This is a genomic window from Legionella cherrii, assembly GCF_900635815.1.
Lineage (GTDB): Bacteria > Pseudomonadota > Gammaproteobacteria > Legionellales > Legionellaceae > Legionella > Legionella cherrii.
Map to the genome: position 1 here is coordinate 2,074,017 of NZ_LR134173.1, position 115,343 is coordinate 2,189,359.

The following is a 115,343-nucleotide window of genomic DNA, read 5'->3' on the forward strand; positions in this document are numbered from 1 at the left end:
TCGTGATCGTATTACCATTAAGAAAAATTATGGGGATATTCCTCAAATAGAGTGTTTCCCTGGGAAAATCAATCAGGTGTTTATGAATATTCTTATTAATGCAGCGCATGCAATTCCTGATCAGGGGGAAATTACGATTACTACAAGCAAGGAACATGAGCACGTTTTGATTCGTATTCGTGACACAGGTACTGGTATGAGTAAAGAAACAATGGCCAGGATTTTCGAGCCTTTTTTTACTACGAAACCGGTTGGTCAGGGGACTGGTTTAGGTCTATCCATTTCCTATAGCATTGTTCAAGAACATCATGGAACAATTTCAATTCATAGTGATGCAGGAAAGGGCAGTGAATTTATCATCACTTTGCCAATAAAGCAGCTCCTTTAATTGTTATTGCAGGAGCGTTTACCTCAGTCAGGTAATATCTCTTTAATGTAACCACCAAAATATTTACGATAAAGAGTTAAATAGGTTCCATCGGCTTCTATTTGTAATAAGGCCTCATTTATTTTCGTAATGATCGCGGCATTTTTTTTAAGCGCAATGATCCCATATCCATTTCCTACAGTGATAGGTTTTCCTACCAGTTGAAAACCTTTCAGGATATTGTTGAGTAGGTATTTGGCAACATTTGCATTCATTAATGCGACGTCAATGTCATGGTGATTGAGTGCAGAGATTAATACCGTAATTTTGGGATACACTTTAATATTTTCTTGGGAAGTATATTGAGGTAGAACACTGTATTGAAGCAAGGTCGCTTGCAGTACGCCAATTTTTTTGTTTTTAATATCATCTATTGAATGAATGTCTGAGTTTTTTAGTGATACAAATTGTCCCTTACTGGTGATATAAGGCATACTGAATTGATAATGTTCTGACTCTGTATCGGTTAATGGACTTACTAAAAAGGTAACGTCAATAACGCCTGCCTGCAGATCATTTAATTGGGTATCAAAATCGGTTGCTTTATAGATACATGGTGCATCAATGCGTTTGCATATCTCTCTCATGAGATCAACAGCAAATCCAAAATAATGATTATGGCTGTCTACTGATGAGAAAGGTGGAGCAAATTTTAAAATGCCTATAGTGATTGGATTACTGTGAGCAAAGAGACTAATCATTAGCAGATTCATAAAAACAAGATGCCTAACAAGCTTCATGCTGTATCTCCATCCCTTATGTATTTAAACTCTAGATGGTTGGAAAGGGGTTGTCAATCAAGCAGTTAATGCAATCCCCATTTATTTGCTCCATAATTGACTGATTAAAAATTGTACTATAATTCTCTTAGGTTAATCAGAGTGATGGGTAGTACCATGCAAGAAAAATTGCAAAAACTTAGGCGAATAAATCCCATTAAAAATGGAGTTCCAAAGAATGAGGGAAATTGTCAATGGTGCGCTCTTGAAGGAGCTCGTCTGTTGCTTGAAAATGCGGAACCCAGGGAAATACCAAGTTATCGAGAAGGTGCAGATGATCCCATGGAGGACTATATTGAGGATGATTATCAAACAGTTTATAAGGGAACCCGCCAGGAATTTTTTTCTTCCTTGAAAGATCGGCTGCACTCAGGCGAATTGATGTTAGTTAGTTTGGACAACGAGTTCGATCATGCGTACATTATCTACAGAGAAGAAGATAAATATCACCTTATTGATCCCGATAGGCAGATTTTTGTTGAATTAAAAAGTGGTGATGATTTTATCCAAAAAGTAACAGGTTGGAAAAATGTTGATGCTATTGATTATGCATCTGGGGCGAAAAATCCTGACGGTTCGGTGGACCAAGTCAATATGACCGTAACTATATTAAATCAGGATAAAGTGAATGAAAAACCATTGCCTGTCTATGGCAGTGAGGATAAGGAGAAGCCCAAGAAAAACTCCGAATGCAGAATCCTTTAGTTAATAAGGGGTTCATGGATGACCTCCGTACCTGAGGATTTATTGAGAGCAGAAGCAGTTCCCGAATTCGGGATTGAGCACCTAGGTTGGGCCAAGTCCCAACCTTCAATTGGTCAATAGAGCCTAATAAAACCAACGCTTAGAAAAGTCTTGATTTTTGTCGTCATACTCATCATAGTGCAAATATAAAACTTGGACTGGTGACAATTAGTTATCCCAGCATGTTTGAAATAATTATTACCAGATGACAGCGTCCGCTAGAAAATGAATAAATTCCTACAAGGAGTTACAAATAAATGGGTTATAAATTTCGCCTAAGTTGTTTATTGCTATTGAGTGCACCGTCGATCTTATTCGCTGGTGATACACTAGTTTTTGCTGTTGATATTATTCGGCATGGGGATAGAACACCAATTATTCCGCTCCCTGCAGTAAATTATCAATGGCGAGAAGGTCCAGGTCAGTTAACAGCCGAAGGCATGCGGCAAGAGTATAAGCTGGGGGTCGAGTTTCGTAGAAGATATGTGGAACAAGCTCACTTATTACCCGATCACTATGAGCAAGGGACCCTGTATATTCGGTCTACTGGTTATGAACGTACGCTTATGAGCGCTCAGTCTTTATTAATGGGATTATACCCCCCAGGGACCGGCCCGAATACGGACTCTTCTATTCCTGCTTTACCTTATGGTGTTCAGCCTATACCTATTTTTAGTGCACCTGCTAAATATGACGAGGTAATTCTCCAGCAAGTAAGTCCTGCGGAACGGGCAAAGTTGATGGAGCAGTATGTATACTCAACAAAAGAATGGCAGCAAAAAAATGATGAGCTCAAAGATAAATATCCACTTTGGAGCGCATTTATAGGTGCACAAATTGGTAGCTTGAATGATCTTCAATTACTCGGTGATGCCTTATATATACATCAAATACACAATGCGCCAATGCCTGTTGGGCTGAGTACTGAGGATATTGAAACGATTATTGCTGCCAGTAATTGGGCTTTTATGGCTCAAGAAAGGCCGCCACAAGTAGCAGCTGCCTACAGCGGCAAACTCATGACAAACATTGCTAATTATCTCAAAGGGGGTAGTGAGAAAAATGCCAAACTTAAATATGTTTTATTATCTGCTCATGATACGACAATTGCCAGTGCATTGAGTTTTTTGGGTGCTCCTTTGGAGAATGCACCACCATATGCTTCAAATCTTAATTTCTCACTGTATGAACGTGATGAAAATTATTATCTTGTAAAAATTACATATAATGACCATCCTGTTTCTATTCCTGCTTGTGGTGGGGATGCTTGTGAGTTACAACAGTTTATAAAGCTGGTACAGCGCACCAAAAATCATGAACTCGTTTAATTATTCTTTTTCCGGTTAAAAGCGAGTGTGTTGAAAAATCGTAGGTCATTCCGCCCTTGCGAGAATGACAACGACGTGATTGTAGCGTACGTTGGTTCAAGTTTTGCCTCAACCTATAGGGTCGGATAATAATTCTACTAGAAATCTAAAAATGGCTAGCCGTCATTCCAAGTGTAGCGAGGGAACTCCATGTTGTAGCACGGTATTGCGATAGGAGATCCCTTGATATGCTCGGGTTATATGCTGTGTTGCTGCTTTAAAATCACCTCATTTTAATCACGAAAGTGGAGTTATCTTTTTATAAATAGCGCTCTTTAATGTGGGCAAAATAAAAATCTGGATTTAATTCTTCGCCTGTTGCCTGGCGTAAAAGTTCTTGATAAGGCAATAATCGTCCTTTTTCATGAATATGCGTTCTTAACCAATGTAACAATGATTTAAAATCCCCTTGTTTTAGCTGTTCCTTGAGATCAGGAAGTGATTTTTTTACTGCTGAGAATAATTGAGCAGCAATTAATGCTCCGAAAGTATAGGCTGGAAAGTATCCAAAAATTCCTGAAGGCCAATGAACATCTTGCATCACTCCGTTTTTATCATCACCTTTTGTAGATAATCCTAAATACTTCTGCATGGATGAATCCCAGACCTCAGGCAAGTCTGCAATAGTAATTTCGGAAGCAAAGAGTTGTTGCTCGATTTCATATCGAAGTATCACATGTAAGGGATAAGTTACTTCATCTGCATCAACACGAATTAAACCAGGCTCTACTTTTGTATCATGATAAAGAATATTTTCTTCCGTTATATTGGCTACATCCTTAAAATATTTTTGTGCTATTGGTACTAGGAAATGGATGTATTCCAAACTTCTGCAAATTTGCATTTCAATAAATAAGGATTGACTCTCATGAACAGCCATCCCTAAAGAATGCCCAACTGGTTGTATACTCCATTCTGTAGGTAAGCCTTGTTCGTAGAGTGCATGTCCGGTTTCATGGGTAATTGCCATTAATGATGATAAAAACTCATGTTCTTTGTAGCGGGTTGTAATGCGAACATCACTAGAGATGCCGCCACAAAACGGATGATGGCTCACATCCAGCCTTCCGTGATTAAAATCAAAACCCAGACGCGCCATTATTTCCATTCCAAGCTGCTTTTGCTTTTCTACTGGAAAATCGCCTGTTATTGCTTTTATCTGCCGATCCTTTTGCTTTTCAATAATTTGGGGAATTAACTTGGGTAGCTCATGTTTCAGTAAATTAAAGATAGGTGTAATCGTTTTACAATCTAAATCTGGCGAATACTCATCGATCAAAACATCCAGAGGCGATTTATTAAATGTTTGTGATTTAATTTCTGCAATGGTTTTTATTTTTTGAAATAATTTTTCCAGATAAGGCTTAAATGATTTCCAGTCATTGTTTGCACGTAATTCGCGCCATGCCTGGCCGCAGATTAACGATTCATTAGTAAATTCTTCGACTAAATGTACTGGGATACAGGTTGCTTGCAGATATTCTTTCTCCATCCAATAAAGATTTTTTTGCTGCCAGGTTGTTAAATGATCAATTTCCTTGGCTTGTTTGATTAAGTCGCCTACTTTTTTATGGGTTAGCCAATCATGTTGGACAGCACTTAAGGTGGCTAAAGCTTCTGCTCGTGCCTTACCACCGCCAGCCGGCATCATAGAGGCTTCATCCCAGGAGACAATTGCCGCCAGATTTTCAAAGTCATAATATTTTTTAAAATGTTGTTCTAATTGTTGGTATGCATTCATGAATGATCTCATTATTCTATGTTGCCGAGTTTGGTCATTTTTTTTAGATTGATATTCAGTTACATTGGATTTGCATTCCCGACTTGGCGGGGATGATAAAATCAAAAATAACCCACCTTCGACTCTATTTTGACATGGGTTATTTTAAATATATCTCCATAATCAAAGGATTCAAATAAATTTATGACTCGCTTAATAAATAAAGGGAATTATTTTTTTCTTTACCTTTGACTTGTATTGTTCATATTCAGAATATTTTTTGCTTAATAAAATTTCTTCTTTTTTTGCTTTGAAATCGAAAAAAATGATTAAAATTAATGAAGTAATGAAAGAGAGTAGTGCGCCCCAGAATACAGACCAGCCAATAGCCATTGCAATTACTCCTGCATAGATTGGGTGCCTAACGATACCGTAAATTCCTGAGGTAACGAGCTGAGTGTTTTGTTTCGGGGTGACAACCGGTGTTAAAGCTGCTCCTAATTGTTTTGCCGCAATGATTAGGATCAAAAAACCGATAATAAAAAATACTGAACCAATGATCTGCAAGATCAGACTATGAACAGACATCAATGGTGTGAGCAGAAGAATGACTAAGCCTATAACCATTTGTGTGACTACATATTTATCCAGGTATTGAGAGTTCATCATGGTTACTCAGTTTTAATAACCAGTCCCATTGGAACTGGTATTGATCTTCGATTACCTAAGCTATAGCCTAAATTGCTTGTTGGGTCAAAATAGCTTGCTCATTTATAATACAATTATTTGTTTTAAAATCAATAACATTGACTCCAATTGACCATTCTAAATAATAGTGCGAAAAATAAATATAATTGTTTATTTGGCCTACCAAAATTTGTAAATTAACTGTAAACTTGCTTCCTGAAAAGACAGAGTCGTGACAAAACGAGCTTCTTTTCAAAAGTTTACTTTTATCGGAATTTTAATTATTTTAATTCTTAAGGAGCAAAGATATGCCTCACACACCACCAGGCTCACCTAAAGTTGAAAAAAAGACTGACGAAGAAAAAAGTTTGCACAGCTCACAGGAAAGTACCGAAGAAAACCAAGAGAGTTTAGATAGCTCACAGGAAACTTTAGAACAAGAAAGCTCACAACAAGGACTTGAGTCTGAAGAGGCACAACAACAAACCCCAGAACAAAATGAACAACCAAGAAATACAAATTCCTTTTTTGGTTTTGCTCCTAGAACAGTACCTGGTTTTCTTTGTCCTCAGGGCCATATTCATTTTATTTGCCCAAATGGTCATTTCCATACCATACCAGCACCAGCAGAGTTAAGGTTAACACTTGCATTGGCATCCATGTTAAATGTTCTTGATAGGCTTAATTTAAATGAGGAAGAAGAACTGGAAGAGAACACTAATCCAGCGTCACCTGAACAAAAACAAGAAGTAGAGCCAACAGAGCAGCAAGAAGTGGTGAATGAGGACAAGCAAGAAGAAGATAAAGACGATAAAGAAGAAGAACGTGTCCGTTGCTTTACCATGTAATTTCTAAATCCGCAGCCTCGAGCTGCGGATTTTTACTTTAGACCGTATCCCTCATTTTTTAGTGAACCCAATATTCACTTTTGAAGCACGATTGATCCTTTACCTCAACCTCTTATATCATCGCACTTAAAACATCTCTAAAATTCAAACCAAGCTGAGTGTACATGATATTAATAATCAAGATGATTAAAAAACTTGTTCTTTTCTTCCCTCTTATGGCCATGATGTTACTCTTCAAAGCCATAGTAGTTAATGGAGCTCCTGAATCAAAAAAAATTCAAGTCGAGATCAATAAACTCGCCGAAATAAGTAAAATAGGTAGGAAAGTAGGTTCTGCTCAATTGCCCAGCCCTTACAATGAACTATTAACTCAACCTTTAATGACACCAAGTATCGAGAAGTATTACGGTCGTCGTGCAATTATAAAAACAATTGTTGCAAATCAGGATCCGGAGAATAATACTTATCGCCGCTCGATTGTCATGCTGATTGATAGCAATAAAGAAAGGAATGAGCCCAATTTAGCACAATCAAAAAAAGAGGCCATGGTTGTCGAGCTCGCATTTATTACTATGAACTTTAATGCATTATCAAAGAGCATGATCGCAGAAGTGCTGCATACGAATACTCCTTTTGGCAAACTTTTAACCAAATATCAAATTCAAGCACTGACCCAGAATCGAAATTATTATAAAGTCCGATGCGACGGAACATTAGCGTCGTTAATAAATTGCAATTTAAATGATTCTATTTATGGACGCACCAATACTCTTATTCGCGCAGATAATAAAAAATGGTTGGCGCATGTTGTGGAAATTTTACCCAATCCTAGACAAACTATTCCCCAAGACAAAAAGGTGACTGGTACTCAATAACCATTTGTTTTTAGTGTGTATTAAATGATTATTGTGATATTATCCAGTCCAATCTTATAAAATACGGTTTGTGTCGATTTTGCTAGCTTGAGCTGAAATAGCCAAAATAGTAGAAAGCTAAACAGACCCCAGAGCAAAAGGAACTTGGTGATTTATGTGGAATGAAAAAGCAACAAAGCCCTTTCTAATTATTTATATCGGATTCTTGTTTCTAGCAACTTTTTTCATAGTTCCTACCATTACGAGCTTTTATTATTACGCTTGGGGAAAACACCTGGCTTGGTCCTATTTTGATGGCCCACCAATGATTGCTTATTTTTTCCATATTTCTCAAGCCATGTTTGGAAATACTTTCTTTTCTATAAATATTGTCGGTTTTTTATGTTTGATTGGGGGCGCCTATTATATATACAGAACAGGTTGTCTCCTGCATGATCAGCGAACAGGATTAATTAGTGCATTGATCTGGGTCGCTTTGCCCACGACTACGGAAAGTATTTTTGTTCGCGTTTTATACGATGCCCCATTAAATTTATTTACTGTCTTGTCCTTCTATTATTTTGCTCGTTATATTTCCCGCAAACGAATTCTTGATCTCTATCTGTGTGCCTTGTTTATTGGTGCCATGATTTTATCTAAATATACTGCTGTTGTTAGCGTAATCGGGTTGTTGCTGTATGTTGTTTTTTCACAACAGAGACAACTCTTTAAAAGCATGCATTTTTACCTTGCGAGTTTAATCATTATTCTCATGGTTTCTCCTGTAATTTATTGGAATATCAATCATAATTGGATATCAATTACTTATTTATTAAATTTTCACAGTCAAACCCAAACCAACACGACGATCGTTCATTGTCTCTTTGAACTCATAGGGGCATTGGTGCTTAATTACTCCGTTTTCCTGGTATTGGCTGCATTGGGATGGTTTAAGTATCAAAAGAGTAAAAATACATCCAAGAATGCGATTTTGGAATTGTCTTATGCGGTATTGCTTGCCGGCCTGGGTTTTTGGATTACAGCGACTTTATTAGGAGGGGATGCTCGAGTGGTTTACTTGACGCCGTTGGGAATGAACCTCGCGCTGATCACGGGTTACCTCATTACCCAATATAATTACCAACGTTTTTTCATGATAGTTTATCCATTTTTTCTGTCCCTTAGCATTATTATGATCGTTATTAATTCATGGCCCATCGCTTACTATTTGAAAAAAGGCAGGGCTTATACAGTACTCAACAAAGCGATTCACTCACTTGAAATGATAAAGAAAGAACAACCTATAGTTACTGGTTATTATACTAATGCTGCAGCATTGAATTTCTTTATGCCCAATGAACCTGTGTATGCAATTCCTTGTGGTGATATCAATCAATATCAATATTGGGGAGAGGCTTTTTTAAATTCATTATCCAGAGGAAGAATTAACAAAATAACCTATATTGATTTTAGAGAGACAAAACAATGTGCGGAGCGATTTTTTAATCAGTGCCAATCAATCGCTGCATTATCGCATCATAAAATAATTCCAGTCATTCACAAGCAAACTAAACCCATACATTTATTTGTATATGAATGTTCTTCACCTCGTACTCAAATTTCTAATGGCTAACAAAGAAATCAGCAGAATGAGCAAGTTAGGCTAAGGAATTGTTCTGGAGCCTCTTAGGTAATTTGGGATTTATTTTCTCATTCTGTTTCTTTTCGATTGCACTTGTAATTCTATAACGTAATAATGGTTCCGAATTTAACCAGTCACAAACATGTTGTGTTTGTATTAGGCTACTCATAAGGAAAAACCATGAAACAAAAATTACTCGTAGGATTTACAGTTGCCGCACTGTCTTTTGCACACCTAGCGCATGCTGATTTTACTTTTAATTCGGGCTCAAATTCGTGTGATGATATTCCCGGAAATTGGTCTGGTTCAGGCAAGGCGACTAATTGGTTAATCGGAGAATGTGTTTATAATGGAGCAGGAACAGTCAGTGCTGTCGATAAAGAGGGTAATTTAAACATAGAAGTTACTGCTGACAAACGCTCAGGCAGTCTCGTGTGCCCAGACCATAATACCACGCAACTGAAGGGAATTTGTGTTAATGGAATGGTAACTATCAAAACAGAATACGGTAACCTGAGCGGCATTTTTTCAAAAACCTCAGGCAGCGCAAAAGGCAAGCTCACTGTTTCACCTGGTATGGATGTGGATGTATCCATTCAATTTAAACGGGTAGGGTAAAAATTGATTTAAAGCCTGGATGAAGCGTTTTTGATGAGGGAAGCATTCAGGCTACATTGCGTCAAACCTATAACGATTTTTTTAAAGTCACTATATGCTGATAGGCTTCATTGATTCGTTGTTGACTGATTTCACCGGATTGGACTTTAGCTTCTATGATGTCAATAACTTGGGCTGGATTTTGTTCTGGAACAGATAAATTGTTTCCAAATATCAGCATATCTGCGCCAGCATTGATGGCCAGTACTAAAGCCTGTTCAAGACCATAATTCTCGCTAATGGCTTTCATTTGCATGTCATCTGTAATAATGACGCCTTTAAAATGGAGTTGATTGCGCAGCAGGTCAGTTAATATTTTATGAGATAGAGTGGCTGGTAGTCCAGATCGATCAAGTTGACGATTCACAATATGTGCGGTCATGACGACACCGCATGTTTCATTAGAGTTGATCAGGCGTGTAAAAGGCTCTAACTCATAAGGGTGCCAGGTTTCTGTAACATCCACAAAGCCTAGGTGTGAGTCTTTAGTCGAACTCCCATGACCTGGAAAGTGTTTATAAGCACATTGAATTCTTTGATTTAGGAAATGATGGGTGTAAATACGTGCTAAGCGGGTGACCTGTTTGGGATCGCTGGAGAAGCTTCGATCTTTTTTCCCAATCACTGGATTGTCTGGATTGACGTTTACATCCAGTTCCGGGGCAAAATCTAAATTAAATTCCGTTTTTTTTTAGAGTTTGACTTATAGATTTCGCAGTAGACTCAGCCTCCTTTATCCCTCTTTTGCCGACTTCGGCAGCAGATAAGGTTGGAGGAAATCCATATTGCTCACCTAAGCGATTTACCTGTCCCCCTTCATAATCTACGGAAATCAAAAGAGGTAATTGCATTCGATGATGTTGCAAATTACCTTGCTCCGCATAGTATTGCAGTTCATGATTCAGTCTTTTTTACTTGTTCCGGACTTTCAATATTTTTATCAAACGTGTTTGTATGATAGTTGTAGTCGAATAAAATGACACCTCCAATATTATTTTCTTCAATTGTTTTGACTATTGGCGATTTTGCATTAATTTTTTTTCCGTCAAAACCAATAAGAAGCATTTGGCCAATTTTATCGCGCAAACTTACTTCAGATATAGGCCCAGCAAGGCAACTTGCGGAAAAAAATAAAGCTAAAAGCAGTGAAAAAAAATAGTTCATATATGGCCTATGTATTTGCTAGGTGGTGCAAATTTTATCATTTAGTTCTATTTTGTGCAATCTGCGACGGTTATGTCTCTAATCGTTTAAGTATACCTGATCGATGAGAGTTGCTATTATTTGTTGACCAAAAAAATTAGGGCCATAAGTTATGACTAATGCGAGTGAGTACTTTAATGAGAATTGGCAACGATACCAAAGTGCTCTGAAAAATAATACCTTATATCATCGTGAGATGTTGCAGGCATTGCAAAAATTTCTCTCAACACATATAGGAAACCGAACTTTTTGCTTTGTGGATGTGGGGTGCGGGGATAGTAGTACCGTTCTACCTGTGCTTGCTGCAACTCCCATAAAAAAATATATTGGTATTGATGCAGCCCAAAATGTTTTAAAAATGGCAGAAAACACATTAGCGTCCCTTCATTGTGAAAAAGAGTTTATTGCAGATAATATGACTTCCGCACTCCCGCGTTTAACCGCTTCTGTTGATGTCATTTATACCAGTTATGCGGTTCATCATTTATCTCTGGATGAGAAGGAACGTTTTATTGCTGTCTGCAAACAGAAACTCAATCCTAATGGTTTTTTATTAATGGTGGATGGGGTACGCAAACAGAATCAAACGCGTGATGAATGGCTTGATGCTTTGCAATCGCGAATGTTAGAGAGTAATCCTGAAATCGATGGCGATGAAATTATCGTCCGTATGGAACATCCGCGAGCTGATGATTATCCTGAAGAAATTGAAACCTTCTCCCAAATTGCACGACATCAATCTTGGCGTAATTTTCAAGTTCTGGTAGACCAGGGGATATTTGCTTTTATGGTCTTTACTAAGTAGCTTTATGGTGTCTGCTTAGATCGGCACTAATTCGACGCTACAAACTTAAATAATATGTAGCATGGACCAAAGTCCAAGCTGCATCTTATTGATTCATCTAAGTAAACAGTTGTGCTTTTGTTGCATTAATGTAGATTTTATCGATTATCCCAATAATCAATGATGCAGGACCGGACGCACTAGAAGAAGTTGGGCCAACGCAGTCGGCGTAAAAATGTACCGCATTTTTGGCAGCCCAAAAATGATCTTGGACTACGGAATTAAAAACACTAATAATTGCTGAAAGTAAATTGCCTATCCCCGCTACTTTTTGAACCATAGCTGAATCAAAATTAAATTGATCCATCTGATTGGAGTTGACAACCCAATGTCTTTTCCCGCTGACGACGACAACAAGCTTATGTTTTTTTGATAAGGACTTAGCTTGTTCAATTATTGTTTTGTCTTCGATCAGATGATTATTATCGTGGATGACGAGTTCGCCAGTCAGCAAACTCGCAATTTCATTAGGATAGCCACGGATAATAGAAATTTGATGTTTTTTAATCAGATTGGTTGCAACATCAGTTCGGTATCGGGTTGCTCCCGCTCCCACTGGATCTAAAATGATGGGAATATTCATTTGATTTGCTGTTTTACAGATGTGGTTACTCAGTTTAACAAAAGCGTTATCTAATTTGCCCAGATTGATTACCACTGCTTTCGATATTTTCAGTAATTCCTCAACTTCTTCTTCGGCACTACACATTATTGGGAAGCCGCCAACACTGCGTATTCCGCTTGCTACATAACCCATAGGAAAATAATTGGTAATAGTCAATACAAAAGGTTTTTGTTCTTTTATTTTCCTTAAAATGTCATTTATTTCAGGAGTCATGAACAGTCCATGTTTAAATAATGTTTCATTGAAGTTACTTTAACTTACTTTTTAAATTACAACCACTGAATTTATGGGTTAAGTTGCGCGTTGGATAACGATGATACATATCGCATGAGATTAAATAGGATAATAATTTGCTTTTTCAAGGAAGGCGAACTAAGTTTAAATTCTATGGATGGAATTTTAATCGCAAAGGAGAAAGTAACATGTCAAAACATAATAAATTTAAAAATGAGTCTCAAGATGCACGCCGTCACGATCAACAACATTCAGCTCATCCTGATAAAATGAAACATGCTCAGGAGAAATCCAAGGTCGAATCTCATTCGAATAAAAAGAAATAAATAGTTTTCTGATCATTGGCCTTACCTAAAAAGGTAAGGCCAATCGGAGATTAGATTATCTGCAACGTAATTGACCCCATGCATTTCTCCAGCAATTGTGATGATATGGAGCTGGTCTAGCATATGGTCCTGGACGATTTAATACGCATTGATTATACATATTCCTATGATATCCATGTCCGCAGCCTTGAGCTGCACTGGCAATGGATGTATAACCTACGGCGAAAAATATTGAACCGACAATAATACCTGTACTTAACACTTTTGAAATGCATGAACTTTTACTCATTACATCCTCCTTGGTTTTACTTTTTTTTTTCACTCAGCTTAAGTATAGAGTTTATTTTTTATTTTGCATAAGTTTTCACCAAAAAATGCATATTTTAATACTAAGTGATTGAAAAAAATTCAAAAAGGACTCGTGATTGATTATTCCGCTAACATGTTTTGAATACTTACCATTCATCTTCCCATAAATTTAATTGTTTGTTGGTTAAATCCTCTTTTTTACAAAACTTACTCCGTGTTAAATAGGGATCAGGTTCAACATTTAAGCGAAATTTTTTACAAGCAAGCTGAAATCGAGTATTTAAAAGATTGGCATATTCTCCTTCACCACGCATGCGGCTGCCAAACCGTGCATCATATTCTTTTCCTCCCCGCATTTGCCGAATAAGGCTCATCACATGTTCGGCGCGTTGAGGAAAGTGTTGCGCAAGCCATTCTTTAAATAATTCGTTTACTTCATGAGGCAAGCGAATCAACACATAATCGGCATGCCTGGCTCCAGAGTTCGCCGCAGCGTGCAAGATTTTTTCCATTTCCATGTCATTGATCATCGGAATAACAGGAGCAACCAAAACACGAGTAGGTATCCCGTTTTCAGTTAAGCGTTTTATGATTCTTAATCTTCCTGAGGGTGCGGGTAGTTCTTGGCTCCATAATTCGCTTTAAATCGGTGGAAAGCGAGGTGATACTTATTGCAACTTTGGCCAGATTTTGTTTCCCCATATCAAACAAGATATCTAAATCACGTTCTATAAGTGCATTTTTGGTAATAATAATTACGGGGTGATGGTACTTCGCTAATACTTTTAAAAGACTGCGAGTAATTTCCAGTTTCGCCTCTGCGGGTTGATAGGGATCTGTATTTGCTCCTAAGACGATGGGCTTGCACGTGTAATTTGATTTATTAATTTCTTTTTCTAAAAGCTTTGTAGCATCAACTTTATAGAAGATTTTGGTTTCAAAATCGATTCCCCGGGGACAAATTTACATAAGAATGGCTGGGTCTGGCGTAACAATAAATACAACCATGTTCACACCCTCGATAGGGATTAATTGACTGTTCAAAGCCTAGATCAGGAGAATTATTACGACTGATTATTGATTTGGAATGTTCGGGCAATAAAAATGTTTCCAGAGGAGGAAGAATCTCTTCTTCAATATCCCAATCATCCGCGAAAGACTCGCGAGTTTCAGGCTCGAACCGGCCATCTGGATTACTAAGAGCACCACGATTTTTAAGCGTCTGATTGGGTTTCATAAACAGTTATGAATAAATAAACAGCAGTTTAGTGTATCACACTCCTGAAAAAAATATTTGGCCTCTTATAGGTAATGCTTATTCTCTGGGGTGATTGATTACGGACGCAGTCATTCTCGAAATGCATGTTAGTTTTTGTTCTTCATTAAAAATCTTAACTTCCCAAACATGAGTGGAGCGTCCTATATGGATAGGGGAGGTGATGGCAGTAACAATGCCTTGTTTCACGGAGTGAATATGATTGGCATTAATTTCTAAACCAACACAAAAAAATTGACTTATATCTATCACTGCATTTGCTGCCGTGCTGGCTACTGTTTCCGATAAGGCGACATTGGCACCACCGTGAAGAATGCCTATGGGCTGTTTGGTGCGCTCATTGACTGGCATGGTTGCTTTTAAAAATTATCACCTATTTCAATAAATTGAATGCCAAGAAACTCCGACATGGTATTTTTTACCAAACTGATTTAGAGACTCGAGAGAAATTTCTTTAAACCATATAGCCATTTTTATCTCCTTTTTCTTAGTGCCTGCTTACAAAGCTGCTATTTTGGATCAATTTGGCGAACTGTAAGCAGAGCTTAAAATAAGATAAACTTTATTGATTCAAAAACCAATCAGAAAATGAATATGTTGAATCAAGCATGTATGAAATGTTTTATCTCTGGAAAAGTTCAGGGAGTGTGGTATCGCGCCTCGGCCCAAAAAGAAGCAATAAAACTGGGTATTACCGGTTGGGCACGAAATCTTGATGATGGGCGTGTAGAGGTTTTTGCTTGTGGTTCTGTTGAAAACCTTGAACTATTTTACGAATGGCTAAAGGAAGGGCCGCAACTTGCTGTTGTAGAAGAATGTACTTATGAGCAGCTTACTTGGGAAGAGTATAAGGGATTTGATACTTTTTAAGTGAGCTTATAGTAGTCCAGAATAGCGCAGCGTAATCAAAAAATTTTTACCCGTTATCCCAAGCGTAGCGAGGGATCCCCCAATTAGAAGATCGCGCTGCATTGAGGAAAGCCGTCGCGATGCTCGGAATGAGGGTGTGGCTAATAAAGAGACTGAGACTTGATAAAATGTTCTATAGATTGAATTAATTGAAAAACCTGATCAGGGACAAATATTTCAAGTTGTGCAAAGACATGAATCATTCCCTTAAATTCTTCAAGGATTACAGAAACCCCCAAGTTTTCTATTTTTTTTGCAAACGCAAGTGCTTCATCAAACAAAGGATCATATTCTGCTGCTGCGATATAACAAGGTGGCAATAATTCTAAATGTTGGAAATACATGGGTGATGCTTGAATGCGATCACCTCCATTTCTAAAATAATTATCAAAATACCATTTAATTTTTTCTCGTGTGAGCAAAAAACCTTCTCCATTCCGTTGATATGAATCATAGTTCATAGAGAAATCAGTAGAAGGATAAATTAACACTAATCCTTTAATCGAAGCATCGCCCAGTTTTTTCATTTGATGGCAGACTGATAGTGCTAAATTTCCTCCAGCACTATCACCTGCTAAGAAAACCTGTTCGGTATTTACTTGAAACGCTTTAAGTAATTCAGCCTTTCGTTCAAACACTGCAATACAATCCTCCAACCCAGCTGGGTATGGAAATTCTGGGGCTAAACGATAGCCCACAGAGAGAACTACAGTTTGGCTGCTAACCGCGATGCGCCGGCAAAGCGCATCATGGGTATCTATACTTCCTGAGAGATGTCCGCCTCCATGAAAATAAATCATTAAAGGTAATTTTTTTTGTGGGGCCGGATGATAAATTCGTGTTGGTATCACCCGATCAGCCAGTTGCAGCACCAGGCTACTGATCAAGGGTACAAATAATTTAGGCAGCGCAAAAGCTTCCGCTGTTTTTTCTGCAAGATCACGAACCTCTTCAGGCACAAAAACAGCGGGTTTTGTATTGCTCAAATTTAAAAAATTTTGCAGTGTTTGAGGTATATGGTTTCGTGACATGGATTGCCTCCTATTCCACGCTATGAGGCGTAGATACTTACTCTGAATCCCCAGATAACATCAACGAATTATTTATCATCAAAATCTTCATCATTAATAGTCCGACAACAAGTAGCCAAACAATACTTAAAATAATAATAAAACTTAATAAAGGATTTATCATTAAATAGCCCATTAAAATGACACTGAGTGTTGCAAAGCACATGTTAACAAAACTCATCATGGCCGCAGCACTGGCTTTGTCCTTTAGTGCGTTAGAAGCTACAAATGAACCTCCTGAAAAGAGGAAACTACTAAATAAATATAAACTGGATGTAATCAGGAAAAACCATAACGTCGATTGACTCTCGAAATGCCACATCATCAATAAATTAAGTATCCCTACGGCAACGCCAAGAAAACCAATCGAAATGAGCTGATTTGCTGAGAAACGAGACAGTAATTGTTTGGAAAATAATCCGCCAAAGAGCATACCCATAATGTTGAGTATATTCCAATAGCCATATTCTGCTGCTGAAAGCTTCAATAACTCTTCTGCGATTTGAGGTCCTGCAGCAGAAAAGCAATAAGATATTGCAGAACAACAGCCCACCACTAATGAATAAATCACCAGTTTTGCAGAAGATAGGGCGGCATAATAATCACGGATAATCGTTAAAACATGTATCGATTTAGGATGCATTAATGTTTCGCTAAATACACAGGTGCCCCAAAGCATTATTACACCATGCATGAGTAAAATCCAAAAACATCCTTGCCAGTGAAGATATTCAGTAATTAATCCACCAACTACTACAGCGATCCCAATCCCCAGTGCAAAAGACAACACAGAGTAGGCCATAGCCGTTTTGCGTTGTGACTCAGGTAACCATTCATTAATTAACATGAAGGTACATGCAAGCCCACTGGCAGAACCTAAAGCGGTAATTAACCTTCCACTCACAAGCAACCAATAGCTGCCTTGTAACAAAGCAAGCAAACAAATAACAATCCCGAATAGATTAATTACTAGCCCTGTGCGTAGCGCTTTTAAACGCCCAAATCGGTTAGCGAGGGGTCCATAGATTAATTGACCTACCACATAGCCAATCAAAAATGCGGAGACGATCCATTCAACGGCTCCTGGGCCTAAAAGATACTCCGCCTGGATTTTGGGCAAAGCAGGGGTGATAATCGCTGCCGAAACGGATGCAATTGAAATGTAGTTGAGCAACCAAAATAGGTTAAATGAGGATGTTTTTCTACGAGCACTCATGGCTGTCCTTAGAGTAAAAGCATTGATTGTATGAGCTTCTTGATCTTAGTCAATAATTCTTTTGTTATTATTTAATTCGTGTAGTGGATCATTGTTCAATTAAACTAGGGACGGGTAGCATTATTCTATAGGTGCTTTGCGAAATGTTCTAATGGTTTTATGGGTCTTATTATCAATAATTTCACCGCGAATGTCACCAAAATATCCATTGACCTGAATGAGCATCCAAGCATAAAGCTGGTCGATATCAGTTCCAGTTTGGGTCGCGATTCTTTCTTCTTTGCAGTATACATTTGCGGTAAATTGGGTGTTCATTTAAGAATCCTTTGAGCCAAACCTTATATCTATAAGTTTAGCGTTTTTTACTTATTTCACCACGTGATTGAGGGGTATTTTGAACTATAATTTATATAGGAGAATTGTTTTCAGGAGATTGTTATGAATACCAATTTTCTAGCTGCTGTATTAGGTTGGTATTTGGTAATTGTGAGCCTGCTTTTACTTATAAGACGTGAAATTGTAGTTACCGCAATGAGAGAATTAATGGGGCAACGTGCTGTAATGTTAGTTGTTGGCATAATAACCTTAATTATTGGTTTATTAATGGTTATTAGTCATAACGTATGGGTAATGGGTTGGCCTGTTATTGTTACGATTTTTGCTTGGTTAATACTAATTGGTGGCTTATTTAGGCTCTATTGTCCAGATACTGTGTATCAAATTTGGAATAAATTAATTGATAAATACGGACTATTGATCACTACGGGAGTAATTTCATTAATCATCGGCCTATTTTTGTTGTATAAAGTTTATTTTCATTGATCGCAAAGCCCAATTTGATCCATCTTGAGTGAAAATGCCACTCAACCCGCGCTCAAAGTTGACTTTTGTCCCAATTTTTTAAGCAGCCCATACCAGGTGCGTAGTCCCAGTGTCTCTTCGGGCTACAGAGGCTAATTCCGAGGGCATTGAGCAATTTATTTTGATTCTCTAATCAGCTCTTTGAATGTTACGGAGAGATTGGTATAAAAAAGGGTGGTCGTACTTTCAAATCCAGAGTCAGTACCAAGAATTAGCCATGCCTCACCTTTATTGTTGGTAATCACTGTATAGTGAGCAAGTTTGCTTTGCATTTCTTCATCAGGTAAATAAGGTAAGGTTTTTAGTCGGTACATGGAGTTTTCTGTGTCTGTACCAACAGTACCAATCGTAATCATGTCTTTTCCATCAAATGCTTGATTTCCTTTGTCCAAATCCATTCTGTAATAATCTGAGCTATCTACATACCGTTTGGGTTCATCAGATACAGCACCAATTTTTACAAAGACTGAATCACCAGGTGAGCCGCCCGTTCCGATAGAACCCTCAGTGGCATTAGAGGCAAACTCCAAATTAAAACGGACATGGTATGTTGTATTAGGTTTTAATCCCTTTACTTTTTTATAGGCATACATGAATAGATCATCGCTGTGATTGTTACCTGATATTTTTAATCCATGCAGGGGAGTATTAATTTCATGAGGGAGCATGGCGCCATTTTTGAATTCAAGCTCAAAGAATTTTTCTTGGCCTTTAGGATAATCGGCAAAAGAAACTTTAAAGTGTTCTTTTTTCGAAAAAGTAAACTTATAAGATTTTAGGTCAGGCTTGCCTATAGCTGGTGCCGAAACTGAAAACATAGTGCATACTAAAAAAAAGCAGAACAAAACAGCGTGTTTCAAGATATCATCCATTTGTTCGATAATGGCGCATTTTAAAATTAAACCGTCTGTAGAGCAATACAGCACTACCAAAAGCAGCCAATGACATGCCCCACCAAAGACCGACGGCTCCCCATCGAAGAGGAATTGCAAATAAGTAACCGACAGGTAGAGCGATTCCCCAAAAACTGATCATGGAGATGACCAGAGTATAACGTGTGTCTTTTAGGGCACGTAAAGCACCAAATAGCGAGATACGGGCTGATTCGAATATTTGAAAAATTGCACAAATTGCGAGAAGTTGGATGGCAAAATGCACAACGCCCTGATTGTGGGGAGCGTGTGTATCAAAATCAATTCCAATAAGTAATTCAGGGAAAAACCAATAAATAAGCGCTGCAACAAGCATAAAAATAATGGAAGCAAAAGTACCGGTATAACCTGCGTTCTTTGCAGAGCGTATATCACCTTCTCCAAGTAAATGCCCTATGCGAACAGTGATTGCTTGTGCTATAGAAAAAATGATCGATATCAATATGCATAGGTATTGTAAGGTGATTTGATTTGCGGCCAACAATTGATTTCCAAGAGAACCTACAATTAAAATCAAGACAAAGAAAAAGCCAATTTCCACACAATACATTATCCCTAGAGGAGCACCAATTTTTAGTAGCTCCATGCAGTAAAATGGTTTCAGGTAAGTAAAGAGATGACGAGTATAAGGTTTATAATCTTTATTTATAAAAATAAACCCAGTAAAAAATAATGCAGTTATCCAGAAACCTATAGTTGATCCCCAACCAGCACCCGCAACGCCAAGATTGGGCAAACCTAATTTTCCAAAAATCAGTACAAAACTAAATAGGATATTTAAGGAAACATTTAGGGTGCTAAAGAGTAATGCAAGTCGTGTCTTGCCAAGTCCTATAACAAACTCCATCAATACCACAGTGATAAAATTAGGGAATAATCCCCAGGTCAAGGCATGTAAATAAGATTCTGTCAGATTAACTAATGCTTGATTTTGTCCAAGATACAGGAGCAGTGGGGCAATATGCCAAAAAAAATAACTTGCGGGAAGGGTCAAAATACACGCCAGCCAGAACCCATCTCGAAACACCAAAGAAATTCCATGTTTATTTTGCGCTCCATATTGATGAGCTACCAAGACATTAATTGAATTTAAGATACCCAAAATAATGACGTTAAATGTGCCAAAAAGCCAAGCAACAAGTGAACCTGCCGCTAATGCGTCTTGGCTGACATGAGCTAAAAAAATAGTGACAAAAAAATAAATTGAAGATTGTAATAATCCAGTGAGAATTAGTGGAATAGCTAATCTGAGTAAGGGTTTAAAATTATTTCTAAATGATGTCACAACAAACTCTCTACGGATACAGTTTCGCCTTCTCACTATAAAAAGGTATAAAGATGTATTAAATATGAAGCAGCTTTAATTATAGCTCTAGTGAACTAACAGTACATCAAACTTTATTTTAATTATATTCAAGCCCTATTATTTTTTGGGAGATATTCGCTAAAAGTATGAGCCGAACCTCACATCGGCTCATATTCGCAAGGGTTAATTCATGTGAATTACCGTTGATTTTGAACAGTGATCATCATAGAAATTCTCCAAGTCTTGAAGGAGTTCTTTTAATTCTTCTGTATCATAAATTCCTTCTTGGGCTTGTTCAGCTAACTGATCGTATGAATCAATATAAATTTCAAAGAGACTCTCTGCATATGCATCGTCTTGCTTTTGGTTTTTTTGAATTTCTACAATCAGATCGTCTACCTCAGTTTTTATGGTCTCATAATCCTCTTTGCTTCCTAGAACTTTCACTTTGGCTTCTGACTTGTTTAGAGAGTGATAGAGTAAATAAAGGGCAATTAAACCAATGGGAATCAAAACAATGCATGCCATATAGATTCCTGCATTATTATTCTCATGACTCGGTACAGGACAAACACCAATGTCTTGATTTTCTGCACAAGGAGCGAGTGCTTGAGTTTGTGCTGGTGGCAGTTGTTGGGATTTATGTGTTTCATAAAACACGTTAGGTTGTTGATAATCATCAACAGCAGATATTTTTTTATTCCTATCAAAAAATGATGGGCATGACTTCGTTTGCGAAGAGGATTTTTTCTGGTATTTCTGTTGAGGTAATAATTCCAACCTTTCCGGTTTTTGAGGCGGTTCTAGACCTTTGAGTTCATACTGAAATGTGATCCAGCGATGCATCGAATCCATCAATGTATTTAATTCTTGAGCTTGTCCAGCAAGCGTTGCAAAATCAGAACCTTTTATTTTAGGCCCGTTTAAATGACCAATCACATGATTGACTTGTTGTTTGAGCGCTTGATTTGTTTTTGCAAGTTCCGCTGTTGTAGAGGGAAAATGAGCTAAAGTATCTTGATTCCCTATGAATGTATTTAATTTTTCTTTTTCTGATGTGAATAATTTTTTTACTAGAGATAAATTTTGTTCTTCTTGAATTGCTTTATGATAGGCATGTGTATTGGCACGAATTATTTCTTCAATGTGAACAGATGATTCATCAATAAAGTATTCAATTTGGCTCAGAAGGGAGGATAACTGTTCCTTAAACTGAAAAACTGTATACACTTCACCAGCTTGTCCCAATAAATCCATGGTTTGGGTAATAACTTTTTGAAACTGCTCCAGTTCATTGAGATCCGTCATCGCTTTGGCATAATGATCGAGTACTTCTTCTTGCATATTGATTAAGTGGAAATCTGGGCAATCTTTAAGTTGATTACCAGTTAATTGCAATACAGGCGTAGGATTTTCTACGATGGCAGTACCGCTTTTACTACACTCTTTTGCGGCTTGTGTTGGATAGGCTTTGAGATCGCTGGGTTGATCTATTGCGAACCTGTAAGGGTGAGGATTAACCTGATTGGTATTGAGAGCAAAATGTAATATTCTGTTGCGCTCAGTGGACAATTGTTCAATGGTTTTTGATAATTCACCAAGACGATCCCTTAATAGTTGCGACTCAATTCGATGGGTTAATTGGGGGTGAATTTCATCATCAATAGTGCTGCGGAAATTGGCTAAAAATAACCTATCAGAACCTGAAAAAGGCGAAATGCTTTTTTCAATAGTACGAACGTAACGAGTGACATGCTCCAATTGTTCCCTGGTTTGTTGGGCATTTGGGTTTTGACTGACTCCTTTCAAGATATGATTCAAATCCAGTAAGAAGAAATTAATGGGCTGATTTAAATGATCTTGGGGAAGTACCTGATTTCTTAATAATAAATAATCCCCAGTTTTTTGCATTAACTCATACAACGCCGGCCATTGTAGACGCTGACTATCAATTGGCTGGACGTGAAAATCCTCTCGTGTTAAGGCGTGACGCGTCCTATATGCATTAGAGTAAAACCAGGAACGTTCATACACATTAATTAAGGCTTGCGAATCATCAGCAAACCATGAACTTGGATTGGCCAAGTAATCAGAATGGATCCCTGAATTGGCGCGCGTTTTAAGTATCCATTCTCTTTGGGCTAATTCTTCTTCGGTATAACAGGATTCTGAATGAATCCAAAAACGAGAACGATGATGCTGGGGTTGATATGAGGTATACTGCTCCTTCTTTTCCTTTGTCATACTTCTCACTCCTTGAGATAGAACAACTAGAGGTTATTGTGCGATTGGTAACTAAATAGAATATTTTTGATCCATTTTTATTTGATAACATGCTTTACATGAATATGCAACAGGATGAGATCAATCAAGGGAACGGTGGTTTAACCTTTTCTTTTTTGTTAAATTATATTTTTTAACTGGAATGAGTTGCTTATGCCTTCTTTTGATATTGTCTCTGAAACTAATATGGTTGAATTACGTAATGCGGTTGATAATGCAGTGCGCGAAATGGGTACTCGCTTTGATTTTCGAGGGGTAGAGTCAAGTATAGAACTTAAAGAACTTACGGTGACATTGCGCGCCGAATCAGACTTTCAAGTCAGGCAATTGGAAGATTTGTTCCGCAATCATTGCAGTAAACGTAATCTTGATGCCTCTGGTGTAGATATGGAAGAGGAGCCGGTGCATAGTGGAAAATTTTACTCCTTAAATATGACCTTTAAACAAGGAATAGATCAGCCAACAGCTAAGGATATCGTCAAACATATTAAAGATTCCAAGATTAAGGTTCAAGCTTCTATTCAAGGGGATAAAATTCGTGTTACAGGTAAAAAACGTGATGATTTACAAGAAGTAATTGCGCTTTTAAAAAAATCAGATATCAAATTGCCATTGCAGTATGAGAATTTTCGAGATTAGTTCTCTTTGCAAAAGTTTTACCTAATACCCTCATCCGCCCTTCAGCCACCTTCTTCCCAAGGGGAGAAGGGAATTGTTGCCATTAAAGCTTAAGTAATTCCCTCCCCCACTTGTAGGAGAGGGTTATTTTTAATTCACAATTTCATCAATTTTGGCGGAAATCCTTGCTGTTAAATAAGGATCTTTTTTGGCAAGACCACGAGCAACTTTAAGTTGAGCGACCGCCGCTCTTTTTTGTCCTTCAAGAAGTAAACATTGAGCTTGTGTAAAATAAGCATAACTTTTTTGATGCGCTTGCGCTTGTGCTCGGGCTAATTCACGGCATAAAGGAAGATCTTGTTTGTACTTTCTACTTCCTTTAAGTAGGATAGTTGTTGCTTTTTCATTTTGATTCGCAGCCAATAAACCCTGAGCATAAGCCATCAAGGCTGCATAATTATCTGGGTAATTTTTTTGTATTTCTTCCAGTCGAGAGAGGGCCGCTTTATGCTGGGATAATCCTGTTTCAGTCTGTGCCATAGCAATTTGAAAATAAAGATTATTATTTTGCGCTAGCAAAGGACTTAAAATCGCAGCGGCCTTTGCATAATTATTTGTATTAATTAAGCTAAGCGCATGACCATATTGGCAGGCATAGGCAGGGGTTTTTTTGTTGCATTGATGCTCATAATAATCAAGTAATGTTTTAGGCTCACGGGTTACTGAAGTTCGAATTAACTCTTTGACTAACGGATAATCAGAAGAGTCTGCAAATTGTTTGTGTGAAAATTGTGCAGTACGGTTTTCCGCTTCGGCTATCCTGTCTCCGTCTAGAGGATGGGTACGCAGAATAGCAGGGACATTCGCAGTATAATAATAGCGTGAATTTTCCTGCATTTTTTTAAAAAAAGCAGCCATACTATGAGGATTATATCCTGCTTTAATCAGCATATCGATGCCAATTCTATCTGCTTCTTTTTCTTTAGAGCGCGTAAAGTTGATGTTATCTTGGGAAAATCCTGATAAAGATCCCATCATTCCGGCCATGCCAACTGTAGGATTGATAATCCCTAAAGCTGCCGATGCCAGTAAAGAAGCGAGCATGGGAATACGCATTTGTTTTTGATGTTCGATAGCTCTGTAAAGGTGATGCAAACGCACGTGTGCGATCTCATGGGCCATTACCCCCGCAAGTTCACTTTCACTATCAGTAGTTAAAATGAGTTGAGAATTGATCCCTATATGCCCACCAGGACCTGCGAAGGCATTGATTTCATTTGATTTTACTATGAAGAAATCAGGTGATTTAATATGTCCAGCACGCGCAAGATTTTTTCCTATACGATTAACGTATTGGCTGGCTAATGGATTTCGTTCCACACTTTCTGATTGATTGATCTGCTGCACGAACTCTTTTTCTAATTGTTCCAGTTCACTTGTTGAGTATGGGGAGAGTCCCTCAGCGAAAGCAGGCTGGGCAAGAAGACTTGCAAACAGAATCCAACAGATGTTTTTCTTAATTTTCAATTTAATCATTAGGCTACTCAAAAATTGAATAATTTGTTATCATTCACGCATCGTAACTACTCATCTCCTCTCGTTATCCCGTGGTTTGTCCTTGGGAAAACGGCTATTAGATGCATGAGCGGTTACCATGCATCTTTAGAAAGGTACTAAAACAATGCACAAAAAGTTTTTGCTCGCAACGCTTGAACAGGCCCGTCTTGGTCAAGGCCACTGCGCCCCTAATCCTTGTGTTGGCGCTGTTGCTGTGCAAAATGGAACTATTATAGCACAAGCATGTCATAGAGGTGCAGGGACACCTCATGCAGAACAATTATTGTTATCACAGATTCCTCCTAAAATGCCAGGGGTCAGTCTATATATTTCTCTCGAGCCTTGTAATCATTGGGGAAGAACGCCGCCTTGTGTCGATGCGATTATTCAGTATGGAGTAGAAGAGGTTGTTTTTGCCTATTTGGATCCTAATCCAGTTGTAGCTAAAAATAATTCCACAGAAAAATTACGTGCTCATGGAATAAAAGTGACGCACTATCCTGTAGATGAGATTACTGAATTTTATAAAAGTTATACCTATTGGACTTTGACGCAAAAGCCAAGAGTAACAGTGAAAATAGCACAAACATTAAATGGTAAAATCGGTCGCACAATAGGGGAACGGGTTATTTTGTCTAATGCTTTGTGCGGGGAGTTCACGCATCGAATGCGCGCGGCGGCTGATGTGATTCTTACAACCGCTCGAACAGTGCAACTGGATAATCCCAAGATGAATGTGCGTATAGGCCAGGAAGAGCAGGCAAAACCAGTTGCAATTATCGACAGACAGTTAAGTCTTGATAAAAACTCGCAAATTTTTTCAACAGCTGCTCATTGTTATGTATATCATAGCAATGAACGAGAAGTTTCTTATCCCAATAGTACTTTGCATTTTATTCCTTCTAAGGATGGATCTATGAATTTAAGTGCTATAATCAGCCACCTAGGAGAGTTGGGATTTCATGATGTTTGGGTAGAAGCAGGAGGGGCTCTTTTTACTGCACTCCATCAAGAAGGATTGGTTCATCGAACTTATTTATATATAGTTCCAAGTATTTTGGAGCACAATGCAGTTTCAGCATACCAGCAGAGTGGGATTTTTAACCGAGCGCATACAATTTCTTGGCATGCTATGGGTGACAATATGATAGCATGTCTGGATTGGCGGGAAGATAAAATGAACACTGGATCAAATGAGGTCGCGTTATGAAGTATTCATTAGCTACAATAGAACATGCAGTGGAAACACTCAAAGCCGGTAAAATGGTTATTTTAATGGATGATGAGGATAGGGAAAATGAAGGAGATCTGGTCGTTGCGGCAGAATATGCAACTCCAGAAGCAATTAATTTCATGTCTCGTCATGGTTGTGGATTGATCTGCTTGTCTATGGCTGATGAACTGATTGATAAATTACAATTACCCATGATGGCGCAAAATAATAAATCGCCTTATGGTACCGCATTTACTGTATCCATAGAGGCAGCAGAAGGCGTATCAACGGGTATTTCTGCTAAAGATAGGGCTCAGACTATTAAAGTAGCCATTAGTCCGGAAAGCGGGCCAATGGATGTTATTTCTCCTGGGCATGTTTTTCCTTTACGAGCTAAGAAAAAAGGCGTGTTGGAACGAGCTGGACAAACAGAGGGCAGTGTTGATCTAGCAAAGCTTGCTGGCCTAACTCCTGCCGCAGTGATTTGTGAAATTATCAACGAAGATGGTACCATGAGTCGACGCGATGAATTGGTTTTGTTTTCTCAAAAACATAATATCCCTCTGGTTACAATCAAAGATTTAATAGAATACCGAATTCGTCATGAAGCGTTAATCGAAGCGGCTGCTTCAACTCGTATTCCTTTGCAAAACAAAGGTGATTTTAATATGACTGTGTTTGCAAATGAACTTGATTGTGCGGAGCATTTTGCTTTAGTGAAGCCACCTGTATTTGCCAATCGTGTGCCTTTAGTGCGTATTCACTCTGAATGCATTACTGGCGATATTTTTGGTTCGTGTAAGTGTGATTGTGGAAAACAATTAGAACAGTCTCTATCTCAGATTGCAGCTGAGGGAGGCGTTTTAATCTATTTACGCCAAGAAGGGCGAGGAATTGGTTTAGCAAATAAACTAAAAGCTTATGCCTTGCAGGAGCAAGGTTGGGATACCGTTGATGCCAATCATCAACTGGGTCTTCCTGTTGACAGTAGGGATTATGCTATTGCCTATCAAATGCTGAAATATTTTGGTATTGACGCAATAAGGTTATTAACGAATAACCCATCAAAAATTGCCGCTGTCGAACGTTATGGAATAAAGGTTATGGAAAGAGTGCCTTTAGAAATAGAACCTACTAAGGAAAGTCACAGATATTTAAAAACTAAAAAAGAGAAAATGGGACATTTATTGGCAATAAGTTAAGTCCTGATTGATTTGTAGCCTGGCTTAGGCGAAGCCCTAATCCGCCCTACATACACCAATTTTTCTCAATTGAATAGTACTTAATTAGCAGGATACAAGGTCAATTATGACAAATTTTATTTTTATTACAGGTGGTGTGGTCTCTTCGTTAGGCAAAGGTATTGCAGCTGCGTCTCTCGCTGCTGTTCTAGAGGCACGTGGTCTTAAAGTAACATTGATTAAACTTGATCCTTATATTAATGTGGATCCAGGAACCATGAGCCCATTCCAGCACGGTGAAGTTTTTGTAACCAATGATGGTGCAGAAACCGATCTGGATTTAGGTCATTACGAACGTTTTGTAAATACAACGATGACAAAACGTAATAATTTTACCTCTGGAAAAATTTATGAAACCGTCATTAAAAAAGAAAGGAAGGGCGATTATTTAGGCGGGACTGTTCAGGTTATTCCTCATATAACGAATGAGATCAAGCGATGCATCAAATTAGGCGCTGACGGTTTTGATGTGGCAATGGTTGAAATTGGTGGAACCGTTGGGGATATTGAATCATTACCTTTTCTCGAGGCCATTCGTCAAATGCGTATTGAATTAGGGTCGCAAAGAACCTTATTTATCCATCTGACATTAGTACCCTATATTGCTACTTCAGGCGAAACGAAAACAAAACCAACGCAGCATTCAGTGAAGGAATTGCGTTCTATAGGTATCCAACCTGATATTTTGATTTGTCGTTCAGAAAAAGCGTTACCTATGTCTGATCGCGCTAAAATTGCACTGTTTACTAATGTGGAGAAAGAGGGAGTTATTCCTCTTGAGGATGCGCCAAGTATTTATCAAATTCCAAGAATATTACATGAGCACGGACTTGATGACATCGTTGTCAAGAAATTAGGGCTGGATGCCAAACCCGCTGATTTAAGCGAATGGGACCGCGTTGTGGCGATGCAAGCCACTCAAACCATGACTGTAAAAATTGCCATGGTTGGTAAGTATATTGAATTGAATGATGCATATAAATCAATTAATGAAGCGTTGTTGCATGCTGGTCTTCATACTCAGACTAAAGTGGATATCGTCTATTTAGATGCTGAATTGATCGAAAAGCATGGTTCTTCAATTTTGGAAGGTATCGACGCTATTCTTGTTCCTGGGGGATTTGGGGAACGTGGTGTGGAAGGTAAAATAAAAGCAATCCAATATGCTCGAGAGCATCAAGTTCCTTTCTTGGGAATTTGTTTGGGAATGCAAACCGCAGTAATTGAATTTGCCAGAAATGTTGTTGGCTTAAAAGAAGCAAATTCCACCGAATTTAATAAAAATACTGCATATCCTGTGCTTGGATTAATCAGTGAGTGGATGGATGTAGATGGTTCAAAACAACTTCGTGATGAAGATGGCGACTTAGGTGGTACGATGCGTTTGGGAGCCCAATTATGTCAATTGGAAGAAGGCACCTTAGCGCGCAAGGTCTATGGAAAACCACAAATAATCGAGCGTCATCGTCATCGTTATGAGGTAAATAATAAATATGTGGAAAGCCTAGTCAATCATGGATTAATTATCTCTGGACGCTCAGCAGATAATTCTTTAGTGGAAATGGTGGAGTTATCAGACCATCCTTGGTTCTTAGCCTGTCAATTTCATCCAGAATTTACATCAACTCCGAGAGCAAGCCATCCGCTTTTTAAACAGTTTGTACTTGCTGCTCGCGAGAAACATCAAGGAAAAAATTAAAAATGAAATTATGTGGATTTGAAGTAGGTTTAGATAAGCCTTTATTTTTAATTGCTGGACCTTGTGTCATTGAGAGTGAAGAGTTAGCGCTGGAAACAGCTGGATATTTAAAAGAAATATGCAGCCAGTTACAGATTCCTTTTATCTATAAGTCTTCATTTGATAAGGCAAACCGTTCTTCTATATCCAGTTATAGAGGGCCTGGTTTTGAAAAGGGATTGTCGATTTTGGAAAAGGTAAAAACGCAGGTAGGTGTTCCTGTGTTAACTGATGTTCATGAAGATACGCCATTATTGGAAGTGTCTAGTGTTGTTGACGTATTACAAACCCCAGCGTTTTTATGCAGACAAACCAATTTTATTCAAAAAGTAGCGTCAATGAATAAGCCCGTGAATATCAAAAAAGGGCAGTTTTTAGCTCCTTGGGAAATGAAGCATGTGATTGCTAAAGCGCAAGCATGTGGTAATGAACAGATTATGGCGTGTGAGCGTGGTGTGAGTTTTGGATATAATAATTTGGTTTCTGATATGCGTTCATTAGCGATTATGCGCGAAACAGGATGTCCTGTTGTTTATGATGCAACGCATTCTGTGCAGCTACCTGGAGGAAATAATGGCGTTTCTGGCGGACAACGTGAGTTTGTTCCTGTGCTTGCGCGTGCTGCAGTAGCTGCAGGTATTTCAGGGTTGTTTATGGAAACTCATCCTGATCCAGATAAGGCCTTGAGCGATGGTCCTAACAGTTGGCCTTTAGCTAAAATGAAGTCTTTGCTTGAGTCATTAAAAGCATTGGATGCAGTATATAAAAATATGGGGGAAATTGAGTAATCAATTTCACCCTTAACTTTAAGTACGCTTGGACTATAATTACCTTAGGTAATTTTTTTTGAGAGTATCATGGGTAAGTCTAAGTGGCATAGAATCAAATCAGAAGCGGCAAAAGAATCAGAAGCAGAGAACGAACTCAAAAATCAATCCGATTCAGTCGATAAGCCAGTGGAATTAGAGACTCTTCTGAACACTCGCGTTGGTGCAGCCGATCTGCCTGAAGAACTAGATGCCCAAAAAAATAATTTAGGTCCAAAGGATACTGCATTGGAGGTTGAAGATTTAGAGCCTTCCTCCCCGAAAGCAGGTCAAAAATAATTAGAGACTGTTTTTTAGTCGTTTTAATTTTTTTATAAAGTCTTTGCTTGAGTATATAGGTTGAGCTGAACGACTTGCTTCTATGTATCGCTGGAAAACTCGATACAACGTTTTAACACGATTTCAGCATACTTCTAAAATATTTATTGGCAACTAAAGGATTAGGGACTGGATTAGACTTAGTCGTAATCCAGAATGAGTCTCGATACACACTCGTTTTACTTTATGCTAATACGAACCTACGTGCGTACTATTCTCGCTTTCAGATGCGAATCACCGCGTCATTTTATTTATTATTGTGTTTGAGATATCTAAATGGTTTGCGTATTCCGCTTCTTCTGCGGCCGTCAGTCCATTTATATCTTTAATTTCTAGTTTTACAGTTGGCTTTTTAATCAAGGTGTCCACCATATTGCCATATCCTTTAGCGGCAGCCATTATTAGAGGAGTAAATCCGGTGCCTTCGGTCGTAACATTTGGATTAACACCTGGGATCTCCAATAAATATTTTACCAAACTATGGTGACCACCAGCAGCAGCTGCTGTTAGTGCGGTATCGCCAAAACGATCACGTTGATTTAATAGCGCGCCACGTTCATCTTCTTTAATGTTTTTAAGAATCGCCTTTACGCCCCACTTATGTCCTTTCCTGCAGCATTCGACTATTGCTGAAATCATTTCTTCAGGAGTACCTAGACTCGTTTTATTTATCGCAGGCTTCATTGTTATATCTCCTTGAGTTAGTCTATTGGACTATGGAAAGATAACTTAATTTTACCAGAGAGTTCAATATACTAACACTGATTAATGGTTACATTATAGTCCCAGCTTATCCATTGCTTTTCCTCTTAAGTCCTTTGGTCCTTCCGGTATATTTGCTTTAAATTCCTCAATCAAATCATAAAACTCCATGATCTTAAAATCAGTTACACTAGGTTTATTTCTATAATGGACTTCTTGGTCTTCTGAGTACACATCCAACTGATGTGGCGGATATTCTTTTTGCGCATGTTCCGATAAGGCGAGTAATTGAAACAGTACATCATGAAGCTTATTAATCAATTCAGGGTCTGTGCCGTCAGGTAAGCCATGAAGTGAATCGACAATTTGCCTCATCAATTCAATATCTCTTTTAGTTTCTTTAAGAAGTTTTTTGATGTTTTCTTTGTGTTTCTCTTGTGAGTGTAATTTTGGATGTTTTCTATCAAGGGCATCTATTTCATGCTTCAGCTTATTAGGTAGATCGACGATACATTTTAGGCCACCATTCATCACATCAAGAATATATTTCTGACGACCAGGTGTTATAGGCCGGTGCAACTCGCGCCCCTTGCCCTTCCACATTCCTACATTTCTTAAGTGTGATATCCGTTCTGTTTTGGATAATTCTTGAACTCTCTGCGCCGATTCGCTTTGCACTGCTAAACCCACCGATTGGGTTTTTAATAATAGGAGCTGCTGTTTCGGATTATCAAGCAGATTGCGGAGTTCATCATCTGTACGTTGCGATAATGCAGCACTTCCTCGCTCAGAGTTATGGAGTTTGCTGTGAATAATACGACGTCGTTCAGCGACATCTCCTAGTATGCATATTTTTGCACTTTCTTTCTCTGCTTTAACGCCACATACTGCTGATCCAACACCGCATGCCAATGCTAATACGCCCAAAGTTATTCCTACTGAAAGTCCTGCTGCAGTTGTTCCTGTTTGTCCTAATTCAATTGTTTGAGGTGATTCGGGATTAAGTACATATGGGCTAAATGTGGTGGTGCTTACTGCGTAAATTCCTAACGCAGGTCCAGCAGTAACATTCATGAAATAATCTGCCCCCTCAAGCGCTTTTTCTAACTTCGGCCTCTCCATGATTTTGGGTGGTTTCAGATGATGAAATGAAGATGATGTGTTTTGTAGGGCTTCACTTCTCAGATATTTAAGCGTAGCAGCTCCCGCACTATATACCTTTTTTTCTTGCTTACTTTGGTTCCCTGACGCTGTAATTTCTTCACTTTCTACTGTTATTTTTAATCCTTTGTTTTTTATATCTGCTGATATACCCGTTTTTAGTGCTTCGACTAAGTCCTTTTGTAAGGGTAAATTGTGTTTTGACACCAACTCATCATAGGTTTCTATTGTGTAAGCTAACGCAGCATGAACATCGGCCAGCATCTCAACCCGTATCTCTTGTTCTATATTTGTGCAAATGGTAATCTGATGCGCCAGTGAAATTAAGCATTCAGCATTAGAAGCTAAGCCAGCGGCTGCTTTATGCATTAGATCTTTGTTGTTACCCACAGGTATATGCCCTGAGGGCATTCCCTCGATTGGCGCCAGATTTGCCATGGCGCGAGCCGTTCCTATCTGAGCAGTGCACATAATAGTGAATTGCGATGATATGAGTAATGCGGTATAGGGATCGAATGGGGGGGCTGGAGTAAGGCCAGCAGCGACTTGCAAGGCCGCATCCGCCGCATTCTCACGAATCATATCCTCCAACATGAGGAAATAAGCACCTCTACTCTCTGCAAATTTGCTTTGTAGCATTAAATCAATTGTATCTTTATCGTTTTTATCGATTTTTTTGCCAGTTTTTAGGTATTTCCTATGCATTCTTTTATAGTCAGCTTCTCGAGGTCCTCCAAACAGCCAAGCAAAATTATCTTGCGATTTCAGCTGTGCTATCCCTTTATTCATAGGCGTAGAGTCATCTAGACTAGGGTACTCTGTGATTGCTCCCAAAACCCTATCCACTCTAGCTTGAAGTTTTGCTTTAGCAATCTCATAACCTCTATAAGCTCTTATTCCCCCATAGATTCCTCCTGCTATGCCTCCTATGATTCCTGCTGTGATGGTTCCCCACACAGGAACTACGCTGCCTCCCGAACCAGCAATAATCATTCCTAAACCTGCTCCAGCCAAAGAAAGTCCAACTCCAGCAAGTGCTTCTTTAGCTAGACCAAGTTTTTTTGCCTTTTCTGCTGCTGTTGTGGCTTGCATTGCTTGAATTACATGTGCTTGAACGATTTTAAGTTGCTTTTCTACCTCTGTTTCCATGATTGGATCGTACAACGAATTACCATTTTTATCTTTTTTGTGCTTCCACTCTTCTCGTTCTTGCTCCAAGACCTCAAGTTTTTTATTGTATGCTTCAATGAATTCATCAGCTTTTTTCTTGTGATCAGGATCCTTAAAATAGGCGCTGAATTTTTGTTTGATTGTTTGATCTATTTTATGCTCTTTTAGTTTTGCTACAATTTGGTCATATTCTTGCATGTGTTTCACCCAACTGGATGATTTGGTGTCTAATACATGACCTGATTTTAGATTTTTACCCGCTAGTATAAGTTTTTGCTCCGCGGCCTTAAACGCATCTGGCTCGAGTATAAGCTTCCATTCGAGATTTCTTTTTAATTCACCTAATTCGAATAATGCTTCATTGTATCTTTTAACGAGAGACTGTAGGTTATTTCCTTGCTGTGTATCATGACCTACTTCACCAAGCATTCTATCTAAATATTCTTTGCTGATTGGTTGCGGTGCCATAGAATGTTCCTCATACTTAATCTTGTTCAACACTGAAAAATAAGGGGTATGTGTTTTGGTTTGCATAAGTTTATTATATCATCTAAATGAGTATTAATTGATCTATCAGATTTATAATTGATATAGTTGTTGGTAATTTAAATATTTGGATTACGATTAATTGATAACGAATTATGCAGGATAAAATTTGTAATGAGCTTTAGGGTAGGGGCGTGCGGGATATATGGAGAGAGTATTTTGGCGATTTAGTTTAGTTAATTACCAAAAAAATGGATCGCTCATGGCGATTGAACTCATGACTAAAGTCCAAATAAATAGTAGCAATCTAGCATTCACGATGCATGATGAGTTTTTTTGATTATTTGAGTAAAGAACAGCTTATAAATTTGGGTTAAAAAAGCAAGTAATAATAGAGCATGTTATTTCAATGGGAGTGAGCTTCTGGATGTTGCCTATAAATTAACTTATTATTGGTGTTCAAGTGAAATCAAGTTCTTTCGATAAACGAAAACCTCTCCCAATTGCAGGAGAGGTCAAAAAAGATTAACTGATATCACTCATAGTTGATACTGCATGATAGCCTGCATCAACATGAACTACTTCGCCTGTAATCCCAGAGGCCAAGTTAGAGCATAAAAACGCAGCCGTATTTCCAACTTCCTCAATAGTAACGTTTCTATGGAGAGGGGTAATGTTTGCATAAGCACTTTGTATTTTACGGAAATCTTTAATGCCTGCTGCAGCAAGTGTTTTGATAGGGCCTGCAGATATGGCATTGATACGGATGCCTTTTTGTCCCAAACTCGCAGCTAAATAACGTACAGAAGCTTCAAGACTTGCTTTCGCGACACCCATAACATTATAGTTAGGGACTGCCTTTTCTGCGCCATAGTATGATAGTGTTAAAAGAGAACCTTCAGTTCCTTCCATCATGGGTAAGGCCGCTTGTGCCAGACCAATTAGACTGTATGCACTGATATCATGAGCAATTCTAAAACCTTCGCGAGTGCACGATTCTACAAAGTCGCCACTAATTTGATCTGCTGGGGCATAAGCAACTGAATGAATTAAGATATCCAGGTGATCCCATTGTTTGCGGAGATTGGAAAAAAGAGCTTGGATTTCGTCGTCGTGAGCTACATCGCAAGGAAAGGTTAGTGTGGAATTGAATTCAGCTGCCATTGACTCGACGCGTTCTTTTAAACGTTCATTTTGATAAGTAAACGCTAATTCAGCTCCTTGTTCATGAAATGCTTTGGCAATGCCGTAAGCAATAGATCTATTGCTTGCAAGACCAATAATGAGTGCTTTTTTACCCGCTAAAAATCCCACTATTCTCTCCTCAATTAATTAGTGTGTGATGCTAACAATTCACGCATTTTAGCTTGAATCATTTCAATAGCAATCCTGTTCTCTCCTCCACGAGGAACAATGATGTCAGCGTAGCGACTGGATGGTTCAATAAACTGCAAGTACATGGGACGTACGGTGGTTTCATATTGATGTACTACCGATTCAAACGTTCGATGCCGTTCAACCACATCTCTTTTTAAACGGCGGGTTAAACACACGTCTAGAGGAGTAGACATAAAAATTCGAATATCCATTATTTCGCGTAACTCTCTATCACTGAAGAGTAAAATGCCTTCAAGAATAATAATGGCATGTTGACCAATAGTTCTGGTTTCAGGCAAGCGCATGTGCTTTGAGTGGGAATAAATTGGTATTTCAACTGGTCTACCTTCCCTTAATTGCCTCAAATGCTCACAAAGCAAAGCATGATCAAAAGAATCAGGGTGGTCATAGTTTATTCTTTCTCTTTCAGTGAAAGGCAAATGACCATTATCTTTGTAGTAGGCGTCTTCAGAAATAACTACTACCTGTTCTGAGCCAAGCTCATTAACAATAGTATTTGCTAAGAGACTTTTACCTGATGCAGAAGGGCCTGAAATCCCAATAATTATGGCTTGTTTATTCATAATAATATCGCTAGAAATTTCGCAAATACTAAAGGTTTTTTGTGTTAAATTCAATCTTTTCTTAGGCTTTGCTTATTAAACAGCCTAGTTTTTGAGGACATAAAACAATTCACTCTATACTAAAGTTTAGCTGATTTTCTATGAGTTCTCAGGTAAAAAGTAACCGAGGTGCCGCGAAGCGCTACTATCGCCTCGCGTCACCCACGATGCTTTTAATTAAAAGCAGATACTATTTCTTGCAAAGGCTGACCAACCGCTGCAGATGGATTTTTTATCATGAGCACAGCGGATAAAGTGGGGGCAATGTCAGTTGTATAAGTCGGTCGGAAAATGCGTTGGGTTTTAAAATAGGGGTGGACAAAGAGTAAAGGAACATAGCTATCATATTGCCAAGGGCTACCATGACTAACTCGATCCTTACTTTTTGCTCCATTGGATTGATTTGGAGGTTGAACGAGGTAAATATCTCCAGAACGGTCTGGATAATACATTTTGTTCACTTTAGCGCTAAGCCAATCTTTTTCAATACCAGTAATTGGTAAAGCAAATGCTTTGAATATCCCAGGCCTTAATGTTAAAGCCTGTGCAAGTGAAAGTTTGACCTCGTTCAGTTTCAACTGATGTTGATTGATTATTTTATGATCAAGGTAGATATAAGGAGGTACGATAGCCATTAGTGTCTGTTCTGGAAGCTTATATTGTTTCTTTAGCAGAGCACGAATATATTGCTCCATTCTAGGGATATTAATTGGATCAATTTCTTTGAAATGATGTGCTTTGAGATAGGTTGGTCCATCATTTACACCATGATCTGCGGTAAGCACAATAAGGGTGTTATTTAGTCCCACTTGTTTGTCAATGGTAGCAAAAAGATGAGCTAGGGTTTTATCTAATTCCAATAAATTGTCTTCTGATTCGAGACTATTAGGACCAAATTGATGACCAATTGCATCAACACCAGAAAAACTAATAGCTAAATAATCAGTTTTTCCATTAGATTGACCCAATCGTTCCTCAATTAAAAGATGCTCAGCGAAATTTGCAGTAAGTTGATCTGCCTTTGGAGTCCGAGATAGTGCTTTAAAATATTCAGGCTTAGGAGAGTGCCTTACATGGTGAGGAAAGGTTTGACCAAAAAGCGCATCTTCGTGATGGAAGACAGGTGAGTTGGCATTTTGATATTCAGTCTTGGAGCGACCAAGAGTCCAATCGTAGTCTTTGGGATGGTATTTTTTGTTCCAATCTTTAACCCATTGAGGATATTGAGAATAGTAATAAGTACTGCTAATAAAACCTCCATTGGTCGTATCAAACCAAAATGCTTTCCCAGCATGCCCTGCAAGGGTGATTGCTGAACGATCTTTTAAGGAGACTCCGAAGACACGCCCTTTTTGCGAGAGTATTATTTCATCGCTTAAAGTTGAGGCAAATAGATTTTTAGGAGAACGTCCTGGAGTGGCGGTATGTGTATGGGGTGTTCTTAATATTTTGGTTTGCAAGTCTTCCATGCAATAAACCATTTGTTGTGATTTTCGGTCATACCATTCATTATTAACGACACCATGCAAGGCTGGAAAGCTTCCTGTTGCGACTGTTGCGTGTCCAGCACAGGTTGTTGTGTTGGCATGAGGATGATGCGTATTGTGATAATCAATGGCATGATTTAATAAATAACTAAATCCACCGTTACCAAATTGTTGTTGGTGCTGATAAATTAAATCGCCGCGTAATTGATCGATTACCAGTTGAACGACTAATTTCGGTTGACTCATTTGCGCATAGCTATTAAGACAATTTAGAACAAGAAAAACGAAGCCGATGTATTTTTTCATAACTCATCCTAACGAGGGCAAAAAGAGTTAAATTAATCAACGGTGCTTAAAAAAGCAATCCAAAAAGAGGCTCTAGTTCTTCTTCAACTCATTAAATCGTTTTTAGTAAGCTGAGTTCAAGATTGTTTTTATCAAACAAAGTAAAAGATTTTTATGATATCTTATTGACTTTTAAAGATAAAAATTAATTAAGTAGTAAAAACAAAATGCATGACTGGCATTATTAATTAGTTTAAACTGCTCACGTTGAAGTAAATTTTACTAATCCCGATTCATGGAGTTTAAGGAGAGCAGAAATGGGTTTTAAGTATGTTGAATACGATTTATTATCAAAATATATCAGGGAGAGTATTGCAACTGAATTAAAAAGACATAAATTGGATGAAAAAAATTTACATCAGGCGTTAATATCTCTTTCTTTTAGCCATCCTGAGCGAGCAATTCAATGTAAATACTTACTTAAAGTTTTAGCATGTCTTGATAAATCCACTAGTCATGATAAAACACTTGTTCTATATGCTGCAGCGTTCTATATTCGTGATCAAATTTTTGAAAGTTATCAAGGCACTGTAACTTCGTTTTTTTTGTCTCCTGAGAACAGTACTTTATATAATCAACTAACAACTTCCCTTAATCTTGATCGAGAAAACTTCCCAGACTCCAAAAATTTACTAGAAATGTATGAGGCTTTAAGCGGCTTTATGCATGCACATGTATATGTCGGTGGGGATTCGAGCAACGGTTATTTGGACAAAAGTAAACAGGTATTCTCAACCCAAAAAATTAAGAATTATAAGGTAGAAACAGTACTAAAAGATTTGGTTAAAAAAATAGCATGCCTTAAATTGGAGCAGATTGAGAAAGCCAAAGAACAAGACCTAAAAGCCTCTGAATTGGGCCAGATTGAGAAGCCTAAAGAATCACAATTAAAAGAATCTGATAAAAAAATCAGGCAAAACCAGGGATTTTTTACACCGAGTGAGGTTAGTCATCCTATCTCTGATACTGCTACGAGTAAAGAGTATATGGAAGAGGTTAGGGAACTGGTATCAGTGCAATGTAACTAGTTTATCTTCCTGAACCTGGTTTATAACCAAATTTTGCCTACGGTCTAGTGTTTTAGCCCAGCTCTCCTGGATACCGCGGATTTCCCCCCCGAACAAATCGGGGGGCGGTCGAGAATTTAGGGGCAAAAGCCATTACAGAATTATAATTGCGGTTCCGAGATTTTTTTCTGTTGCTCAATAGGATAACCTGAGACTGCCCAGTCAATAATACCCCCATCAACAGAATAAACTTCTTGGTATCCCAAATCCATTAAAACTTGAGCGGCAAATAAAGATCTTACTCCACCTTTGCAGTGCAAATAGATAGGATGATTTTTATTTGGAATTTTCGCAGCAATACATGATGCAATGGTATCTTTAGGGATGTGCCATGCTCCAGCTATATGAAACTCTTGCCACTCGTCTAATTCTCGAACATCAATTAAACAAAGATTGGGATTGGTTTCCATCAATTTTTTTAGTTGATGTACATCAATCGTTTTGATCTTAGGGTTGGTCATAACGAACCTCTCTTATTGTTGGTCGTGTAAATGTGGAATGATGCAGCAACCAATAAATTGTTGCTGTGAAAACCCCACCTATCAAGGTGGCAAATGCCCAGGTCGCTGCAGAAACTAAAACAGTTTTTTGTCCTGTTCGATTCATATTTCCTGCATCATGGGCTACTGCACCAGCAAAAATCAAATGCAAAATGCCATTGATAAGCATCATGATAAATAAAAAAGTTTGTATTTGTGTGGAAAATTGTTGTACTAGCTCATTGATCATGAATCAGTTCCTTTAGTTTTGTTAATCAATAGCACCCTTGCATAACCTGCATCACAATCTACACATGATGCAAGAGTTTTAATATTTGTTGATTTTTGAGTCTAACAAACCCATTTTTTGGCAGTGTTTCCCGCTATAAAGGATTGAGTCAGACATAAAGATCTAACGTACAATATAATAACAGAAAATAAATAAGATCTTTTATTTCTGTGTTAACCCCGGTAACATCGTCAAAAATATAAAACGAGAAGAAAAAGCATGAATGTTCATGAAATCCCTGTTCCTCATTTGACCACAGCACATTCTGGACCATTGTTTCATGTGGAAAAAATTGTATTAAATCAAATAGCCGCAATTGAATCTTGGTTTAGGCATCAATGGAAAGACACACCGCCGCCCTTAACCTCATCTGTTGATTTGCGACATGCAGGATTTAAACTGGCACCAGTAGATACTAATCTGTTTCCGGCAGGATTTAATAATCTAAATCCAGAATTTCTGCCCTTGTGTGTTCAGGCTGCGCAGTCTGTGCTCATCGATTATGTTCCCGATTGCACCAGAATCTTGCTTATTCCAGAAAGTCACACTCGAAATAAGTTTTATTTAAAAAGTCTCAACATATTGCGAACTATTTTGGTAAAAGCTGGTTTTGTGGTGCGTATCGGCAGTTTGGATCCTGAGATTAAAGAGCCTACTGAAGTTTTTCTTGAAAGTGGTGAAAGTCTCTTATTAGAGCCTATAGAACGTCAAGGAGACCGTGTGGGATTAACTAATTTTAACCCATGCTTTCTCATGCTCAATAATGATCTGTCGCAAGGAATTCCTGAAATTTTGCAAGGAATAAAACAAAAAATAAGGCCCACAGCACAATTAGGTTGGTTTTCACGATTAAAATCGAGTCATTTTAATTTTTACGAGGAGGTTGCTAGAGACTTTGCCGAATTTGTAGGGATGGATTCCTGGTTAATTAATCCTTATTTCAGTGCGCTTGAAGGTTTGGATTTTATGGCACAGGAGGGGATAGATAGTTTAGCAATCGAAGTGGATAAAATTCTCACCTTGATGAGTGATAAATACGCAACATATGGGATAAAAGAGAAACCTTTTGTTGTGATTAAAGCAGATAATGGTACCTATGGCATGAGCGTCATGATGGTGCATGAAGCAGAAGAGGTGCGCCAATTAAATAGAAAACAACGTACTCGAATGTCGACCAGCAAAGGCGGTCGTAAAGTAGACAGAGTTATTATCCAAGAAGGGGTATATACCTTTGAAACCATGCCCAATGGTTCTGTTGCTGAACCTGTTGTCTACATGATTGGCCAGTTTGTGGTTGGTGGATTTTACAGAGTACACAAAGAGCGTGGGATTGATGAAAACTTAAACGCACCAGGAATGCATTTTGAACCCTTGGCTTTTGCTCAAGCGTGTAATATGCCTTGTGATGACTTAACTGAGGTGGATGAGTCCAATCGTTTTTATGTTTATGGAGTGATTGCACGATTGGCTGCACTTGCTGCAGCAAGGGAAATAGCCGCTATTGGGGGTGAATAATGAAACTTGGCGTGCTGCTGGATCCTCTAAATCAGCTAAAACCTTATAAAGATACATCGCTTGCTATGATCAAGAAAGCGAAAGAGATGGGTTGGTCCTGTGTTGTATTTACACAAGAAGATTTATTTTGTAAGGAAGGGCGCGCTTTTGCACAAGTGCATGATTTAAGTATTGGAGATGTATTCAGCAAGGATTGGGCTACGATCAAAGAGTTAGATGAAATGCCTTTGAGCGAGCTTGATATCATTCTGATGCGCAAAGATCCCCCCTTTAATATAGAATACATCTACACCACATATATCTTGGAACTCGCAGAACGTGAAGGGGTTCTTGTTGCGAACAAACCACAAAGTTTACGTGATGCGAACGAGAAGTTTTTCACCTTAAATTTTCCTCAGTGCTGTCCAACGACACTGGTATCGCGAAATATGAAACGATTGAAAGCTTTTTGGGAGGAGCACAAACAAGTTATTTTCAAACCCCTGGAAGGGATGGGAGGAAACTCTGTATTTCATGTCGAAGAACAGGGGAAAAATTTGGCGGTTATTTTAGAAGTCTTAACTAAAAATCAAACTCAAACCATTATCGCCCAACGTTACATTCATGAAATAAAAAACTTAGGTGATAAACGCATTTTATTAATCAATGGCGAACCTGTTCCTTATGCATTGGCACGAATTCCTGCGGAAGGTGATTTGCGAGGTAATTTGGCTGCAGGTGCTCGTGGTGAAGTAGTACCTATTACTCCAAGGGATAGATGGATTTGCGAACAAATAGGACCTACTCTCAGGGCCAAAGGTTTATATTTTGTTGGCATTGATGTGATTGGTGATTATTTAACTGAAATTAATGTGACTAGCCCAACTTGCTTGCGTGAAATAGAAGCTGAAACAAAACTCGATATTGCTGGTGATTTCTTAAAGTGCCTTCAGAAAATATGCCGTGCTTAGATTGGACACACAACTTACCGATAAGCCTATAGCACAGCACCCGTCATCCCGAGCATCGCGAGGGATCTCCGCGCAGTAGCACGGTGCTGTGATTGGCATCCTTTGCTATGCTCGCGATCAAGGAAAATTTGGAAACTTTGCTTATGCAGCCAGGGTTAAGCTGCCGCTTCACCCTGGCTGCATATTATTCATCGACGTAATCATTGCCAACTTCAGCAGCAGCTTCTTGATCTGCCTTTTTATCATCAACGTACAGAGTGCCAGTATCTAGGTGAGCACCTGCAATGAGATGATTACGGTATTGGAGGTATGCATCCCTCATGAAGGCATATTTATCTAATGCTTCATCCATTATACGATCTGTATCTAACAGTTGTGAGCGTAAATCGATATAGCGCAGAGCTAATAAACTATAGACTACCGTATCATCATGAATGTAAACATAGGGGCTGTACAATGCAAACTGGAATAACCATCCCGCACCATCTCTAAGAGTACTTGGACCCAGTAAAGGAATAACTAGGTAGGGCGAATTCTTATCTCCCCATTTAGCTAAGGTAAGACCTAAATCATTTGAATGGGGGGGTAAACCAAAAGTTTTAGCCACATCAAATAAACCACCCACACCTAAAGAAGAGTTGATAATAAAGCGCCATGAGTCTCTGATTGCCCATTTTCCTTCAGCTTGGAGAAGATCATTACCTACAGTAGGAATGAGATCCAGGTTGTTGTAAAAATTATTGACACTTTTACGTACCGGTGCAGGTAGCACAGCTCGATATACTTTGGCTGGAGGTTTTAAAAATACATTGTCAAATACGGTATTAAACTTATATACCTTTCGGTTAAAAGGTTCAAAAGGATCGGCGGGGTTAGTCCCCTTACAGACACAACCGGTTAAAACGAGGCTACTGGTCAAACTGATAACTAGTGAAATTAAGCGCATGATTTTTTTTATTATTCAACTTATTGGAAGATGTTACACGAGTTTGATGTTCTTGCAAACAATCTATAGTGACTCCGACTATCGTTGATATTTTATTTATAATTAGAGCGGATCGCGTCATCCCGAGTAAGGGATCTCCATGGATAGCACGAGATCCTCGCTAAGCACGGGATTGCGCGATTCTGCCTGGCGAGTTATATGTAAATCTTGGTTATCAGAACTTTAACAAAAAAGTAACCGGGCCATCATTGCATAAATGAACCTGCATGTCGGCACCAAAACATCCACTTTGTGTATGAGGGTATAATTGAGATGCTCGAGTCAATAGGTTATCAAACAGTTGTCGGCCAAGCTCAGGAGGTGCTGCATTAGAAAAACTTGGACGCAATCCTTTTTGAGTTTCCGCCATTAAAGTGAATTGTGGCACTAATAATAAACCACCTTGAACTTCTTTAAGACTTAAATTCATCTTACCCTGGCTGTCACTAAAAATACGGTAGTTGATGCATTTATCTAACATTTTATTAATAGTATGCTCTGAATCTTCAGGCTCAAAACCACATAGAATCAAAAGACCCTGGTCGATTTTGCCGACAGTTTCGCCTTCTATATCTACTCGGGCGTGTGTCACCCTTTGAATTACAATCAACATGCATCAAGCCCTTGTTTGGAAATTTCTTTACTTGCATAAATTAAGGCATCAATTATACCTGATTCTCTATCGGAATGTCCTGCGTCACGAACTATTCTTAAATTGGATGCTGGTATGGCCTGATGAAGCTCGAAGGCACCAGCCAATGGAGAAATTAAATCAAAACGGCCGTGTACGATATATGTTGGAATATGTCTTATTTTATGGACATTCGCTATGACCTGATTTTCTTCAATGAAAAAATGATTGTTGATGTAATGGGACTCCAATGTTGCAAGAGCCAGGGCGAAATGCGGATCGCTGAATTGATCAATAACATATAGATGAGGTTGCAAACTGCTGCAACGTGCTTCCCATAAGGCCCATGCTTTTGCAGCACTCATACGTGCCAGTTCGTTGGGGCCTTGCAAACAGTTGGCATAATACTTGGGAATTTGCCCCAGCATGTTTTCAGGAACGCTACTAATAAATTCTTCCCAAAAATCAGGATATACCAGGTTCGCTCCGTGTTTATAAAACCAATCAAAATCTTGTTGCCTTCCTAAAAAAATTTGATGAAGTTGCAGCGCTTTAATTTGTTGAGGAAATTTTTGCGCGTAAAGCAAAGCCAACAAAGAACCCCAACCTCCACCAGACAATACAAATTCGGATAAGCCTAAGAAATCGCGGATGGCATCGATGTCATCCAGTAATAAACTGGTTGTATTTTCACGAACTTCCAAATGTGGTGTAGAGCGTCCACAGCCGCGTTGATCAAAAATTATGATTCGATAATGCTGGGGATCAAAAAAACGTCTAAGATAACCATCACCAGAAGAAGCACCAGGGCCTGGATGCAATACCACAACAGGCAATCCCTCGGGATTTCCTGTTTCTTCAATGTAAAGTGTGTGTAGTGCACTAACTTTTAATTCATGTTGCGCATAAGGTTTAATTGATGGATAGAGTGAGTGCATTATAGTCCTTTAGGAAGTTTGTTTTACCTTATTGCATTATTTTGCGCTGTGGCGCGCTTGAAAGCAATAAGTATTCACTTTAACCTGGAAAAACAGATTACAATAGCCTCTACTATCAATAAGTTCAGCGATAATCGTTTTTAACTACGCCCCGCGGTTACGCTGCAGGGTGTAGGCAGAAACTTAATGGCAGAGACCACAACCACAACTGCTTTTTCTAGGTTTACCTGTAAAACAAGTTTATACTTAAAGTTAGTATAGCTTCTATTTTCTTTCGCTTGCGAGATAGTAGGATCTCTTAATAGAATACACCATCTTTTTTTCCTGGGATTTATTTATGACTCTTGCTGCAATTCTTAAAGGACTGAATGAGCGACAACGTGAAGCAGTTACCTCTCCACTTGGTAATACGCTAGTCCTGGCTGGAGCAGGAAGTGGAAAAACGAAAGTTTTGGTCAGTCGCATAGCCTGGCTTATTGAAGAAGAGCATATCTCGCCTCATGGAATTTTGGCCGTAACTTTTACCAATAAAGCTGCGGGCGAAATGAAAGCACGGTTAAATAGTATCTTGAGTACTCCGGTACTGGGACTATGGGTAGGAACTTTTCATGGATTGTGCCATCGTTTACTTCGTCGACACTATAAAGAGGCGAATTTACCTGAATTATTTCATATTCTGGACTCTGAAGATCAGGCGCGGGTAATCAAGCGCGTTATTGCCTCATTGAACCTTGATCCCGAACAATGGCCAGTGAAACAGGCCCAGTCCTTTATTAATGGGCGTAAAGATGAGGGAATACGACCTCAACACGTACATACTTTGCCTTACGGACCTGGTAAAACCTTGCTCAATATTTATAGTGCCTATGAACAAGCATGTCAGACTGCAGGGGTGATTGATTTTGCAGAGTTGTTATTGCGGACTCATGAGCTACTACGTGATAACCCCGAAATTCTTGAGCATTACCGTCAACGTTTTCAAGCCATATTAGTCGATGAGTTTCAAGATACGAATACGATTCAGTATGCATGGATACGTCTTCTCGCAGGCGAGCATACGGCTGTTATGGCAGTGGGTGATGATGATCAATCCATTTATGGTTGGCGTGGCGCTAAGGTTGAAAATATTCAGCAATTTTCTCAGGACTTTAAAAATACCCAAATTATCCGTTTGGAGCAGAACTATCGTTCCACAGCAACCATACTTAACGCGGCAAATGCACTCATTACCCATAATAATTCGAGGATGGGGAAAGACTTGTGGACGGATGGGGCAACTGGGGAAAAAATTCTAGTTTACGGCGCGTTTAATGAGCTGGAAGAAGCGCGCTTTGTCTGCGAACGAATTATGATGGAAATCAATCAGGGGGGAAGTGCTGATGAAATTGCTATTTTATATCGTTCCAATGCCCAATCCAGGGTTTTAGAGGAGGCATTGCTGCGCGCAGGGATTGCCTATCGTATTTATGGTGGGGTGCGTTTCTTTGATCGAGCAGAAGTCAAAGATGTTTTAGCTTATTTGCGTTTATTAGTTAATCCTCACGATGATAGCGCTTTTGATCGCGTAGTCAATTTCCCAACACGAGGTATTGGTGAAAAGACGCTTGACGATTTGCGTCATTATGCGAAAGCAGAACAATGCTCATTGTGGCATGCGGCTAAGACCTTATTACAATCGGGTGAGATGGCTCAGAGGGCAGGTTCTGCATTATCGAAGTTCATCGAATTAATAGAACAATTGCACCAAAATACTCAATCAATGGAGTTGGATGAGCAGTTATCTGTAGTGATTCAGCTGAGTGGATTGTATGCTCATTTCAGCAAAATCAAAGGGGATAAGTCGGAGTCTCGCCTTGATAATATCCAAGAACTAATCAATGCTGCAAAACAATTTCGTTATGAACAAGAGGAAGATGAGGAAATCCCTTTAATTAACGCATTCTTGGCACATGCTTCTTTGGAGGCTGGAGAAATGCAGGCGGGAGAACATGAGCGTTATGTTCATTTAATGACCTTACATGCTGCTAAGGGGCTTGAATTCCCTATAGTATTTTTAGTTGGAATGGAAGAAGGGGTGTTCCCTGGAAAACAGTCTTTGGAAGAACCTGGACGTTTAGAAGAAGAACGCCGTTTATGCTATGTGGGTATGACGCGCGCTATGCGAAAATTGGTTTTGTCTTATGCTGAAATAAGACGTCAATATGGGCGAGAGGAGTATCATCGGTCTTCACGTTTTTTAAGGGAGCTGCCTCAAGAATTACTTAATGAAGTTCGTGTCAAGGCGAAATTTCAATCTCCTGTTATTTCTCGAAATAAACCCACAGTGATGCCAGAAGCAGAAACTTCGGGATTGTCTTTGGGACAAAGTGTAACCCATGCCAAGTTTGGTCAGGGTGTGGTGTTGGCTGTTGAGGGGAGTGGGGCACATACCCGTGTTCAGGTAAAATTTAGAGAACATGGTGTTAAGTGGCTGGTTTTAGCCTATGCTAATTTAGCTGTAGAGGCACAGTGACCTAATTCAAAAGAACGTAAGAGCACTGAAACTATGTCATTTTCGCCAAGATAGTAGAATTGTAAACGGACCCTATTGAATTTTCTTGAAGCGGATGCTAGGGTGCCGGTTGGAAAGTTGTTGGTATTATGTTAACTATTAAATAAGGGGAACTGTGTGAAATTTACAAATTTATTGACAGTAGGAGCGCTGACAGCATCTTTAGTATCACCTGCAATTATGGCAGCAGATACCAATAATACAACTCCTATGTCTGATGCACAAAAAAAAGAAATTGAAAAAGTGGTGCATGACTATTTAGTAGCTAATCCAGAAGTGCTTTTGGAGGCTTCGCAAGCGCTGCAACAAAAACAACAACAAAATATGCAGCAGCAAGCACAATCTGCAATTAAAGAAAATACCGATCAATTGTTTTTAGGTAAAACGACCATTGTTGGGAATCCAAAAGGTAATGTGACTATTGTTGAATTCTTTGATTACCAATGCATCCATTGCAAAAAAATGTCACCTATTATTGACAGCTTAATTAAAAAAGACAGTGATCTACGCGTTGTTTATAAAGAGTTCCCAATTTTTGGTAAGAGCTCCGAGTTGGCTTCCAGAGCTGCTTTGGCTGCTGGTATGCAAGGTAAATATCAAGAAATGCATAACGCATTGATTGGCATTGACAAGCGCTTAAATGATCAAATCGTTATGGCTACTGCAAAGTCTTTAGGTTTGGATATGAAGAAATTAAAGGCTGACATGCAAAGCAAAGAAGTGACTGCTATTTTAGATGCAAACCGTGAATTAGCAGAAAAATTACACTTGATGGGAACACCTGCATTTATAATTGCTTCAACTCCAAATGGACAATTTAAAACAGGTTCTGAACCTTCATTTATACCTGGTGCTGCTAGTGAAGAGTCACTGCAAGAGTTAATTAAGAAAGCAGCAGGTAATTCATAATTAATCGTAGGTAGCTACTGAAGTAGGGGCTGTTTACATTTTACTAGATTGAGCTAAAATGGTTAATTTTAGAGCATCGAAATGCCCCCTTCATCTGGAGTATAGTGAGGGATCTCCTGTTGTAACATTGTGTTACACTCTGGAGTTCTGTCACTACGCTCCGATGAAGGGCGTTGTGTGAGTATCGGATGACATAAATCAAGCCATTGTGGCACAAGATAGAATTTTAAATAGACCCTAGCCTGGGTTTTCATACCAATTTCCCAGGTTCCAATTCGCTCCACCCAGTTTACATTGAGATTTTCATGACAAAACCATCTACATTTCAGGACATTATTCTCACTTTGCAGCAATATTGGGCTGCGCAAGGATGTGTCATTTTACAACCCTTTGATATGGAAGTTGGCGCGGGTACTTTTCATCCGGCTACTTTCTTACGAGCAATAGGCCCTGAGCCTTGGTCTGCGGCTTATGTACAGCCCTCTCGGAGACCCACTGATGGCCGTTATGGAGACAATCCAAACCGGGTACAACATTATTATCAATTTCAGGTGGTCCTTAAGCCATCGCCTTTAGACATACAGGATAAATATCTGGACTCATTACGTGCTCTGGGTGTGGATCCTTTGACTGATGACATTCGTTTTGTTGAGGACAACTGGGAATCACCAACTTTAGGTGCTTGGGGCCTGGGTTGGGAGGTCTGGCAAAACGGAATGGAAGTATCCCAATTTACTTATTTTCAACAAGCAGGCGGTCTGGCATGTAAGCCTGTAACCGGTGAGTTGACTTACGGTTTAGAACGTTTGGCAATGTATATCCTGGGTGTAGATAACCTATTCGATCTTCCTTGGAGTAATACAGCAAATGGCATAATCACTTACGGTAATGTATTTCATCAAAATGAAGTAGAGATGTCCGCCTATAACTTTGAGCATGCGAATGTGGACGAATTATTTAAACAATTTGATTACTATGAGGCTGAAGCACAAAAGTTAATTGCGTTACAATTACCACTTCCAGCTTATGAAATGGTAATTAAAGCATCACATTCATTTAATTTACTGGATGCACGCAAAGCGATATCCGTTACTGAACGGCAACGCTATATTTTACGCGTAAGACATTTATCAAGAGCTGTTGCGCAAGCATATTATCAAGCGCGCGAGGCTTTGGGCTTTCCTATGCTTAACCAAAAGGTGTGTGATGGTCAATGATTTTATTTTTGAATTAGGTTGTGAAGAGTTACCTTCTGGTTCGGTTTGGCCTTTAGCTGATGAGTTTGCGAATCAGTTATTAGCTGCATTAGATAAAGCACAATTAGAGTATGGTGAGGTAAAACGTTTTGCCACACCGAGACGGATCGCAATCGCAATTTTTGATTTGCAAGAAGAACAAAAAAGCCAAAGTGTTACTCGCCGAGGTCCGGCATTCGCTGCGGCTTATGACAAGGATGGAAAACCTACAGCAGCCTTACTTGGATTTGCGAAGTCATGTGGTGTGGACGTAGACAAACTTTCTCGAATCGAAACGGATAAAGGGGATTGGATTGTCTATGAAACATTAAGCCAGGGTAATAAAACCAAAGATTTATTACCTGTTTTAATAGGTCAATCTTTAGCTGCTTTGCCGATTGCTAAACCCATGCGCTGGGGCGCTGGGGATGAAGAATTCGCCCGACCTGTTCATTGGGCGGTGATGCTTTATGGCGATACAGTAATTGAGCATTCTATTTTGGGCATTAAGAGCGATCGCAACAGTAGAGGGCACCGCTTTCACCATCCGCAATCCATTGTAATTAATTCAGCAGAAAGCTATGAATCACAGATGAAAGAAGCCTTTGTTATTGCTGATTTTACAATCAGAAAACAAATGATTAGAAAACAGGTGGAGGAATTGGCTGCGTCCGTTCAAGCGACAGCGGTCATGCCAGAAGATTTACTTGACGAAGTGGCTTCAATTGTTGAATGGCCCCAAGCTTTGATGGCTAATTTTGAAAAAGAGTTCCTCGAAGTTCCTGCTGAATCATTAATTGCTTCGATGCAATCGCATCAAAAGTGTTTTGCACTTAAGGATAAAGAGGGGAAGTTACTGCCTCATTTTATTACAGTGTCTAATATTGCCAGTTCCAATCCAAAACAAGTTATTTTAGGAAACGAAAAAGTGATGCGTGCTCGCTTAAGTGATGCGGCGTTCTTTTTTAGACAAGATAAAAAACTGCCTTTAAGCCAGCATATTGCTGGTACAGAACAGGTTGTTTTCCAGGCAAAATTGGGGAGCTTACTTGACAAAGCGTTACGAATTGAAGCTCTGATGACCTATTTAAGTCCGGCCTTACACTTAAATATCAAACAAGCGCAACGTGCCGCACAACTGAGTAAATGTGATTTGTTGACTGGAATGGTTGGTGAGTTTCCCGAGTTACAGGGGTTAATGGGATATTATTACGCACTAAATGATGGTGAAGATCAGTTTGTTGCACACGCTTTAAATGAACAATACATGCCTCGTTTCGCTGCAGATGACTTACCTGAATCTGATTTGGGCCTCGCTTTATCTTTAGCCGATCGAATCGATACTTTGGTTGGTATTTTTGCCATAGGCCAAAGACCTTCAGGGGTAAAAGATCCATTCAAATTGCGTCGTCATGCTTTGGCTGTTGTCCGTTTATTGATTGCAACGCCAGCACAGCTCAATTTAAGTACATTAATTGAGCAAGCAATGGTTCATTATGGAAAACGTATATCCGTTGAACCCAATTTACTGGATGAATTGAAATTTTTTATCCTGGAGCGATTGCAATCCTATTACCAAAGTCAAGGTTTAAGTGTTGATTTGGTCCATGCAGTACGCGCTCGTCAGGATGATTGGTTGTATGATTTGGATAAGCGTCTTGCTGCTTTACAGTTATTTGTAAAATTGCCCGAAGCCGCTTCTCTTTCCGCTGCATGCAAACGGGTGAACAATTTACTTTCTCAAGCAGGAAGACAAACCTTGTCACCCGTAAACGAGCAACTTCTTGAGGAGGGGCCCGAAAAGTTTTTATATATTCACATCGATCAAGTAGCACGTGCGGTAGAGCCTTTGTACCGTGCTGCTGACTATGGTCCATTGCTGAAATTGCTTGCTAGTCTTAAAGAACCGGTCGATCTGTTTTTTGATAAAGTAATGGTCATGGTTGAGGATCAAACAATAAAAGCAAACCGTTTAGCACTTTTGGCATGTTTACAGGATTTATTGCAAGGAGTTGCTGATATTTCATTACTGCAGATTGGATGATATAAGTAGCCTGGTTTATTTAGTGGTGGATTGTAGCGGATTACGCTGCGCTAATCCGGCTACAATCCACCAGGGCTGAAGTTCTGTAAATCTTACAGGTTATCTATATGATCAATATCTCAGCGGTAGGTTATGAGCACGAAGGCCTGCTCGATAAAGCAAAAGCTCTTGCAGAACAATTGAATTTTTATTTAGAGAAAGATGCCAATCCTTGTCTCTATGTCACTGAAACAGGGCTTTCATTGAAAATGTCCGGTTTCTCTCCAATTTTTGCTGAATTCAGTGCTGCTTTTTGGAGTAAAAGAAAATCTGAAGGAAAAAAGCAAGGACTAGTACGCGCCTGTAAACCAACTGCAGGCCTTAAAATTATTGATGCAACTGCGGGTTGGGGGCGTGACTCTGCTATTTTAGCCAGTTTTGGTGCAGAAGTATTGATGCTCGAACGTCATCCGGTTATGGCTTCCCTGGTATTGGATGCATTGTTGCGCAGGAGTGATGCAGATCAACAACAATTGCATTTGAAATTTCTTGCCGAAGATGCCTATTCGTACTTAAGCTCATTAGATGAACCAAACTATCCTGATGTTATTTACATTGATCCCATGCATCCTGAGCGCAACAAATCAGCATTGGTAAAAAAAGAAATGCAAGCATTACAACAATTAATTGGTCCAGATGAAGATGCACAGAGAGTTATTCAATTGGCGCTACAACGTACGAAACAAAAGGTCGTTGTAAAATGGCCCCAAAAAATAAAACCTTTATTACCTGCTCATGCTGCTGTGGAGGGAAAAACAGTGCGGTTTGATATTTATTTTGCTAATTTAGGATGATCATGAGGCAGTTGCTTGCAAAACAGGAATGTGATCCATTCCTCCTGACTGCTAGCAGTCAGACTACGATGGTCGGTGCCATCAAGTAAAAATTTCCTTTATCTCCTTGCCTCATCATCCTAAGCATAGCGAGGGATCTCCCCTGTAGCATTGTGTTAACCGAGATCCTTCGCTATGCTCGGGATGACGGGATATGAGAAGAAGCCCATTAGGGCGGATGAGGGTACTGATAGCTTAAAGAAACCTCACTCCTACCATTCTCCTCAAAGTGGGGGAGGGGAATTACGGTAGGCAGAGGTATCTGTTACACTACTAACCGAAGTCAGACAGTTCTTCGCGCAGGCGTTTTTCTTCAAACAAATCTTCTATGCGTCGTCTTCGTTCCAATTTTGTTGATGGGCTTGTTTCTGGGGTCAAGACGGTATCGACGCCAAACTCTTCCATTTCGTTTACATCTTCATCAAATTCACGAGTATTCATAGCTATCTCCTTAGCCTAACCCGTAGTTAATCTAATAAAATAACAGAAATTAGGTTTGAGGAGTAGTGGAATTTTTTGAACATTAATTAGGAGGATGACGAAAACTAAACCTGGTTTTTAAAAACAAGTAAAACCAGGTTAATTTTTATCTAAGAGCTGAGAGTCGTTTTTACATCTTGTTCCAGTTGTTGTTCTTCAACGTTATCAATTGCTGTTTTTCCAGCTTTAGCTCGAGCTTCATTTCTACCTTTATCAATTTCGGTACGATATTGTTTAGCAACTTCTGTTGAAGGTTCTTTTGGAGGCTCTTCTGCGATAGATTTAAGCCTTTCACGGCGTTGGGCAGCCTCTTTATGAAGCATCTCCAGCTCGGTAGGGGTGAACAGTGTTCTCGGATCAATCTCTTTGCCTGCTCCATCCTTTAATACAATACCTTTTAATCCTTTTTCTCCTTTTGATTCTTCTCCAGGGAGTAAGCCTGGATCAAAACCACTTTCAAGAGCTGCTTCATAGGCTTGTCTAGCCCTTTGCGTTCGAGTTTTAGGATCATCAAAATTAATGGTCATTGTGATTGAGTCAAAACCAGAGGCTCTCACGGCCTGAGCCATGGTCAACATATCAACCTTGGGATTTTGCTTATTACTTAAATAATAAAAGGGGGAGAGTATTCGTGCAGACATGTGCACTTGCCAGGTGCCTGGATCGCCTTCTTTTGCTGCTTTTTTTTGTACGATCTGTGTTCCAGTTAAGGAAATAATAAAATCCAAGTCTGCTGGATTTACGGCAGATATCGTATTTTCACCAACATTGATGTCAGCGCCTGTAAGGGCGTCTGTGTCAGATAAGCCTCGTTTTTTACGATTTTCTGCTCGAACCCGTTCCATTTCATCGAGCATTTTATTCTTTTGGCTCGCACTGAGTTGATACGCCCAACTTTCCAATTGGCCAGAGAAGATGATTCGTTTTCGTTCAAGAGCGGACGCTTTATCGAGGGTGGTCAGGTTTTCTTGAGCAGTCTTGTTGAATTCATCAAGTTGTGTTTTGTGGGAGCTTTCTAATTCCTTAATTAGATTTTCTTTTATTTTTTTAATTTGCTCAGGATCATTCGTATTTGCAACAGCTCCTATTTTCTGTGCTAAACCCTCAGCTTTGTCTTGGAATTCTTTCAGTTCTTTTTTTTGTTGCGCTTTTAAGGCATCTCGAGCTCTCGTAGTAATTTGTTCATGATAGCCCCGCAGTTGCTCAACGGAAAGTTCAGGAACTTGTTTCATTCGTTGTTGAAAAAACTCCATGGATTCTTTATAGACTTCTTGAGCCTTAGTATAAAATGGTTGTGGGGTTAGTATACTTTTGAGTTCATCTTTGATTTCTTTTTTAGTATTGGGAGCATCATCTTTGAGTAATTTCTCTAGAGTATCTTCTTTATTGGACCCGATTTGTGTTTTAAAACCGGTGTGATCTTTAATTCGCTTTTCGGCATGGTGAGCGAAGGCTTCAGATCCAAAAGTAAGGTCTTGGGTTAACCCTACAGAGTCACGATATTTTTGATAAATCTTTTCTTGTTCATCAGGAGTAAACTGTTTTACCAGTTTTTGAGAATTAAATAAGTTAAAAAACGCTTTTCTAAATGAAGGCATAGAGAAGTACCTCAAGAGCTATCTTTTTTAAAAGTATAACACTTTTTCATTAAGAGAGAATTAAAAGCCTTTAATCTTAAGGTGCGCTGTCAGATTTTTAGACAAATATTAATGATGAATCGTAACTCTATGCCCTGGTTTGGAGCTTACGCCATCACCTGGGGCATAGAAAAATCGGCTACACCAGCTTAGATAGGTTTTTACCAAGCAGGAATCGCCGAATCTCCAAATAAAGTTTTGGCCTTTTCTTTAACTTCTTCGGAGTTTAATGCCTTAACAAAGAGCTCCAATTGTGCTTTTTTAGGAGAATTGCTACGAATAACAATGATATTGGCATACGGTGAGGTTTTATCTTCAGTAAATAAAGCATCATGTGAAGGATTTAAACCTGCAGGCAGGGCAAATGTTGTATTGATTACGGCTGCATCGACATCAGGCAAGACTCTCGGCAGTTGTGCTGCATCCATTTCTTTGAATTGCAGATCATGTGGATTGGTCGCAATATCTTTTAAGCCAGTATTATCATGGGTCGTTTTCAATGTAATCAACTGCGCTTTTTCCAACAGTTGCAAGGCACGCATTTCATTGCTGGGATCATTAGGTACGGCAATGACTGCTTTTTCAGGTAATTGTTTTAATGAAGTGTGTTTTTTGGAATAAATTCCCATAGGGTATACGAAAGTTCTGCCTATCGCCTCCAGTGTATAGCCATGCGCTTTAACAGCGGCATTGAGGTAAGGTAAATGTTGGTAGACATTAGCATCCAAACTTCCATCCTGTAACGCCTCATTAGGAAGGTTGTAGTCATTGAATGTTACAATTTTTATATTTAAGTCGTATTTATTCTTAGCTACTTCTTTTGCTGTTTCAACCAATTCAGTTTCTGGCCCAGCAATAGTTCCTATGACTAAAGTATTTGGTGAGGGCTTGTTGCACGCAACAAGACTTAATAATAAAACACAATAAGCTAAAATTCGCATGAAACACTCCAAAAATGATTTAAATCAATTATGTAAAAAACGCTTTGCTAAGTAATCTCCGATCATTTGGGTTAGTTGAACCATCACAATCAAAATGATTACAGTTGAAATCATGACCCCAGCATCAAAACGCTGATAACCATAGTTAATTGCCAGAGTGCCCAACCCTCCAGCACCAACGGTTCCTGCCATTGCAGAATAATTAACTAAAGTAATGGCTGTAACCGTAATTGCATGGATTAAAGCAGGTTTTGCTTCAGGCAATAAAATATGCAAAATAATTTGTCGTGTGCTAGCGCCCATCGCATATCCGGTTTCAATAAGCCCAGAAGGTAAACTCCGATAAACGTTATCAACCAGTCTGGCAAAAAAGGGAGTTGCACCGAGAGTAAGCGGCACTATCGCTGCATTCATTCCTATTGAGGTTCCAACAATAAGTCGAGTAAATGGAATAATTGCCACCAATAAAATAATGAAAGGAATGGACCTGGCCATATTAATGAAGGTGGATAATGTCTTATGAACCCTAGGCATGGGTTTGATTTGGCTCGACGAATAAAGCCAAGTTCCTAAAGGTAAACCCAGTATCACCGCAAATACGGTGCTGGTGACGACCATATACAATGTTTCGCCTGTTGCAATGAATAAATCATATGCCATCGGGAAGGACATAACCTAAAACCTCCACAGTTAATTTGGCTTGTTCACAGCGTTCAATGAATGCTTCGAGTAAAAATGGATGTGCCGTTAATTCGACTACTAATACACCACAGGTTACTGTGTCATAACGATCGATATTGGCGAGTAAGATGTTGATATCCAGATTTAATTCGCGGCTTGTTTGACTAATAAAGGGTACTGTTGCTTCTTCACCCTGGAAAAACAGACGTAGTAATGGTTTATCCGTCACGTAGTCTGCGAGCTTGTTCGTGAGGCATTCTGGCAACTCAGGACTGAGTTGAGCATAGAGCATGCTTCGAGCCAGGCTGTCCTTTTTATTAAATACATTGGCTAAAGCGGTGGTTTCGGCCAACTCACCATCAACCATCACTGCCAATCGGTTACAAATACGCTTCACTACATCCATTTCATGAGTAATGAGAACTATAGTGATGCCATAAAGTGAATTGATTTTTTTGAGTAATGCCAAAATAGAATCGGTTGTTTCTGGATCCAAAGCAGAAGTTGCTTCGTCGCAAAGCAGAATTTTAGGGGAGCAACTCAAAGCGCGCGCTATGGCGACTCTTTGTTTTTGTCCGCCACTAAGTTGTGCCGGATAGGCCAGTTTCTTATCCGTCAATTCGACTATAGGTAGTAATTCCTCAATTTTATTGCGAATAGACTCTTCATCTATACCTTGAATGCGCATAGGAAGTGCAATATTGTCGTACACATTTTTTGAATTGAGTAAATTGAATTGTTGGAAAATCATAGCCATTTTATGGCGAGCTAGAGCTAAGTTTTTTCTCGAAAGAGTTGTCAGACCCTGCCCATCAATCAAAACATCGCCTTTATCAGGCCGTTCTAGAAGATTAATGCATCTTAATAAGGTAGATTTGCCTGCACCACTTCTGCCAATAATTCCAAAAATTTCACCTTCTTGAATAAATAAATTAATGTCACGCAGGACAGATTTTCCCGAAAAGGATTTAGATAATCCAACTAATTCAATCATTATTTATAACCTGAGATTATGCGTGCGGGCAGAAGACTTAGAGGAAATGCGATTCATATCCGCTTTAGCCGTATTTTCAAAAAAGAGTGCTTTTTTGAGCGTCCGCAAGCTGAATTTCAAATCGACGCCATTGCAACATTATACACAAACTGTCGGTCTAAAAAAAGTATCACCTTACTCATTTTAATCATATTTTGCGGGTGGTAGTGATTTCTCAATTTATAGTGGTCTAATGATTTAGGTTATTCTTGAAAGAGCGCTGGAAAATGTTGTTTATGATTTTATTGCATTGTAATATGTTGATCTTTAACAAACATTAACTTGCTGCAACATCATAACACGCTGAAACATCCACTATGTTTGAGTTTGAGGGGATGCAAATCGATATGAGGCAGTTATAGAGAAATACAAGGATGTCTGATGCTTTTTAATAAATCCACCTACAGAGGATTAGCACTCATATTTTTGGCCTCTGTGAGCTCAACTACTTCTTTTGCAGCCGACCAACCCGCAAATAATTTCTTTTTTGATTACACAAAAGGTCATTTGCTTCTTGAACTCGGGGGTTTTTATGCAACTCAAGGAAAAGCCCAAGATATTCATATAAAAACCCTGGTTGGAAACCGATATACCGTTAAAAGTCATGCTCAAGGGAATGGTCTTGTGGGCGTGGGTTACTTTTTGGACGGACCAGAACGTGATCGATTTAAATTTTCTTATGGAGCGAATGTTTTTTTCTTAGGCACAACGGCAACTAAGGGTTACATTATTGAAGAACAGTTAGATACGAATCTTTCTTATACCTATAAGACACAAAATATTCCATTATTTTTTATGGCAAAAAGTTTAGTGCAAACTCATAGCGATAAAATCAATCTCGCTATTGATGTAGGCATTGGCCCCAATTTCATTGAAACCAGCCATTATAAAGAAGTAGCTCTTACCACATTTACCGTTCCCGATAATGGCTTTTCTGATAATAATACTACTGCATTCGCAGCTACAGTAGGAGCAGGCCTTCGATTTAACCAGGTTGCAGATAAAATTCCTCTGGAATGCGGTTATCGCTTTTTTTATTTGGGGCAAGGGAAATTGGCCAAAAATAATGATCTCATTATTAATACCCTTAAAACGGGTAATAACTATGCGAATGCTCTTATTTGTTCTGTCACAATTTAATAAAGGAATTTCGGTATGATAAAAAGGATACTACTTGTTGGTATGACATTATTTTTCTTCTCAGAGCAAGTAGCTTTAGCCAAAAGCAATGCTTTTATTCCTGGATCAGGACAACATTTTATCGCTGTAATTCCTCCTGCTTCATCAACGCTATCCATTACTACCACAACTCCGAGAAAGACCTATCCTACGGCCGGAATCAAAATTCTTACCCCAGGATATCGTATTGTGGGTAAAGCACCGTCTCCTAATGGGTTTGTCTTATTTTCAGTCAGTGATACCACGCCTGCAAAAATTACTTTAGATGGACCAATAGGTTCTATAAATATCAGGTTATGTTTAAATGGCACGGGTAAAACGTATTCCTGTGAAGAATATGCTGTTTCCGTATTTTCATCGCATGTTATTTTTCTAACCAGCCGTTTTCAGCAGACTACTGGTGCTTTAGGTGGGATTGCAGGGGCTGATGCTTTTTGCCAAAATGCTGCATTAACTTCAGGAAATCCAGCACTTAAAGGCTTGTCATTTAAAGCGTTGTTAGTTACTTCGACACGATCTCCTTGTTCTATTGTTAATGGGAGAACTGGTTGCGGAGGTGTTTATGCAAACGATTGGCCGCTTGTACCTGGTTCACAGTATGTTTATGCAGATGGAAAAACGCTCTTTAATACAGTAAATCAAAATGGTGTTTTTGATGGCAGTAACTCAAATCTAAGGGATGACAATAATGAAGTGGCATTTGGTTTGTTTTGGACCGGTATCCAAAGTATTCTGTCAAACACTACGGCCACTGATATCGTTGCTTGGGCCTTTGCAGATATGAACAATACTGAAGATGGCAATCAATACACTGCGAATTTGGCTACATGTAACGAGTTTACTGATGGAACAGCGGCTACTAACGGTTCCTTAGGTTTGGCTGGTGAGACCTCATTGGTTTTTGGAGTTGTTCCAGGGGCAACATGGGGAAATTATCTCAATTTTAATGATGCCCAGACAGGGAACTTGGTTAATTTGTTTTCATCGGGGATTTCTTTACCCTGTAACGAAATGTTTAGTATTGTCTGTGTTTCATAAATAGTAGCCTGAGTACCACTTGCAGCTTTGTAGCCCGGATTAGCACAGCGTAATCCGGGATCTTTTTGTCATCATCCCGATTGAAACGAAGAATCCCCATCGTGATACTGCGTGGAGCTCCTTTGTTGGGCAAAGCACTCAGGCTATTTTATTTCTGTAACTCTTCACGATTTTTAAAATAATCCAAAGCCTGGGGGTTGGCCAGAGACTGTAGATTATTTACCGGTAAGCCATGAACCACTTGTCGAACAGCTAATTCAACGATTTTGCCACTAATCGTGCGAGGAATATCTGCAACTTGCACTATTTTTGCTGGGACATGCCTTGGTGAGGCATTTTGACGAATCGTTAAACGGATTTTGTTGATTAATTCCTCAGTAAGCTCCATGTCATCACGCAATTTAACAAACAAAATAATACGTACATCGTCTTGCCAGTCCTGGCCAATTACAACACTATCAAGTACTTCATCAATTTTTTCTACCTGCCTGTATATTTCAGCAGTACCAATACGTACCCCTCCAGGATTTAAAACAGCATCTGAACGCCCATAAATAATTAATCCATTGTGTGCAGTAATCTCTGCAAAATCACCATGTGCCCATACTCCGGGGAACCGTTCAAAATAAGCACGTTGATAAGCAATTTTTTCGGGATCATTCCAAAAACCAACCGGCATGGAGGGGAAGGGCGCAGTACAGACTAACTCTCCACGCTCTTCATGAACAGGATGCCCTTGTTCATCAAAAACATCAACGGCCATACCAAGGCCGAGACACTGTAACTCACCTCTATAAATAGGCAGTATGGGGTTACCTAAGGCAAAACAAGAAATAATATCTGTTCCACCTGAGATAGAGCAGAGTTGCACATCGTCTTTGATGTGTTGATAAACGTAATCATAATTTCTAGGTAAAAGAGGGGAGCCTGTAGAAAGTATGCATCGCAAATGAGTTAAATCAAACTCATCTTGAGGTTTAACTCCTGCTTTTTCTACTGAAGAAATGAATTTAGCACTGGTGCCAAAAACAGTAACTTGCTCTTCTTCAATAAGTTTGAATAAACGATTGCTTTCGGGATAAGTAGGAGAGCCCTCATATAAAGTGAGCGTAGCTCCCAAGGCCAGTGCGGAAACAGTCCAATTCCACATCATCCAACCGCACGTAGTATAAAAAAATAAGTTGTCCTTATCCCTAAGATCAGTATGTAATCCTAATTCTTTAAGATGCTGCAGAAGCGTTCCACCGGCTCCGTGAACAATACATTTGGGTTTACCAGTAGTTCCTGAGGAGAACATAATGTAAATCGGGTGTTCAAACGGCAAAGAAACAAATTCACAATGAGTTGCGGGACGAAGAAAGTCATTCCAATATTGTGCTTTAGGTAGGGTAGAGACATCTACGGGTTCATTTATATTAGGACAAATTACAATTTGTTTGAGCGAGCTAATGGCATCGTTAAGTTGTTTGATCTTTTCGGCCCCATTGTGTTTCTTTCCTTGATACTGGTGCCCGTCGCAAATAAAGAGTACTTTGGGATCGATTTGGCCCAGTCGATCGATTGCCGCTTGAGCGCCAAAATCGGGTGAGCAAGAGGACCAGATCGCACCTAAAGAGGTGGCAGCAAGCATGGCAATAATGGTATGTGAGGTATTTGGCATCAGCGCAGCGACACGATCACCTGCGGTAACTCCTACCGCTTTTAAACCTGCAGCACATTGCGCTACCAAATTATATAATTGCTCATAGCTAATTACTTGTTTGGTATTGTCTTCATTAAGACTAATTAGGGCCGGATGTTTATCTTTGCGTGATAAAAGTTTTTCAGCAAAATTAAATTGAGCTCCAGCAAACCAACGTGCGTTTATCATTTCACTTTTATGACTTAGAATCTGATAGGGTTCAGTATCAAACTGTAGATGAAAGAAATCGCAAAGCGTTGGCCAAAAAGAGTCAGGATGTTTGATGGACCAGGTATGCAAGTCTCGATAATTTGCAAAAATTTGGCTGTTCTTTTTTGCAGCAAATTCCATAAACTGCCACATCTTGCTTTCTTTCGGATGTTTGGGCTTCCATACGGTTTCATTCATGTTTCATTCTCTCTTCTTTATTGAAACGATTGCTCTACGGGGTGTACCTCGGGTTACAAGCCATCTGAATCTGATACATAGCCACCACTCAAATTTGTCTTTTCACCTAGATTTTTTAAGAGTTCAACTACAAGGATTGGCTAACATAGCATTTGCAACTTTTGATTGATTTTTACGTCCTAAAATCTTACAGATGGTATCGCCTGCAGTTACAATTTTAAAGATATCCACACCGGTATTTATTCCTAAACCATGCATTAAATAGAGAACATCTTCGGTGGCTACATTACCGCTAGCCCCACGTGCATAGGGACAACCCCCGAGTCCGGCAACGGAGCTGTCAAAACGATGTACTCCGTGCTGTAATGAAGTATAAATATTAGCTATGGCCTGCCCATAAGTATCATGAAAATGCATTGCTAATTGATTTAGTGGTAAGAATTTAAGTACTTGCTCCAGTAATAAGTGAGTCTGATGAGGGGTTCCTACACCTATAGTATCCCCTAATGAGATTTCATCTACACCCAAATCGATTAGTTCTTGAGTGACTTCCGCTACTTTTGCCGGTGCTACATTGCCTTCATAAGGACAACCTAGGACACAGGAAATATAGCCTCTTACCCTGATGTTGTTTTCTTTTGCTAAAGCAAGAACTGGTTTAAAACGTGAAATACTTTCAGCAATCGAACAATTAATATTTCGCTGATTAAATTGTTCGCTTGCTGCAGTAAATACTGCAATTTCTTTCACACCGGCTTCCAATGCCTTGAGCATGCCCTGCTCATTAGGCACCAGGGCGGAGTAGTGTATGGATGGGGTTTTATCTATGGCGCAAAATACTTCATTATGGTCCGCTAATTGTGGAATTGCTTTTGCAGAGACAAAACTCGTCACTTCAATATATTGCAAGCCAGATTCACTTAACAAATTGATTAATTCAATCTTGTGCTTACTGGATACAAAAGATGACTCATTTTGCAGGCCATCACGTGGCCCAACTTCTATAATGGTTACGTTTTGCGGATAGTCCATAATTTTCTCTAGTTAAGAATCCTCTTCACTTAATGACAGTAACTCCTCTCCTTCATTCACTTGGGCACCTACATCATAGAATATATCCAATAAAATGCCATCAGCAGGGGCATGAATGGTATGTTCCATTTTCATTGCTTCGAGGACGATCAAACGTTCACCGGCTTTCACACGTTCACCAATATTTTTTAAAACGGCGACTACAGTAGCTGGCATTGGTGCTGTCAGCTGTCCTTTGTGAGCAGTAACTTCTGCACCTAAAGTTCCCCAATTAAACCGATCAATAGTAATTTGCCACTGACTCGTATACAAGGTCAAAGATTGATTTTTATTTTCAACGATTGCCTGATAATTTTGTCCGTCAGTTTCAATACGGAGCTGATTGCCAGTTAAATGACCGTGAATCAGATACTCTTGTGCTTTTAAACGTACTTTAAATTGATTTTTATTGATTGGAGTAATTAATGTTTCAAGCAAGTCATCCTTGTCTCTATAGTGCCATATCCAGTGACTTGAGATTTGTGATTGCCAAGCGAAGGTTTCTTGTAATAAAGGATCTTGGATTGCGTTTATCGTGTTTAAATAATCAAAACTTACGGCCATGAGTAAAGCCATTTCTTTATCTGCTGTTGGCAGTTTAATTTCTTCTTTACTTAAAAAGTCAGTACTCAGTTCAACCTTTCTGAATTTAGGGTGGTGACAAATTGTTTGTAAAAAGGGGATGTTTGTTTTTACACCACCAATAAAATAATGGGATAAAGCTTGCTCTAATCGATGTAATGCTTCATCACGGTTGGCTCCCCATGCAATCAATTTGGCGATCATCGGATCATAGTACATGGTAATTTGCGATGACATTTGTACCCCTGTATCAATACGAATGCCATCTCCGGAAGGTTCTTGCAAAAAGTGGATTTGTCCTATTGATGGTATAAAATCATGGTGCGGGTCTTCAGCATAAATGCGACATTCTATTGCATGACCATGTGCCTCAATCTTATCTTGCGGCAAGGGGAGTGGTTCATTAGCGGCAATTTTCAATTGCCAAGCGACTAAATCCAGTCCGGTAATTAGTTCAGTTACTGGATGTTCTACCTGTAATCGCGTATTCATTTCCATAAAATAGAAATGTCCTGAACTATCAACTAAAAATTCAACAGTACCTGCGCCACTGTATTTTATTGATCGTGCCACTTCGCAAGCTGCTTCAGCAAGTTTTTGTCGTAGCGATGCGGGTAAATTAGGTGCTGGTGCTTCTTCAATAATCTTCTGATGTCTGCGTTGAATGGAGCAATCACGCTCAAACAAATGAACCACATTGCCATGATTGTCTGCCATGATTTGTAATTCAACATGACGTGGATTAAGAACCAGCTTTTCAATGATCATGGTATCATCGGCAAAACTTGCCATAGATTCACGTTTTGCACCAGCTAAGGCTGCGCTAAACTCTGATTCGTGATGGACCGCGCGCATCCCTTTACCGCCACCACCATTCGCTGCCTTGATTAAGACAGGAAACCCTATTTTTTTAGCCTCAGCAAGCAATGTATCTTCTGCTTGTGCACTGCCATGATAACCAGGTGTTAGAGGAACCTTAGTGTTTTCCAGTAATTGTTTGGCCAATTGCTTGGAAGCCATTGCTTCCATAGCTTCTACTGACGGACCAATAAAAACGATATCTGCCTCTTTACATGCTTGAGCAAATTCAGGGTTTTCGGATAAAAAACCGTAACCTGGATGAATGGCCTGAGCTCCACATTCCTTAGCAATATGGATAATATTCGGTATATTCAGATAACTTTCTTTAGCAGGTGCATCGCCTACACAATATGCACTGTCAGCATGACGTACATGCAGACTGTCTTTATCAACCGAGGAATAAATAGCTACCGTGTGGATCCCCATAGAACGGGCCGTTTTGATGATTCTGCATGCAATTTCACCGCGGTTGGCAATAAGAATTTTATTAAACATTAGTGCCTCATTAATTTTTTACTTTTAGTCCAAGTGTTTTGTAACTTGGGTGCTTTGTGCCTTCTAACCTGGATTATCACAGCGTACTCCAGGATCTTCTGCCGTCATCCCGAGTGTAACTAGGGATCTTCCATCGTTACACGGTGCTACACCGTGAATACCCTTCATTACACTCGGGATGACGGTGTTTTACTACAAGGGGTATGGCATCTAGCCCCAGTTTGGTGTTTCTTTTTTTAAAAATGCATTGAGTCCTTGTTGTCCTTCAGCAGATACTCTTTTCTGAGCTATCAATGAAGCAGTGTAATGAACAAGTTCTTCATTTATTTTTTGATTTGCTACGTAACGTGCTAGCTGTTTTGAAGCCCTTACCGCCTCTGGTGCATTGTTACTGATTTGATTTGCATAGCTGAGTGTGAACTCCAACAATTTTTCTTCGGGAACACAGTGTTGTACTAGATTTAATGACAATGCTTTAGACGCATCAAAGACTTCCGCACTTATAAACAGTGCTTTTGCACTACGTTCGCCTATGGCTTGAACAACATAGGGGCTTATGACTGCGGGTATCAGGCCTAATTTAACTTCGGAAAAGCAAAAACGTGCAGATTGAGATGCTATCGTTATGTCACATGCTGCGGCAAGACCCGCTCCTCCCCCAAAAGCGGAGCCATGTACCATGGCTAAAGTAGGTTTAGGGCACGTATTTAAAGTGTACATTAGATTCCCGAGGACCATGGCATCCTTTTGATTTTCTTCTTCGCTGTAAAGAGCCATGTTTTGCATCCACGCTAAATCAGCACCTGCAGAAAAATGTTTGCCATTGGCTTTGAGTACTATAACGCGCACATTAGAATCAGCAATTGCAGCATTAAGCTGATGTTGCATTTCACTTAAGAGCAGATTATCAAACGCATTATGTTTACTCACTCGATTTAGCGTAATTAAACCCAAGTGTTCCTGTATTTCATACAACAAATCACTCACGTGGTGCCCTCCTTACATACGAAATACGCCAAAGCGTGTTGGTTCAATAGGGGCATTTAAGGCTGCTGATAGGCCCAGTCCTAATATTTTACGTGTATCTTGCGGAGCGATAACCCCGTCATCCCATAATCGAGCACTCGCATAATAAGGATTTCCCTGAGTTTCATATTGAGAACGCAACTGCTCTTTAAAACGCTCTTCGTCTTCCACAGGCCAGTTATTTCCTTGTTTTGCCAATTTATCCCGATTTACTTGTGCTAAAACATTAGCAGCCTGTTCGCCACCCATTACCGAAATGCGTGAGTTAGGCCACGACCATAGAAAATTAGGGTTATAAGCGCGCCCGCACATCGCATAGTTTCCTGCGCCAAAGCTTCCGCCAACAATGACGGTAAATTTAGGAACATGAGCATTAGCAACGGCAGTTACCATCTTGGCGCCATGCTTGGCAATACCAGATGCTTCATATTTTGAACCCACCATAAAGCCAGTGATGTTTTGTAGGAATATCAATGGGATTTTGCGTTGGCAACACAGCTCAATAAAGTGAGTCCCTTTGAGCGCGCTTTCACTAAATAGAATGCCGTTATTGGCAATAATTCCTACGGGATAGCCATACAAGTGGGCGAAGCCACAAACTAATGTCGTACCAAAAAGTGCTTTAAATTCATCAAATTCAGAGCCATCAACAATGCGTGCAATGATTTCACGAATATCAAAAGGTTTTCTGGGATCAGCAGGAACTATGCCGTTAAGTTCTTTACTGTCATAGAGGGGTTCTATCGTTTCTATCCGTTTTAACTGTTGCGGTTTTTTACGGTTTAAATTGGCTATGGCAATCCGTGCTAAATGGAGTGCATGCGCATCATGTTCCGCATAGTGATCGGCGACCCCCGAATGCCTGCAATGGACTTCTGCACCACCTAGTTCTTCGGCACTAATGACTTCACCCGTTGCTGCTTTGACAAGAGGTGGGCCACCAAGAAAAATTGTGGCTTGATTTTTGACCATAATGGACTCATCAGCCATGGCAGGTACATAAGCTCCTCCAGCAGTACAAGAGCCCATAACTACTGCTATTTGCGGGATGTTTTGTGCCGACATTTGTGCTTGATTAAAAAATATCCGACCAAAATGATCCCGGTCAGGAAAGACTTCATCCTGATGAGGTAAGTAAGCGCCTCCTGAATCAACCAAATAAACGCAGGGTAAATGATTGATTTGTGCAATTTCTTGTGCCCTGAGGTGTTTTTTGACGGTTAATGGATAGTAAGTACCGCCTTTTACCGTAGCGTCATTCACAACAATAATGCATTCAGTGCCTGCGATCCATCCAATTCCAGTGATAATTCCTGCGGCAGGAACGACATCATCATACACTTGGTAGGCTGCAAGTTGGGAGAGTTCAAGAAAAGGACTCCCAGGATCTAGTAATTGTTGTAGTCGTTCTCTTGGGAGTAATTTACCGTGTTTTAAATGTCGGGCACGCGCTTTCTCATCACCACCTAAAGCAATTTGCTGAATTCGATTGTGTAGCTCATCCACCAAAGCTTGCATGGCTGTTTGGTTTGCTTTGAACTCTTGACTGCCTGTATTAATTTGACTGATTAATTTTGCCATGCTGAATTCCTTATCGTACCAAAATATCACTTAAAACGATGATTGTCCAAATAACCCATGTAATCGCAATAAAGTGTGGCATGTCGCCACCTTTTATCAGTCTATAAATGAGTGCTGGAATGGCGGTAATAATTAATGGTAACAAGACAAGAACTAAAATTTTGCGAATCACAAGACCCCAACCCGTTTGGCTGAATATGGGCGTTAATTTCAAATTAACGTATGTGAAAAACATATCAACATAGACAATAACGAGATGAGCGTATTTGGCAAATAATACTACCAAAATACTGAGTAACAGGTAGATAAGACTGTGTCGTAGCATGTACATCCTTTTTATATCAAATCCCCAGCTACCTATGTGGAACTGGGGAGAATTTGTTTTTTTAACCTTCAATACGTTCACCAAATCACATTTGACTCAACCTGCGTTCAAATCTGACTTTTCTTCGCCTAAGGCATTTAAAATGTGGTGAACAGTACCTTGTTCTTAAATTAATTCAATCGCCATTGCCGTTGCTTCGCCACCACCAATACACAATGATGCGACACCACGTTTTTTTCCTTGATGTTTCAAAGCATGTATTAATGTAACTAAGATACGAGCGCCAGATGCACCAATAGGGTGGCCTAAGGCACAAGCTCCGCCGTGAATATTCACTTGCTCTGGATTTAATTCAAGTTGAGTCATGGCTGCCATGGTAACTACTGCAAAGGCTTCATTAATCTCATAAAGATCGACATCATTTTGTTTCCAAGATGCTTTATTCATCACTTTGCGAATGGCATCTACGGGTGCTGTGGTAAACCACTCAGGTGCTTGGGAATGACTGGCATGAGCAACAATACGGGCAATAGGTCTAATGCCGCGTTTTTCTGCTTGTCCTGCACTCATTAAAATGAGACTTGCTGCGCCATCAGAAATGGAACTTGAATTGGCTGCAGTAACAGTTCCATCTGCTTTAAAAGCGGGTTTTAACTGAGCAATTTTTGCCAGTTTTGCAGCATCAGGACCTTCATCAACAGTTACCGTAATATCACCTTTGCGAGAGCTGATTGTTACTGGGGCAATTTCCTCTTTAAAAGCACCTTTTTCTATTGCCTGCAGGGCTCTGCTCATCGAACGAATAGCGAATTCATCTTGTTGCTCTCTGCTAAAATGAAAATGACTTGCAGTAGCTTCTGCAAAAACACCCATTAATTTTCCTTTATCGTAGGCATCCTCTAATCCATCAAGGAACATATGATCTTTTAATTCACCGTGTCCAAGTCGATATCCAGAGCGTGCTTTGCTCAATAGATAAGGTGCATTGCTCATGCTTTCCATACCACTAGCAAGGATAATATTTGCAGTTCCAGCTCGAATTAAGTCATGAGCGAGCATTACTGCTTTCATTCCTGAACCGCACATTTTATTTACAGTCGTAGCACCAGAAGAATTGGGCAATCCTGCCTTAATCGCCGCTTGTCGCGCTGGAGCTTGACCAATTCCGGCTGATAAAACACAACCAGAAATTACTTCATCGATTTCTGCTGGACTAATACCTGCTTGGGATAAAGCTGCTTCGTGTGCAATTGCCCCTAACTCTGGAGCTGAAAGTGAAGATAAATTTCCTAACATGGCTCCCATAGGCGTTCTTTTCGCTGCAACGATTACTATTTCATTCTGTTCCATTTTCATTCTTCCTTATGCTGTTTCTTTAAAAAGTTCTCGTCCAATAAGCATTCTTCTGATTTCAGAAGTACCGGCCCCTATTTCATAGAGTTTTGCATCACGTAGTAAACGTCCTGTAGGATACTCATTGATATATCCATTACCACCAAGGATTTGAATTGCTTGTAATGCCATTTGTGTTGCTCTTTCAGCCGTATATAAAATAACACTTGCCGCATCTTTACGACTGACTATACCTTGATCACAAGCACGGGCAATCGCATACAAGTACGCTCTTGAAGCGCCTAGATCAGTATACATATCTGCTAATTTGCCTTGGATGAATTGAAATTCACCTATAGGTTGTTCAAATTGTTTGCGTTCATGTACATAAGGTAAAACAACATCCATACAGGCTTGCATGATTCCTACGGGACCTGCAGCCAGAATGGTCCGTTCATAATCAAGGCCACTCATTAATACTTTAACACCTCGATTCACTTCACCCAAAATCTGTTCAGCAGGAACTTCGCACTGTTCAAATACCAATTCACAGGTATTTGAGCCACGCATTCCTAGTTTGTCGAGTTTTTGAGCGGTTTTGAAGCCAGGCATTCCTTTTTCAATCAGAAATGCGGTGATCCCTTTACTTGCAGCCTGTTTATCCGTCTTGGCATAAACTACTAACACATCGGCATCAGGTCCATTGGTGATCCACATTTTTGTGCCGTTGAGAATATATTTATTGCCTTCTGGACGAGCATGTAATTGCATGCTGACTACATCAGAGCCTGAATTCGACTCACTCATAGCCAGAGCACCAACATATTCTCCACTAATAAGTTTAGGCAGATATTTTTGTTTTTGCGAATGATTACCATTTAAATAGATTTGGTTGACGCATAAATTGGAGTGTGCACCGTAACTCAGACCTATTGAAGCTGATGCGCGAGAGATTTCTTCCATGGCAATGGCATGCGCAAGATAGCCCATATTAGCGCCACCATATTCTTCGCTGACGGTAATTCCTAATAATCCCATATCACCTAATTTTCTCCATAAATGATTAGGAAAGGTATTGTTTTCGTCAATTTCAGCAGCGAGTGGCGCAATTTCGGCACGAGCAAATTGATGAACACTGTCGCGCAACATATCGTAAGTTTCACCGAGTTGATAGTTCGGTCCTGTGTACATAGATGACTTCCTGTTGTTGTAGCTACTTATTGATAAGGGTTTTGCAAACGCTTTATTTCACATCTCTTAATCATTGAGTAGTCTGTTGAATTTTACAAATGTGTTAAACTATACCCAATCAAGTTGAAGATGAAAATAGAATTTCTCAGATCTTTTTTCTTATTGGAAAAGTTGAAGAAATGATTTGAGGTATCCACTTAAATTGTTTTTTATACAATAGGCTCTCAAAAGATTGAGCGGCATAATTTAAGTAAATGTAGAGAAAATAGTGAAAGGTTGTTTCTTTTATTATCGGGTTTATTGTGCAAGTAGTGATTTTAAATGTTCCTTTACCTGATTTAAAAAATCGCCTAATCTTAAGCCAAAGGAAAACTACCGAATATTAAGGAGGTAGTTACAGCCAAAGTGTCAGCGTTCAGATTTATTATTTAGGAGAGTCATTCATGCGTAAATTAGTACTCTGGGGACATAGTGTTGAGGAGTATCGTGAGATGTTTGATTTGTCTCAAGAGGACATGAATTCCAGGATTTTAGAATATGGATGTGGTCCGAGTGCAGTAAACGCCCAACAATTTCAAGAAGCACATCAAGCCGTAAGCTGCGACCCTTTATTCGTTTTGGATAAAGATACTTTATCCTCTAAAGCGATTATGATTTTTGCACAAATGGCTGATGAAGTGCGCAGAGAGCAAGATCAGTTCGATTTCAGTCGCAGCGGAAGCTTAGAGCAATTGCTTGAGCATCGAAAAAATGGAATGAAAACGTTTTTTGCAGATTACGAACAAGGCAAGGCTGAAGGACGATATTATGGCGCAGCAGACTATCATTTACCTTATCCTGATTTTTCTTTTGATTTTGCATTAAGCGCGAATTATTTATTTGCTGATTTGGAAGATCAAACTGTTGCATTTCATTTAAATGTAATTCGTGAATTAGCCAGAGTAGCTAAAGAAGTACGAATTTTTCCTTTAAATGATATGGATGGAAAAACTTCTGAATTCTTAGGTCCAGTATTGTTGGAATTGCAAAAACAGGGTTATGGTGTGGAAATTAGACAAGTAGATTATCATTTGCATAAATCTGAAAACGCAATGCTACGGGTCTGGGCACAGAAATGTGATATTTAATTGATGTAGTCTGGGTGAAAAGTATCCACTGTTATTAAAAAACGTTTTTTGCCTCCGTTCAACGGCGTGTCCGTGGGATTCAGTGATAGCGAGTAATTCTTAGATCCCGTGGGCAAGCCGCTGGACGTAGAGGATAAGTATAATCCAGGAATTCAAGGTTTTTGTATGTATTCAATGTTACGCCCTTTGCTTTTTAGTATGTCTCCTGAACGTGCTCATGCTTTTAGTTTATCTGCTTTACATTATCTGCCTCGTTTTTGTTTTAAAAAGGCAGAATCAAAACCCATAGAAGCTTTGGGATTGCAATTTCCACATGTTGTTGGTTTGGCAGCAGGTTTGGATAAAAATGGCGAGCATTTGGATGCATTGGCCAAATTGGGTTTTTCTTTTATTGAATTAGGAACAGTGACACCAAGACCACAAGTTGGTAATCCCAAGCCGCGATTATTTCGTTTGCCAGAAGCTCATGCGATTATTAACCGCATGGGTTTTAATAATCTAGGTGTAGATGCTTTGGTGGGCCATGTAAAGAAAGCACGTTATAAGGGAATTTTAGGGATTAATATAGGTAAAAATAAAGATACGCCATTAGAACATGCTGCAGAGGATTACATCCATTGTTTGGAGAAAGTATATGAGTATGCTTCCTATGTAACCATCAATATTTCCTCGCCCAATACTCCTGATTTACGCCAATTACAGCAGAAAGAATATTTTGCCAATTTGTTATCGCAAATACAGACGGAACAAATTAAATTATCCAACAAATTTCAGCGCCATGTGCCTTTAGTCGTTAAAATATCACCTGATGAAGATTTAGAAACATTAAAACAAATGACTGAAGTGATTTTGAGTTATGGTATCGAAGGGATTATTGCGACGAATACGACCTGCTCTCGCAAGGGGGTAGACCATTTACCTTATGCTGAGGAAACTGGGGGATTAAGTGGTGAACCTTTATGGGACTTATCAACCCAATGTTTGCGTTTGCTGAAACAGTATGTAGGTGACGCCATAACCTTGATTGGGGTAGGTGGGATTGACAGTTGTCACAAGGCTCAGGCTAAGTTGGATGCAGGGGCCTCTCTAATCCAGGTGTACACTGGTCTGATTTATCGAGGTCCAGGTTTGGTATATGAACTATCCAAAGGATTGCTATAAGAATCAGACAACTTTTAATAGTTTCGTTAAGGGTTTTGCCCTCACTCAGATACTGATTTTGATAGGAATAATATGAGATGAAATGTATTACTAAAAATCTGGCAGCACAGATGGAGTCTTGCATCAAGCAAACCCATATGGAGGTAACCAAAGAGTATCCACAAGGACGAGTTTTGGAGGTCAATGGAGGCGCTGCCTGTTTTTCAGGGTTTGATTCGTATTTATCGCAGGTAGTCGGATGGGGTTTTGCTACAAAATTGGACCATTTTCAGAATGAAATTGAACGCATCGAACGTTTTTACAGAACCTTGAATCATAAGCGTGTAGATATCGAGTTGTGTCCTTTTGTGGGAAATGATCTCACCCTATTTTTAAGTCAACGTGGCTACCGTATCAGTGAATTAAATAACGTATCGTTATTGGATTTAAAGTCATTTCAGCCTGTTGATTATGCTGCAGAGAATTTGACTATCAGAGAAATAAAGCCAGATGAAAAGGAGCAATGGGCCAAAAAAATAGCTTTAGGCTTTGATGCGCCTGAAGCTGAAGATCAATTTTTTCGTTATGCTCAATCTAAAGGAGTCAGTACCTTCGCTGTTTACGATAATGAGGTGATTGTTGCAGGAGCTACAATTGCCATGCATGGGGACTTTTGTGATTTAGGTGTTACCAGCACTTTGCCTGCCTATCGAGGAAGAGGATTACAAAAAAAATTATTAATGGCCCGCTTAAATAGGGCAAAACAACGTGGGTTATCTTGGGCGACAGTCACTACTGAACCGGGAAGTGTTTCAGATTGTAATGTGCAAAAAATAGGTTTTCATTGTGCGTATACTCGAATTAAGATGACTTTAGAGTGACGGTTAACGGACCATAATGTAGCCAGGGTGCGGCGGAAACTGCCCTTAAAAATCCACTCTTCCACTCGAGAGAGAGGGGGAGAGGGGCCACAAGCTATTATCAATACCCTGATCAGCCCTAACGGGCACCTTTTCCCATGTGGAGAAGGGAATACCAGTAAGATTATGGGTTCGCAATCCTTGCATGAAGGAACATTAGCACTTCCAACTAATAACAGTTACAATAACTCACTTTTCGATTGAACCATTGAGTGATGAAAAAGAGACTCTCAGTTAAGACCAGCATTTTATACAAACGTTTGTTAGCTTATGTGAAACCGTTCTGGCCCATATTGGCATTAGGTATTTTCGCCAACATCGTGTATTCCCTGATTGATGCTGGATTCACGTACATGATGCGGCCTTTTTTTGATAAAAGTTTTATTAGTGTTGATATGGATTTTATCAAGAAAATTCCTTATATCGTTTTAATAGGGATTACTTTGAGGGGGCTTGTCAGTTCACTGGGAAGTTATTGCATGACTTGGGTTGCCCGCTCTGTAGTTAAAGTATTAAGAGAAAAAGTTTTTAATCATATTTTGCATTTACCTGCTGATTTTTATGATGAGGCAACCTCTGGGCAAATGCTTTCTAAAATTCTTTATGATGTTGAGCAGGTAGCACAGGTTAGCGCCGATGCTTTAACCGATATTGTTCAAAATACCTGTTTAATTATTGGTTTTCTTACCGTCATGATGGTGATCTGCTGGCAATTGTCACTGATGTTTCTGTTAACCATCCCTTTTGTTGGCTTTATTGTGAACTACACTAATAAACGTGTTAGACGAATCAGTCATAAAGTGCAAAAAACTATGGGCGAAGTGACGGAAATCGCGAGTGAAGCCATTGAAGGTTATAAAGTAGTTCGTATTTTTGGAGGTATTACTTATGAATCTGGAAAATTTAGTAATGCGATAGAACGCTCCCGTCAAAATGATATGAAAGTGGCTGCGAGCAAGGCACTGAATGTCTCTGGCGTACAAATTGTCATTGCTATAGGCATTGCAGCAATCATTGCAGCCGCAATTCAATTGTCTACAGTAGTCATTATTTCTGCTGGATCTTTTTTAGCAATTATTGCTGCAATGATACAGCTAATCAAACCCATGAAAACCTTAACTACGTTGAATGCTGTAATACAAAAAGGTTTAGCCGGCGCAGAAAGTGTGTTCCATTTGCTGGATCTGCCCATAGAGCAAGAGCAAGGTAACGTTTTGTCACAAAGAGCACGTGGTGATCTTGAGTTTAAACAGGTATCTTATGCATACAGGCAAGGAGAAAATGTATTACATAACGTGAGCTTTACTGTTGAAGCCGGTAAAACGGTTGCATTGGTGGGGCATTCAGGAAGTGGTAAAACAACTATAGCCAGTTTATTACCTCGTTTTTATGAAGTGACTCAAGGTGTTATCACGCTAGATGATACACCGATTAATGAAATAAGTTTAAGCAGTTTACGTCAACAAATGGCTTTGGTGAGTCAAAATGTAACACTTTTTAATGATACTTTAGCTAATAATATTGCATATGGCCGTTCGGATGTTAGTCGTGAACAAATCATACAAGCCGCCAAAATGGCTTTTGCCGATGAATTTATCAGTCGTTTACCACAAGGTTATGACACGCGTGTTGGAGAGAATGGGGTATTACTTTCTGGTGGCCAGCGACAAAGGATAGCGATTGCACGGGCTATATTGAAAGATGCGCCTATTTTAATTCTTGATGAAGCAACCTCTGCTTTGGATAGCGAGTCAGAACGATACATACAGATTGCTTTGGAAGAAGTCATGAAAAATCGTACGACTTTAGTTATTGCGCATCGTTTATCAACTATTAAACATGCAGATAAAATTATAGTGATGCAAAATGGATGCATCGTGGAGCAGGGTACTCACCAGGAGTTACTTGATTTACAAGGGTACTATGCACAACTTCAGGGAATACAACACTCAGATACAGTTCAAGAGGTTGCAATAGTTTGATGCCTTTCTTCCTTGAGAAATTATGGTATGGTGATCACCCGATGCAATGGGTATTACGGCCATTCTCTTGGGTGTATTCGTTTTTCGCTTCAGTCAGACGCTCTTTTTTGCAACGTTTTAGTCAGTTTGATTGCCCAGTTCCACTAATTGTAGTCGGAAATATAACGGTTGGGGGAGTGGGTAAGACCCCATTGGTTATCGAATTGGCCAAGCGATTACAACAAAAAGGATTAAGAGTAGGTATCGTAAGCCGTGGTTATGGCGCGAAACACAAACATTTTCCTTATGAAGTACAGGTTAATGATTCTGCACTGAAGGTTGGAGATGAGCCCTTACTGTTAGCACAAAAAACCAAATGCCCTGTAGTGATTGCCCCTAAACGTACTGATGCGGTTCGTTATCTTTTGGAAAAACATCAAAGTCAAATTATTATTAGTGATGATGGACTACAGCATTACCGTATGGGACGAGCTATAGAAATAGCGGTTATTGATGGAACTCGGGGGTTAGGTAATGGTTTTTGTTTGCCAGCAGGGCCGTTAAGAGAACCTGCTACGCGCTTAGATCAGGTTGATTTTATTATAGTGAATGAAGGTAAGTGGAATAATGCGTATTCCATGGTATTAAGACCCGGAAAAATAAAGAAATTAAGTACGGATGAGGAAATTGATCCCCATGCATTAAATGGTAAATGGGAAGCGATTGCTGCGATAGGTAATCCTCAACGTTTTTATTCCACTTTGCTGCAATTAGGGATAGAATTCGATACCTGTTCTTATCCTGATCATTATCAGTTTAAGCCAGATGATTTGAATTATTGCAAATCACTTATTATTATGACGGAAAAAGATGCAGTGAAATGTCGATCTTTTAGTTCGGACACAATGCATTATTTGCCCGTAGACGCTGTATTGGATGATGCTTTTTGGGATGCATTGTGGTTACATCAACAGTTAAAAGGTTATTGCTGATTATGTTTGCTTGGATTCGCTGTTTTTTATTTTTAATCATATTCCCCATAAGTACTGGAGTGCTTGCGGCTGAAATAAAATCAGAAGCGCAGCAACAGGTACAACTCATAGATCCTAATGTAGGAAGTTGGACTTTTTCCGGCATGGTAAAGAATGAAAGTGGTGATAAATACGGATATTTTTTTGAAATGCAGCGTCAAGGTACAGAATTTCATACTCAAGCTGCTTTAATCGATGAAGAAACCAATAAGCTGGTATTTTTTTACGAAAATAAAGAAAAAATAGAGCAATCAACACCACTTGATTGGCATGTTGGTTATTCTTTTATCCGCTATAATCCCATCAATGACAGCTGGATCTTTGGCGTTAAAGCAGCAGATAAAAAAGGTTTTAATTTTAAAGTGGACATGTTAAAGCAAGCAAACAACAATGAAACCTTAGTCCTTCGACCAGGAGTAAAATTTCAAGTGTTACAGACTAGTCAGCTCAATGGACATATCCGTATTGATGATAAAGAGCAATTTGTTACCGGAAATAAAGCATGGTTTGGTAAATTGGTATTAAATGATGATCAAAAAGACACTCATGAAATCAGTACTACGTTTTGTCGTTTAAATGATGATAACGGATTTTACTCGGCAAATCTTAAGGAAAAAGATGCGACCAGTGCCGCAGTTGCCGGTTGGCTAGATCCTTTAGGCAATAAAGTAAAAATGTCTCAATTTATTTCACTAAAACCTTTAGATAATGATCAGTGCATGTTAAAGATTGGCTTGCCTAAGCTGAGCTTAAAATTGATTAATACCTTAAAGGGTAATGATCCATCATCACATACTGTGGCAGGTTTTTCTAAAGACAGTCGGGCTGGCTTTTGTTTTATGACTCAGCAATCATTTTTAAAAAATTCTGAGCTCACCAACAAGAATGTTAAGTTAACTGCTTGATTGAGTATATTTTGTAGCCTGGGTACTGCGCGGCGGAGCCCAGGATTAAGAAGTTTATTCAAATAATTAGAAACCAGGGTTCTCCTGCGCTGCCAATCCAGGCTACACAAATACCCAATTTATCACAGAGTAAGAGTGGTAATATCCTCTGTCGTTAAAGATCTTTGTTTTAAAGTTGAGGTTGTTGTTGCTTGTAACAAAGTTGGTTCTGGTTCTTTGGTATTAGCCTTTTTATCCATCAAGTTTTGTAATTTTTTCTCCACCTCGGGATCAAAATCCAGTTCAGGATGAGCTCTATTTTTCAGAGGTTCTTGATCTACGAGTGTTCCACCTAATGCTCCGCGCATCATTTTGTACGAATTAGGTTCTGTTAGGTGAGGATCTAATTTCGCTTCCAATCTTCGAGCATAATCAGGATCCCAAAGCCACATAGCATCTGCCAGGGCAGGAATACACATGTTTGGTTTGCCATTTGCCCACCAACCTAAATCAGCCATTGCTTCACGTAAACAGTCACCATCATCGTTCTGTTCAACAAGTGCATAACGTAATATGGAGATAAGCGCTGTTTTGGGCTCTTCATAATTAATAGAAAATTCATTACACCAACTGAAAGGTCCAAATGTAAGCTCTGCTAATTTTTCATGATATTTTTGATTAAAGATGTTACATAATAGTTTGGCGGTTTGCTCTGGTGGCGCTGATATTTTATATTGGCCAAGACCTTCCTTACTTTTATAATATTCCGACATCAACAAGGCATGCATGGTTGCAGTTGGATGCACATCATCCCAAAACATGTGTTGGTAACCCGGAGCAACTCCTCCAGGAATTATTGGAATATTATTCTTTTTTGCATAATCTAAATAAGGTTCTTTTAAACAACTTTTATTAAAGTATTGACTATATCCTAAACCACCATCATCACGGACATCGTTGTAAATTTTAGTAAAAACACTTTTGATGTCAAAAAGATCAATCGAGCAATTGGGATAACGTTCCTTTAACTTTTCTAGCTTCTTTTCTAATTCCGTATTAAATGCAATTGATACAGTTTGAGCGTTATTACGCTCATCAACTGATTTATTTTGATAGCGTGGTGTTAAGGACAAATCGGGTAAATTACACAAAACAAAATTTGTATAGCCTTTGTTGATTAACCTCTCGATATTATCTATGTTGCTTTGAGCAGCCAATTTTGCTGCCTCTTCGGTTGGCTCTGAATTAACCGTAATTAAATCGTTAGCACCAGAAAATACTGTAATAAGGGTCTTCTTTTTTTGCTCTTCAGATACTGCTTCCTCATTCTCACTGTCTTGCAAGAATTGATCTACCTGATTCGATAGGTTGGATACAATTAAGCGGGTAAAGAAAAGCTTTATTGAAGTTATAGGAGACAGAAGTGAAAGAAACAAGTCATTCCAGCTGTAATCATATGATGTTGAGCCGCCTTGGCTGTAGTTTCTGTAGAAGTTCTGGCCATTATATTGAGCCACACGGCCATCATCCAGTGAATAATATTCTTGGACGTAATCGTGATAACGAGAGTCTGTTATTAATTGGTCAGCAACATCATCAGAAGACTCTTGTAGCTTGGTTTTTGGTCGTCCTTTTTTAATAGGATTAGCACCCAGAGCAGTTTTTTTGTCCTGACTTGAGACGGGATTGGATTTCGGAGAATTTTCTGGCTTAGCACCGAACAGATGGCCCTCTTCTCTGGCTTCCACACGCTTTTTGCGTCGCACCTCGTTTATTTCTGCTCTAACTTCCTTCTTAGTGTATTGTCTTTTGTGTGGCCAGGAAAAACCATCTTGATGGTCTTGATCTTCGCCTAACCGAGAAAGAATATCATCACTGATGTCGGCATTATTTAAGTTAAACTTCCCAAAAGGATCTTTTTTTATTCGATCTTCGTTGAGAAATTTACTGATGACCATTGATTTAATCGCATCAGCCCAAGTATAGCCATTAGTGAATCGCTCTTTAGGTGACTCAGATAGTCCTGTTATCTTTAGCCATAACTTTTTTGCCAATGGTCCGAGAAAAGTAGCCTTTTCCCCCATGTTTTTACCGTCAGAAAGACTATCGCCAAAGATGACAAAGTAATTTATTTCCTTTTGAGGTTTGGAAATAGTAATGCTTTTAGGTTCCTTTTTAGACTCTGCCATATAAAATAACCACATGCTGACCAAATATTGTTATTTTATCTATAAATAATTAAGGCTTTATTAAATTTAAATATATCGAATGTTTAATATTTAAACATGTGGTGGGCATAAATAGATAAACTTGGCTACATCTCTTTCTCTGGAAGAAATTGGGATAAAGCACTGGCAATAACTAATGCAGCCGGAATGATTAAAAGAGTTAATTGATAATCCGCTAAAACATGAAGGTTCGTAGTACCCTTGGAATAATCCAGCAAATAACCTACTAATGGCTGGAGCAGAGGAGCCGAGGCCATTGCCAAGGTATTGGTGAAGCCTGTACACGCAGAGAGCGATTCTTCTGGCGCCAGTTCATTCGCAATAGTAAATGCGAGCATATAAGCGCCACAACACAGTCCAATTGCAAACAACAAGATGCCTGTTAAGAATATATTATGTATGGGTAAGTAAAGAGTAAGAATGAATAAAATGGCAGTGGATAAGCATGAAATATGGATTAATGGTTTGCGTTTAGTCAGATGGATGGAGAGCCATCCGTATAGAGGACAGCTTAAACCAGCCCCTAATAAGATCATTGATGTGAGAATACTGGCTGTCTCTATAGAACAATCTAATTTTAACTGGAGGAAAGGAACCGCCCACATAGCAGCAAATACAGTGATTACCGAAAATTCCAAACCTACAAACAATCCATTAATCCATACCAATTTGTTTTTCAGCATGAGTAGCAAATGTTTTTTATATTGATGATGATTGGTGATAACCGGCTTGTTACTGGGAATGAAATTTGCGCATAAAAAAGCAATTAAAAGGCCGATGACACCTGCGCCAGCAAGAAAATAATGCCAGCTAATGTGGGTTATTTGTGAGCCCATGCCAATCATGCTAATCACCGTCACAGTAAAACCTAGAGTTTCTGTGAGGCCTATCATAAATGCGTATTGTTTTAGTGGATAATGTTGGCGCAATACTCGAGTCATGCCAACAAAAGCAAAGGAAGAGCCACCACCAATAATTAAGCGGCCAAGAAATAATATAAATAAGTTGTATCCCGTAGAAAATAAAAAGCAGCCCAAGGCACATAATAGAGCGTTTAAAGACAATAAAGTTCGGGTGTTGTAGCGATCAAAAAGAAGGCCAACGGGAATTTGCATAGTAGTATAGACATAATAAAAGGCACTGCTTAATAGACCCACAGTGAATGCGCTTAATTGTTGCTCATGCATTATAGCGCCAATAATAATTCCCGAAGAGAGTTGCAAGAAAAATTGGAATAATAGAAAGAATACGCTGACTAACCATATGATGGTTCTTTTGGAGCTATATGAATGTGTTGAGGCTAATAAATTCATTGATTCAATTTCGAGAAAAGGCGGAATATATAGCATCGTGGGGAAAGTGTAAATTCATTTTAAAAAATGCGTTCATTAATGCTGAATGTAACCTGGGCCAGCGCAGTGTCACTGCCATTAGGTTAAGAACGATGACCTTCCTCTAGTGGGAGAGGGGCAGGGGTGAGGGCATCTCTCATCCGCCCTGACGCTGTGCTTCACCGCGGCTACATGTTACAAATACAGCCAAGCATTGATGGTCTCTAAGGGAAATGTGTGATAGGCACACCAACGTTGAATCATATCTTTATCTAATGTTGAGGGTATTCCATGTACTCCGCAAGTCAGTTTTTCTTTCAAAAAGTTTAAAGCAACCAGATTATGGATATAAAATTCGGGATCAATATACTTTATAGGCGTAGGGTCACTAAGTACAAAATTAACAGGCATTTTATGGTTTAAGACTTCATCATCACTAAATTGAGGGCCAAATTCATCATAAACCCCTAAATTGGCAAGTATCTTGCCACTAAACCAGTAGTGAGGATAATTATTCATAATCGCTTTTTTTCCGGTCGCAGTAATCACAACATTCGCGTCGATTAATGCACGTTCCAGCTCGCTGAAGTCTAGTGGATCGAGCGCTTTGATACCTAAGTTTTGAGCCAGATTTCTTTGTTTTTCGTCAGGATCTACAACTACAACAGGAACATTATTATGAGTACAGAAATAGGCAAGCCCACGACCAATCTTGCCAAAGCCAAAAATAACCCATGATGTTTCTGCTGGATTAATTCCTGTTAATTGACTCAGAGCCATATGGCTGCTTTCCGCGCATCCAAAAACTGTTTCCAATTGTTTTGTCAGTGAGCGATCAATACTAATCACTGGAAAATCAAGCACTTGTTGGCTATAGAGTTGATCTCCTGAGCCGGTTAATTCGATTGCTCCAATTTGGGGTTTTCCAAGAAATTGATACAGTTGGGCACCACAATCAAAATAAAGATCAAAAATTTCCCCAGCAAGGGTATGCGGATCCTCAACATAACGAATTTTTGCTTCATTTAAACAAGAGATTGCTTGCGGTTGTGCATAACAAAAATCTGAAGGATTGGTTACTGTTATATCCGCACCTGCTTCAACTAAACAGGCTATTTTTAATAAGGTATTCATCACCAAGGGAACATGGTGGACTACTCTTAATCCAGCTAAAGGACGTGTATTACTCCATTCAGTGAGTTGTTGGTGCATAAAGGGAGCTTCTGTTTGAGGATATTTTTGAAAGAGTATTTTAAAAGCGTCCTGCATCATGTTTTGAAAATTAGTAGAGAATAGCCAATCCTAACATAATTTATTAATGTAGAAATATTTTTAAAGATAAAAATAGACTTGCCATATAGCCTCTATGCCTTGTAGCCCGGATTACGCTGAGATAATCTGGGCTAAAGGACTAAAAAAATGCTACAAGGACAATTTATTTTTCTCAGTAGAGGAGTGGTCATCACCGAGCCAGCTTTCAATCCATTGCAAAAATCGAGATATTAAATCGGCTTTTGGGGGTTGGAAAAAAGACAGAGGCTGCAATGTCCTTTGGTGATTACGTATTTGTCCTAAATAGCTCAACTCGTCTTTAAACAAGCTCCTTGTATCCGTTTGCTCATCTGTATTAATTTTTTGATTGAGTGAATCAATCCAGTTATCTAATTGAGATAAGTCGTTCTGTGAGAAGGAATAGGATTTTTTAATTCGTGCTTTGAGTTGTTCTTGAGCAGTATATTCATCTTTAAATTTGAGTTGGTCTACCAAATCTTTTTTTAATTGTGTTCCATTCTCATTTGTTAAAATAGCATATTCTAAAAGATATAACTCTTGTTCGGTTTGCGCCGATGCAATTAAATTCTTGTAATGTAGGGCACGAGTTTGTCCACGATAATAATCGAAAAAATAAGAAAAAAAGCTTAAATTTTTATCGCGATTTTTCAGGTAATAATCTAAGGCTTTGGCGCATTGCGTTCTCAAAGCATGGAAATTAGGAGCTTCTCCTTTCTTGTGTTGTTGATTTTGGTTTGTTTCAGAAGGATTTAACTGTTGCTGCATTCCACCACCTTGAGGTTCACCCCCTAGTTTTTGGGAAGTATTTTTTTTCTCTATGGGTTGTGGCGAGCCAGGTATGATTTTTGAAGGAGCTCGATGAGCCTGAGTTTCATGGGCTAAGTTCGATTCTTCAATCACTGCAGTGGGTAGCACTTCTTCCTTTGTTGGTCGTGGCAAATACTGCTGAATTTCTGGGAGAACAAAATGTGCAGGCAAGTTCGTTACTTCCAAAGCATGCTGGAGTGACTGGGCTGTAGTTTTGAATTCTCTTTGAGTCGCCTCACTTTGTTCTAAAAGTGGTCTTTTAAATTGTCTGAGTAAACAATAAAGCTTGAATTCCAATAGGCAAACCTCTTTAAATCGAGGATTTTCTATTAATTTTTCCAACAGATTAGCATGGCTTTCTTCGAGATAATCGGGAGCAATATCTTGTCCTGCCATGATGATTTTTATTTGTGCCAGATGATTCACTATTTCAGTGGATTCAATGGCTTTATCAAGATCAACGTTTTTCTCTTGAATGACCTTTTGACATTCTTCGAATATCTTGCCAAGTTCCTCAAGTGCTCGCTTGAGTGGCAAATGATTAAATGTATAACGGTAAATTTGATTATTTAAATCAAGCTGTTTTTGCAGCATATGAAGCTCAATTTCTTCAAGTGCTTTTTGAATTACCTCTCGATGCGGGATTGCCAATTGAGCAAGTACTTGAGGATTTGTGCTTTCCAGGAGTTGAAACAACTGAGGGCGAACGTCTGTTTTATCATAATGAGCTTTGAGATTTTCAATATATGCTTTAATGATATCCATCCCGTGTTCTTGTATCGGTTGTTGCAGCTCGGCATCCAGATCACTTAATTTTTGCTTCTCAATAAGATTTGCTAGGGCTGCCCATTCCTCTTGTTTTAGAGCTTCAGTTACTAATTTTTTGTAGCCATATTTTTTTTCAAATAAAGGGGCGATGCCTTTAAAGAGTACTGGATCTTTTAAGAGGTCTAGAATACTTTTATCGGGATCAGTTGGGAGGTCACTTTGAATAAATAGGCTTTTAAATACAGCTTCATTTTTCTCTTTAACAGCTCGTTTTAAAGGACTTAAATAGTCCGGACTTGTAAACAATTTTGTATTCTGGAATGAAGGATCTTGTTCCGGATTTTTAATAGAGCTCAATAAGGAGGCTTTAGGGTTTGGTATGTTGGCTTTTAAAAATAATTGATATAGTCTACCGAACCCTTGGGCATAAACTTTTTCAAACAAAGCAGAAGCGGATTGATCACCAGCTAATTGCTGGACAGCATGTTGTTGTTCACTTGTACTTAGGATAATTTCCCGGGCAAGCAGCTGGTTGGCTATTTTTCCTTGTTTTTGTTCGCAACTAAAAAGGAATAATTCCTTAAAATCCAGTCCGAAATTAAGGTCGGATTCAATAAATGGTTCTAAAACAGCATCATTGCCTTTTTCTATCGCCTGTTTCAGTAACTCCAAAAGAGGCTGCTTTAATTGGGTTTTGGGAGTTATCCTGCCTTGATTCAAAAATCGAGTGACTAAATTTTTATTATTAGTGACTAACGCAGAAGTAAAAATTTGCTCCGTTAGTTCTGGGGCAAGCACAACGGTTTCTTTATCCAATAAGGAATCTAATGCGATTAATATATTATTTTGTGCCAGCAGAGGTATAAGTTTTGGATTTTCCTTTAACTTGGGAAAGAGTTGCAGCAGCAATTTAATTCCGATTTCATTTTTATCCAGAATTAACTCATTAATGAATTCTTCAAGTTCTGACTCTTCCCATGTTGCTTTGTTACCTAATGACTTAGCTAGATTAAAAAGCTTATTTTTGAAAAAGCTTTTAACTAATTTTCTTTGCTCTTGGGGGGCTAATTTTTCTAATGTAAGCGTATCAGCTGGGATTTTGGGTACTACTCTATTAATTTTAACCAGTTTTCCAGGGCTTGTAGTTGAATTATGGAGGTAGTCATTAAAAAGTTGAGGTTGTTGTTGGGCGCATGTCGTGATTACTGGTGCGATACTCCAATTTAAACTGCTCTCCAAAATGAGTTGTTTTATCTTAGGGCTTGCTTTTGCTAGACATTTTTCAATAATTGAGTAGTCATCATAGTCATAACATAACGTGAATAGTTCTCTTATGTCTTGGGTCTGATGCAGCACGTTGTAATTTAACTGAACCAATGTCGATAAAATGGATAAGTCTTCTTCTTGTAATCCTTTGGCATAGAGAAACTCCAGGGTTTCTGGCTCGAGATGGCTTTTCTTCGCTTCCAGTTTTTCTTGAAGAAAAACACTCATTTCCTTATTACCGTTCAATAGAGCAAGGGTAAGTGCGCTTTTAATCGTTTCGACAGGAATATTATCTTGCCATGCATTTTTTACATGCTCATTTTTCCTCAGGAAAATCAGGGTATGAAGTAGCGTTATGGAGCCAAGAGCAGTGTTTAAATCCATCAAATGGTATTCATGAGCATCAATGTTGTTCCAAAGTGTGGGCTGATTTGCCTGTTCGGCCCACGCACGTGCGTACGTTTCAAAAATGGTTAAATCATTACGCTCCATGCACAAGGTAAACAAATCTGGATGGTGAATATCTACAGTAAAACCATGATCGAGAAGTTTTTTCAAAGTGACCGCATCAATATTTTGGACGAGCTCTTTATTCAATATGGAAGGAAATGATTTGGGATCAATGCTTGCTGTTGTTAACTGAGGAATCAACAAATTCAAAACATGATGTTGGTTGACGATAGCAGCGTATTGGATTTGTTTGACGATTTGTTCTGCTGATAACTTATTTAGAAATTGATTTATTTGAACCGATTCTGCTTCTTGCGTCACAAAAGTTAGGAGTTGCAGATGATTACAAACGGTTTGATTTTTAGGCTCTTGAGACAGATTTAATTGATCAAATACGTTCAATAAATAACGGTGATCCGTTTCCTTTTTCATTAACAAAACGTGCTCTTTCACTTGGGCGTCGAGAAATAGCTGCAGTTGGTCTTTTAAAGCACGTTGATCTTCGGTTGTCGTGTATGTCTTTAGATAATGTTCAAGGAGCTTTTTCGCTTCTTTATGATTTCCAAAATATAAATTGCAAAGAATTCCTTTCAAAATAGCTTGTCTTAGTAACGGCGACTTAGGCTGTTGCATTAAAAGATCATTGAACTCGGGACGGAAATATTCTTTGGATAATTTGTCGTAGTCGATTTTATTTTGATTAAATAAATGCTTGAGTGTAACGACATCTCCTGCCATAGCGGCAAAGAAAATTGAACCGCTATCGGTCTGACTTGAGAAGGCAATTTGATGTAATTCATCATGTGAGGGGTAGTGCTCAGGTAGTGCGTTGGGATGGGCAAATGTACGTATTATGAGACCAAAAGAGTCTTCTTTATATTCAAAGCAGTCTTTGATTTCTTTGATTAATTCATTAATTGACTCAAACTCTTTTATTTTTCTATTGTAGTTTGGATCGTAGACAACGAATTTTCCGTTTTCAAAAGATAAGGCAATTGCATGATTATGACTGTAAATTAAATAAGTTCGATTCTCACGACCAATTTTTTTGAATAGTTCTTCCCATTGCGCTGTAGTTGTTGTAAGGCCTAAATTAAATTCATTTCTTAAGGGCTTATTGCCAATATTCAAGATTTTTTCGATATCACATTGCAGGATTTCATAACTACTGTATTCCTCGATACGGAATGTTTTTTCAATTTTGATAATGAAACTATCAATTGCAGGGTCATCACCAATGCGATAAGTACTCGGGAGGGTCGCTAATTTGTCGAGCAAAGCAAAAAATACGGTTTGTTTATTTTGTAAAGTATATTGGACGTATAAAGCAGCAAGTGCGGCACAAATTCCTTTTTTGTTCAGTATGATAGAAATATTTTTCTTTTGCTTTAGGCAAACGTTAACTGCGCTAATAATTTTGCCTTGGTTTGGCATCGGTGTACCCTCTCTATTTTAAATTTTTGACATTATAAGTGACATGTTAATTTGATACAATGCACAATGTATAAATATTATGCATTAAGGGGTAGTTAAGAATTTAAGTAAAGGAAATATAAAACATATTATGTTTCTAAAATGATTTCTTTTGCAGGTGGTCTTAAATTGTAATTGGAACTCATGCAGTGCCCATAGGCTCCGGCATTGGCAATTAAAATGATGTCTCCTTCTTGAGTGGTAGGTAATATGCGGTCATATCCCAGTGTATCACCTGATTCACAGATCGGACCTACAATGTGTGCCACTCCGGATTGATCTGAATATAACCGACTTAAGTTAACGATTTCATGATATGCCCCATATAATGAAGGCCTAATTAATGAATTCATTCCCGTTTCAATTCCTATAAATTGTACTTCTCCTTTTTCTTTACATTGAGTGACCTTAGCCAAAATGATGCCACTTTCTGCCACAAAAAAACGCCCAGGTTCCATCCAGAATCGCAAATGAGGGTAGTTTGATTTGATTGCGAGTAATCTTGAATCAAGTTTTTTGAGGTCTAAAGGTTTTTGTCCCGATTTTTCAACGATTCCCAAACCACCGCCTAAATTAATGAACTGAACCTCAGGGAATTGCTTAAGAAATGAGGTGAGTACTAAAGCAGTTTGTTCCCAAAGTTCTGGAGTAAGAATCCCACTGCCTGAATGGGAGTGCAGACCAATGACATGAATGTTATTTTCCTGGGTTACAATTTTTAGTTGTTCTATATCATTTTGAGCAATACCAAACTTTGATTCATTGCCTCCGGTCACGACATGTTTGTGATGGCCCGCGCCAACACCTGGGTCAATGCGGACTATGATCTTGCCATTTTTAAATAACTCAGGCCAATTCCTTAGAGGGTACAAATTGTCTATCGTTACATAACATCCTAAGTTCATCGCAATTTTATATTCCCTCTTTGGGGCAAAATTTGGAGTAAATAAAATTCGCTTTTTATCGATGTGAGGAAATAGATGATGTATGTGATTTAATTCCTGGATGGAAACGCATTCAAAGCCAATACCTTCTTTTTCTAATGTCTTTAAAATTGATGGATGAGGATTGGCCTTGATTGCATAAAATAGTGTGTCGATTGCTTGTAGAGCCAATAATTTTCGTGCCTGGGATTTTTGTGTGGGGCAGTGATAAACATAACAGGGCGAATGAGCCTCTGCAAGGGCGAGTAAATGTGCGCGTTCTTGTTCCCACCAAGGTATAGCTCGAGTAACTGGTTTTTCCTTTTTTTGGGGGTGGAACACTTTTTCCAATTGAATGATAAAATTATCCAAAATTGGATTATCCCCAATCAGATAATCCTTAGGTATAGCGCTTAATTGAGCCAATGCCTCAAAAAATTGTTCCGTTTTATTTTCTAGAGCATAGTATTCATAGAGGTTGGCAAGCCCTGCATAAACAGCTGAATTATCTAATTTAAAATCCTTATTGGATTTTTGTTTGAGACATAAAGTGAGCGCATCAATAATTGGGTTGTGTTTGGACATTATGAGCTCATGATTCCATTTTTGTCATATGAAATTATAATGTACAGTTCGATTTAATTCAATTCACCATGAATTTGGTTTCGTATTACTCACTATGATGTATTAAATTTATGCTTGCAATTTTATTGGCACTCAAATAGGCTGTATTGAAAAATCATTATCATAAGGAGTTGATATGTCACAATCTAAAATCAATATGGATGATGCTGGAAAGACAGGCGCATTACTGGCAATTGGGAATACCATTTTAGCGCCGCTGTATTGGCTTGATGCAAAGTTCGGTCTGACTGCAGCCATTGTGGCAACCGGCGCTTTTTTATATGGTGCGCACGAGATAGGCAAAAAAAGAAGAACAGTTGAAAATGGAGTAAATAATATGAATTCTTTTTTTGGTGGTAAAACTGGTGATAAAAGTACAGAGGTGCAAAATGCTCTGGCAAATATTGCCGTTGGAGGGGCTGCGATATTTGATGAAATTATGCCTAGTGATAAAAGTCATCGCCCTTAATGGGTACGTTTTCAAATTATGTATCAAGGAAGTGTAGTATGCCTAGAGATCAAGTAAATCCTGAAAAAACGCTCAAGACTGGTGCATTAATCAGTTTTGGAAATTTATTTATGTCCCCTTTTTATGCCAGATTAGGTCCATTTGCCTCATTGACGCTAACCGCCGCAGCATTATTTGGATTGCATGAGATTGGCAGAAGCAAACAAGCAGGGAATGGTTTTCTAGGCTTTTTTTCTAACAAGCCTCATCCTAATGTCTCTGATGTAAATACCGCGATGAAACATGTAGTGGAAGGTGGTGCAACGGTATTTGATCAAATTTTTTCTCCTGGGAGTGGGAGCAAATAAAGGCTGTAGTCTGATGCAGATCAGCGAAACCTGTGATCTCATTGCCCTTCACTTATAAAAGCTCCTCCCTAGGTTATTCCGAGCATAGCGGGGGAGCTCCTCGTTGCGACATTCCTGCAGCTCGATCCTTCGGTGTGCTCGGGATGATGGGAATACGGGGGCAGGGAAGTTTCTTTATGACTCCAATTGATGAATCTTAACTAACATACCTATTTGAGCATTATCTAAATAATACACAACATTCTCTTTAAGGCGTTGTTTTTGTGAAATAGTAAAGGACGATTGTGGATTATTGGGCGGTGATACTTGGAACTTTGCATCAAAAAAATAATAACTCGCTTGCTTCACATTTAAAGTCCCTTGCATTTGCCAGCCGTTATGTTCAACCAGCGGAAAAGCGACACTACTTTGATTATTTGCAGGTTGCCTCCATGAATAATGGGCTAGGACTTGATAGTGAGATTTACGAGTTAGTAAATAGTATTCATCACGCAAGCTTGAAGAAGATGGGGGTAACAATCGGTAAGGTTTTCCTGATTTGTCTGTATCGGTCTTCAAGGATATGGCGTTTGCACCCATTGGAATGAGTGGCGCGTCGATAGCTAGGCCAGTGTTTTGATTTGGGTGTGCAAAGAGGATCAAATCAATTTGATAGGGAGATTTGGCTAAGGCCAGACAGGAATACAGAATACTTATTGTTATTATTATTAATCGTTCCATGGCTAATTTATTTTTATTGTTATTGATGTAACATCGTAGTTTAGGTGCAGAATAATTTCCCTTTTCCCTATTCGCGAAGAAGGCGCCCGCCAGGGCGGATGAGGACAGGATTGTGGTTCATGAGCCCTCATAACCCCTCTCCCAATTAGGAGAGGGGATTCTCAATTAAATTGCTTTGCTGCATCTAGACTACTATGAATCCTATTTTAGTTGAGCAAGTATACCCTCTCTGGAAGAATTCACTCAACAACAATTTTAGGAAACTTGTCTGCGTAATTAATTGGTTTTTTGGCCAATTCAATTGCGCTCTTCATTGCTGTTTTAATCAATGTATCCGTTAACTCATCGCGGACTTTAGTTGCAGTGGGAGTGCCTTCGTCACAGTTTTGTCTTATGCGTCCATCTAAAGGAAGTTGTCCTAGAAGTGTCGTGTGGTGTGCAGTACAAAGTGTTTCTGCACCGCCTGCGCCAAAAATTGATTCTTGATGTCCGCATTGGCTGCAGATATGAGTGGACATATTTTCTATGATACCAAGAACATCAATCCCTGTTTTAGAAAACATATGTATTGCTTTTTGTGCATCGAGTGTTGCTACGTTTTGCGGGGTAGTCACTACTATCGCTGCAGTCAATGGGATTTTTTGTACCAAAGTCAGTTGGATATCACCAGTACCAGGTGGTAAATCAATCAATAAATAATCTAAATTATCCCAAAGGGTAATATCCAGCATTTGGATTAGGGATTTGGCAAGCATAGGACCTCGCCAGATTATTGCTTGTTCACTGTCTGTTAGATAGCCAATAGACATGCTCTCTATTCCATGGGCTTTTGCAGGAAGATAATGTTCGCCACTCACTTGCACCGGTTCTGTTTCGCCGAGCATTAAAGGCATACTAGGGCCATAGATGTCTGCATCCAAAATGCCTACCCGCGCACCTAACCGAGCTAATGCAGTTGCTAAGTTAACGGTTATAGTAGATTTCCCGACTCCTCCTTTTCCGGACGCTATAGCAATAGTATTTTTTACTCCACGTAAGCCTTTGCCTACGAGTTGCGTTTTGTGAGGTTTAATCCATTGATTGATATGAATTACTATCTCTTGATTAGGAAATGCTGATTGTAAGGCTGCAAGAAATAGGGGCTTGTAATTTTCTTCAAGCAAATTACAAGGAAAGCCTGCGGTAAGATTGACGAGCAACTGATTGTCAGCCATTTCAAGGCTAAATTGTAAGTTCATTTCCTTACCTGTGAGGCCGAGAAACGGATCTTTTAGAGTATTTAGTAAGTGAATTACAGTATTTTCAGTGGTCATGGCTTAACCTTGAATGGAAAAGAGGAATGATAACGCAGAGGTGGGGCTGTTTACAATTCTACTCTCTTGGCCAAAATGGCGTGATTTTTTGCGCTCCGATACTACATACTTCGTGTATGCCGCGTTTCGGTGTTCTAAAATCACACCATTTGGACTCAATCCAGCGAATTGTAACAGACCCCAGGAGAAAAGATTCTATGTAATAAGCATTTCAGAGGGCTCAAATTGCCAATTAATCCAATGATTGCTCGGGAGATAATAAATTCCGCAATAGATAGGTAAAGGTGTTTGTTTTGAAATATAAGAACCGTACTCATTCAATTGTTCTCGGTGTTTTATCAAGGATGTTTCATCCTCTTTTCCGGTTTTGAAGTCGATAATCCAGCGTTTTCCTTGATCCTCAAAAGTACGATCAATAATCCGGGTAATCGGTCTATTTTGCTGTTCTACCAATAATTCGTATTCGTTTTGTTCTTGATGATGTTTACTAATAATCCATAACCCTATTTGATCCTCAAACATCCGGGCTATTTGTTCTTGCATACTGAGAAGGGCTTCATGTTGCATTGATTCATCGAAGCCTAGCTTCCGTAATTCATAACGGGCAAAACTCCAAGGGACTTCGGTTAGGGTTTTAGGGTGATTATCACAGATCCATTGCAATAATTGGTGCGTTACTATACCGATAAGTCGAGGAATAGTCGTTGATAAAGAGGAAGATTTTGTCTTGGCATGGGTAAGCATTTCAAGGGTTTCAGATGCTTTATTTTGATAATAAGCGAGGGGTAAGCGTCCGATTTTGGGTAAATACTGGTTTGATTCTTCAATATTGGATAAGGGCTCTTCTGCAATAAACTCTATATTTTTTAGAAGATTTCGAAATGAAGTTTTAGAAGTTTTTTCTGAGTGATCCGTTAAATACAAACGCGACTTTGCACGTGTTACAGCAACATACAGTAATCGTTGCGCTTCATAACGACTTTTTACTTCATCTAACTGACTTAAGTAATCATATAACGCACAATGGTCTTGATGTGCCGCGTGAATAGGGGACATCAGCAACAAATTACCATGTTTTTGAGTAGGTAAATTGAGCCAACGTAGCATCGGATTATCACCACGATTGGGTTGTGTCCCTAAACCAGGAAGAAACACAGTATCAAACTCCAATCCTTTAGATTTATGAATCGTCATCACGTGTAAACGTGAAGGATTTGCTTGTTGTGAATAGAGCTTATTGAGTTCTGCGAGAAATTCATTCATATCCGATAGGCGACCGTCTTGTTGATAACGATCAAGCAAGGTCCAGAATTGTTCGAGGTCATTGAGTTGATTGGCATTTAAGATGTGTTCAATATGCAATTCTTTTAGGGTCCTGATCACCCAGGCTGAGAGTTGGGTTTCATATCTTTGGCTGAGTGATTTGTGCATGACACGAATCAAATAACTCGCGCGAATCCTGCCTTCTTCACTGAGGCCGGAGATCTTGTCTAAATGTAATAAAGCGAAGTAAATCGATTTTTTCTTATTGAACTGGGCTATGGCATGAATATCACTTAAAGACAAACCACAATAGGGACTATGTAGGACAGCGAGCCAGGAGAGACGATTGGCGGGTGTCAATAAAGCGTGAGTTAATGACCAAACATCACGTAAGTGGCCTAGATTGGCTAATAAAGTAATATCAGTGCCTTGATAGGGGATTTGATGTTGGCGTAAGAGACGAATAATTTCGCTAAGTTGGGTTCTTGAACGTACAAGAATCGCCATAGTTTGCTCAGGATCGGTTTGCAGCTCCTGTTGAATGATTTCTATGAGTTTTTTTGCTTCCTGTTTTCGACTTTTAAATTGCAGGGCTTGTACCATGCTGCATTCTTTATTTTGAATGACATTGACACTAGGATGAAATGAAACAGCCCCAGATTCTATATCGACTTGCTTAGGGAAAATATGGGTGAACTGATTATTTACCCAATTAACAATGGTGTGTGTCGATCGAAAATTACAGCTTAACTCTAGAGACTGAAGTCTAACAGGGCCTATACCTTGTTCTTTAGCACGAAAGAATAAGCCTACTTCTGCTTGCCGAAAACGGTAGATGGATTGCATGGGATCGCCCACAATAAAAAGGGTTCTTCCATCGCCTTCTTCCCATCCCCAAACGAGTTTAGTTAAAAGTTCAAATTGGGTAATCGAAGTATCCTGAAATTCATCAACCAGAATATGTTGAAGAGTATGATCTAAATATAAAGCTAAATCAGTTGGATTTTCTTCATTACCTAAGGCATTTAATGCTTGCTGAGCGATGGCAGTGAAGTCAATTTCATTGTGTTCGCTAAATAAAACGTGCAAATGACCTACAAGAATAGGGAGCAACAAAAACAGTGCTTGCAGAACCTCCCATTGCTCAGGATCATATTCTGGTGCAGGTAAATTACTGACTTGGATTAATGCTTCAAGGAAATCAGGGTACTCATTTAACTCAGTGAGTAATTCTTTGCTTGCATTTTTGAGTCTCTTGTATTCATCAGCCGGGCAGGAGGTACTCAGCAAGCCAACATGATGATCGAAACTTTTACGTAAATTCCCATCACCTGTAAGCAATAATTTACTTAAGGCGGTTGCAGTTTCTTGATTTGTCTGTTGAAAATCATACCAGTCTTTGAGAGGGTAACGTGGCGAACTGGGGTTGTTTTCTATAATCGCTAATTCACGCGCATATCGAGTCAACTCCTCACTCAGTTGTGGGGGGAGACTTTGTTTAAATCGCTTTAACTCGTGTTGCTCTATAAGTTGGAGTGCTCGTTCAAAAGTCGATTTTTCTTGAGAACGTGCTTGAAATAAAGGGGCTAACCATTGATCCCTTTGAGACAGGAGTGTGGTAAAGAGCTCTAGCAGCCGATCTTGGCGATTATCCACATGCAGCAAGAGTGCTTTGATTGCTTTTTGGTATTCAGGTGTAGCCAGGGCAAATTGAATACAGCGTCGTCCTGCATTTAAATAATGACTCTCTACTTTTTCCGTAATTTGTGAATAAGCAATTTGTTTTTCCAAAAGAGGAATTGCTTGATTGATGCTTTGGCATAAAGAGTCAATCGTAATAACTCTCAATCGATTCGGCTGTTGTAATAAATTCCATTGAAATTGTGCATCACGTTGAAGCGCTTCTCCAGCGAACGCAAGTGTTTTTTGTTGATGGGGGGTATCGGCCTTTTTTTTATTTGCTGCTTGCTGTAAGGCATGCACAATACGTTCGCGCATTTCGCTTGCGGCTTTACGCGTGAATGTTAGTGCGATAATTTGTTCTGGGGCAGTTACTGTGCTTAACAATCTCAAATAGCGTTGGGTGAGAATTTCAGTTTTTCCTGAGCCTGCAGGAGCTTGAACGATAAATGATAAGGAAGGATCCGTAGCTTGGCTTCGTTGATCACTGTCGACTAACATTGTTTTTATCCCTGTATGTTTCTTGTTAGAGAATGTAAGATGTCTTTACTCGCCTTGACAGGCAGCTTCTCCCATGTAGGTTGGGCCTTGGCGCAACATCACTGAACCATAATGGTCGTTGTCGTTGGGCCAAGGCCCAACCTATATGGGGAGAGGGAAGACTTATTCAATAACGATTTCTTGTGCTGGTGGGCGCAAATTGTAATGTGAACTCATGCACCGGCCATAAGCTCCCGCGTTGGCGATTAATAATACATCACCTTCTTCTGTCACGGGTAATAATCGGTCATAGCCAAGCGTGTCACCTGATTCACAAATTGGACCAACTATATGGGAAAATCCGGCTTTTTCTTCATATAATCTACTTAAGTTCACTATCTCATGGTAAGCACCATATAAAGAGGGACGAATTAGGGAGTTCATCCCTGTTTCGATGCCAACAAATTTTACCTTACCTTTTTCTTTGCATTGAGTGACTTTGGCAAGAATAACACCACTTTCTGCCACAAAAAATCGTCCGGGCTCAAGCCAAATTTTAATTTGTGGATAACGTGTTTTTACCGCCATTAACAAGGCATCCAAACTTGTAAAATCCAATGGTTGTTGCCCTGGTTTTTCCACTACGCCCAATCCTCCACCTAGATTAATCGATTGAACGTGTGGGAATTGTTCCGTTAAAGACGCGAGCATTAAAGCCGTTTGTTGCCACAATTCCGGGGTTAGAATGCCACTTCCTGAATGAGCATGCAATCCCACTACATGGATATTATGTTTTTTGGTTAATGCGACAACTTGCTCAATATCATTTTGTGTAATACCAAATTTTGACTCATTGCCTCCTGTTGAAACGTGTTTGTGATGGCCAGCCCCAGTACCTGGATCGATACGAATAATGACTTCACGGTTTTTAAACAGTTCAGGCCAGTGCTCCAAAGGATATAAGCTATCTATGGTAACATAACAACCGATATTTAATGCATGCTCATACTCGGTTTTTGGTGCAAAATTTGGAGTAAATAGAATTCGCTTTCGGTCTATGCCAGGAAAGAGCTCCAATATTCTATCCAGTTCCTGAATAGAAACACATTCAAAACCGATTCCTTCTTTTTCCATAGTTTTTAAAATCGAGGGATGAGGATTGGCTTTTATCGCGTAAAACAGTGTATTAATCGATTTTAAAGCCAGTAGCTGCTTGGCTCGCGCAGCTTGGGTTTCGCTATGATAAACATAGCAAGGTGAATTGAGCGAGGCTATGGTTAATAAACGATCTCGCTCTTTTTCCCACCACGGAATACTACGCACAGTGGGTTTACCAAATTCTTCATGCCAGCTTTTTGAGTAATAAAAAATTTGAGGGTTATTTTCGATGAGTAAGTGATGCAGCTTTTGGCATAATTGATTTGCTTGTGATTCATCAACAACGAATGTGAGGTTCAAATCATTGGATGCAAGGGACATTAAATAGACTTGTTTGGCTTCAAAAACTTCTAAAGCTGGGCCAAGTTGTGGCAATACTGTTCTGATGTGATGACCAACGAGACTTACTGCACTACAGGGTTCAATGAGTTTCGCTCGACCGAATTGATTTAATTCTGCTAATAGAGCATTAATCGCTGGTCTATCGTGTATTTTGCTATTGATATCGAGAGATAAAGTCACGTTAAACTCCGAAGACGAGAGTAAGTCCACTGAGAAACCATGATGTTTAAAAGCGGTAAATACATCAGATAAAAAACCAACTTGTTGCCACATGTGTAAGGTATCTATAGAGATCAATAGGATACTGTTTTTTATCTGAATGGATTTAATGAGAGGGGCCGTTTCATCAATATCTTTAGTGATGAGCGTTCCTGAATGTTCGGGCATTTGTGTAAATTTGACGGACATTGGAATATTGGCTCGACGAACAGGAGGAATGCAATTGGGGTGTAATACTTTGGCACCCATAGTTGCAATTTCCTGCGCCTCATCGTAATTTAATTTCTTCAATAAACGGGCTTGTGGCAGTTGATGCGGATTAGCTGTATATATTCCAGGAACATCCGTCCAAATTTCACACGATGCAGCTTGAAGTTTCCCTGCGAGCAGAGCAGCTGAAGTATCCGAGCCTCCTCTGCCTAGCAAAACGGTTTCACCTTGTGGATTTGCAGCAAAAAAACCTTGAGTGATAATGGCTTGAGCGCCACAGGAGATAAATTTTTCAACTAATTCGGGATCATACTCACTCTCACAACGAGCGGATAGATAATTCGCAGACCCTCCATCTGGGAATGGGATACTGGTTAAGAGTTCACGAGCATCATACCATGTACAATGAATTCCTTGCTTTTCGAGAAAAGCATGGCCTAGGCGAGTCATCATGAGTTCGCCCATACTTAAAATTTCCGCGTGGGTTTTGGCGGGGGCTTGCTTTAATAAGGCAATACCAGTGAGCCACTGTTCTAATTGAAGCAGATCTTTAGCAATTAACTCAGGATCCACCTCAAGTTGTTCCGCAAGATTGAGATGTCCATTACGAATATCAGTCAAAATACTCTGATGTTCATTGATCAAAGCAGCCTCTATGGCTTTTTCAAGTTTATTGGAAACTTGCGTTAGGGCGGAGCAAACAATTACAGGTTGTACCCCAGAATTTATATGTTTCTTAGTAATGGAGGCGATATTATTCCATGTATTACGAGTTGAAACGCTGGTACCACCAAATTTGGTTACTATTTGTTGCATGATTCATTTCCGCACAAAATTAATACACATTACCATGGAGGGGAGGAGCAGCACAAGCCTCCAGAACACGAATTAAAAATTCAGGGGCAATATTACACATTAATTAGTCATGATGGATTTAATTGCTTCACTATGGATTAATATTCATTAGCTATTGAATCTAAATAAGAAAAAAGTATTTTGAAGGTGTTTTTAATGATTTGAAAACAGGGTACACTCGCTTTTTAGCGGACGTATTTTATTCAAATTTTGAAGTATGTAATTAAGGAGTAATAAGGAGTGAAAAATATGCACAAACCTTTAAGGACACTAGTTAACGCTGCTGTTATTAGTGTTCTAGCTGCTGCTGGTGGAGCTCATGCAGCTGGATTCTCTTTATACGGAGAAAGCGCTGGATATGCAGTTGGTAACTATGCCGCAGGTTCTGCAGCTGAGGCAGCCGACGCATCAACAGGTTGGTATAACCCTGCCGGTTTAGCTTTACTTCGTGAGCAGCAAGTGGTTTTCGGTGGTATTGGCATATTTCCGACCCTGAAAATGGATGGCTCAAGTACATTTACTACTTCAACGGGTCTTCCTCCACCTTTCCCTCCAGTGGTTCAATACGTACAAAATTTCGAAGGGGTTGATGGCAGTTATGATGCTTTTGTTCCTTCATTCCATTACGCTTTGCCGTTAGGTGAGCGTACTACTTTTGGTTTAAGTGTTACTGCTCCATTTGGATTAGCTACTGATTGGGCTCCTGATTCCCCAGTACGCTATTCAGCGACTTATACCGAAATTTTAACGACTAATATTTCGCCAGAATTAGGAACTCGGCTTACCGAGCATTTTGCATTGGGAGCTGGTCTGGATCTGCAATGGGCGCGTGCAAAGTTTAATCAAATGATTGGTGCGCCGACTCTTTTCTTGCTTCTGCAAGAAGATCCCGCTAAGGTTGATTCGTTAAGTTATAACAAAGCTTCATCTTGGGGAGTTGGATTCCATGTTGGTGCGATGGGAATGTTTAATGACAATCACACTCGCATAGGTCTTAATTATCAATCCAAAGTGCGCCATGTTTTCTATGGACATAGCCGCTTATCCGGAATATTGGCTAATAATAATTTTGAATTGGTTTTTCCAATATTGCCTCCTTCAGCATCCCGTACAAATGATGACTTATTTAGTAACCCACAAGAATTCCCAGATGTGGTTACATTAAGTGCTTATCAAGACATCAATGACAAATTGGCTTTATTAGGTTCGGTTGTATATACCGGCTGGGGTGTGTTTAAAAACATCCAATTAAATAATGTTGCGGTACCCAACATTGGAGCACCACCATTTTTTAATGTGACTCAAGCAAATATTGAGAGTAATGTAATACAAGATTACCATGATTCTTGGCGTGTTGCTCTTGGAGCGAATTATTGGGTGAACCCCAAATTAATGCTTCGTTTGGGTGGTGGTTATGATCAGACCCCTACAAATGATACGTTTAGAAATATTCGCTTACCTGACGTGGATCGTTGGGCTATTGCTGTTGGTGCTCATTATCAATGGCGACCCAATGTTGGTGTCGACGTAGGCTATACTCATTTGTTTGCTGGGTCTAGACCAGATGTTGATTCCTTCCAGGCTCTTTCAACAACTTCTGTATACAATGTAGATATTGACGGCGGTCATTTTGCTGCTGATCTAGTGGGTGCTCAATTGACATGGGTTATTGATAAAGTGCCTGAAGCACCAACAAAATAAATAGTTCAGAGATTCTGAATCGTAAAAAGCCACTTTATGTGGCTTTTTTATTTTATGAATTAATGTGCCCAGTTATCAGTCTATTACGCATAAAAATCATTCTATGGGTAGAGAGGGGGGCAATGTGCTACCAGCGTGATGGATGTTAAATCAAGAGATTCTTTGTCGTAAAATCCTCAGGATGACGAGGCGGTGAACAATTTCTAATGTATCTTGGGGGCGAGAGGGCCGCTTCGCTCTATATTTCTTGATTTCATGTTTTATTGACAGGTGGGTACCCAGATGGAGGCGAGATCCGCCTCCTAGCGTATATGGAAAAATTATCCTTTGTTTATGGTCGCTTCACCAGGTCCATTTACGGTCAGAGTATATCCATTCTTTGATAAATATTTTGGAGTAATATCACCAGAATCAAGATCCATGTGAACCTCACCTACTTCGACTGGATTAGAAGTATTAGTAGCCATTTTAATTACTGCGGTACATTGTTTGCCAGTTGTATGTCCATAGCAGGCTAATTTTACGAGATTCCAATACACTTTTTGTGTTGAATTGCCAGCAGTTGGGTACGCAGAAGGAACGCCTGCTATATAAGCATTTGATTCTTCAGGGGTATTATTGTGAGTGACTAGATAAGCTGGACTTGCAAAAGCTGTGACAGCACTTAAACTTAAAGCAATGGCTGAAAAACCTTTAAATAATAAATTCATTATATCTTTTTCTCCGTTTAATTATAAATGATTGGTTCGTGTTATCCTGTTCAATGTCTAAAGAAAACGTACTGATCTAAACCAATCGGCTTTTCTACATCTTAAAACGCACCAAGAGTATATCGTAAAATAGCTCAGTGTCTATCACCATTAGTTCTTAGGCCATTTACTGGATTACTAAGACTTAAGTTTTTTATGAAAATTTATTCTGAGATATTAAACGTGCGATATCTTTAGCAAAGTAGGAAATAATAAAATCTGCCCCAGCACGTTTTATCGCAGTTAAGCTCTCTATGATGGCGTGTTCTTCATTGATGAGTTGGTTTTGGGCGGCTATTTTAATCATTGAATATTCACCACTTACCTGATAAGCACAAAGGGGCACTTCAGGGAAATGTTGCTTTAGTCTTGCGATAACATCCAAGTAAAATCCGGCCGGTTTAACCATCACCATATCGGCACCTTCCTCAAGGTCTAACGCTGTTTCTCTTAAAGCTTCAGCGCCATTGGCGGGATCCATTTGATAGCTCTTGCGATTGCCAAATTTTGGTGCTCCCTGTGCTGCCTCTCTAAAAGGTCCATACAGGCAGGAGCAATATTTCGCACTGTAACTTAATATAGGGATATGCTGATATCCTTGGGCATCTAGAGCATTACGAATCGCATGGACCATCCCATCCGTCATTCCGCTAGGCGCGACCCAATCAGCACCAGCTTTTGCATGACTTACAGCTTGTTTTGCAAGAAAAGTTAATGTCTTATCGGTATCAATACATTTGCCATTGAGCACACCACAATGTCCATGATCTGTGTACTCACAAAAACAAAGATCAGTAATAATTAAGATGTCTTTATTCACAGCGCGAATTTTTTTTATCGCTTTTTGAATGATGCCTTCATCATTGAATGATTCACTGCCATAAGCATCTTTATGTTTAGGAATACCAAACAGAAGGACTGCAGGAATACCTAAAGAACTAAGTAATTCAATTTCCTGAGGAAGGCAATCGAGGCTTAATTGAAATTGACCAGGCATAGCACTTATTTCTTGGGGCTCATTAATGAGTTCGCTAATAAATAAAGGAGCGATAAATTGCTGAGGATGCAACCGTGTTTCTTGAACTAAAGCACGAGACATCGCATTGCTTCTTAAACGAGTCAATCTTAAGGGAATGGTGTAATCGGTCATGGAATTGATCCTGTTATTGGTTCATTTTGTACAGCTCGTAGCCAAGAGCCAAAATAAAAGTGGAGGTATTTTAACATAACTCTTGTAGCTTGAGTGAAAATGCAGCGGAAATCGGGGTTGTGAAAGTTCCCCATCCCGAGCGAGGGATCTCCGTGCGAAGAACGGGTGTTATGATTGGAGATCCTTGGCTACGCTCAGATGACGTGATTACTTCAGGAGATGAAGATGAGGCGGATGATGACCAATTCAGTATTTCCCTTTTTTAATTTTCTTATTTGAGGTATACAAAAAATCAATGGCACTGCTGGTATCACTGTTGCTTATTTGGATACTAAAAAATCTGTTGAGTAAATATCTGAGGGTCAACATATTGGTATCTGTTTGTGAGAGACCAATGTTATAGCTTAAATAAAGGCGTTTTGAGAGCGATTTTCCAACCACCAAAGAAGTTGTGTCACTTGAGGTGTTGGTGATTTGATTGTAATTCGTATTGGTTTGCACATTAAAATCAATACCTGCAGTTTGTTTGAGTTGCTCTAAAAGTTTGAGGCTGTTTGTATTACTCCCTAAGTTCATCGACGATATCGCTGCGAGAAGCAATTGTCCTCCAGCCTTATTGGCCTGATTTGCTGGACGCCTCAGAACAAGCATGGAAAGAATATCTGCTTGTGAAAGAACAGCAGGCTCTGAAAATAATTGAATTTTGGGGCGAGTTAACCGACCTGTTACTTCTACACCTAAAGTCATGGTTTCCCCATAATTAATATTTTGCAGATTGGTACTATTAAAATCTAAAAGCTGGCTTGAGCTGGAAAAGGTCGTGGGGGTAGTATTAATCTTTTTTGCTGCACGAACATTAATACTTGGATTAGAAATAGGTCCGCCAGAAAAAATTAGTTGTCCTTGTTGTATGGCTAAATCTTGTCCGTATGCCTTATAAGTACCGTCTCTAACTGATAATTCCCCATATGCATTGATTGAACTTTGTTGCGATTGTTTTATATGCAGTGTTCCATCCAAATGTCCTTTTAATCCTTTTACATTGATTGCTACTTTTTTTCCCATTTCAAGATCAATATCCATGTTGTTAATCAGTGTGAATGCAGGGGATGGTTTTTCCTTGCGTTTATAAACCACATCATCGGGTATAGAAATACTGTTGTGGAACGAGCGAGGTTTGATTTCAGCATAAGGAACCAAAACCGTACCTGAGAGAGTTTGGGTCATTGGTGTCACATGAAGATTAAGTTTGGGGGAAATATGAATTTTGTATTCACTGGTTTGAACCAATGGAAAATTATTTCCTTCCAGGCTGAAATCCCCTGTAAATTGGGAGCTTAGGTTTCCTTTTCCAGTAAGTGATAAATGATGACCTGAAGATACTGCTGAACCGCTTGCTTCCCAGGAGCGTTCTTTACCGTGAACATTAATCTCGATGGCATCGAGATTAAGTCCTATTTTAGGTAAGGAAAGGCTCGTTTTAGTGAGCATGAGTTGGCTGTCGATTATTTTTTTATGCAAAGTGCCACTTAATTTTAATGATGCAACGAGTTGTCCTTGAAGCTTATTAATTTCTGGACTGATTTTCTGTAAAAAGTCCAATGAGTTTACCTTCAATGATAATTCACTACTTATGGGTTGGTCATCTTTTAAGCCAGCATCAAGAAAGAATTTAGGTAGTTTAAATTCCAGTTTTAAATTTTTATTTTCATCGATGACCAAAATGCCAGTACCTTTAAGTTGTTCGGGAGAAAGGATAACTTTTAGAGACCCGCCTTTAAATTGGAGGCGAGGTATGGCCTCATTATTAGGAGGCTGGTAAAAACCGGGATGTATAGTGAGTTGTAAATTTCCCCGATTTTTAGCGTTGATTTCACCCATAGCAGATAAACTGGTGTATAAGCAAGCATGCTGACTGGATGCTTCCTTAGGTTGCGTCAGGTTCGCAGCAAATGTCCACTGCCATGGCAATGTTCCTCGAATTTTTGCATCAATCAACCAATGATCTTTTGGTTCAGTGGTTAATTGAGTGTGTAATTTGATTTGCATGTTGGGTAAGACGCCAGTCGCAGTGATGGTTCCCTTTTCACTAGCCATGACTTTATCTTGTGCTTTGTTCCATTGCATGCCATGCCATTGAGCAGTAATTAATTGGCTTTCTCGCAGAGAATGTGGCTGCCATTGAACGTCTAGTTGTTCTATTTTTAATTGAGAGGATTTATTTTGATACTCAACTCCGCTCAATACAAAGTGATTTAATAAACTGCCCTCAATTTGTTGCACTTTAAGAGTGCCTGGTAGATATAAATGGCTGAATTGAATAAGGGATCTTATGCCTGACTTTGTTTCTAATAAAAATAAAGCCATCCCTGCAAATAGAATAATAAATAAACAGCTAATATAAAGTATCTTAACCAAAATTCGGAGCGCTTTTAGCAGGAATCGTTTCATAAGTCGGGTCCCATGCTGATCACCAAACGTGGGCCATTGCTATCACGCTGCCATCGGCCGTTAATTGCCTGTGCTAATCCTACTTTAATTGGACCTATAGGTGAAACCCACATTAAACCACCACCTGCATCATAATAACTTTTAAGAGGATTTGGATTGTAAATCGCTCCTGCATCATAAAATGCAATCAAGTACCAATTTTTTTTGGTTTCTTTTTGAATTTCAAAACCAGCATAACTTATTATTCTGCTTGGACCTATTGAATTAAAACTAAATGCTTTTAAATTATCCGTTCCTCCTAAAAGTAATGCAAGTGATAAAGGCTGCTGGTTAATATTATTAATTGCAGTAAATCCTTGAATTGCATGTCCGTAAAGGCGTAAACGGAGTGGTTCGATTCGCATTGCAGCTTTCATGTCTAATGAGGCTTGAGCAAAATTAATGGTCGATAAAAGGATTTGATTGGCAGCAAGACCATTAATGGTGACGTTATATCCGGAGGGTGAGAAGAGGAGGTCTTGAGTTTTGCTCCATGTAATACTTGCCTTGGGATAGAGTAAAAATTGTTTTGTATTTTGTTGAAATGCGTAATGAAATCCTTCGTAAAGCGAGTTTATTGATAAAGTACGTTGATAATTGGTTATTCGATGTTGCTGGGCAAGTGAGATAAGAAACGAATTACTGTATCCCGCGCTGTAGTTTAAATTTGAAAAATTGCCTGTCAGTGTGTATTGATCCTGAATGGGGTTTTTTCCAGGAATAATATACTGAGCTTGTAATGCGTTTTGCACAAAAGAACCTTGAGCCATGAGATTGAATTTATGTCCCTGGCGATTGACGGGTATTACATGTAAAGCAGCACGACCCCGAACACCCGTATCTGTACCATAACCCGCACCAAGAGTATAAGAGTATTTAGATACCGGCTCGGTATAGATTTGTACAGGTACTGTTGGGTTTTCTGTAATTTGCGGCTTTACAAGTACCGAACTAAAATATCCGCTATTTGATAAATCATTATTTAACTGGAGCACTTTATCACCAGAATAGACTTGTCCAGGTTGAAAAGGAACAAAACGGTGCAATAAGGCTGGGTTAATGTATGTAGGATTAAATTGCACTTGCCCAAAATAAAAAAGAGGGCCCGTGTCAAGAATTAGGGTGATTTCTGCTGTATAGTTCTCTTCATCAATTAAAATTTCACTTTTTTTAAAGCCTGCACGCATATAACCTTGGTTTTCTGCCGTATCAAGCAGTTTTAATTTGGTTTGCTCGTATTGTTCAGTAAAAAGAGGGGATCCTGGTGCGATCGGTATATTTTTTATTGCATCCCGCAACATGGGGTTATGCGAACCTTCGCCGAGCAGTTCAATTTTGAGTCGCGAAATCATGACTTGTGGACCAGGATGAATAATAACAGTCAACTGATGAGTGGTAGGTCTTTGTAGTTTCACTTCCGCTTTAAAATAACCAAAAGGTTGAACTGCCTGAATGACATGTTCTTGTAACTCATCTAAGCTGAATTCGGCAAGGGGTTTTAATTTTTGTAATTCATTCAAACGTTTTTCAACATTCGCTTCGACTTTTCCAGAAACTCCATAAATTGTGATTGATACTGAATCATTGCTTTGAGCAAATAATGCAAAACAGGTAATGAGAAGTATCAGATAAATGAGTTTTTTCACGATAGTCTCAATACTCGTTTCACTTAAAATGTCCTCTTGATTTTCATAGGAATCATTTTTAAGAATATACACTTATTCGACATATAAAGGCTAGGCATAAAAGGGAGTAATAGCCTGGTTACAGCATTATCTTTATCTACGCATCAACTGTTTCCATACTCTTGAATCGATATATCAAATCAAGAGCCTCTCTTGCAGTTAATCGATCCGGATCAATTTGAGCCAGTTCACGTAAAATGGGAGATTGGGGTTTCACTTGAACTGATGTGTGGTTGATTGCAGGGGCTGAAGGATTCTGATTTTGAATATGATTTAAGTGCGCATGAGCGAGTGTTAAAACCTCAGCAGGTATCCCCGCAAGTTCTGCTACTTCAAGCCCATAGCTTCGATTCGCATGACCTGGTTCGACTCGATATAAAAAGATAATCCGACCAGTATCCAAGGATGCCTGCAAATGAACATTCCGAATGCAAGGCCATTGTTGGGGAAGATTGGTTAACTCAAAGTAATGCGTGGAAAATAAAGTATATGCTTTAATGGTCGTCGCCAGATAAGCGCAGCTGGCATAAGCCAAAGCCATACCATCATAGGTACTGGTACCGCGACCAATTTCATCAATTAAAACAAGGCTCTCATGAGTTGCCTGTCTTAAAATTTGCGCAGTTTCCGTCATTTCTACCATAAAAGTTGAACGACCGGAGGCTAAATCGTCACTGGCGCCTATACGGGTAAAAATTCTATCAATAGGGCCTAAAGTTACTGACTTAGCAGGTACGAAACTGCCAATATGAGCTAAAAGTACAATTAAAGCGGTTTGCCGCATGTAAGTTGACTTACCGCCCATGTTGGGGCCGGTAATGAGCAATATATTTTGCGATGGTTTGAGTTGCAGGTCATTCGCGATGAAGCGTTCTTGCAGTAACTGTTCAATTACTGGATGGCGACCTCCTTCAATAGAAATTTGTGACTCAGGTACCAGGGTAGGGCAACACCAATTGAAACTTTGAGCCCGTTCTGCAAGAGTTGCTAATACATCCAATTTGGCCAGTGCTTGTGCTAAAAGCGTTAATTCGTGTATATGGTTCTGGATTTCGATCAATAGATTTTCATAGAGCCATTTTTCCCGTGCCAAAGCCTTAACTTGTGCTGACAATACTTTCTCTTCAAATTGCTTTAACTCTGGGGTGATATATCGCTCCACATTTTTTAAGGTTTGCTTTCTGTGGTAATGAGGAGGTGCTTTTTCTGATTGGCTTTTTGAGAGCTCGATGTAATATCCCTGTACGTTATTGAAGCCAAATTTCAGACTCGACAGACCAGTTTTTTGTTTTTCTTCTTGTTCTAAATGCATGAGTTTATCATTGGCACGCGTACTGAGGATTCTGAGCTCATCCAATTCTTCATCAAAACCTGGAGCGATCACCCCGCCATCACGAATCAATACGGGAGGATTTTCTATAATCGCTGACGCAAGTATTTGTTGGAGTACTGGTAAGGGTTTAATATGTCTTTTTAATTGAAATATGAGTTCGCTTTGGTGATGAGTAAGTACGGAATTCAATTCTGGAAGTAATGCTAAAGTATGACTCAACGCAACCAAATCACGTGGACGAGCTGATTTTAAAGCAATACGCGAGACAATCCGTTCCACATCAGAAGTTTGTCGCAACAACTCATAGAGTGACAAGCCCTGTTGCAATTGCATGATTTCCAGTACCGCATTCTGGCGAGCTTTAATTAGGTTATGTTGTTTCAGCGGCCTTCCTAACCAACGTTTGAGTAAACGACTACCCATGGGGCATGCGGTTTTATCCAACAACGATAACAAACTGTTTTCATGGCTGCCACTCATGTTTTCAAATAATTCTAGATGTTTTTGGGTTGAGGCATCCAGTTGCAAGTAATCATGCGTATGTTCAAGCGTCATTGTTGTTAAATGGGGAAGAGCTTGTTTTTGCGTCGTATGTAAATAAGATAACAAAGCACCCGCGGCAATAAGGGCAGTAGGATGATCTTGCTCACCGAACGCTCTAAGATCATGTACTGCAAATTGCTCACATAAAAGTTTTTTAGCATGATCAATGTGAAATTCCCAACCTGGTCTCAGTTTAATTGGGAAATTCAGGCAGTATTCTTCCAAGGGAGATGTTTCTTGTAAAAGTAATTCAGCAGGCTGCAATCGTGTTAGCTCGGCGCTAAGCTGATTCGTTTCTGTTAATTCCAGTAAATGAAAACGGCCACTACTGAGCTCAACCCAGGCAAGACCAATTTTATGTTTTTGGTGATGGATTGCCAGTAATAAATTGTCTTTTTTAGCATCTAAAAGTGCTTCATCAGTCACTGTTCCTGGAGTAATAATACGAGTAACTTGGCGTTCAACAGGACCTTTGCTGGTTGCAGGATCCCCTATTTGTTCGCAGATTGCTACTGATTCACCTTTTTTAATCAGTCTTGCTAGATAATTCTCCACTGCATGATAAGGAACGCCGGCCATAGGAATTGGTTTGTCAGCAGATTGACCTCGATGGGTCAAAGTGAGATCCAACAATTGTGACGCACGTTTGGCATCATCAAAAAATAATTCGTAAAAATCACCCATACGATAGAACAAGAGCATATCAGGGTATTCTGATTTTATGCGTAAATACTGTTGCATCATTGGTGTATGGGAAGTGGTCATGAAGGTTTTTTATTTGAGTGGAAAGTGGGGCGATTTTAGCAAAATCATTTAAGGTAGAGTAGAGGCTATCGAACGAAGAGGGTGTGGATATCAAAATCCGCATAATGAAGAAAAAGATAAAGTGACTGAAACGCGGCAATTAACTAGTTTGCCATAATGTAATTTTGATTTAGGTAATGAGTCTATAAAGCCAAAAGAAGCTGAGCTAGAGACAAAAAGGAAGCAAGTTTTTTTTGCATAATTGTCTCTGTACACTTCAATAAATAACCCTAGCTTCAAGAATAGAATCTGGGATATTATCAATTACTTATCATGGAATGGCAAAGGAAAATGCTATGTTAACTACAAAGGATGTTAAGTCTGTTGAGGCCGCAAAACAAATTATTGAAGAGCGTAACCTCACTCATGTCAAGGTTGGTTTATTTGATGTGGATGGGGTGATGCTTGGAAAATATATGAGCCGTAATAAATTCTTCTCGGCTTTGGACAATGGTTTTTCTTTTTGTGACGTGATCTTAGGTTGGGATTCCAAAGATAAACTCTATGATAATGGAAAATATACCGGGTGGCACACCGGTTATCCCGACACTTCAGTACGCATTTTGCCAGAAACTTGCCGAGAGCTTGTTTTTGAAGAGAATCAACTGTTATTTATGGCTGAATTTTCTGGAGAAGCAGAGAACTTATGTCCGCGAGCATTGCTGCGTCGAATTATTAATAAAGCAGATTCAATGGGATTTGACGCTTATGCGGCATTGGAATATGAATTCTTCATGTTTGATGAAACGCCTGACAGCATACGCTCTAAAGGTTTTCGTGATTTAAAACCAATGACCCCTGATTTTTTTGGTTACTCAATGATTCGTAATACCGTTCATGCGGAGTTATATCATCAAATCCTCAATATGAGTGAGATTATGGATTTTCCTATTGAAGGTTTGCATGCTGAAACAGGCCCAGGGGTAATAGAAGCAGCCATTGCTGTAGATAAGGCTGCAGAAGCGGGCGATAAGGCTGCATTATTCAAGACTTTCATGAAAGTCCTAGCACAACGAAACAATATGATGGCTACCTTTATGGCTAAATGGTCACCACACTATCCCGGACAAAGTGGACACATCCACCTGTCCTTACGGCATAAAAATAATAGGGGTAGTGCTTTTTTCGACCCTACAATGCAATATAACATGAGCAAAATTCAGAGACATTTCGTGGCAGGACAACAAAAACTCATGCCTGAATTTTTAGCGATGGTTTCTCCTACTGTGAATAGCTTTTCTCGACTCATTCCAGGATTTTGGGCACCAACTGACGCGACATGGGGGGTAGAGAATCGTACCACGGCATTACGCGTTATCCCGGGAAGTGATAAGTCACAGCGCGTTGAGTATCGGTTAGGTTCTGCTGATTCGAATCCTTATTTGGCTTTGGCAGCGGCTTTGGGCTCAGGTTTGTATGGAATTGAGCATGAACTGGAACCCTATCCAGAAATTAAAGGTAATTCTTATTCGCAACAGCATCAATCGGAGCTCGCTTTGCCACGGACCCTGTGGGAAGCTGCTACTCGTCTAAGGGAATCACAAGCTGCACGTACGTTATTTGGCGAACCATTTGTTGAGCATTTTGCTGCCTCACGCGAATGGGAAGAACGAGAGTTTCGTCGTCATATTACCGATTGGGAATTGGATCGCTATTTTGAAATTATTTAACTCGGATTTTCCAGATCATGAATGATACATTGAAAACCTATTCACCTATAGATAATTCACTCTATGTAGAGCGAACTTTTGCGGATGACGATGCAATCCAATTGGCATTAGACCGAGCATCAAGTGCCAAAAAACAATGGGCTAATACCTCGTTGGCTGAGCGTGAGCATTATTGTCAGGCTGCAGTAGATGCTCTAGTTGCCAATAAGGAAGAGATTGCCTGGGAAATCTGTTGGCAAATGGGAAGACCAATTCGTTATGCTCCAGGAGAGATTAATGGTTTTGAGGAGCGTGCTCGATATATGATTGCTGCCGCAAGTGCTGCATTGTCACCCATCAGATTGCCTGAAAAAACTGGCTTTATTCGCTATATCAAACGAGAACCTCTAGGGCTCACATTGGTCATTGCCCCATGGAATTATCCTTATCTTACGGCCGTGAATGCGATTATCCCAGCCATTATGGCGGGAAATGTTGTCTTACTTAAGCACTCAGCGCAAACACCGCTTGTTGCTGAACGATTTGCCCAGGCATTTAGCGAAGCAAAGCTTCCAGAAGGGGTTTTCCAATACTTGCATCTAACTCATGCAGACACGGAAAAGGTATTACGTCACCCAGCGATCAATCATGTTGCTTTTACAGGTTCTGTTGCAGGTGGTGAAATGGTGGAGCGAGTCACTGCCGGACGTTTTTTAAGTATTGGCTTGGAACTCGGAGGAAAAGATCCGGGGTATGTTCGTTTTGATGCAGATATCGATAAAGCGGTAGAAACGCTGATGGATGGAGCGTTCTTTAATTCAGGCCAATCGTGTTGCGGAATTGAACGTATTTATGTCCACAAAGCGGTTTATGAGCAATTTGTAAATAAGGCGGTAGCATGGGTGAGGCAATATAAACTCGGACGTCCTGACGATCCGGATACTACCTTAGGACCACTCGTAAGGCCTTCTGCTGCGGAATTTGTCCGTGCCCAGATTCGCGAGGCCTTGGCACAAGGTGCTGTGGCCCATATAGATAGCCAAAACTTTGTTATGGATCGGCCTGGATCGGCCTATATGGCGCCCCAAATTTTAACGGAAGTAACCCATAAAATGCGGATCATGACGGAAGAAACATTCGGACCGGTAGTGGGCATCATGTCCGTTGACAGCGATGACGAAGCGATTGCGTTAATGAATGACAGTGCTTACGGTTTAACGGCAGCTGTTTTCACTCAAGATATAGATCAGGGAATCGCCATTGGAGAACAACTGCACACCGGAACATTTTTCATTAATCGTTGTGATTATTTGGATCCTGCTTTGGCCTGGACTGGAGTCAAAAACTCAGGGCGTGGATGTACACTTTCCTCTATAGGATATGAGTCATTGACCAGGCCTAAATCTTTTCATTTAAAAACAAACGATTAGGGTTTTTATGCAATTCGCAGCATTTTGACCAAGAACTCGAATTGCAAACAAACCCCAGAAAGGGATCTACAAATGAATACATTATCAATGAAAGCTAATTGGAATTATCCCACTTCGATAAGGGTAGGGGCGGGGCGTGCACGTGAACTTACTGAAGCGTGCCATACCCTGGGTATCAAATCCCCTCTGTTAGTCACAGACAGCAACCTTGCAAAATTACCCATGATTGAAGCAGCATTAGCAGCTTGTCGAGATGCGGGTTTACATGGTGCTTTGTTTACCGATGTAAAAGCGAACCCCACCGGTGAAAATGTTGCTGCTGGTGTCGATGCTTATCGAAGTGGTCAACATGATGGGGTTATTGCTTTTGGGGGCGGATCAGCTTTAGATGCTGCGAAAGCCATTGCATTAATGGTTGGCCAAACTCGTCCCCTTTGGGATTTTGAAGACATAGGAGATAATTGGCGACGTGTGAATGTTGCCGGTATAGCGCCTGTTATTGCCTTGCCAAGCACAGCCGGTACTGGTTCGGAAGTTGGGCGTGCTTCGGTGATAACCGATACACAACACCATCGAAAAAAGATTATTTTTCATCCTAAGATGTTACCTTCCATCGTTATTTTAGATCCAGAATTAACGGTTGCTTTACCACCGAGGATTACGGCAGCAACAGGTATGGATGCATTATCTCATTGCCTGGAGGCTTATTCTGCCCCCAATTATCATCCAATGGCTGAAGGGATTGCTCTTGAAGGAATCCGTTTAATCAAAGAACATTTGCCTCGAGTAATGCAAAATGGAAATGATTTGAATTCCAGGACACAAATGCTTGTTGCATCAATGATGGGAGCAACAGCGTTCCAGCGTGGGTTAGGTGCAATGCATGCGCTCGCTCATCCTTTGGGCGCTATATATGATGCACATCACGGTCGATTAAATGCTATTTTGATGCCTTATGTAGTGCAAGCCAATCGCTCAGAGATAGAACAAAAAATAGCTCGTCTAGCGTTTTACTTAGAGATTGATAATGGATTTGATGGGTTTCTAGAATGGATACTACAATTGCGCCGTGAACTAGGCATCGAACACAGCCTGGTTGAAATTGGCATCGATGCACGCGATGTGGCCCGTATTGCGACCATGGCGACTGAAGATCCTTCAGCGCAAAGTAATCCAATTCTTTTTGATGCGTTGCAATACAAAAACATTCTTACTGCCGCGATTCATGGAGATCCTCATCCTTTATAGATGAAGCGATCATATTGGCAGAGGGGCCATGAGGAATATCATGAATATTGGAATCTTACAATGCGATGAAGTCGAAAAAGGGTTGATAGCCATTCATGGCACGTACCCAGAGATGTATATTAAATTTCTGCGGCAAGCAGAACCAAATTTAACCTTTAAAGTTTATGATGTTCGTCAAGATGAACTACCTATCGATGTCGACAGCGCAGATGCCTATGTGATTACCGGTAGTCGTCATGGTGTCAACGATGGTTTTCTCTGGATTGCTGCGCTTGAAGGATTTGTTCGACGTCTTCATGAGTCCAGAAAAAAAGTCATAGGGATTTGTTTTGGCCATCAGCTTATCGCGAAAGCATTAGGGGGTACAGTCATTAAGTCGCCTAAGGGCTGGGGGGTAGGAATGTCCGTAAATAAAATGACACAACATAAATCGTGGATGTCCCCATCCCTTAATCAACTAAACCTGCTCGTTAGCCATCAGGATCAAGTTGTAGCTCTTCCTTCGGAAGCAGAGGTTCTGGCCACGAGTGATTTTTGTCCCTTTTATATGCTGCAAATTGGTGACAACCTGTTAACCGTCCAAGGTCATCCCGAGTTCACTAAAAGCTATTCCCAAGCCTTGATTGAACTGCGTAAAAACAGACTTGGTATGGAGTTAGTTGAGCGTGGATTACAATCATTACAGCAACCCTGTAATGATTACGTATTTGCCGAGTGGATTGTTAATTTTTTGAACTTTTAAAATACATGCCGTAACTGTTTTTGACTTTTTTATTGAAATATCAATAGGTCATGGTTGAATTTAAATTTATTTGCTAGAATCTAAAGGGATTTAAAAAAAATATTAAATTTATAGGGAGAATGAAATGAATCGTTTCGCGTTAATTGCAGCAACTGGTGTTTTAGCACTCGCTTTAACTGCATGTGGTGAGCAAAATAACAAGCAACCTACTGCAGGAACTGAAAATACTACTACAACAAACAACTCAACCAGCTTCTAATCAACCTGCTGGCGGAACTCAAAATCAAACACAACACTAAGTCTTTAACCTGGGTGAAGGCGTAAGCCATAACCCAGGTTCCTTTAGGTATGCTCATGAGTTCCTTTAGTAATCTCATCAAAGAAATTGCCGCCATTTTAAAGAAAAAGAACTGGCAATTAGTTACTGCTGAGTCATGTACTGGTGGACTTGTTGCAAGTTATCTTACAGAAATTCCCGGAAGTTCCGTCTGGTTTGAACGCGGATTTGTTACCTACAGTAATTTAGCTAAAGAGGAGTTGTTGTCTGTTCCTAAGCAATTAATCGAGGAATATGGCGCAGTTAGTGAGCCTGTTGCCCAAGCTATGGCGACTGGTGCCCTACTACACAGCGCGGGACATGTTGCCGTATCAGTTACGGGCATTGCAGGCCCAGATGGAGGTAGTCTTGAGAAGCCTGTTGGAACCGTGTGCTTTGGTTGGGCCGCTAAAGACATGAATCCTAAAGTAGTAAAAAAACAACTTACCGGAAATCGACAAGAGATACGCCTTGCCGCATGCCAAGTAGCGTTATCAGGGATTCTTTCTTATATCAAAGATTGATGAATAGAAAGTTGATATTTCAAAAAGTCATTTTGCTCTCTATTTCATTTCTGTGATTACCGCCTGCGGTTAAATCCTCAACCTCCTGAGGTGTTCTTCGTTTTAAATTCGTGTTCCATACGATCTGTGATACTAATTTTTGATTCCTCTACTGTAGGAAAAAAAATATGCTTTGCAGCAATAGAAATATTAACCGCAGCACGGGCTGCATATAACGAAGTAGCCACTGCATCAGAAATTAGTGACGTTTTTTCATTTTTAGTTTGCATAATAATTTACCTCTAAACTATGGATAAATATTGTACCATATGATGATTATGTGTTCAATTAATATAGGTCTGATTAGTAAGAAATGCTCAATTGCTAAACGAGAATAGCTCAAGACGGATAATGTTTGCTGGGACGATCAAAAACATGATTTTCCACTTAACCTTACTTGACTCAGGCTTGAGTGAAAAAACTCTTTTAAACCTGTGAATCAATTTGCTGCTTATTCCTATCTGTGTGATAATTTTACCCTTGCATAACTACCTGGAAAATATTATGGAAGAAAACAAACAAAAAGCATTATCAGCAGCCCTCTCGCAAATTGAACGTCAATTTGGTAAAGGCTCAGTGATGCGTATGGGCGACAGCACCGTATCTCGAGATATAGAAGCCATTTCAACAGGATCTTTAGGATTAGACATTGCATTGGGGATTGGCGGATTACCCAAAGGACGTATTGTTGAAATTTATGGACCAGAGTCCTCTGGTAAAACAACACTCACATTACAAGTTATTGCCGAGTGCCAAAAAATGGGTGGCACTGCCGCATTTATTGATGCAGAACATGCTTTAGATCCAAGCTACGCGCAAAAACTGGGTGTTAATGTGGATGAGTTACTGGTTTCTCAGCCAGATACTGGGGAACAAGCACTGGAAATTACCGACATGTTGGTACGCTCAGCGGCAGTGGATGTCATTATTGTCGACTCTGTTGCTGCGTTGACTCCCAAAGCGGAAATTGAAGGGGAAATGGGTGATTCTCATGTTGGTTTACAAGCTCGACTCATGTCACAGGCTTTACGTAAGTTGACTGCAAATATTAAACGATCCAATACCCTAGTCATTTTTATTAACCAGATTCGTATGAAAATTGGTGTCATGTTTGGCAGCCCTGAAACAACTACGGGTGGTAATGCACTGAAATTCTATGCTTCTGTTCGCTTAGATATTCGCCGTATCGGGTCAATTAAGAAAGGTGAAGAAATCTTAGGTAGTGAAACACGAGTTAAAGTAGTGAAGAATAAAGTGGCACCACCATTCAAGATGACGGAATTTGATATTCTCTATAATGAAGGTATTTCCCGTGAAAGTGAAATTATCAATTTGGGTGTTCAACTCAATCTAATTGAAAAGTCTGGAGCTTGGTACAGCTATAAAGGAGAGAAGATTGGCCAAGGCAAAGATAATGTGCGCTTATACTTGAAGGATAATCCCCAAGTTGCAGCGACTCTTGAGCAGCAAATTCGTACTGAGCTTTTGGAGAAAAAGCTACCTATGCTTGCGTCAGCTAGTGCGGAAGAGTTTGAGGCTGTTGATGACTAAAGCTTTTGATAGTGCTGTGCGCCTGCTGTCCAGGCGCGAGCACAGTGCACTAGAGCTTTGTGATAAATTGAAACAAAAAGGATATAGTGCAACAGAAGTAAGAGAAGCATTGGATGAA

The 115,343-nt window shown here is 39.5% G+C and carries 95 protein-coding genes and 3 pseudogenes (2 of these 98 cut by a window edge); 44 read left to right on the top strand and 54 right to left on the bottom strand.

The genetic code is table 11. The features are described 5' to 3' along the window. Window positions 1–388 carry the 3' end of an MASE1 domain-containing protein gene (locus tag EL022_RS08730; protein ID WP_028382051.1) on the top strand. Its footprint begins 1,406 nt before the window's first position, so 388 of the gene's 1,794 nt are visible here — the last part of the coding sequence; its start codon lies beyond the left edge, outside the window; it ends in the stop codon at window positions 386–388. Window positions 389–411: 23 nt separating this feature from the next. On the opposite strand, the gene EL022_RS08735 is transcribed toward EL022_RS08730, so the two are convergent. Then, on the bottom strand, window positions 412–1,167 hold the full coding sequence (locus tag EL022_RS08735; protein ID WP_028382050.1) for a transporter substrate-binding domain-containing protein: 756 nt from the start codon (window positions 1,165–1,167) through the stop codon (window positions 412–414). A 156-nt stretch (window positions 1,168–1,323) separates the two neighbouring features. On the opposite strand from EL022_RS08735, the gene EL022_RS08740 reads away from it, so the two are divergent. Further along, on the top strand, window positions 1,324–1,911 hold the full coding sequence (locus EL022_RS08740) for a hypothetical protein (RefSeq protein ID WP_028382049.1): 588 nt from the start codon (window positions 1,324–1,326) through the stop codon (window positions 1,909–1,911). 296 nt (window positions 1,912–2,207) lie between these two features. Further along, the gene (locus EL022_RS08745; protein ID WP_028382048.1) at window positions 2,208–3,278 is read left to right on the top strand and encodes a histidine phosphatase family protein; all 1,071 of its coding nucleotides are present in this window, start codon (window positions 2,208–2,210) and stop codon (window positions 3,276–3,278) included. Between the two features lie 298 nt (window positions 3,279–3,576). Here the strand turns inward: EL022_RS08745 and EL022_RS08750 are convergent, their stop codons facing one another. Both EL022_RS08750 and EL022_RS08755 read right to left on the bottom strand, forming a co-directional pair. Further along, window positions 3,577–5,058: a carboxypeptidase M32 gene (locus EL022_RS08750; protein WP_028382047.1), complete on the bottom strand. Its 1,482-nt coding sequence runs from the start codon at window positions 5,056–5,058 to the stop codon at window positions 3,577–3,579. Between the two features lie 192 nt (window positions 5,059–5,250). Further along, entirely contained in the window at window positions 5,251–5,706 is a 456-nt protein-coding gene (locus EL022_RS08755) for a methyltransferase family protein (RefSeq protein ID WP_051544498.1), read from the bottom strand. Window positions 5,707–6,032: 326 nt separating this feature from the next. Between EL022_RS08755 and EL022_RS08760 the strand changes: the two genes are divergently transcribed. The 4 genes from EL022_RS08760 to EL022_RS08775 all read left to right on the top strand — a co-directional run bounded on the left by EL022_RS08760 (window position 6,033) and on the right by EL022_RS08775 (window position 9,686). After that, on the top strand, window positions 6,033–6,572 hold the full coding sequence (locus EL022_RS08760; protein WP_028382046.1) for a hypothetical protein: 540 nt from the start codon (window positions 6,033–6,035) through the stop codon (window positions 6,570–6,572). A gap of 164 nt (window positions 6,573–6,736) precedes the next feature. After that, window positions 6,737–7,447, top strand: a complete 711-nt coding sequence (locus EL022_RS08765) for a hypothetical protein (RefSeq protein WP_028382045.1) — start codon at window positions 6,737–6,739, stop codon at window positions 7,445–7,447. A 154-nt stretch (window positions 7,448–7,601) separates the two neighbouring features. Next, complete coding sequence (locus EL022_RS08770) at window positions 7,602–9,059, top strand: glycosyltransferase family 39 protein (protein ID WP_028382044.1); 1,458 nt, start codon at window positions 7,602–7,604, stop codon at window positions 9,057–9,059. A 189-nt stretch (window positions 9,060–9,248) separates the two neighbouring features. Beyond that, window positions 9,249–9,686: a hypothetical protein gene (locus EL022_RS08775; RefSeq protein WP_028382043.1), complete on the top strand. Its 438-nt coding sequence runs from the start codon at window positions 9,249–9,251 to the stop codon at window positions 9,684–9,686. Window positions 9,687–9,753: 67 nt separating this feature from the next. Here EL022_RS08775 and EL022_RS08780 read toward each other — a convergent pair. Beyond that, window positions 9,754–10,889, bottom strand: a pseudogene (locus EL022_RS08780) (glycoside hydrolase family 3 protein). Between the two features lie 151 nt (window positions 10,890–11,040). Here EL022_RS08780 and EL022_RS08785 point away from each other — a divergent pair. After that, a complete protein-coding gene (locus tag EL022_RS08785; RefSeq protein ID WP_028382041.1) occupies window positions 11,041–11,733 on the top strand; it encodes a class I SAM-dependent methyltransferase in 693 nt (230 codons plus the stop codon). 97 nt (window positions 11,734–11,830) lie between these two features. On the opposite strand, the gene thiM is transcribed toward EL022_RS08785, so the two are convergent. Then, window positions 11,831–12,610, bottom strand: a complete 780-nt coding sequence (gene thiM, locus EL022_RS08790) for a hydroxyethylthiazole kinase (protein ID WP_028382040.1) — start codon at window positions 12,608–12,610, stop codon at window positions 11,831–11,833. Window positions 12,611–12,819: 209 nt separating this feature from the next. On the opposite strand from thiM, the gene EL022_RS16070 reads away from it, so the two are divergent. Then, the gene (locus EL022_RS16070; protein ID WP_164715639.1) at window positions 12,820–12,957 is read left to right on the top strand and encodes a hypothetical protein; all 138 of its coding nucleotides are present in this window, start codon (window positions 12,820–12,822) and stop codon (window positions 12,955–12,957) included. A 55-nt stretch (window positions 12,958–13,012) separates the two neighbouring features. On the opposite strand, the gene EL022_RS08795 is transcribed toward EL022_RS16070, so the two are convergent. The 3 genes and pseudogenes from EL022_RS08795 to EL022_RS08805 all read right to left on the bottom strand — a co-directional run bounded on the left by EL022_RS08795 (window position 13,013) and on the right by EL022_RS08805 (window position 14,893). After that, window positions 13,013–13,246, bottom strand: coding sequence for a GCG_CRPN prefix-to-repeats domain-containing protein (locus EL022_RS08795; RefSeq protein WP_028382039.1), 234 nt, complete (start codon window positions 13,244–13,246; stop codon window positions 13,013–13,015). A gap of 166 nt (window positions 13,247–13,412) precedes the next feature. After that, a pseudogene (locus tag EL022_RS16700) lies at window positions 13,413–14,503 on the bottom strand (PA0069 family radical SAM protein). A 78-nt stretch (window positions 14,504–14,581) separates the two neighbouring features. Next, window positions 14,582–14,893: a hotdog fold thioesterase gene (locus EL022_RS08805; protein WP_241972148.1), complete on the bottom strand. Its 312-nt coding sequence runs from the start codon at window positions 14,891–14,893 to the stop codon at window positions 14,582–14,584. Between the two features lie 243 nt (window positions 14,894–15,136). Here EL022_RS08805 and EL022_RS08810 point away from each other — a divergent pair, with 243 nt between their 5' ends. Beyond that, a complete protein-coding gene (locus EL022_RS08810; RefSeq protein ID WP_028382036.1) occupies window positions 15,137–15,412 on the top strand; it encodes an acylphosphatase in 276 nt (91 codons plus the stop codon). Window positions 15,413–15,552: 140 nt separating this feature from the next. Here EL022_RS08810 and EL022_RS08815 read toward each other — a convergent pair whose 3' ends face one another. The 3 genes from EL022_RS08815 to EL022_RS08825 form a co-directional block, all read right to left on the bottom strand. Further along, window positions 15,553–16,482, bottom strand: coding sequence for an alpha/beta hydrolase (locus tag EL022_RS08815; protein ID WP_028382035.1), 930 nt, complete (start codon window positions 16,480–16,482; stop codon window positions 15,553–15,555). A gap of 37 nt (window positions 16,483–16,519) precedes the next feature. After that, complete coding sequence (locus tag EL022_RS08820; RefSeq protein ID WP_028382034.1) at window positions 16,520–17,737, bottom strand: MFS transporter; 1,218 nt, start codon at window positions 17,735–17,737, stop codon at window positions 16,520–16,522. A gap of 120 nt (window positions 17,738–17,857) precedes the next feature. Then, window positions 17,858–18,052: a hypothetical protein gene (locus EL022_RS08825; RefSeq protein WP_028382033.1), complete on the bottom strand. Its 195-nt coding sequence runs from the start codon at window positions 18,050–18,052 to the stop codon at window positions 17,858–17,860. A 123-nt stretch (window positions 18,053–18,175) separates the two neighbouring features. On the opposite strand from EL022_RS08825, the gene EL022_RS08830 reads away from it, so the two are divergent. Next, window positions 18,176–18,559, top strand: coding sequence for a DUF308 domain-containing protein (locus EL022_RS08830; protein WP_028382032.1), 384 nt, complete (start codon window positions 18,176–18,178; stop codon window positions 18,557–18,559). A gap of 155 nt (window positions 18,560–18,714) precedes the next feature. Here the strand turns inward: EL022_RS08830 and EL022_RS08835 are convergent, their stop codons facing one another. The 3 genes from EL022_RS08835 to EL022_RS08845 form a co-directional block, all read right to left on the bottom strand. Then, window positions 18,715–19,416 carry a hypothetical protein gene (locus tag EL022_RS08835; RefSeq protein ID WP_237761259.1) on the bottom strand — a complete coding sequence of 234 codons (702 nt, stop codon included), beginning with the start codon at window positions 19,414–19,416 and terminating at the stop codon, window positions 18,715–18,717. Window positions 19,417–19,462: 46 nt separating this feature from the next. Beyond that, window positions 19,463–20,815 carry an MATE family efflux transporter gene (locus tag EL022_RS08840; RefSeq protein ID WP_028382030.1) on the bottom strand — a complete coding sequence of 451 codons (1,353 nt, stop codon included), beginning with the start codon at window positions 20,813–20,815 and terminating at the stop codon, window positions 19,463–19,465. Window positions 20,816–21,019: 204 nt separating this feature from the next. Then, a complete protein-coding gene (locus EL022_RS08845; RefSeq protein ID WP_028382029.1) occupies window positions 21,020–23,080 on the bottom strand; it encodes a hypothetical protein in 2,061 nt (686 codons plus the stop codon). Window positions 23,081–23,272: 192 nt separating this feature from the next. Here EL022_RS08845 and EL022_RS08850 point away from each other — a divergent pair, with 192 nt between their 5' ends. After that, window positions 23,273–23,758 carry a YajQ family cyclic di-GMP-binding protein gene (locus EL022_RS08850; RefSeq protein ID WP_028382028.1) on the top strand — a complete coding sequence of 162 codons (486 nt, stop codon included), beginning with the start codon at window positions 23,273–23,275 and terminating at the stop codon, window positions 23,756–23,758. 129 nt (window positions 23,759–23,887) lie between these two features. On the opposite strand, the gene EL022_RS08855 is transcribed toward EL022_RS08850, so the two are convergent. After that, the gene (locus tag EL022_RS08855) at window positions 23,888–25,273 is read right to left on the bottom strand and encodes a M48 family metalloprotease (RefSeq protein WP_028382027.1); all 1,386 of its coding nucleotides are present in this window, start codon (window positions 25,271–25,273) and stop codon (window positions 23,888–23,890) included. A 145-nt stretch (window positions 25,274–25,418) separates the two neighbouring features. On the opposite strand from EL022_RS08855, the gene ribD reads away from it, so the two are divergent. From ribD to EL022_RS08880, 5 genes are all read left to right on the top strand, one after another. Then, complete coding sequence (gene ribD, locus EL022_RS08860; protein ID WP_028382026.1) at window positions 25,419–26,504, top strand: bifunctional diaminohydroxyphosphoribosylaminopyrimidine deaminase/5-amino-6-(5-phosphoribosylamino)uracil reductase RibD; 1,086 nt, start codon at window positions 25,419–25,421, stop codon at window positions 26,502–26,504. Next, entirely contained in the window at window positions 26,501–27,709 is a 1,209-nt protein-coding gene (locus EL022_RS08865) for a bifunctional 3,4-dihydroxy-2-butanone-4-phosphate synthase/GTP cyclohydrolase II (RefSeq protein ID WP_028382025.1), read from the top strand. The genes ribD and EL022_RS08865 overlap by 4 nt, the downstream gene beginning before the upstream one ends. Before the next feature lie 106 nt (window positions 27,710–27,815). Next, window positions 27,816–29,447 carry a CTP synthase gene (locus EL022_RS08870; RefSeq protein WP_028382024.1) on the top strand — a complete coding sequence of 544 codons (1,632 nt, stop codon included), beginning with the start codon at window positions 27,816–27,818 and terminating at the stop codon, window positions 29,445–29,447. A gap of 2 nt (window positions 29,448–29,449) precedes the next feature. Continuing rightward, window positions 29,450–30,274, top strand: a complete 825-nt coding sequence (kdsA, locus tag EL022_RS08875) for a 3-deoxy-8-phosphooctulonate synthase (protein WP_028382023.1) — start codon at window positions 29,450–29,452, stop codon at window positions 30,272–30,274. A gap of 69 nt (window positions 30,275–30,343) precedes the next feature. Further along, window positions 30,344–30,592, top strand: a complete 249-nt coding sequence (locus EL022_RS08880) for a hypothetical protein (protein WP_028382022.1) — start codon at window positions 30,344–30,346, stop codon at window positions 30,590–30,592. Window positions 30,593–30,865: 273 nt separating this feature from the next. On the opposite strand, the gene EL022_RS08885 is transcribed toward EL022_RS08880, so the two are convergent. The 5 genes from EL022_RS08885 to EL022_RS08905 form a co-directional block, all read right to left on the bottom strand. After that, on the bottom strand, window positions 30,866–31,315 hold the full coding sequence (locus EL022_RS08885) for an ankyrin repeat domain-containing protein (RefSeq protein WP_035901176.1): 450 nt from the start codon (window positions 31,313–31,315) through the stop codon (window positions 30,866–30,868). 93 nt (window positions 31,316–31,408) lie between these two features. Then, the gene (locus tag EL022_RS08890; protein ID WP_028382021.1) at window positions 31,409–34,132 is read right to left on the bottom strand and encodes a hypothetical protein; all 2,724 of its coding nucleotides are present in this window, start codon (window positions 34,130–34,132) and stop codon (window positions 31,409–31,411) included. Between the two features lie 543 nt (window positions 34,133–34,675). Next, window positions 34,676–35,464: an enoyl-ACP reductase FabI gene (locus tag EL022_RS08895; RefSeq protein ID WP_028382020.1), complete on the bottom strand. Its 789-nt coding sequence runs from the start codon at window positions 35,462–35,464 to the stop codon at window positions 34,676–34,678. Window positions 35,465–35,478: 14 nt separating this feature from the next. Further along, on the bottom strand, window positions 35,479–36,111 hold the full coding sequence (gene udk / locus EL022_RS08900) for a uridine kinase (protein WP_028382019.1): 633 nt from the start codon (window positions 36,109–36,111) through the stop codon (window positions 35,479–35,481). Between the two features lie 212 nt (window positions 36,112–36,323). Then, entirely contained in the window at window positions 36,324–37,943 is a 1,620-nt protein-coding gene (locus tag EL022_RS08905; RefSeq protein WP_028382018.1) for an alkaline phosphatase family protein, read from the bottom strand. Window positions 37,944–38,239: 296 nt separating this feature from the next. Between EL022_RS08905 and EL022_RS08910 the strand changes: the two genes are divergently transcribed. Next, window positions 38,240–39,010, top strand: coding sequence for a hypothetical protein (locus EL022_RS08910; protein ID WP_028382017.1), 771 nt, complete (start codon window positions 38,240–38,242; stop codon window positions 39,008–39,010). A gap of 140 nt (window positions 39,011–39,150) precedes the next feature. Here the strand turns inward: EL022_RS08910 and EL022_RS08915 are convergent, their stop codons facing one another. Beyond that, the gene (locus tag EL022_RS08915) at window positions 39,151–39,510 is read right to left on the bottom strand and encodes a rhodanese-like domain-containing protein (RefSeq protein ID WP_028382016.1); all 360 of its coding nucleotides are present in this window, start codon (window positions 39,508–39,510) and stop codon (window positions 39,151–39,153) included. Beyond that, the gene (locus EL022_RS08920) at window positions 39,497–39,778 is read right to left on the bottom strand and encodes a hypothetical protein (RefSeq protein WP_028382015.1); all 282 of its coding nucleotides are present in this window, start codon (window positions 39,776–39,778) and stop codon (window positions 39,497–39,499) included. Before EL022_RS08920 ends, EL022_RS08915 begins: the two co-directional genes overlap by 14 nt. Window positions 39,779–40,036: 258 nt before the next feature. Between EL022_RS08920 and gshA the strand changes: the two genes are divergently transcribed. Together gshA and gshB are read left to right on the top strand one after the other, a co-directional pair. Beyond that, window positions 40,037–41,332, top strand: a complete 1,296-nt coding sequence (gshA, locus tag EL022_RS08925) for a glutamate--cysteine ligase (RefSeq protein WP_028382014.1) — start codon at window positions 40,037–40,039, stop codon at window positions 41,330–41,332. Beyond that, window positions 41,332–42,282: a glutathione synthase gene (gene gshB, locus EL022_RS08930; protein WP_028382013.1), complete on the top strand. Its 951-nt coding sequence runs from the start codon at window positions 41,332–41,334 to the stop codon at window positions 42,280–42,282. The genes gshA and gshB overlap by 1 nt, the downstream gene beginning before the upstream one ends. Before the next feature lie 184 nt (window positions 42,283–42,466). On the opposite strand, the gene EL022_RS08935 is transcribed toward gshB, so the two are convergent. The 3 genes from EL022_RS08935 to pip form a co-directional block, all read right to left on the bottom strand. Next, window positions 42,467–43,228, bottom strand: coding sequence for an MlaA family lipoprotein (locus EL022_RS08935; protein WP_028382012.1), 762 nt, complete (start codon window positions 43,226–43,228; stop codon window positions 42,467–42,469). A gap of 214 nt (window positions 43,229–43,442) precedes the next feature. After that, window positions 43,443–43,880 carry a D-aminoacyl-tRNA deacylase gene (dtd, locus tag EL022_RS08940; RefSeq protein ID WP_028382011.1) on the bottom strand — a complete coding sequence of 146 codons (438 nt, stop codon included), beginning with the start codon at window positions 43,878–43,880 and terminating at the stop codon, window positions 43,443–43,445. Then, complete coding sequence (gene pip / locus EL022_RS08945; RefSeq protein ID WP_028382010.1) at window positions 43,874–44,836, bottom strand: prolyl aminopeptidase; 963 nt, start codon at window positions 44,834–44,836, stop codon at window positions 43,874–43,876. The genes dtd and pip overlap by 7 nt, the downstream gene beginning before the upstream one ends. A gap of 337 nt (window positions 44,837–45,173) precedes the next feature. Between pip and uvrD the strand changes: the two genes are divergently transcribed. Further along, window positions 45,174–47,348: a DNA helicase II gene (uvrD, locus tag EL022_RS08950; RefSeq protein ID WP_028382009.1), complete on the top strand. Its 2,175-nt coding sequence runs from the start codon at window positions 45,174–45,176 to the stop codon at window positions 47,346–47,348. A 156-nt stretch (window positions 47,349–47,504) separates the two neighbouring features. Next, window positions 47,505–48,296 (top strand): DsbA family protein, encoded by a 792-nt coding sequence (locus EL022_RS08955; protein ID WP_028382008.1) that lies wholly within the window; start codon window positions 47,505–47,507, stop codon window positions 48,294–48,296. Window positions 48,297–48,364: 68 nt separating this feature from the next. Here the strand turns inward: EL022_RS08955 and EL022_RS08960 are convergent, their stop codons facing one another. Further along, window positions 48,365–48,550, bottom strand: a complete 186-nt coding sequence (locus EL022_RS08960) for a hypothetical protein (protein ID WP_126325164.1) — start codon at window positions 48,548–48,550, stop codon at window positions 48,365–48,367. Window positions 48,551–48,601: 51 nt separating this feature from the next. Here EL022_RS08960 and glyQ point away from each other — a divergent pair, with 51 nt between their 5' ends. The 3 genes from glyQ to EL022_RS08975 all read left to right on the top strand — a co-directional run bounded on the left by glyQ (window position 48,602) and on the right by EL022_RS08975 (window position 52,408). After that, window positions 48,602–49,513 (top strand): glycine--tRNA ligase subunit alpha, encoded by a 912-nt coding sequence (gene glyQ / locus EL022_RS08965; RefSeq protein ID WP_028382007.1) that lies wholly within the window; start codon window positions 48,602–48,604, stop codon window positions 49,511–49,513. Continuing rightward, window positions 49,503–51,575, top strand: a complete 2,073-nt coding sequence (gene glyS, locus EL022_RS08970) for a glycine--tRNA ligase subunit beta (RefSeq protein WP_028382006.1) — start codon at window positions 49,503–49,505, stop codon at window positions 51,573–51,575. Before glyQ ends, glyS begins: the two co-directional genes overlap by 11 nt. Window positions 51,576–51,682: 107 nt before the next feature. Continuing rightward, a complete protein-coding gene (locus EL022_RS08975) occupies window positions 51,683–52,408 on the top strand; it encodes a class I SAM-dependent methyltransferase (protein WP_028382005.1) in 726 nt (241 codons plus the stop codon). Window positions 52,409–52,720: 312 nt separating this feature from the next. Here EL022_RS08975 and EL022_RS16075 read toward each other — a convergent pair whose 3' ends face one another. The 5 genes from EL022_RS16075 to EL022_RS08995 form a co-directional block, all read right to left on the bottom strand. Beyond that, a complete protein-coding gene (locus tag EL022_RS16075) occupies window positions 52,721–52,888 on the bottom strand; it encodes a PA3496 family putative envelope integrity protein (protein ID WP_164715640.1) in 168 nt (55 codons plus the stop codon). A gap of 149 nt (window positions 52,889–53,037) precedes the next feature. After that, window positions 53,038–54,525, bottom strand: a complete 1,488-nt coding sequence (locus tag EL022_RS08980; RefSeq protein ID WP_028382004.1) for a hypothetical protein — start codon at window positions 54,523–54,525, stop codon at window positions 53,038–53,040. Window positions 54,526–54,725: 200 nt separating this feature from the next. Beyond that, on the bottom strand, window positions 54,726–55,505 hold the full coding sequence (locus tag EL022_RS08985) for a MetQ/NlpA family ABC transporter substrate-binding protein (protein ID WP_035901172.1): 780 nt from the start codon (window positions 55,503–55,505) through the stop codon (window positions 54,726–54,728). A gap of 24 nt (window positions 55,506–55,529) precedes the next feature. Next, the gene (locus EL022_RS08990) at window positions 55,530–56,177 is read right to left on the bottom strand and encodes a methionine ABC transporter permease (RefSeq protein ID WP_028382002.1); all 648 of its coding nucleotides are present in this window, start codon (window positions 56,175–56,177) and stop codon (window positions 55,530–55,532) included. Further along, window positions 56,155–57,180, bottom strand: coding sequence for a methionine ABC transporter ATP-binding protein (locus EL022_RS08995; RefSeq protein WP_028382001.1), 1,026 nt, complete (start codon window positions 57,178–57,180; stop codon window positions 56,155–56,157). The genes EL022_RS08990 and EL022_RS08995 overlap by 23 nt, the downstream gene beginning before the upstream one ends. A 420-nt stretch (window positions 57,181–57,600) precedes the next feature. On the opposite strand from EL022_RS08995, the gene EL022_RS09000 reads away from it, so the two are divergent. Beyond that, entirely contained in the window at window positions 57,601–58,359 is a 759-nt protein-coding gene (locus EL022_RS09000) for a hypothetical protein (protein WP_051544497.1), read from the top strand. A gap of 15 nt (window positions 58,360–58,374) precedes the next feature. Then, entirely contained in the window at window positions 58,375–59,436 is a 1,062-nt protein-coding gene (locus EL022_RS09005; protein WP_028381999.1) for a DUF1554 domain-containing protein, read from the top strand. A gap of 148 nt (window positions 59,437–59,584) precedes the next feature. On the opposite strand, the gene EL022_RS09010 is transcribed toward EL022_RS09005, so the two are convergent. The 8 genes from EL022_RS09010 to EL022_RS09045 all read right to left on the bottom strand — a co-directional run bounded on the left by EL022_RS09010 (window position 59,585) and on the right by EL022_RS09045 (window position 69,989). After that, the gene (locus tag EL022_RS09010; protein WP_028381998.1) at window positions 59,585–61,525 is read right to left on the bottom strand and encodes an acetoacetate--CoA ligase; all 1,941 of its coding nucleotides are present in this window, start codon (window positions 61,523–61,525) and stop codon (window positions 59,585–59,587) included. Between the two features lie 123 nt (window positions 61,526–61,648). Beyond that, window positions 61,649–62,557 (bottom strand): hydroxymethylglutaryl-CoA lyase, encoded by a 909-nt coding sequence (locus EL022_RS09015; protein WP_028381997.1) that lies wholly within the window; start codon window positions 62,555–62,557, stop codon window positions 61,649–61,651. Window positions 62,558–62,569: 12 nt separating this feature from the next. Further along, on the bottom strand, window positions 62,570–64,534 hold the full coding sequence (locus EL022_RS09020; protein WP_028381996.1) for an acetyl/propionyl/methylcrotonyl-CoA carboxylase subunit alpha: 1,965 nt from the start codon (window positions 64,532–64,534) through the stop codon (window positions 62,570–62,572). A gap of 210 nt (window positions 64,535–64,744) precedes the next feature. Then, on the bottom strand, window positions 64,745–65,521 hold the full coding sequence (locus EL022_RS09025; protein ID WP_028381995.1) for an enoyl-CoA hydratase-related protein: 777 nt from the start codon (window positions 65,519–65,521) through the stop codon (window positions 64,745–64,747). A gap of 12 nt (window positions 65,522–65,533) precedes the next feature. Further along, on the bottom strand, window positions 65,534–67,141 hold the full coding sequence (locus tag EL022_RS09030) for a carboxyl transferase domain-containing protein (RefSeq protein ID WP_028381994.1): 1,608 nt from the start codon (window positions 67,139–67,141) through the stop codon (window positions 65,534–65,536). A 10-nt stretch (window positions 67,142–67,151) separates the two neighbouring features. Then, the gene (locus tag EL022_RS09035) at window positions 67,152–67,466 is read right to left on the bottom strand and encodes a hypothetical protein (protein WP_028381993.1); all 315 of its coding nucleotides are present in this window, start codon (window positions 67,464–67,466) and stop codon (window positions 67,152–67,154) included. 165 nt (window positions 67,467–67,631) lie between these two features. Next, window positions 67,632–68,816 (bottom strand): acetyl-CoA C-acyltransferase, encoded by a 1,185-nt coding sequence (locus tag EL022_RS09040; protein ID WP_028381992.1) that lies wholly within the window; start codon window positions 68,814–68,816, stop codon window positions 67,632–67,634. A gap of 12 nt (window positions 68,817–68,828) precedes the next feature. Next, entirely contained in the window at window positions 68,829–69,989 is a 1,161-nt protein-coding gene (locus EL022_RS09045) for an isovaleryl-CoA dehydrogenase (protein ID WP_028381991.1), read from the bottom strand. A gap of 443 nt (window positions 69,990–70,432) precedes the next feature. Between EL022_RS09045 and EL022_RS09050 the strand changes: the two genes are divergently transcribed. From EL022_RS09050 to EL022_RS09075, 6 genes are all read left to right on the top strand, one after another. Continuing rightward, window positions 70,433–71,116 carry a hypothetical protein gene (locus tag EL022_RS09050; RefSeq protein ID WP_028381990.1) on the top strand — a complete coding sequence of 228 codons (684 nt, stop codon included), beginning with the start codon at window positions 70,433–70,435 and terminating at the stop codon, window positions 71,114–71,116. Window positions 71,117–71,281: 165 nt separating this feature from the next. Beyond that, window positions 71,282–72,277, top strand: coding sequence for a quinone-dependent dihydroorotate dehydrogenase (locus tag EL022_RS09055; protein ID WP_028381989.1), 996 nt, complete (start codon window positions 71,282–71,284; stop codon window positions 72,275–72,277). 77 nt (window positions 72,278–72,354) lie between these two features. Then, on the top strand, window positions 72,355–73,137 hold the full coding sequence (locus EL022_RS09060) for a GNAT family N-acetyltransferase (protein ID WP_028381988.1): 783 nt from the start codon (window positions 72,355–72,357) through the stop codon (window positions 73,135–73,137). Window positions 73,138–73,391: 254 nt separating this feature from the next. Beyond that, a complete protein-coding gene (gene msbA, locus EL022_RS09065) occupies window positions 73,392–75,158 on the top strand; it encodes a lipid A export permease/ATP-binding protein MsbA (protein WP_028381987.1) in 1,767 nt (588 codons plus the stop codon). Then, a complete protein-coding gene (gene lpxK / locus EL022_RS09070) occupies window positions 75,158–76,129 on the top strand; it encodes a tetraacyldisaccharide 4'-kinase (RefSeq protein WP_028381986.1) in 972 nt (323 codons plus the stop codon). Before msbA ends, lpxK begins: the two co-directional genes overlap by 1 nt. A 2-nt stretch (window positions 76,130–76,131) precedes the next feature. Further along, a complete protein-coding gene (locus EL022_RS09075) occupies window positions 76,132–77,073 on the top strand; it encodes a hypothetical protein (RefSeq protein ID WP_028381985.1) in 942 nt (313 codons plus the stop codon). 122 nt (window positions 77,074–77,195) lie between these two features. On the opposite strand, the gene EL022_RS09080 is transcribed toward EL022_RS09075, so the two are convergent. From EL022_RS09080 to lysA, 5 genes and pseudogenes are all read right to left on the bottom strand, one after another. Continuing rightward, window positions 77,196–79,241 (bottom strand): SGNH/GDSL hydrolase family protein, encoded by a 2,046-nt coding sequence (locus tag EL022_RS09080; RefSeq protein WP_028381984.1) that lies wholly within the window; start codon window positions 79,239–79,241, stop codon window positions 77,196–77,198. A gap of 125 nt (window positions 79,242–79,366) precedes the next feature. Continuing rightward, on the bottom strand, window positions 79,367–80,467 hold the full coding sequence (locus EL022_RS09085; protein ID WP_028381983.1) for an MFS transporter: 1,101 nt from the start codon (window positions 80,465–80,467) through the stop codon (window positions 79,367–79,369). Window positions 80,468–80,806: 339 nt separating this feature from the next. Continuing rightward, complete coding sequence (locus EL022_RS09090; protein WP_028381982.1) at window positions 80,807–81,883, bottom strand: NAD-binding protein; 1,077 nt, start codon at window positions 81,881–81,883, stop codon at window positions 80,807–80,809. 150 nt (window positions 81,884–82,033) lie between these two features. Beyond that, window positions 82,034–86,629: a hypothetical protein gene (locus EL022_RS09095; protein WP_028381981.1), complete on the bottom strand. Its 4,596-nt coding sequence runs from the start codon at window positions 86,627–86,629 to the stop codon at window positions 82,034–82,036. A 128-nt stretch (window positions 86,630–86,757) separates the two neighbouring features. Further along, window positions 86,758–87,984: pseudogene (gene lysA, locus EL022_RS09100) on the bottom strand (diaminopimelate decarboxylase); the annotation flags it as partial. Window positions 87,985–88,351: 367 nt separating this feature from the next. Between lysA and EL022_RS09105 the strand changes: the two are divergent. Beyond that, complete coding sequence (locus EL022_RS09105; RefSeq protein ID WP_028381980.1) at window positions 88,352–88,684, top strand: hypothetical protein; 333 nt, start codon at window positions 88,352–88,354, stop codon at window positions 88,682–88,684. A gap of 38 nt (window positions 88,685–88,722) precedes the next feature. Next, window positions 88,723–89,031 carry a hypothetical protein gene (locus tag EL022_RS09110; protein ID WP_028381979.1) on the top strand — a complete coding sequence of 103 codons (309 nt, stop codon included), beginning with the start codon at window positions 88,723–88,725 and terminating at the stop codon, window positions 89,029–89,031. 174 nt (window positions 89,032–89,205) lie between these two features. Here EL022_RS09110 and EL022_RS09115 read toward each other — a convergent pair whose 3' ends face one another. The 4 genes from EL022_RS09115 to EL022_RS09130 all read right to left on the bottom strand — a co-directional run bounded on the left by EL022_RS09115 (window position 89,206) and on the right by EL022_RS09130 (window position 97,232). Next, window positions 89,206–89,751, bottom strand: a complete 546-nt coding sequence (locus EL022_RS09115; RefSeq protein WP_028381978.1) for a CsiV family protein — start codon at window positions 89,749–89,751, stop codon at window positions 89,206–89,208. Window positions 89,752–89,990: 239 nt separating this feature from the next. Continuing rightward, a complete protein-coding gene (gene apbC / locus EL022_RS09120; RefSeq protein WP_028381977.1) occupies window positions 89,991–91,064 on the bottom strand; it encodes an iron-sulfur cluster carrier protein ApbC in 1,074 nt (357 codons plus the stop codon). A gap of 195 nt (window positions 91,065–91,259) precedes the next feature. Then, a complete protein-coding gene (locus tag EL022_RS09125) occupies window positions 91,260–94,508 on the bottom strand; it encodes a UvrD-helicase domain-containing protein (protein ID WP_028381976.1) in 3,249 nt (1,082 codons plus the stop codon). A 162-nt stretch (window positions 94,509–94,670) separates the two neighbouring features. Next, the gene (locus EL022_RS09130) at window positions 94,671–97,232 is read right to left on the bottom strand and encodes a bifunctional aspartate kinase/diaminopimelate decarboxylase (RefSeq protein WP_028381975.1); all 2,562 of its coding nucleotides are present in this window, start codon (window positions 97,230–97,232) and stop codon (window positions 94,671–94,673) included. A 279-nt stretch (window positions 97,233–97,511) separates the two neighbouring features. Between EL022_RS09130 and EL022_RS09135 the strand changes: the two genes are divergently transcribed. Continuing rightward, window positions 97,512–98,972 carry an OmpP1/FadL family transporter gene (locus tag EL022_RS09135; RefSeq protein ID WP_028381974.1) on the top strand — a complete coding sequence of 487 codons (1,461 nt, stop codon included), beginning with the start codon at window positions 97,512–97,514 and terminating at the stop codon, window positions 98,970–98,972. A gap of 320 nt (window positions 98,973–99,292) precedes the next feature. Here EL022_RS09135 and EL022_RS09140 read toward each other — a convergent pair whose 3' ends face one another. From EL022_RS09140 to mutS, 5 genes are all read right to left on the bottom strand, one after another. Then, window positions 99,293–99,682, bottom strand: a complete 390-nt coding sequence (locus EL022_RS09140; RefSeq protein ID WP_028381973.1) for a hypothetical protein — start codon at window positions 99,680–99,682, stop codon at window positions 99,293–99,295. A gap of 193 nt (window positions 99,683–99,875) precedes the next feature. Further along, on the bottom strand, window positions 99,876–100,871 hold the full coding sequence (gene hemB / locus EL022_RS09145; RefSeq protein WP_028381972.1) for a porphobilinogen synthase: 996 nt from the start codon (window positions 100,869–100,871) through the stop codon (window positions 99,876–99,878). 246 nt (window positions 100,872–101,117) lie between these two features. Then, window positions 101,118–103,322: a translocation/assembly module TamB domain-containing protein gene (locus EL022_RS09150; protein WP_028381971.1), complete on the bottom strand. Its 2,205-nt coding sequence runs from the start codon at window positions 103,320–103,322 to the stop codon at window positions 101,118–101,120. Next, entirely contained in the window at window positions 103,319–105,007 is a 1,689-nt protein-coding gene (locus EL022_RS09155; RefSeq protein ID WP_028381970.1) for an autotransporter assembly complex protein TamA, read from the bottom strand. The genes EL022_RS09150 and EL022_RS09155 overlap by 4 nt, the downstream gene beginning before the upstream one ends. A 136-nt stretch (window positions 105,008–105,143) precedes the next feature. Next, on the bottom strand, window positions 105,144–107,687 hold the full coding sequence (gene mutS, locus EL022_RS09160) for a DNA mismatch repair protein MutS (RefSeq protein ID WP_028381969.1): 2,544 nt from the start codon (window positions 107,685–107,687) through the stop codon (window positions 105,144–105,146). Window positions 107,688–108,022: 335 nt separating this feature from the next. Between mutS and EL022_RS09165 the strand changes: the two genes are divergently transcribed. From EL022_RS09165 to EL022_RS09185, 6 genes are all read left to right on the top strand, one after another. Beyond that, a complete protein-coding gene (locus EL022_RS09165; RefSeq protein WP_028381968.1) occupies window positions 108,023–109,396 on the top strand; it encodes a glutamine synthetase family protein in 1,374 nt (457 codons plus the stop codon). Between the two features lie 17 nt (window positions 109,397–109,413). Further along, entirely contained in the window at window positions 109,414–110,805 is a 1,392-nt protein-coding gene (locus EL022_RS09170) for an aldehyde dehydrogenase family protein (protein ID WP_028381967.1), read from the top strand. Window positions 110,806–110,877: 72 nt separating this feature from the next. Further along, the gene (locus tag EL022_RS09175) at window positions 110,878–112,053 is read left to right on the top strand and encodes an iron-containing alcohol dehydrogenase (RefSeq protein WP_028381966.1); all 1,176 of its coding nucleotides are present in this window, start codon (window positions 110,878–110,880) and stop codon (window positions 112,051–112,053) included. A 40-nt stretch (window positions 112,054–112,093) separates the two neighbouring features. Continuing rightward, window positions 112,094–112,795, top strand: a complete 702-nt coding sequence (locus EL022_RS09180) for a glutamine amidotransferase-related protein (RefSeq protein WP_028381965.1) — start codon at window positions 112,094–112,096, stop codon at window positions 112,793–112,795. Between the two features lie 124 nt (window positions 112,796–112,919). Continuing rightward, window positions 112,920–113,054: a hypothetical protein gene (locus EL022_RS16620; RefSeq protein ID WP_277873271.1), complete on the top strand. Its 135-nt coding sequence runs from the start codon at window positions 112,920–112,922 to the stop codon at window positions 113,052–113,054. Between the two features lie 95 nt (window positions 113,055–113,149). Beyond that, the gene (locus EL022_RS09185) at window positions 113,150–113,635 is read left to right on the top strand and encodes a CinA family protein (RefSeq protein WP_028381964.1); all 486 of its coding nucleotides are present in this window, start codon (window positions 113,150–113,152) and stop codon (window positions 113,633–113,635) included. 77 nt (window positions 113,636–113,712) lie between these two features. Here the strand turns inward: EL022_RS09185 and EL022_RS09190 are convergent, their stop codons facing one another. Further along, complete coding sequence (locus tag EL022_RS09190; RefSeq protein WP_028381963.1) at window positions 113,713–113,904, bottom strand: hypothetical protein; 192 nt, start codon at window positions 113,902–113,904, stop codon at window positions 113,713–113,715. A gap of 274 nt (window positions 113,905–114,178) precedes the next feature. Between EL022_RS09190 and recA the strand changes: the two genes are divergently transcribed. Both recA and recX read left to right on the top strand, forming a co-directional pair. After that, complete coding sequence (recA, locus tag EL022_RS09195; RefSeq protein WP_028381962.1) at window positions 114,179–115,225, top strand: recombinase RecA; 1,047 nt, start codon at window positions 114,179–114,181, stop codon at window positions 115,223–115,225. Next, on the top strand, window positions 115,218–115,343 hold the beginning of the coding sequence (recX, locus tag EL022_RS09200) for a recombination regulator RecX (protein ID WP_028381961.1). The gene runs 315 nt beyond the window's last position; the window shows 126 of its 441 coding nt (coding positions 1–126); it begins with the start codon at window positions 115,218–115,220; the stop codon falls past the right edge of the window. Before recA ends, recX begins: the two co-directional genes overlap by 8 nt.

What these genes read in the sequence shown, in the direction of transcription:
- EL022_RS08735 (WP_028382050.1), bottom strand. Translation starts at nt 1,167, where the DNA reads ATGAAGCTTGTTAGGCATCTTGTTTTTATGAATCTGCTAATGATTAGT.
- EL022_RS08740 (WP_028382049.1), top strand. Translation starts at nt 1,324, where the DNA reads ATGCAAGAAAAATTGCAAAAACTTAGGCGAATAAATCCCATTAAAAAT.
- EL022_RS08745 (WP_028382048.1), top strand. Translation starts at nt 2,208, where the DNA reads ATGGGTTATAAATTTCGCCTAAGTTGTTTATTGCTATTGAGTGCACCG.
- EL022_RS08750 (WP_028382047.1), bottom strand. Translation starts at nt 5,058, where the DNA reads ATGAATGCATACCAACAATTAGAACAACATTTTAAAAAATATTATGAC.
- EL022_RS08755 (WP_051544498.1), bottom strand. Translation starts at nt 5,706, where the DNA reads ATGATGAACTCTCAATACCTGGATAAATATGTAGTCACACAAATGGTT.
- EL022_RS08760 (WP_028382046.1), top strand. Translation starts at nt 6,033, where the DNA reads ATGCCTCACACACCACCAGGCTCACCTAAAGTTGAAAAAAAGACTGAC.
- EL022_RS08765 (WP_028382045.1), top strand. Translation starts at nt 6,737, where the DNA reads ATGATATTAATAATCAAGATGATTAAAAAACTTGTTCTTTTCTTCCCT.
- EL022_RS08770 (WP_028382044.1), top strand. Translation starts at nt 7,602, where the DNA reads ATGTGGAATGAAAAAGCAACAAAGCCCTTTCTAATTATTTATATCGGA.
- EL022_RS08775 (WP_028382043.1), top strand. Translation starts at nt 9,249, where the DNA reads ATGAAACAAAAATTACTCGTAGGATTTACAGTTGCCGCACTGTCTTTT.
- EL022_RS08785 (WP_028382041.1), top strand. Translation starts at nt 11,041, where the DNA reads ATGACTAATGCGAGTGAGTACTTTAATGAGAATTGGCAACGATACCAA.
- thiM (WP_028382040.1), bottom strand. Translation starts at nt 12,610, where the DNA reads ATGACTCCTGAAATAAATGACATTTTAAGGAAAATAAAAGAACAAAAA.
- EL022_RS16070 (WP_164715639.1), top strand. Translation starts at nt 12,820, where the DNA reads ATGTCAAAACATAATAAATTTAAAAATGAGTCTCAAGATGCACGCCGT.
- EL022_RS08795 (WP_028382039.1), bottom strand. Translation starts at nt 13,246, where the DNA reads ATGAGTAAAAGTTCATGCATTTCAAAAGTGTTAAGTACAGGTATTATT.
- EL022_RS08805 (WP_241972148.1), bottom strand. Translation starts at nt 14,893, where the DNA reads ATGCCAGTCAATGAGCGCACCAAACAGCCCATAGGCATTCTTCACGGT.
- EL022_RS08810 (WP_028382036.1), top strand. Translation starts at nt 15,137, where the DNA reads ATGTTGAATCAAGCATGTATGAAATGTTTTATCTCTGGAAAAGTTCAG.
- EL022_RS08815 (WP_028382035.1), bottom strand. Translation starts at nt 16,482, where the DNA reads ATGTCACGAAACCATATACCTCAAACACTGCAAAATTTTTTAAATTTG.
- EL022_RS08820 (WP_028382034.1), bottom strand. Translation starts at nt 17,737, where the DNA reads ATGAGTGCTCGTAGAAAAACATCCTCATTTAACCTATTTTGGTTGCTC.
- EL022_RS08825 (WP_028382033.1), bottom strand. Translation starts at nt 18,052, where the DNA reads ATGAACACCCAATTTACCGCAAATGTATACTGCAAAGAAGAAAGAATC.
- EL022_RS08830 (WP_028382032.1), top strand. Translation starts at nt 18,176, where the DNA reads ATGAATACCAATTTTCTAGCTGCTGTATTAGGTTGGTATTTGGTAATT.
- EL022_RS08835 (WP_237761259.1), bottom strand. Translation starts at nt 19,416, where the DNA reads ATGTTTTCAGTTTCGGCACCAGCTATAGGCAAGCCTGACCTAAAATCT.
- EL022_RS08845 (WP_028382029.1), bottom strand. Translation starts at nt 23,080, where the DNA reads ATGACAAAGGAAAAGAAGGAGCAGTATACCTCATATCAACCCCAGCAT.
- EL022_RS08850 (WP_028382028.1), top strand. Translation starts at nt 23,273, where the DNA reads ATGCCTTCTTTTGATATTGTCTCTGAAACTAATATGGTTGAATTACGT.
- EL022_RS08855 (WP_028382027.1), bottom strand. Translation starts at nt 25,273, where the DNA reads ATGATTAAATTGAAAATTAAGAAAAACATCTGTTGGATTCTGTTTGCA.
- ribD (WP_028382026.1), top strand. Translation starts at nt 25,419, where the DNA reads ATGCACAAAAAGTTTTTGCTCGCAACGCTTGAACAGGCCCGTCTTGGT.
- EL022_RS08865 (WP_028382025.1), top strand. Translation starts at nt 26,501, where the DNA reads ATGAAGTATTCATTAGCTACAATAGAACATGCAGTGGAAACACTCAAA.
- EL022_RS08870 (WP_028382024.1), top strand. Translation starts at nt 27,816, where the DNA reads ATGACAAATTTTATTTTTATTACAGGTGGTGTGGTCTCTTCGTTAGGC.
- kdsA (WP_028382023.1), top strand. Translation starts at nt 29,450, where the DNA reads ATGAAATTATGTGGATTTGAAGTAGGTTTAGATAAGCCTTTATTTTTA.
- EL022_RS08880 (WP_028382022.1), top strand. Translation starts at nt 30,344, where the DNA reads ATGGGTAAGTCTAAGTGGCATAGAATCAAATCAGAAGCGGCAAAAGAA.
- EL022_RS08885 (WP_035901176.1), bottom strand. Translation starts at nt 31,315, where the DNA reads ATGAAGCCTGCGATAAATAAAACGAGTCTAGGTACTCCTGAAGAAATG.
- EL022_RS08890 (WP_028382021.1), bottom strand. Translation starts at nt 34,132, where the DNA reads ATGGCACCGCAACCAATCAGCAAAGAATATTTAGATAGAATGCTTGGT.
- udk (WP_028382019.1), bottom strand. Translation starts at nt 36,111, where the DNA reads ATGAATAAACAAGCCATAATTATTGGGATTTCAGGCCCTTCTGCATCA.
- EL022_RS08905 (WP_028382018.1), bottom strand. Translation starts at nt 37,943, where the DNA reads ATGAAAAAATACATCGGCTTCGTTTTTCTTGTTCTAAATTGTCTTAAT.
- EL022_RS08910 (WP_028382017.1), top strand. Translation starts at nt 38,240, where the DNA reads ATGGGTTTTAAGTATGTTGAATACGATTTATTATCAAAATATATCAGG.
- EL022_RS08915 (WP_028382016.1), bottom strand. Translation starts at nt 39,510, where the DNA reads ATGACCAACCCTAAGATCAAAACGATTGATGTACATCAACTAAAAAAA.
- EL022_RS08920 (WP_028382015.1), bottom strand. Translation starts at nt 39,778, where the DNA reads ATGATCAATGAGCTAGTACAACAATTTTCCACACAAATACAAACTTTT.
- gshA (WP_028382014.1), top strand. Translation starts at nt 40,037, where the DNA reads ATGAATGTTCATGAAATCCCTGTTCCTCATTTGACCACAGCACATTCT.
- gshB (WP_028382013.1), top strand. Translation starts at nt 41,332, where the DNA reads ATGAAACTTGGCGTGCTGCTGGATCCTCTAAATCAGCTAAAACCTTAT.
- EL022_RS08935 (WP_028382012.1), bottom strand. Translation starts at nt 43,228, where the DNA reads ATGCGCTTAATTTCACTAGTTATCAGTTTGACCAGTAGCCTCGTTTTA.
- dtd (WP_028382011.1), bottom strand. Translation starts at nt 43,880, where the DNA reads ATGTTGATTGTAATTCAAAGGGTGACACACGCCCGAGTAGATATAGAA.
- pip (WP_028382010.1), bottom strand. Translation starts at nt 44,836, where the DNA reads ATGCACTCACTCTATCCATCAATTAAACCTTATGCGCAACATGAATTA.
- uvrD (WP_028382009.1), top strand. Translation starts at nt 45,174, where the DNA reads ATGACTCTTGCTGCAATTCTTAAAGGACTGAATGAGCGACAACGTGAA.
- EL022_RS08960 (WP_126325164.1), bottom strand. Translation starts at nt 48,550, where the DNA reads ATGAAAACCCAGGCTAGGGTCTATTTAAAATTCTATCTTGTGCCACAA.
- glyQ (WP_028382007.1), top strand. Translation starts at nt 48,602, where the DNA reads ATGACAAAACCATCTACATTTCAGGACATTATTCTCACTTTGCAGCAA.
- glyS (WP_028382006.1), top strand. Translation starts at nt 49,503, where the DNA reads ATGGTCAATGATTTTATTTTTGAATTAGGTTGTGAAGAGTTACCTTCT.
- EL022_RS08975 (WP_028382005.1), top strand. Translation starts at nt 51,683, where the DNA reads ATGATCAATATCTCAGCGGTAGGTTATGAGCACGAAGGCCTGCTCGAT.
- EL022_RS16075 (WP_164715640.1), bottom strand. Translation starts at nt 52,888, where the DNA reads ATGAATACTCGTGAATTTGATGAAGATGTAAACGAAATGGAAGAGTTT.
- EL022_RS08980 (WP_028382004.1), bottom strand. Translation starts at nt 54,525, where the DNA reads ATGCCTTCATTTAGAAAAGCGTTTTTTAACTTATTTAATTCTCAAAAA.
- EL022_RS08985 (WP_035901172.1), bottom strand. Translation starts at nt 55,505, where the DNA reads ATGCGAATTTTAGCTTATTGTGTTTTATTATTAAGTCTTGTTGCGTGC.
- EL022_RS08990 (WP_028382002.1), bottom strand. Translation starts at nt 56,177, where the DNA reads ATGTCCTTCCCGATGGCATATGATTTATTCATTGCAACAGGCGAAACA.
- EL022_RS08995 (WP_028382001.1), bottom strand. Translation starts at nt 57,180, where the DNA reads ATGATTGAATTAGTTGGATTATCTAAATCCTTTTCGGGAAAATCTGTC.
- EL022_RS09000 (WP_051544497.1), top strand. Translation starts at nt 57,601, where the DNA reads ATGCTTTTTAATAAATCCACCTACAGAGGATTAGCACTCATATTTTTG.
- EL022_RS09005 (WP_028381999.1), top strand. Translation starts at nt 58,375, where the DNA reads ATGATAAAAAGGATACTACTTGTTGGTATGACATTATTTTTCTTCTCA.
- EL022_RS09010 (WP_028381998.1), bottom strand. Translation starts at nt 61,525, where the DNA reads ATGAATGAAACCGTATGGAAGCCCAAACATCCGAAAGAAAGCAAGATG.
- EL022_RS09015 (WP_028381997.1), bottom strand. Translation starts at nt 62,557, where the DNA reads ATGGACTATCCGCAAAACGTAACCATTATAGAAGTTGGGCCACGTGAT.
- EL022_RS09020 (WP_028381996.1), bottom strand. Translation starts at nt 64,534, where the DNA reads ATGTTTAATAAAATTCTTATTGCCAACCGCGGTGAAATTGCATGCAGA.
- EL022_RS09030 (WP_028381994.1), bottom strand. Translation starts at nt 67,141, where the DNA reads ATGGCAAAATTAATCAGTCAAATTAATACAGGCAGTCAAGAGTTCAAA.
- EL022_RS09035 (WP_028381993.1), bottom strand. Translation starts at nt 67,466, where the DNA reads ATGCTACGACACAGTCTTATCTACCTGTTACTCAGTATTTTGGTAGTA.
- EL022_RS09040 (WP_028381992.1), bottom strand. Translation starts at nt 68,816, where the DNA reads ATGGAACAGAATGAAATAGTAATCGTTGCAGCGAAAAGAACGCCTATG.
- EL022_RS09045 (WP_028381991.1), bottom strand. Translation starts at nt 69,989, where the DNA reads ATGTACACAGGACCGAACTATCAACTCGGTGAAACTTACGATATGTTG.
- EL022_RS09050 (WP_028381990.1), top strand. Translation starts at nt 70,433, where the DNA reads ATGCGTAAATTAGTACTCTGGGGACATAGTGTTGAGGAGTATCGTGAG.
- EL022_RS09055 (WP_028381989.1), top strand. Translation starts at nt 71,282, where the DNA reads ATGTATTCAATGTTACGCCCTTTGCTTTTTAGTATGTCTCCTGAACGT.
- EL022_RS09060 (WP_028381988.1), top strand. Translation starts at nt 72,355, where the DNA reads ATGAAATGTATTACTAAAAATCTGGCAGCACAGATGGAGTCTTGCATC.
- msbA (WP_028381987.1), top strand. Translation starts at nt 73,392, where the DNA reads ATGAAAAAGAGACTCTCAGTTAAGACCAGCATTTTATACAAACGTTTG.
- lpxK (WP_028381986.1), top strand. Translation starts at nt 75,158, where the DNA reads ATGCCTTTCTTCCTTGAGAAATTATGGTATGGTGATCACCCGATGCAA.
- EL022_RS09075 (WP_028381985.1), top strand. Translation starts at nt 76,132, where the DNA reads ATGTTTGCTTGGATTCGCTGTTTTTTATTTTTAATCATATTCCCCATA.
- EL022_RS09080 (WP_028381984.1), bottom strand. Translation starts at nt 79,241, where the DNA reads ATGGCAGAGTCTAAAAAGGAACCTAAAAGCATTACTATTTCCAAACCT.
- EL022_RS09085 (WP_028381983.1), bottom strand. Translation starts at nt 80,467, where the DNA reads ATGCATGAGCAACAATTAAGCGCATTCACTGTGGGTCTATTAAGCAGT.
- EL022_RS09090 (WP_028381982.1), bottom strand. Translation starts at nt 81,883, where the DNA reads ATGATGCAGGACGCTTTTAAAATACTCTTTCAAAAATATCCTCAAACA.
- EL022_RS09095 (WP_028381981.1), bottom strand. Translation starts at nt 86,629, where the DNA reads ATGCCAAACCAAGGCAAAATTATTAGCGCAGTTAACGTTTGCCTAAAG.
- EL022_RS09105 (WP_028381980.1), top strand. Translation starts at nt 88,352, where the DNA reads ATGTCACAATCTAAAATCAATATGGATGATGCTGGAAAGACAGGCGCA.
- EL022_RS09110 (WP_028381979.1), top strand. Translation starts at nt 88,723, where the DNA reads ATGCCTAGAGATCAAGTAAATCCTGAAAAAACGCTCAAGACTGGTGCA.
- EL022_RS09115 (WP_028381978.1), bottom strand. Translation starts at nt 89,751, where the DNA reads ATGGAACGATTAATAATAATAACAATAAGTATTCTGTATTCCTGTCTG.
- apbC (WP_028381977.1), bottom strand. Translation starts at nt 91,064, where the DNA reads ATGACCACTGAAAATACTGTAATTCACTTACTAAATACTCTAAAAGAT.
- EL022_RS09125 (WP_028381976.1), bottom strand. Translation starts at nt 94,508, where the DNA reads ATGTTAGTCGACAGTGATCAACGAAGCCAAGCTACGGATCCTTCCTTA.
- EL022_RS09130 (WP_028381975.1), bottom strand. Translation starts at nt 97,232, where the DNA reads ATGCAACAAATAGTAACCAAATTTGGTGGTACCAGCGTTTCAACTCGT.
- EL022_RS09140 (WP_028381973.1), bottom strand. Translation starts at nt 99,682, where the DNA reads ATGAATTTATTATTTAAAGGTTTTTCAGCCATTGCTTTAAGTTTAAGT.
- hemB (WP_028381972.1), bottom strand. Translation starts at nt 100,871, where the DNA reads ATGACCGATTACACCATTCCCTTAAGATTGACTCGTTTAAGAAGCAAT.
- EL022_RS09150 (WP_028381971.1), bottom strand. Translation starts at nt 103,322, where the DNA reads ATGAAACGATTCCTGCTAAAAGCGCTCCGAATTTTGGTTAAGATACTT.
- mutS (WP_028381969.1), bottom strand. Translation starts at nt 107,687, where the DNA reads ATGACCACTTCCCATACACCAATGATGCAACAGTATTTACGCATAAAA.
- EL022_RS09165 (WP_028381968.1), top strand. Translation starts at nt 108,023, where the DNA reads ATGTTAACTACAAAGGATGTTAAGTCTGTTGAGGCCGCAAAACAAATT.
- EL022_RS09170 (WP_028381967.1), top strand. Translation starts at nt 109,414, where the DNA reads ATGAATGATACATTGAAAACCTATTCACCTATAGATAATTCACTCTAT.
- EL022_RS09175 (WP_028381966.1), top strand. Translation starts at nt 110,878, where the DNA reads ATGAATACATTATCAATGAAAGCTAATTGGAATTATCCCACTTCGATA.
- EL022_RS09180 (WP_028381965.1), top strand. Translation starts at nt 112,094, where the DNA reads ATGAATATTGGAATCTTACAATGCGATGAAGTCGAAAAAGGGTTGATA.
- EL022_RS16620 (WP_277873271.1), top strand. Translation starts at nt 112,920, where the DNA reads ATGAATCGTTTCGCGTTAATTGCAGCAACTGGTGTTTTAGCACTCGCT.
- EL022_RS09185 (WP_028381964.1), top strand. Translation starts at nt 113,150, where the DNA reads ATGAGTTCCTTTAGTAATCTCATCAAAGAAATTGCCGCCATTTTAAAG.
- EL022_RS09190 (WP_028381963.1), bottom strand. Translation starts at nt 113,904, where the DNA reads ATGCAAACTAAAAATGAAAAAACGTCACTAATTTCTGATGCAGTGGCT.
- recA (WP_028381962.1), top strand. Translation starts at nt 114,179, where the DNA reads ATGGAAGAAAACAAACAAAAAGCATTATCAGCAGCCCTCTCGCAAATT.